At 69.7% G+C, this 113,029-nt stretch carries 105 protein-coding genes and 4 pseudogenes (1 of these 109 cut by a window edge); 56 read left to right on the top strand and 53 right to left on the bottom strand.

From position 1 onward, the window contains the following. Together AB0D14_RS26005 and AB0D14_RS26000 are read right to left on the bottom strand one after the other, a co-directional pair. Positions 1–11, bottom strand: the 5' portion of a protein-coding gene (locus AB0D14_RS26005) for an iron ABC transporter permease (RefSeq protein ID WP_362783301.1). The gene continues 1,003 nt to the left of window position 1, outside the view; the window shows 11 of its 1,014 coding nt (coding positions 1–11); it begins with the start codon at positions 9–11; its stop codon lies off the left edge, out of view. Between the two features lie 20 nt (positions 12–31). Next, on the bottom strand, positions 32–1,135 hold the full coding sequence (locus tag AB0D14_RS26000; protein ID WP_362783298.1) for an iron-siderophore ABC transporter substrate-binding protein: 1,104 nt from the start codon (positions 1,133–1,135) through the stop codon (positions 32–34). A gap of 182 nt (positions 1,136–1,317) precedes the next feature. On the opposite strand from AB0D14_RS26000, the gene AB0D14_RS25995 reads away from it, so the two are divergent. Further along, complete coding sequence (locus tag AB0D14_RS25995) at positions 1,318–1,716, top strand: VOC family protein (RefSeq protein ID WP_362783295.1); 399 nt, start codon at positions 1,318–1,320, stop codon at positions 1,714–1,716. Here AB0D14_RS25995 and AB0D14_RS25990 read toward each other — a convergent pair. Beyond that, the gene (locus tag AB0D14_RS25990) at positions 1,683–2,072 is read right to left on the bottom strand and encodes a helix-turn-helix domain-containing protein (protein WP_362783292.1); all 390 of its coding nucleotides are present in this window, start codon (positions 2,070–2,072) and stop codon (positions 1,683–1,685) included. The genes AB0D14_RS25995 and AB0D14_RS25990 overlap by 34 nt on opposite strands. 150 nt (positions 2,073–2,222) lie before the next feature. Here AB0D14_RS25990 and AB0D14_RS25985 point away from each other — a divergent pair, with 150 nt between their 5' ends. From AB0D14_RS25985 to AB0D14_RS25975, 3 genes are all read left to right on the top strand, one after another. Continuing rightward, positions 2,223–2,894, top strand: a complete 672-nt coding sequence (locus tag AB0D14_RS25985; protein WP_362783289.1) for an NAD(P)-binding domain-containing protein — start codon at positions 2,223–2,225, stop codon at positions 2,892–2,894. Between the two features lie 105 nt (positions 2,895–2,999). Continuing rightward, positions 3,000–3,398: a hypothetical protein gene (locus AB0D14_RS25980; RefSeq protein ID WP_362783286.1), complete on the top strand. Its 399-nt coding sequence runs from the start codon at positions 3,000–3,002 to the stop codon at positions 3,396–3,398. Positions 3,399–3,714: 316 nt separating this feature from the next. Beyond that, the gene (locus AB0D14_RS25975; RefSeq protein WP_362783283.1) at positions 3,715–4,266 is read left to right on the top strand and encodes a DUF3455 domain-containing protein; all 552 of its coding nucleotides are present in this window, start codon (positions 3,715–3,717) and stop codon (positions 4,264–4,266) included. A gap of 160 nt (positions 4,267–4,426) precedes the next feature. On the opposite strand, the gene AB0D14_RS25970 is transcribed toward AB0D14_RS25975, so the two are convergent. Further along, positions 4,427–5,365, bottom strand: coding sequence for a DUF5829 family protein (locus AB0D14_RS25970; protein ID WP_362783403.1), 939 nt, complete (start codon positions 5,363–5,365; stop codon positions 4,427–4,429). Positions 5,366–5,497: 132 nt separating this feature from the next. Further along, a complete protein-coding gene (locus tag AB0D14_RS25965) occupies positions 5,498–6,235 on the bottom strand; it encodes an SDR family oxidoreductase (RefSeq protein WP_362783280.1) in 738 nt (245 codons plus the stop codon). Between the two features lie 105 nt (positions 6,236–6,340). Between AB0D14_RS25965 and AB0D14_RS25960 the strand changes: the two genes are divergently transcribed. Both AB0D14_RS25960 and msrA read left to right on the top strand, forming a co-directional pair. Next, positions 6,341–7,150 carry a helix-turn-helix transcriptional regulator gene (locus AB0D14_RS25960; protein WP_362783277.1) on the top strand — a complete coding sequence of 270 codons (810 nt, stop codon included), beginning with the start codon at positions 6,341–6,343 and terminating at the stop codon, positions 7,148–7,150. A 188-nt stretch (positions 7,151–7,338) separates the two neighbouring features. Next, a complete protein-coding gene (gene msrA, locus AB0D14_RS25955; RefSeq protein WP_362783274.1) occupies positions 7,339–7,851 on the top strand; it encodes a peptide-methionine (S)-S-oxide reductase MsrA in 513 nt (170 codons plus the stop codon). Between the two features lie 170 nt (positions 7,852–8,021). On the opposite strand, the gene AB0D14_RS25950 is transcribed toward msrA, so the two are convergent. Then, complete coding sequence (locus AB0D14_RS25950) at positions 8,022–9,140, bottom strand: hypothetical protein (RefSeq protein WP_362783271.1); 1,119 nt, start codon at positions 9,138–9,140, stop codon at positions 8,022–8,024. A gap of 143 nt (positions 9,141–9,283) precedes the next feature. Between AB0D14_RS25950 and AB0D14_RS25945 the strand changes: the two genes are divergently transcribed. Next, positions 9,284–10,438: a cystathionine gamma-synthase gene (locus tag AB0D14_RS25945; protein WP_362783269.1), complete on the top strand. Its 1,155-nt coding sequence runs from the start codon at positions 9,284–9,286 to the stop codon at positions 10,436–10,438. A 22-nt stretch (positions 10,439–10,460) separates the two neighbouring features. Here AB0D14_RS25945 and AB0D14_RS25940 read toward each other — a convergent pair whose 3' ends face one another. From AB0D14_RS25940 to AB0D14_RS25930, 3 genes are all read right to left on the bottom strand, one after another. Beyond that, positions 10,461–10,712, bottom strand: coding sequence for a hypothetical protein (locus AB0D14_RS25940; RefSeq protein ID WP_362783266.1), 252 nt, complete (start codon positions 10,710–10,712; stop codon positions 10,461–10,463). After that, complete coding sequence (locus AB0D14_RS25935) at positions 10,709–11,218, bottom strand: sigma factor-like helix-turn-helix DNA-binding protein (RefSeq protein ID WP_362783263.1); 510 nt, start codon at positions 11,216–11,218, stop codon at positions 10,709–10,711. Before AB0D14_RS25935 ends, AB0D14_RS25940 begins: the two co-directional genes overlap by 4 nt. A 238-nt stretch (positions 11,219–11,456) precedes the next feature. Continuing rightward, positions 11,457–11,957, bottom strand: coding sequence for a MarR family transcriptional regulator (locus AB0D14_RS25930; protein ID WP_362783401.1), 501 nt, complete (start codon positions 11,955–11,957; stop codon positions 11,457–11,459). A gap of 162 nt (positions 11,958–12,119) precedes the next feature. Here AB0D14_RS25930 and ilvA point away from each other — a divergent pair, with 162 nt between their 5' ends. The 3 genes from ilvA (at position 12,120) to AB0D14_RS25915 (ending at position 15,421) form a co-directional block, all read left to right on the top strand. Continuing rightward, a complete protein-coding gene (gene ilvA / locus AB0D14_RS25925; protein ID WP_362783260.1) occupies positions 12,120–13,349 on the top strand; it encodes a threonine ammonia-lyase in 1,230 nt (409 codons plus the stop codon). A gap of 207 nt (positions 13,350–13,556) precedes the next feature. After that, positions 13,557–14,567, top strand: coding sequence for an ATP-binding cassette domain-containing protein (locus AB0D14_RS25920; RefSeq protein WP_362783257.1), 1,011 nt, complete (start codon positions 13,557–13,559; stop codon positions 14,565–14,567). After that, positions 14,564–15,421: an ABC transporter permease gene (locus AB0D14_RS25915; RefSeq protein ID WP_362783254.1), complete on the top strand. Its 858-nt coding sequence runs from the start codon at positions 14,564–14,566 to the stop codon at positions 15,419–15,421. The genes AB0D14_RS25920 and AB0D14_RS25915 overlap by 4 nt, the downstream gene beginning before the upstream one ends. 150 nt (positions 15,422–15,571) lie before the next feature. Here AB0D14_RS25915 and greA read toward each other — a convergent pair whose 3' ends face one another. Both greA and AB0D14_RS25905 read right to left on the bottom strand, forming a co-directional pair. Continuing rightward, the gene (gene greA / locus AB0D14_RS25910) at positions 15,572–16,072 is read right to left on the bottom strand and encodes a transcription elongation factor GreA (RefSeq protein WP_362783251.1); all 501 of its coding nucleotides are present in this window, start codon (positions 16,070–16,072) and stop codon (positions 15,572–15,574) included. Positions 16,073–16,354: 282 nt separating this feature from the next. Further along, entirely contained in the window at positions 16,355–16,747 is a 393-nt protein-coding gene (locus AB0D14_RS25905) for a DUF4307 domain-containing protein (protein ID WP_362783248.1), read from the bottom strand. 209 nt (positions 16,748–16,956) lie between these two features. Here AB0D14_RS25905 and mca point away from each other — a divergent pair, with 209 nt between their 5' ends. Together mca and AB0D14_RS25895 are read left to right on the top strand one after the other, a co-directional pair. Beyond that, positions 16,957–17,817: a mycothiol conjugate amidase Mca gene (gene mca / locus AB0D14_RS25900; protein WP_362783399.1), complete on the top strand. Its 861-nt coding sequence runs from the start codon at positions 16,957–16,959 to the stop codon at positions 17,815–17,817. After that, positions 17,810–18,094 (top strand): hypothetical protein, encoded by a 285-nt coding sequence (locus tag AB0D14_RS25895; RefSeq protein WP_362783245.1) that lies wholly within the window; start codon positions 17,810–17,812, stop codon positions 18,092–18,094. Before mca ends, AB0D14_RS25895 begins: the two co-directional genes overlap by 8 nt. Positions 18,095–18,168: 74 nt before the next feature. Here AB0D14_RS25895 and AB0D14_RS25890 read toward each other — a convergent pair whose 3' ends face one another. The 4 genes from AB0D14_RS25890 to AB0D14_RS25875 form a co-directional block, all read right to left on the bottom strand. Further along, entirely contained in the window at positions 18,169–21,378 is a 3,210-nt protein-coding gene (locus tag AB0D14_RS25890) for a tetratricopeptide repeat protein (protein ID WP_362783242.1), read from the bottom strand. A gap of 486 nt (positions 21,379–21,864) precedes the next feature. Further along, positions 21,865–22,725, bottom strand: a complete 861-nt coding sequence (locus tag AB0D14_RS25885; protein WP_362783239.1) for an endo alpha-1,4 polygalactosaminidase — start codon at positions 22,723–22,725, stop codon at positions 21,865–21,867. Positions 22,726–22,795: 70 nt separating this feature from the next. Beyond that, on the bottom strand, positions 22,796–24,331 hold the full coding sequence (locus AB0D14_RS25880; RefSeq protein ID WP_362783236.1) for a HAMP domain-containing sensor histidine kinase: 1,536 nt from the start codon (positions 24,329–24,331) through the stop codon (positions 22,796–22,798). Continuing rightward, the gene (locus tag AB0D14_RS25875) at positions 24,328–25,002 is read right to left on the bottom strand and encodes a response regulator transcription factor (protein ID WP_362783233.1); all 675 of its coding nucleotides are present in this window, start codon (positions 25,000–25,002) and stop codon (positions 24,328–24,330) included. Before AB0D14_RS25875 ends, AB0D14_RS25880 begins: the two co-directional genes overlap by 4 nt. Positions 25,003–25,683: 681 nt before the next feature. On the opposite strand from AB0D14_RS25875, the gene AB0D14_RS25870 reads away from it, so the two are divergent. Both AB0D14_RS25870 and AB0D14_RS25865 read left to right on the top strand, forming a co-directional pair. Continuing rightward, entirely contained in the window at positions 25,684–26,520 is an 837-nt protein-coding gene (locus tag AB0D14_RS25870; protein ID WP_362783230.1) for an alpha/beta hydrolase, read from the top strand. Continuing rightward, positions 26,513–27,136 carry a WHG domain-containing protein gene (locus AB0D14_RS25865; protein WP_362783227.1) on the top strand — a complete coding sequence of 208 codons (624 nt, stop codon included), beginning with the start codon at positions 26,513–26,515 and terminating at the stop codon, positions 27,134–27,136. Before AB0D14_RS25870 ends, AB0D14_RS25865 begins: the two co-directional genes overlap by 8 nt. Positions 27,137–27,224: 88 nt before the next feature. Here the strand turns inward: AB0D14_RS25865 and AB0D14_RS25860 are convergent. The 8 genes and pseudogenes from AB0D14_RS25860 to AB0D14_RS25825 all read right to left on the bottom strand — a co-directional run. Next, a pseudogene (locus AB0D14_RS25860) lies at positions 27,225–27,467 on the bottom strand (IS5/IS1182 family transposase); the annotation flags it as partial. 169 nt (positions 27,468–27,636) lie between these two features. Next, positions 27,637–28,473 carry a hypothetical protein gene (locus AB0D14_RS25855; protein WP_362783224.1) on the bottom strand — a complete coding sequence of 279 codons (837 nt, stop codon included), beginning with the start codon at positions 28,471–28,473 and terminating at the stop codon, positions 27,637–27,639. Positions 28,474–28,588: 115 nt separating this feature from the next. Continuing rightward, a complete protein-coding gene (locus AB0D14_RS25850; protein ID WP_362783221.1) occupies positions 28,589–29,107 on the bottom strand; it encodes an SDR family NAD(P)-dependent oxidoreductase in 519 nt (172 codons plus the stop codon). 76 nt (positions 29,108–29,183) lie between these two features. After that, positions 29,184–30,293: an NADH:flavin oxidoreductase/NADH oxidase gene (locus AB0D14_RS25845; RefSeq protein ID WP_362783218.1), complete on the bottom strand. Its 1,110-nt coding sequence runs from the start codon at positions 30,291–30,293 to the stop codon at positions 29,184–29,186. Positions 30,294–30,375: 82 nt separating this feature from the next. Beyond that, positions 30,376–30,762, bottom strand: coding sequence for an NAD(P)H-binding protein (locus tag AB0D14_RS25840; protein WP_362783215.1), 387 nt, complete (start codon positions 30,760–30,762; stop codon positions 30,376–30,378). 2 nt (positions 30,763–30,764) lie between these two features. After that, positions 30,765–31,166, bottom strand: a complete 402-nt coding sequence (locus AB0D14_RS25835; protein WP_362783212.1) for a RidA family protein — start codon at positions 31,164–31,166, stop codon at positions 30,765–30,767. 48 nt (positions 31,167–31,214) lie between these two features. Continuing rightward, complete coding sequence (locus AB0D14_RS25830; protein ID WP_362783209.1) at positions 31,215–31,868, bottom strand: NAD(P)H-binding protein; 654 nt, start codon at positions 31,866–31,868, stop codon at positions 31,215–31,217. 49 nt (positions 31,869–31,917) lie between these two features. After that, positions 31,918–32,349 (bottom strand): VOC family protein, encoded by a 432-nt coding sequence (locus AB0D14_RS25825; protein ID WP_362783206.1) that lies wholly within the window; start codon positions 32,347–32,349, stop codon positions 31,918–31,920. A gap of 127 nt (positions 32,350–32,476) precedes the next feature. Between AB0D14_RS25825 and AB0D14_RS25820 the strand changes: the two genes are divergently transcribed. After that, positions 32,477–33,139: a GntR family transcriptional regulator gene (locus AB0D14_RS25820; RefSeq protein WP_362783203.1), complete on the top strand. Its 663-nt coding sequence runs from the start codon at positions 32,477–32,479 to the stop codon at positions 33,137–33,139. 228 nt (positions 33,140–33,367) lie between these two features. Here AB0D14_RS25820 and AB0D14_RS25815 read toward each other — a convergent pair whose 3' ends face one another. Continuing rightward, positions 33,368–33,574 carry a hypothetical protein gene (locus AB0D14_RS25815; protein WP_362783200.1) on the bottom strand — a complete coding sequence of 69 codons (207 nt, stop codon included), beginning with the start codon at positions 33,572–33,574 and terminating at the stop codon, positions 33,368–33,370. Between the two features lie 186 nt (positions 33,575–33,760). Here AB0D14_RS25815 and AB0D14_RS25810 point away from each other — a divergent pair, with 186 nt between their 5' ends. Beyond that, positions 33,761–35,812 carry a thioredoxin domain-containing protein gene (locus AB0D14_RS25810; protein ID WP_362783197.1) on the top strand — a complete coding sequence of 684 codons (2,052 nt, stop codon included), beginning with the start codon at positions 33,761–33,763 and terminating at the stop codon, positions 35,810–35,812. An 85-nt stretch (positions 35,813–35,897) separates the two neighbouring features. Here AB0D14_RS25810 and AB0D14_RS25805 read toward each other — a convergent pair whose 3' ends face one another. From AB0D14_RS25805 to AB0D14_RS25795, 3 genes are all read right to left on the bottom strand, one after another. After that, positions 35,898–36,527 carry a TetR family transcriptional regulator gene (locus AB0D14_RS25805; protein ID WP_362783194.1) on the bottom strand — a complete coding sequence of 210 codons (630 nt, stop codon included), beginning with the start codon at positions 36,525–36,527 and terminating at the stop codon, positions 35,898–35,900. A 5-nt stretch (positions 36,528–36,532) separates the two neighbouring features. Next, positions 36,533–38,122 carry an MFS transporter gene (locus AB0D14_RS25800; protein WP_362783191.1) on the bottom strand — a complete coding sequence of 530 codons (1,590 nt, stop codon included), beginning with the start codon at positions 38,120–38,122 and terminating at the stop codon, positions 36,533–36,535. Positions 38,123–38,347: 225 nt separating this feature from the next. Continuing rightward, on the bottom strand, positions 38,348–39,061 hold the full coding sequence (locus AB0D14_RS25795) for a hemolysin III family protein (RefSeq protein ID WP_362783188.1): 714 nt from the start codon (positions 39,059–39,061) through the stop codon (positions 38,348–38,350). 375 nt (positions 39,062–39,436) lie between these two features. On the opposite strand from AB0D14_RS25795, the gene AB0D14_RS25790 reads away from it, so the two are divergent. Continuing rightward, positions 39,437–41,287 carry a phosphoenolpyruvate carboxykinase (GTP) gene (locus AB0D14_RS25790; protein ID WP_362783185.1) on the top strand — a complete coding sequence of 617 codons (1,851 nt, stop codon included), beginning with the start codon at positions 39,437–39,439 and terminating at the stop codon, positions 41,285–41,287. Positions 41,288–41,503: 216 nt separating this feature from the next. Here the strand turns inward: AB0D14_RS25790 and AB0D14_RS25785 are convergent, their stop codons facing one another. The 6 genes from AB0D14_RS25785 to AB0D14_RS25760 form a co-directional block, all read right to left on the bottom strand. Further along, on the bottom strand, positions 41,504–42,130 hold the full coding sequence (locus tag AB0D14_RS25785) for a hypothetical protein (RefSeq protein WP_362783182.1): 627 nt from the start codon (positions 42,128–42,130) through the stop codon (positions 41,504–41,506). Beyond that, positions 42,117–43,706, bottom strand: a complete 1,590-nt coding sequence (locus AB0D14_RS25780) for a substrate-binding and VWA domain-containing protein (protein WP_362783179.1) — start codon at positions 43,704–43,706, stop codon at positions 42,117–42,119. The genes AB0D14_RS25785 and AB0D14_RS25780 overlap by 14 nt, the downstream gene beginning before the upstream one ends. Continuing rightward, entirely contained in the window at positions 43,703–44,878 is a 1,176-nt protein-coding gene (locus tag AB0D14_RS25775) for a toxic anion resistance protein (protein WP_362783176.1), read from the bottom strand. The genes AB0D14_RS25780 and AB0D14_RS25775 overlap by 4 nt, the downstream gene beginning before the upstream one ends. Positions 44,879–44,891: 13 nt before the next feature. Then, a complete protein-coding gene (locus AB0D14_RS25770; RefSeq protein WP_362783174.1) occupies positions 44,892–45,968 on the bottom strand; it encodes a hypothetical protein in 1,077 nt (358 codons plus the stop codon). A 249-nt stretch (positions 45,969–46,217) separates the two neighbouring features. Further along, positions 46,218–46,637 (bottom strand): hypothetical protein, encoded by a 420-nt coding sequence (locus AB0D14_RS25765; protein ID WP_362783171.1) that lies wholly within the window; start codon positions 46,635–46,637, stop codon positions 46,218–46,220. Positions 46,638–46,779: 142 nt separating this feature from the next. After that, positions 46,780–47,991, bottom strand: coding sequence for a pyridoxal phosphate-dependent aminotransferase (locus AB0D14_RS25760; RefSeq protein WP_362783168.1), 1,212 nt, complete (start codon positions 47,989–47,991; stop codon positions 46,780–46,782). Between the two features lie 273 nt (positions 47,992–48,264). Here AB0D14_RS25760 and AB0D14_RS25755 point away from each other — a divergent pair, with 273 nt between their 5' ends. Beyond that, entirely contained in the window at positions 48,265–49,140 is an 876-nt protein-coding gene (locus AB0D14_RS25755) for a serine protease (RefSeq protein WP_362783165.1), read from the top strand. 32 nt (positions 49,141–49,172) lie between these two features. On the opposite strand, the gene AB0D14_RS25750 is transcribed toward AB0D14_RS25755, so the two are convergent. Continuing rightward, a complete protein-coding gene (locus AB0D14_RS25750) occupies positions 49,173–50,798 on the bottom strand; it encodes a D-aminoacylase (protein ID WP_362783396.1) in 1,626 nt (541 codons plus the stop codon). 19 nt (positions 50,799–50,817) lie between these two features. Beyond that, entirely contained in the window at positions 50,818–52,131 is a 1,314-nt protein-coding gene (locus AB0D14_RS25745) for an amino acid deaminase (protein WP_362783162.1), read from the bottom strand. A gap of 198 nt (positions 52,132–52,329) precedes the next feature. Here AB0D14_RS25745 and AB0D14_RS25740 point away from each other — a divergent pair, with 198 nt between their 5' ends. The 5 genes from AB0D14_RS25740 (at position 52,330) to AB0D14_RS25720 (ending at position 57,250) form a co-directional block, all read left to right on the top strand. Further along, a complete protein-coding gene (locus AB0D14_RS25740) occupies positions 52,330–53,562 on the top strand; it encodes a sugar kinase (protein ID WP_362783394.1) in 1,233 nt (410 codons plus the stop codon). After that, positions 53,559–54,323 (top strand): IclR family transcriptional regulator, encoded by a 765-nt coding sequence (locus tag AB0D14_RS25735; protein WP_362783159.1) that lies wholly within the window; start codon positions 53,559–53,561, stop codon positions 54,321–54,323. Before AB0D14_RS25740 ends, AB0D14_RS25735 begins: the two co-directional genes overlap by 4 nt. Continuing rightward, entirely contained in the window at positions 54,320–54,733 is a 414-nt protein-coding gene (locus tag AB0D14_RS25730) for a RidA family protein (protein ID WP_362783157.1), read from the top strand. The genes AB0D14_RS25735 and AB0D14_RS25730 overlap by 4 nt, the downstream gene beginning before the upstream one ends. 159 nt (positions 54,734–54,892) lie before the next feature. Next, positions 54,893–56,521, top strand: a complete 1,629-nt coding sequence (locus tag AB0D14_RS25725; RefSeq protein ID WP_362783154.1) for an SLC13 family permease — start codon at positions 54,893–54,895, stop codon at positions 56,519–56,521. Positions 56,522–56,587: 66 nt separating this feature from the next. Beyond that, complete coding sequence (locus tag AB0D14_RS25720) at positions 56,588–57,250, top strand: hypothetical protein (RefSeq protein ID WP_362783152.1); 663 nt, start codon at positions 56,588–56,590, stop codon at positions 57,248–57,250. Between the two features lie 79 nt (positions 57,251–57,329). On the opposite strand, the gene AB0D14_RS25715 is transcribed toward AB0D14_RS25720, so the two are convergent. Then, positions 57,330–58,670 carry a M14 family metallopeptidase gene (locus tag AB0D14_RS25715; RefSeq protein WP_362783149.1) on the bottom strand — a complete coding sequence of 447 codons (1,341 nt, stop codon included), beginning with the start codon at positions 58,668–58,670 and terminating at the stop codon, positions 57,330–57,332. Between the two features lie 323 nt (positions 58,671–58,993). Between AB0D14_RS25715 and AB0D14_RS25710 the strand changes: the two genes are divergently transcribed. Continuing rightward, the gene (locus AB0D14_RS25710; protein ID WP_362783146.1) at positions 58,994–60,442 is read left to right on the top strand and encodes an Nramp family divalent metal transporter; all 1,449 of its coding nucleotides are present in this window, start codon (positions 58,994–58,996) and stop codon (positions 60,440–60,442) included. Positions 60,443–60,478: 36 nt separating this feature from the next. On the opposite strand, the gene AB0D14_RS25705 is transcribed toward AB0D14_RS25710, so the two are convergent. Further along, positions 60,479–62,167 (bottom strand): glycoside hydrolase family 18 protein, encoded by a 1,689-nt coding sequence (locus AB0D14_RS25705; RefSeq protein WP_362783144.1) that lies wholly within the window; start codon positions 62,165–62,167, stop codon positions 60,479–60,481. Positions 62,168–62,546: 379 nt separating this feature from the next. On the opposite strand from AB0D14_RS25705, the gene AB0D14_RS25700 reads away from it, so the two are divergent. The 15 genes from AB0D14_RS25700 to AB0D14_RS25630 all read left to right on the top strand — a co-directional run bounded on the left by AB0D14_RS25700 (position 62,547) and on the right by AB0D14_RS25630 (position 75,725). Next, positions 62,547–63,428 carry a hypothetical protein gene (locus AB0D14_RS25700; protein WP_362783142.1) on the top strand — a complete coding sequence of 294 codons (882 nt, stop codon included), beginning with the start codon at positions 62,547–62,549 and terminating at the stop codon, positions 63,426–63,428. Between the two features lie 141 nt (positions 63,429–63,569). After that, positions 63,570–64,283: a Flp pilus assembly protein CpaB gene (gene cpaB / locus AB0D14_RS25695; protein ID WP_362783140.1), complete on the top strand. Its 714-nt coding sequence runs from the start codon at positions 63,570–63,572 to the stop codon at positions 64,281–64,283. An 80-nt stretch (positions 64,284–64,363) separates the two neighbouring features. Continuing rightward, a complete protein-coding gene (locus tag AB0D14_RS25690; protein ID WP_362783137.1) occupies positions 64,364–65,983 on the top strand; it encodes an AAA family ATPase in 1,620 nt (539 codons plus the stop codon). Further along, entirely contained in the window at positions 65,983–66,360 is a 378-nt protein-coding gene (locus AB0D14_RS25685; RefSeq protein WP_362783134.1) for a TadE/TadG family type IV pilus assembly protein, read from the top strand. Before AB0D14_RS25690 ends, AB0D14_RS25685 begins: the two co-directional genes overlap by 1 nt. Positions 66,361–66,423: 63 nt before the next feature. Then, positions 66,424–67,764, top strand: coding sequence for a CpaF family protein (locus AB0D14_RS25680; RefSeq protein ID WP_362783131.1), 1,341 nt, complete (start codon positions 66,424–66,426; stop codon positions 67,762–67,764). A 103-nt stretch (positions 67,765–67,867) separates the two neighbouring features. Next, positions 67,868–68,806, top strand: a complete 939-nt coding sequence (locus AB0D14_RS25675) for a type II secretion system F family protein (RefSeq protein ID WP_362783128.1) — start codon at positions 67,868–67,870, stop codon at positions 68,804–68,806. A gap of 70 nt (positions 68,807–68,876) precedes the next feature. Continuing rightward, on the top strand, positions 68,877–69,767 hold the full coding sequence (locus AB0D14_RS25670; protein ID WP_362783125.1) for a DUF5936 domain-containing protein: 891 nt from the start codon (positions 68,877–68,879) through the stop codon (positions 69,765–69,767). 151 nt (positions 69,768–69,918) lie between these two features. Next, the gene (locus AB0D14_RS25665) at positions 69,919–71,298 is read left to right on the top strand and encodes a histidine kinase (protein ID WP_362783122.1); all 1,380 of its coding nucleotides are present in this window, start codon (positions 69,919–69,921) and stop codon (positions 71,296–71,298) included. Further along, positions 71,291–72,043, top strand: a complete 753-nt coding sequence (locus AB0D14_RS25660) for a response regulator transcription factor (RefSeq protein WP_362783120.1) — start codon at positions 71,291–71,293, stop codon at positions 72,041–72,043. The genes AB0D14_RS25665 and AB0D14_RS25660 overlap by 8 nt, the downstream gene beginning before the upstream one ends. A gap of 105 nt (positions 72,044–72,148) precedes the next feature. Beyond that, on the top strand, positions 72,149–72,388 hold the full coding sequence (locus AB0D14_RS25655; RefSeq protein WP_362783118.1) for a hypothetical protein: 240 nt from the start codon (positions 72,149–72,151) through the stop codon (positions 72,386–72,388). Beyond that, positions 72,280–72,990, top strand: coding sequence for a pilus assembly protein TadG-related protein (locus AB0D14_RS25650; protein ID WP_362783392.1), 711 nt, complete (start codon positions 72,280–72,282; stop codon positions 72,988–72,990). Before AB0D14_RS25655 ends, AB0D14_RS25650 begins: the two co-directional genes overlap by 109 nt. A 15-nt stretch (positions 72,991–73,005) precedes the next feature. Further along, positions 73,006–73,599: a hypothetical protein gene (locus AB0D14_RS25645; RefSeq protein ID WP_362783116.1), complete on the top strand. Its 594-nt coding sequence runs from the start codon at positions 73,006–73,008 to the stop codon at positions 73,597–73,599. A gap of 62 nt (positions 73,600–73,661) precedes the next feature. Beyond that, positions 73,662–74,225: an OmpA family protein gene (locus AB0D14_RS25640; RefSeq protein ID WP_362783389.1), complete on the top strand. Its 564-nt coding sequence runs from the start codon at positions 73,662–73,664 to the stop codon at positions 74,223–74,225. A gap of 340 nt (positions 74,226–74,565) precedes the next feature. Beyond that, the gene (locus tag AB0D14_RS25635; protein WP_362783115.1) at positions 74,566–75,171 is read left to right on the top strand and encodes a hypothetical protein; all 606 of its coding nucleotides are present in this window, start codon (positions 74,566–74,568) and stop codon (positions 75,169–75,171) included. Between the two features lie 134 nt (positions 75,172–75,305). Then, positions 75,306–75,725, top strand: a complete 420-nt coding sequence (locus AB0D14_RS25630) for an ASCH domain-containing protein (RefSeq protein ID WP_362783112.1) — start codon at positions 75,306–75,308, stop codon at positions 75,723–75,725. A 104-nt stretch (positions 75,726–75,829) separates the two neighbouring features. Here AB0D14_RS25630 and AB0D14_RS25625 read toward each other — a convergent pair. Both AB0D14_RS25625 and AB0D14_RS25620 read right to left on the bottom strand, forming a co-directional pair. Next, positions 75,830–76,012 (bottom strand): annotated as a pseudogene (locus AB0D14_RS25625) (helix-turn-helix transcriptional regulator); the annotation flags it as partial. A gap of 77 nt (positions 76,013–76,089) precedes the next feature. Next, positions 76,090–76,458, bottom strand: a pseudogene (locus tag AB0D14_RS25620) (UTRA domain-containing protein); the annotation flags it as partial. Between the two features lie 520 nt (positions 76,459–76,978). Here AB0D14_RS25620 and AB0D14_RS25615 point away from each other — a divergent pair. The 7 genes and pseudogenes from AB0D14_RS25615 to AB0D14_RS25585 all read left to right on the top strand — a co-directional run bounded on the left by AB0D14_RS25615 (position 76,979) and on the right by AB0D14_RS25585 (position 83,672). Beyond that, positions 76,979–77,182 (top strand): acyl carrier protein, encoded by a 204-nt coding sequence (locus AB0D14_RS25615; RefSeq protein ID WP_362783109.1) that lies wholly within the window; start codon positions 76,979–76,981, stop codon positions 77,180–77,182. Beyond that, positions 77,179–78,396 carry a beta-ketoacyl-[acyl-carrier-protein] synthase family protein gene (locus AB0D14_RS25610; RefSeq protein WP_362783106.1) on the top strand — a complete coding sequence of 406 codons (1,218 nt, stop codon included), beginning with the start codon at positions 77,179–77,181 and terminating at the stop codon, positions 78,394–78,396. Before AB0D14_RS25615 ends, AB0D14_RS25610 begins: the two co-directional genes overlap by 4 nt. Before the next feature lie 37 nt (positions 78,397–78,433). Further along, entirely contained in the window at positions 78,434–80,344 is a 1,911-nt protein-coding gene (locus AB0D14_RS25605; protein ID WP_362783103.1) for an acyl-CoA dehydrogenase, read from the top strand. A gap of 17 nt (positions 80,345–80,361) precedes the next feature. Beyond that, on the top strand, positions 80,362–81,360 hold the full coding sequence (locus AB0D14_RS25600) for an LnmK family bifunctional acyltransferase/decarboxylase (RefSeq protein ID WP_362783100.1): 999 nt from the start codon (positions 80,362–80,364) through the stop codon (positions 81,358–81,360). 203 nt (positions 81,361–81,563) lie between these two features. Further along, positions 81,564–81,832, top strand: a pseudogene (locus tag AB0D14_RS25595) (GntR family transcriptional regulator). Positions 81,833–81,880: 48 nt separating this feature from the next. Next, positions 81,881–82,753 carry an LLM class flavin-dependent oxidoreductase gene (locus tag AB0D14_RS25590; protein WP_362783097.1) on the top strand — a complete coding sequence of 291 codons (873 nt, stop codon included), beginning with the start codon at positions 81,881–81,883 and terminating at the stop codon, positions 82,751–82,753. Positions 82,754–82,853: 100 nt separating this feature from the next. Then, complete coding sequence (locus AB0D14_RS25585) at positions 82,854–83,672, top strand: class I SAM-dependent methyltransferase (RefSeq protein ID WP_362783094.1); 819 nt, start codon at positions 82,854–82,856, stop codon at positions 83,670–83,672. A gap of 255 nt (positions 83,673–83,927) precedes the next feature. On the opposite strand, the gene AB0D14_RS25580 is transcribed toward AB0D14_RS25585, so the two are convergent. After that, positions 83,928–84,491 (bottom strand): TetR/AcrR family transcriptional regulator, encoded by a 564-nt coding sequence (locus tag AB0D14_RS25580; protein ID WP_362783091.1) that lies wholly within the window; start codon positions 84,489–84,491, stop codon positions 83,928–83,930. Between the two features lie 138 nt (positions 84,492–84,629). On the opposite strand from AB0D14_RS25580, the gene AB0D14_RS25575 reads away from it, so the two are divergent. Then, positions 84,630–85,640 (top strand): NADP-dependent oxidoreductase, encoded by a 1,011-nt coding sequence (locus AB0D14_RS25575; protein WP_362783386.1) that lies wholly within the window; start codon positions 84,630–84,632, stop codon positions 85,638–85,640. A 123-nt stretch (positions 85,641–85,763) separates the two neighbouring features. Here the strand turns inward: AB0D14_RS25575 and AB0D14_RS25570 are convergent, their stop codons facing one another. Beyond that, positions 85,764–86,933 carry a winged helix DNA-binding domain-containing protein gene (locus tag AB0D14_RS25570; protein WP_362783088.1) on the bottom strand — a complete coding sequence of 390 codons (1,170 nt, stop codon included), beginning with the start codon at positions 86,931–86,933 and terminating at the stop codon, positions 85,764–85,766. A gap of 540 nt (positions 86,934–87,473) precedes the next feature. Between AB0D14_RS25570 and AB0D14_RS25565 the strand changes: the two genes are divergently transcribed. The 4 genes from AB0D14_RS25565 (at position 87,474) to AB0D14_RS25550 (ending at position 92,572) form a co-directional block, all read left to right on the top strand. Continuing rightward, positions 87,474–88,247: an isoprenyl transferase gene (locus AB0D14_RS25565; RefSeq protein WP_362783085.1), complete on the top strand. Its 774-nt coding sequence runs from the start codon at positions 87,474–87,476 to the stop codon at positions 88,245–88,247. Positions 88,248–88,587: 340 nt separating this feature from the next. Then, complete coding sequence (locus AB0D14_RS25560; protein ID WP_362783083.1) at positions 88,588–89,913, top strand: PhoH family protein; 1,326 nt, start codon at positions 88,588–88,590, stop codon at positions 89,911–89,913. 437 nt (positions 89,914–90,350) lie between these two features. Beyond that, the gene (locus tag AB0D14_RS25555) at positions 90,351–91,061 is read left to right on the top strand and encodes a transglycosylase SLT domain-containing protein (RefSeq protein ID WP_362783081.1); all 711 of its coding nucleotides are present in this window, start codon (positions 90,351–90,353) and stop codon (positions 91,059–91,061) included. Between the two features lie 125 nt (positions 91,062–91,186). Then, positions 91,187–92,572 (top strand): AI-2E family transporter, encoded by a 1,386-nt coding sequence (locus AB0D14_RS25550; RefSeq protein ID WP_362783078.1) that lies wholly within the window; start codon positions 91,187–91,189, stop codon positions 92,570–92,572. A 174-nt stretch (positions 92,573–92,746) separates the two neighbouring features. Here AB0D14_RS25550 and AB0D14_RS25545 read toward each other — a convergent pair whose 3' ends face one another. After that, entirely contained in the window at positions 92,747–93,280 is a 534-nt protein-coding gene (locus AB0D14_RS25545; RefSeq protein WP_362783075.1) for an alkyl hydroperoxide reductase, read from the bottom strand. 3 nt (positions 93,281–93,283) lie between these two features. Beyond that, a complete protein-coding gene (locus AB0D14_RS25540) occupies positions 93,284–93,838 on the bottom strand; it encodes a peroxiredoxin (protein ID WP_362783072.1) in 555 nt (184 codons plus the stop codon). Positions 93,839–94,006: 168 nt separating this feature from the next. On the opposite strand from AB0D14_RS25540, the gene AB0D14_RS25535 reads away from it, so the two are divergent. Further along, entirely contained in the window at positions 94,007–94,942 is a 936-nt protein-coding gene (locus AB0D14_RS25535; protein ID WP_362783069.1) for a LysR substrate-binding domain-containing protein, read from the top strand. 117 nt (positions 94,943–95,059) lie between these two features. Here the strand turns inward: AB0D14_RS25535 and AB0D14_RS25530 are convergent, their stop codons facing one another. The 5 genes from AB0D14_RS25530 to AB0D14_RS25510 all read right to left on the bottom strand — a co-directional run bounded on the left by AB0D14_RS25530 (position 95,060) and on the right by AB0D14_RS25510 (position 100,180). Continuing rightward, a complete protein-coding gene (locus AB0D14_RS25530; RefSeq protein WP_362783383.1) occupies positions 95,060–97,366 on the bottom strand; it encodes an FtsX-like permease family protein in 2,307 nt (768 codons plus the stop codon). A gap of 113 nt (positions 97,367–97,479) precedes the next feature. After that, positions 97,480–98,166, bottom strand: a complete 687-nt coding sequence (locus AB0D14_RS25525; protein WP_362783062.1) for an ABC transporter ATP-binding protein — start codon at positions 98,164–98,166, stop codon at positions 97,480–97,482. Then, positions 98,163–98,690, bottom strand: a complete 528-nt coding sequence (locus AB0D14_RS25520) for a PadR family transcriptional regulator (protein ID WP_362783059.1) — start codon at positions 98,688–98,690, stop codon at positions 98,163–98,165. Before AB0D14_RS25520 ends, AB0D14_RS25525 begins: the two co-directional genes overlap by 4 nt. Before the next feature lie 270 nt (positions 98,691–98,960). Beyond that, positions 98,961–99,239, bottom strand: coding sequence for a hypothetical protein (locus AB0D14_RS25515; RefSeq protein ID WP_362783056.1), 279 nt, complete (start codon positions 99,237–99,239; stop codon positions 98,961–98,963). Continuing rightward, positions 99,236–100,180, bottom strand: coding sequence for an SPFH domain-containing protein (locus AB0D14_RS25510; protein ID WP_362783053.1), 945 nt, complete (start codon positions 100,178–100,180; stop codon positions 99,236–99,238). The genes AB0D14_RS25515 and AB0D14_RS25510 overlap by 4 nt, the downstream gene beginning before the upstream one ends. 257 nt (positions 100,181–100,437) lie before the next feature. Between AB0D14_RS25510 and AB0D14_RS25505 the strand changes: the two genes are divergently transcribed. Beyond that, positions 100,438–102,777: a transglycosylase domain-containing protein gene (locus tag AB0D14_RS25505; RefSeq protein WP_362783051.1), complete on the top strand. Its 2,340-nt coding sequence runs from the start codon at positions 100,438–100,440 to the stop codon at positions 102,775–102,777. 178 nt (positions 102,778–102,955) lie between these two features. Here AB0D14_RS25505 and AB0D14_RS25500 read toward each other — a convergent pair whose 3' ends face one another. The 4 genes from AB0D14_RS25500 to AB0D14_RS25485 form a co-directional block, all read right to left on the bottom strand. Continuing rightward, complete coding sequence (locus AB0D14_RS25500; RefSeq protein ID WP_362783049.1) at positions 102,956–105,166, bottom strand: SpoIIE family protein phosphatase; 2,211 nt, start codon at positions 105,164–105,166, stop codon at positions 102,956–102,958. 385 nt (positions 105,167–105,551) lie between these two features. Further along, positions 105,552–106,244 carry a DUF402 domain-containing protein gene (locus tag AB0D14_RS25495; protein ID WP_362783048.1) on the bottom strand — a complete coding sequence of 231 codons (693 nt, stop codon included), beginning with the start codon at positions 106,242–106,244 and terminating at the stop codon, positions 105,552–105,554. 72 nt (positions 106,245–106,316) lie between these two features. Beyond that, positions 106,317–107,702 (bottom strand): class II fumarate hydratase, encoded by a 1,386-nt coding sequence (locus tag AB0D14_RS25490; protein WP_362783045.1) that lies wholly within the window; start codon positions 107,700–107,702, stop codon positions 106,317–106,319. 189 nt (positions 107,703–107,891) lie between these two features. Next, positions 107,892–109,565: a fumarate hydratase gene (locus AB0D14_RS25485; protein WP_362783042.1), complete on the bottom strand. Its 1,674-nt coding sequence runs from the start codon at positions 109,563–109,565 to the stop codon at positions 107,892–107,894. A gap of 203 nt (positions 109,566–109,768) precedes the next feature. On the opposite strand from AB0D14_RS25485, the gene AB0D14_RS25480 reads away from it, so the two are divergent. Both AB0D14_RS25480 and AB0D14_RS25475 read left to right on the top strand, forming a co-directional pair. Further along, the gene (locus AB0D14_RS25480) at positions 109,769–110,434 is read left to right on the top strand and encodes a DUF1707 domain-containing protein (RefSeq protein WP_362783380.1); all 666 of its coding nucleotides are present in this window, start codon (positions 109,769–109,771) and stop codon (positions 110,432–110,434) included. Between the two features lie 163 nt (positions 110,435–110,597). Beyond that, entirely contained in the window at positions 110,598–110,975 is a 378-nt protein-coding gene (locus tag AB0D14_RS25475; RefSeq protein ID WP_362783039.1) for a WhiB family transcriptional regulator, read from the top strand. Between the two features lie 232 nt (positions 110,976–111,207). Here AB0D14_RS25475 and glpX read toward each other — a convergent pair whose 3' ends face one another. Continuing rightward, on the bottom strand, positions 111,208–112,239 hold the full coding sequence (glpX, locus tag AB0D14_RS25470; protein WP_362783036.1) for a class II fructose-bisphosphatase: 1,032 nt from the start codon (positions 112,237–112,239) through the stop codon (positions 111,208–111,210). Positions 112,240–112,364: 125 nt separating this feature from the next. Between glpX and AB0D14_RS25465 the strand changes: the two genes are divergently transcribed. Next, on the top strand, positions 112,365–112,883 hold the full coding sequence (locus AB0D14_RS25465; RefSeq protein WP_362783033.1) for a DUF4245 domain-containing protein: 519 nt from the start codon (positions 112,365–112,367) through the stop codon (positions 112,881–112,883). The last annotated feature ends 146 nt before the right edge of the window (positions 112,884–113,029 follow it).

The raw sequence follows: 113,029 nt of genomic DNA, 5'->3' as shown, positions 1-113,029 counted from the left end.
CGGTCTCTCACGTGCTTGCGCGCCTACTCGCCTACTTGCTGAGGGACTCGGTGAGCTGTTGCACGACCAGGCGCGCCGCCGTGGGGCCCGCGTTGAGGTACCAGGGATCGTCGTCGACCTTGACGGCGTGCCCGGCCCCGACGGCCTTCATCGACTTCCACAGCGGTCCGGCGAGCACGCTCCCCGCGTCGGTTTTGCCCTTGTCCCCCTGCACGGAGTAGAAGATCCAGTCGCCGTCCGCGACATCGATGCTCTCGGCTCCGATGTCCTCCGAAATGGCCTTGAACTGCTGGGACTCGGGCCGTCCGAGCCCCATGTCGACGGCGATCGATCCGGTGAAGGAGGAGACGCCGAACATCCGGGTCCGGTCGGGCGTGAACCGCACCATGGAGACCGCGGTGTCCGCCCCGCCGACCCGCCCGCCCGCCGCGGCGGCGTCCTCGGCGTGCTCGTCGAGGAGCTTCCGCGCCCGCTCACCCTTGCCGACGGCATCGCCGACGAGCAGCAGGTCGCGCTTCCAGTTGACGCCGTTGCCCGCGGTGATCACGGTGGGGGCGATCTTCGACAGCTTGGGGTAGAGATCGCCGAGCGAGTCGTTGGCGAGGATGAGGTCGGGTCGCGCGGTGGCCAGCGTCTCCAGGTTGGGCGCGGCCCGCGTCCCCGCGTCGGTCATCCTCGCGAGCGGCTTCTTGTAGCGGGGGAAGGCGTCGGCGAGGTAGCCGGGTACGAGTCCCGCGTTGTCGGCGCGGGTGGTGGCGGCCGGTACGACTCCGAGGGTGAGGAGGTCGTCGAGCTGCCCGGTGCTGAGCACGGCGATCCGCTTCGGTGCGGCCGAGATCTCCGTGCGGCCCTTGAAATGGCCGACGGTACGGGGGAACTCGCCGTCCGCCGCCTTCGTACCCATGCCGTCGGCGAGGGCGCTGGGTGCGGCGGAGGGGCCCTGCGAGGCCCCGGCGACGAGATTGCGGTCGCTCTTCCCGCCTTCGCCCCCGCCGCTGCCGGAGGCCCCGGAGCCGTCGGAACTCCCCGAACCTCCGGAGGCCGAGCATCCGGCCATCAGCCCGCCGACCACGGACACGGCCAGAACGGCCTTCACCACCGACGTGCGCACAACTCGCTCCGATACCTGGGACATTGAACCAACTGGATCAATGGGGCCGCTCACAGGCCTGCGGGGCCCGATCTATAAGGAAAGGCTTACCTTATCTGGCGTGTCTGTGGGGGGCGCCGGGGGCTGCCGCACAGCAGGGCGGGCGCCTAGCGTGGGAGGTGCAGCAGTCGCAAGGTCCGAGCTGACGAGCCGAGGAGGTCCGCACGATGACCGTCGAGCTGAACCACACGATCGTCGCCGCCCACGACAAGAAGACATCGGCCCAGTTCCTCGCCGACATCCTGGGCCTGGAAGTGAGTCCTCCGTACGGCCCCTTCGTCCCCGTCCAGATCCCCAACGGCGTGACCCTCGACTACATGGACGCCGTCGGCACCATCCCGCCCCAGCACTACGCGTTCCTGGTCTCGGAAAACGACTTCGACACGATCTTCGCCCGCGTCCAGGACGCCGGCCTCACGTACTGGGCGGACCCGTTCCACCGCCGTGTCAACGAGATCAACACGAACGACGGCGGCCGCGGCACCTATTTCGAGGACCCGAACGGCCACAGCCTGGAGATACTCACCCGCCCTTACGGGAGTGGGGCGCCCTCCGCCCTTTCCTGAGCTTCGAGAAGCTCGTCACCGTGGTCGATCACCCAGCGCCCGAGCGCCATCAGGGGGCCCTCGACCAGGCTCTGTCCCAGACCGGTGAGGGCGTACTCGACGCGAGGCGGTGCCTCGGCGTGCGCGCGGCGGTCGATCAGACCGGCGGTGAGCAGGCGGCGCAGGGTGTCGGTCAGGACCTTGTCGCTGATGCCGCCGATCGCGGCGCGCAGCTCGTGGCGTCGGCGCGGGCCCGTGCGCAGCGCCGCCAGCGCGACGGGGTCCCAGGTGTGGGCGAACAGATCGGTGGCCGCCCTCAGGCGGCAGTCGGCAACCAACTCGTAGCAGTGCGCCTCGTGATCACGGTGATCAGTCATCTTGCCGCCCTCATCTTGCCGCCGTCACCGCGCCGTCGTCACATCGTTGCCATCATCGCGCGTCGGTCACGCACCGATCGGTGCGTGCCGCGGTCCCTACCGTGACTACCCAACTGAGCACGTACGACCACCGCTTGAGAGGGAGCAGCGATGCGCATCGGGATTCTGGGAACAGGCACACTGGCGGCGGCCCTGGGTGAGGGCTGGACGCGCGCGGGGCACGAGGTGGCGGTCGCCGGACGTTCGCAGGTCAAGGCGGAGAAGCTCGCCGAGCGGCTGGGGCACGGGGTGCTCGCCGTCACGCCACGCGCTGCGGTCGTCGGACGCGACGCGGTGCTGCTCGCCGTGTCGTGGGACGGTGTCGCGGACATGCTGGAGCTGGCGGGTGCCTCCGACGGCGTACTCGCGGGGACGCCTCTGATCGACCCCACGAACGCCGTCGCGCACGGTGTCGGCGATCTGCTCACCGAACGGGGCGAGTCGATGGCGATGCGCATCGCCGGGCTCGCACCGGGAGCCCACGTGGTGAAGGCGTTCCATCTCTTCCCCGCCGGCCTGTGGACGAGCCCCGCTGATGAAGGCGGCTCCCGTGCGACCGTGGCGATGTGCGGCGACGATCCGGCGGCACTGGGCGTCGTCGGTGAACTGGTGAGGGACGTCGGCGGAGCACCGGCGACGCTGGGGACCCTGGACCGCGTACGCCAGTTGGAGGAGGTGGCGGGCTTCGTCATAGGCTTGGCGTTCGCGGGTTTCGACCCCAACTCCGCGATCCCCCGGGTCTCTGCTGCCGCTCAGGTCTCTGCTGCCCCTCGGGTCTCCTGAGGCGGTGGCGTCGGCTGGACCGGCCTCACCGAAGGCGGACATCAGTGGATATCGGTGGATTTCGGCGGGTATCACCGGGGGAGCGATTTCGAAGGAGTGGCGACCATGAGGCTGGTCCACGAACCCGGCTACGGCGAAGGCGAAGTGGATCTCTCCGCATCGGCGGCTGAACTCACTTCGTTGGCAGACGCGGTGGCCCGGGGCGAGGGGTTGCTCAGCTCCACCTTCTCGCCGGGCGGCAACGGCGACGCCCTGGGCGGGGTCGAAGTCAGGGGGACGTCAGGCCCCGGGGTTCTCATCCGCCGGGACGCGGAGCGGCACATCCTTGTGATCAGCGGTGATGTCGCCGGCCGGGCGGTACTCGCAGAAAATCTGCGGGAGATGGCCACTGCCGAGGACGGCGGTCATCTCCACGTCGAGTACTTTCCCGACCACTTCTACCTGGCCGAGGGCTCACTGCCCATGGTGGTCAACAGTCCGCACGGAGGCATGCCGACCCGGTGAGTGACCCGGTAGCGGTTCGGTGAGTGACCCGGGCAGTGACCTGGCGAGTGACCCGGTGAGCGGGCCCCACCCGCTCCAGGGGCACATCGGGCGTCCCCGAGTCCCCGCGGCGTGACCGGGCGTATGCCCCCCAGGCCCTCGTCAGGGTGGAACCCGTCCGGTGATACTCGATGCTCCGTCACCGCGCCGCGCGCTCGACTCTGCGGCCCGATCTGTCGTCTCGTCAACGATTCCGGTACGGCGGAACGGCGTCCGCGTTCGCGCCCATGACCCGCGCCTGTGACCTCGTTCAGAAATTATTCTGGAGACACATTCGATGAAGCTCGCCAAGCGTCTTGTTCTCACCACCACGGCTCTCGCCGCCGTGACCGTCGGCATGCTCTCCGGCGCGACCGCCGGCCAGGCCGCGGTCTCGCAGCCCGTACGCGCCGGTGTAACGGTTCCCGACGCACTGAAGGTACCCGACGGCAACCGGCTCACCGGCGTCTTCTCCGCCGAGGGCGTCCAGACGTACACCTGCACCGACGGTGCCTGGAAGCTGCTGGAGCCCGCCGCCACCCTCTGGGCCAAGAAGGACAGCTCCCGCCGTCCCGTCGCCCTCCACTCCCGCGGTCCCGTCTGGGTGTCCACGGTGGACGGCAGCGCCGTGAACGCAGCCGCCGTCGCCACCTCACCCAAGGACGGCACCATCCCCGAACTCCTGCTGAAGTCCACCGCCACCCGCGGCACCGGGGTCTTCGCCGACGTCTCCTACATCCAGCGCCTGGGCACCAAGGGCGGCGTCGCCCCGACCACCGCCTGCACCGGCACCGACCAGGTCAGCGTCCCCTACTCCGCCACCTACACCTTCTACAAGCCCGCCAAGTGACACTGGTGAGCTGAAGAGCAAGAGCAAGAAAAAGGGCAGGGGCCCCTCGGGCAACATCGAGGGGCCCCTGCCTCGCGCCAGCCACCAGCCGCCAGCCGACATCGGCCGACAGCGAGTGGGGCCCTTACGCCGGGGGCCGAGCCAGGGTGTCGGGTGTCGTCTACCGGGTGCCGTTGTCGGCGAACGTCCACACGGCACGGCTGCCGGGGCCGACGGCGAGGGCCGAGTGACCGATCCGCTCCACATGCCGGTCCTTCACGGACCGGTTGAGGGACATCTCCACCCGCTGCAACCCCGCTTGTTCGCGCGGGACGGCGTCGAACCGAATCGTGGTGCCGCCACGCTCCGCGACGACGCCGCCGCCACTGCTGCCGCCACCGCCCGTCACGGTCCGGACGGCGAATCCGCCGGCCCGCAGCAGCGGCACGGTGTCGGCGAGGTCGCTTTCGGTGACCCCGAGGCGGAGAGAGGTCACGTCACGCATCAGGTGGGTGCGGTAGTCGTCTGACAGGTAGCGCTCCCGGCCGACGTCACCGGGGAAACTCGCCGGCTCGGTTTTGCCGCGAGGATCGGCGAAGTACTCGGGCCGGTACTCCATCGCCCAGGCTCCGAAGGCGTCGTACTCGGTGGTGGTGAGGACGGCGTCGAACCACGGCACGGGCACACCGTCACCGAAGTCCCTGGTCTGGAGGAACTCGACGGGGTCGGCGACCCCCTCGTCCTTCAGCCGCTCGGTGACCGTCGCCAGGTCGCCCGCCCGCTCGGTCGAGAGTCCCAGTCCGGCGGAGCCGAGGGTGCCGTCCTGGCCGGCAAGGTCACCGACTCCGAACAGTTCGAGGTAGGTCTCGCGGCCCGTCAGATAGCGGCCGGTCCAGGTCTGTCCGCCGGTACCGGTCGTGGTGCGGACCTGGAAGCTGGCGAAGTCCCGCAGGTAGTCGGAGTGTTCGACGGCGTCGGCGGTCTCCCGGTCGAGGACTCCGTAGGAGTGGTTGTAGAACAACAACTGTCTGTCGTTCGACGACCGGTTCCCCTCGGCCTGTGCCGTCCCCACACCACCTCCGACCGCTCCGGCGAGGGCCACGGCGAGCACGACAACCATCCGTAATGTCCGGCGAATCAGCATGCGAGAGATCGTAGGGCGGGGAGGCTGTCAGCGGCACCCACCGGACAGTCCCGCTGGCGCGGACGAGTCGTCCGCGTCGGAACGGTGGGGTCGGAACGGCGGGGGAGGTCAGCTCTGGGCGGTGGGTCGGACAACGATCTCGTTCACGTCGACGCTGTCGGGCTGTTCGATGGCGAACGCGATGGCCCGGGCGATCGCCTCAGGCGGGATCGCGATGTCGTCCCGCATCTTCGTGATCTCCGCGCGGATCTGCCGGTTGGTCGATGCCTCGGCGAAGTCGGTCGCGGTCACCCCGGGCGAGACGGTGGTCACCCGCAGGGAGCCGTCCGCTTCCTGGCGCAGCCCTTCGCAGATGGCCCGGACCGCGAACTTCGTACCGGCGTAGACGGCCATGGCCGGCACGACACGAAACGCGGCCGTGGAGGCGATGGTGATGAAATGGCCGGTCCCCTGCGCCCGGAAGACCGGCAGCGCGGCACCGATGCCATGCAGTACACCCTTCACGTTGACGTCGACCATCTGATCCCATTCGGCGACGCGCAGATCGTCGAGGGGCGAGATGGTGCCGACCCCGGCATTGCTGACGAGCACGTCGAGACGACCGAAGCGCTCACCGGCCAGCGCGACCAGGTTGTGCAGGTCGCCCAACCGGGTCACGTCGGTGCGGGTCTGTACGGCCTCGCCGCCGGCCCTTTCGATCCGGTCCACCAGTTTCTCCATGTGCGCGGTCCGGCGCGCACCCAGAACCAGCCGTGCGCCGCGTTCGGCGAGCAGCAGCGCGGTCGCCTCGCCGATGCCGCCGCTGGCTCCGGTGACCGCCACCACCTTGCCTTCGATTCCCGACATGATGTCTTCCTCCTCGTATCGCGTTTCGCGTTCTGTACTTGAACTCAGTCTGCGACGGACTTAGCCTGGTATCCAGAGCGTGTTTATTCTGGAACCAGGACTGCTATGCCGAAACAGCCGGACCGTCGTCAGGAACTGGGTGCTTTCCTGCGCAGCCGCAGAGCACGCATCACTCCGGACGAGGTAGGCCTGCCGCAGACCGGTCGCCGCCGGACTCCGGGACTGAGGCGGGAGGAACTCGCCCTGCTCGCCGGGATCAGCGCCACCTGGTACACGTATCTGGAGCAAGGACGGAAGATCCGCGCTTCCGAGCAGGTACTTGAGTCCCTCGCCTCGGTGCTGCGGCTCAACCGGCACGAGCGCGGGCACCTGCTCCAGCTCGCCGGTCACGCGCCACCGGCCGAGGCCGAGGCATCCGATCCGCTCCCGCCCGAAGTGGCGGCCGTCCCGCTCTTGTTGCAACCGCACCCCGCGTACGTCATCGACGGCAACTACGACGTCCTCAGCCACAACCAAGCGGCCGACCAGCTGTTCCCGAACCTCATCACCGAGGCCGACCGGACTGCCAACTTCGTCCGCTGGGTCTTCCTCGAACCCGCGGCCCGGGACGTGTTGGTCGACTGGGAGCCGGAGGCGCGAGGCCTGCTCGCCCGGCTCCGGACCCTGTCCGGACACCACCCCACCGACCTCCGGTACACCCGGCTGATCGAAGAGCTGCACGAGGGCAGCCCGGAAGCACAAGTCTGGTGGGCCCAGTACGAGGTGCAGGCCCGGCACAGCGGACGGAAACGGCTACGGCACCCGGGAGGCGAAGCGATCGACTACACGTACACCGCCTTCCACCTGGCCGAACAGCCGGAACAGACGCTGGTGATCTATTTCGCCGACACGCAGCCGATACTCAGCGGGCGTTGAGCGGGCACTGGCGTGGGGGGCGGCGGCAGGACCGGTGCGTTCTCCGCGGCGGCCGACCGCAGGGCCGGTCGGACGGGTATGGAATCGCTTGGAACCCTCGTGCGTTGATGCGAGAGGGTATGGGGTGCCGGTGGTGTGTGAGCCGAGCATCCCGAGTGATTGAACTGACAGATTTTGGAGGGTCGCACATGGCTGCGCAGACGCAGAGGGCCGTGCTGGCGGGCGGATGTTTCTGGGGGATGGAGGACCTGATCCGCCGGCTCCCGGGCGTGACGGCGACCCGGGTCGGATACACCGGGGGCGACGTGCCGAACGCGACGTACCGTAACCATGGCACGCACGCGGAGGCCATTGAGATCCTTTTCGACCCGGCGAAGACCGACTTCCGCGCGATCCTGGAGTTGTTCTTCCAGATCCACGATCCGAGCACCAAGAACCGTCAGGGCAACGACATCGGCCTCAGCTACCGCTCGGCGATCTACTACGTGGATGACGAGCAGAAGCGGACCGCTGAGGACACGATCGCGGATGTGGACGCATCCGGGCTGTGGCCGGACAAGGTCGTCACCGAGGTCGAGCCGGTCGGCCCCTTCTGGGAGGCCGAGCCCGAGCACCAGGACTACCTGCAGCGATACCCGGACGGCTACACCTGCCACTTCCCGCGCCCGGGATGGCGGCTGCCGGCCCGCACGGAGGGCTGAGCGGGCACGGAGGGCTGAGCGGGCGAGGCGGTCCGGCGGAGCCCGGCGAGAACTGGGCCGAGGCTCCGCGGCAGGGCGCTCTGCGGCAGGGCAGGGCCGGCACGGCGACCTGATTTTACGGACTGGGACGGCTGCTGCTTCGCTCCGGTCGGGGCTCCGCTCAGTGCGAATCAGTGCGACAGCGTGGCCGGGTTCCCTCCGTTCGCCTCGTAGCCCGCCACCGCCATGGCCCGGTACACCGCGTAGTCCGCCGCCGGGTCCCGGGTCAGTGTCCAGGGCAGGGCGCCCACGTGGCCGTCGACGTGCACCAGCTGGGTCATCGCCTCCGACCAGCGCTCGCCGCGGACCAGGAAGAAGATCAGCAGATGGCGGACGTGGGCGAGCATCGGGTCGTCGGAACGGGCCGAGTGGACCGCGAAGAGCGCGCCGTGGACCGCCTTGGTCACGACCTCGCTCTGGTAGAAGCCGCTGACGAGGTTCACCTCGGGGAGGTGCTCGAAGACCGCGAACAGCGGCATGGCCGCGAGGAGAGAGCCGTGCGGGGCGCGGGCGGCGGCCGCCTCCGCGAACGAGTACGCCGTCTCCCGCGAGCCGTGCCACTTCTCGCACCAGTAGTGCAGCGCCGCCAGATGCGCCCCCATGTGCGCGGGCGCCCGGTCCAGGATCTTCAGCCAGAGCTTCTCGAACTCCGGCTGGGAGTACGCGAGCCCGCGGGCCACCGAGAGTTCGATGATGTACGGGATCGGGTCACCCGGAGCCAGCAGTGCCGCGTCGCCACAGGCGGCCCGCGCCTCCTCCATGATGATCCGGAACTCGTCCGTCCCCGGTGACGACGTACGCCACGCCTGCTGCACCAGGAACTCCGCGTGCACGGCGGCGCCACCCGCGTCCTTGGCCTGCTCGGCCCGCCACACCCGCAGCCACTGCCCGCCGGGGCTGTCGCTCACACCGCCTGGGCGCTGCTGCAGTTCGAGTGACGCGGCGCCCGCGAAGGCCTGGACGCGCTGCCAGCGACGCTCGCCCTCCGTCTCCGTGCCGGCGAGGAGCTGCGACGCCGCGCGGTGGTCCTGGCTGCGCTGCACCAGGTCCAGGACCTCCAGCAGATCCTGGTCGGGGCCGGGCATGCGGATGTCCAGCTCCTCCTGGCGCAGAAAGCCGTAGTTCGCCGGGTCGGCTCCGTCCGGATCGCCGGGGGCGACCTGCTGGATACCGACCCGCCTGCGCCTCAGGATCGGCCCCAGGGCGAATCCGATCATGAGCAGGGCCATCAGGACCCAGAGAATCTCCATGCCACAAGCGAACCAGACCGGTCCGGCAATTGGCGAACCAGGTCCGCGAATCCTGTGGAAAACCTACGGGAGGGGGCGCCGGCGGAAGAGGTGGGGGGACGTCCGCCGTCACAATCCCCGCGGGCGCATTACCCTCGGTGCCCATGAGCGACAGGCACATCAGCCAGCACTTCGAAACCGTGGCGATCCACGCGGGCAACACCGCCGATCCCCTTACCGGCGCGGTCGTCCCGCCGATCTACCAGGTCTCGACCTACAAGCAGGACGGCGTCGGAGGTCTGCGCGGCGGCTACGAGTACAGCCGCAGCGCCAACCCGACCAGGACCGCCCTGGAGGAGAACCTCGCGGCCCTGGAGGGCGGCCGCCGCGGGCTCGCGTTCGCGTCCGGACTGGCGGCCGAGGACTGCCTGCTGCGTACGCTGCTCAGCCCCGGCGACCACGTGGTCATCCCCAATGACGCGTACGGCGGTACGTTCCGTCTCTTCGCGAAGGTCGTCTCGCGGTGGGGGGTGGAATGGTCGGTCGCCGACACCAGCGACCCTGCGGCCGTACGGGCCGCCATCACCCCGAAGACCAAGGCCGTCTGGGTGGAGACCCCCTCCAACCCGCTCCTCGGCATCACCGACATCGCCGCGCTCTCGCACGTCGCGCGCGAGGCCGGTGCGAAGCTGGTCGTTGACAACACCTTCGCCAGCCCCTACCTCCAGCAGCCGCTCGCGCTCGGCGCGGACGTCGTCGTGCACTCGCTGACCAAGTACATGGGTGGCCACTCCGACGTCGTCGGGGGTGCGCTCGTGGTCGGTGACCAGGAGCTCGGCGAGGAGCTGGCCTACCACCAGAACGCGATGGGCGCGGTGGCCGGCCCCATGGACGCCTGGCTGGTGCTGCGCGGCATCAAGACGCTCGCCGTCCGGATGGACCGGCACAGCGAGAACGCCACCAAGGTCGCCGAGATGCTCACCCGGCACGCGCGCGTGACGCGCGTTCTGTACCCGGGCCTTCCTGAGCACCCCGGTCACGAGACCGCCGCCAAGCAGATGAGGGCGTTCGGCGGCATGATTTCCTTCCAGGTCGAGGGGGGCGAGGAGGCGGCCGTCGAGGTCTGCAACCGGGCCAAGGTGTTCACCCTGGGCGAGTCCCTGGGCGGTGTCGAGTCCCTGATCGAGCATCCGGGGCGCATGACGCACGCGTCCGTGGCCGGGTCCCTTCTTGAGGTCCCCGCCGATCTCGTACGCCTCTCCGTGGGCATCGAGAACGTCGACGACCTCCTTGAGGACCTCAAGCAGGCCCTGGGATAGGCCAGCCGGCTGGGCTGGCGGCTCACCAGCCGGTCAGCGGTGGAGTCGTCTCAGACGGCGGCTCCACCCACGGCTGGGCGACCGACATCCACACCACGAAGGCCACGGCCGCCGCGAGCAGCAGCAGCCACGTCAGCCGCCGGGCGGCCGTTCGGCGGCGCATCATCCGTCCGCCCCTGCGTACCGCTTCCGTGTAGAGCTCCGGCGGTACAGGCGGCTGCGGTTGCTCCAGGATGCGCCGGACATCGGCCTCCCTGCGGCTCACCGGGCTCATGACGGCACCACCTTCGCGATGGGCGGGGCGGCCTCCCGCGGCGGATGCAGCAGGGTGGCCATGGCTCGGGCGCAGATCGTCCGTACGCGTTCCGTGGGCAGTCCCAGCAGCGCCGCGGCCTGTTCCTCGGCGACGCCCTCGTACATGCGCAGCACGAGGATCAGCCGTTCCTGCGGGGTGAGGCAGCTCAGGGCGCTGCCGGGGTTCGGGCGGCTTCGGGGGTGCGCCCAGCCGAGGCCGCCGTACTGGTGCCAGGCCCCACGCGCGAAGCGCACGGCCAGGTACTGCCGGGTCCGGTCGTACGGGTCCTCGCCGTGCAGCCGGTCCCATACGGCGTAAGTGTGGGACAGGGCCGCGACGAGCAGGCGTCGCGCGCGCGGGTTGTCGCCCGGGGGCTCCGCGGTGAGCAGCGTGGCGGCATGCAGCAACCGTCCCCCCGCACCCGCGACGAACGCCTCGAACTCCCGGGCACGGCGGACGTTCCGGGACGCCTGCCGCTCTCGCACCGTGCCTCCCGACGGTGAGAAACCGGGCCCTGGAGACGTACGCCGAGACCGCCGCGTACGTCAGGACCCGATCTCATATGAGGCCAGGCGCGGGCCCCTGGTCAAGAGGCCGGCACGAGACGGTACAAGAGAGCGTGGGGCTGCGGGAGAGAGCGTGAGGCGGCGTGGGGCAAGGCAATGGGACGGCCGAAGGCAGAAGCGCCTGCGGGCGCGGGCGCGGACGGGTGCCTCGGGGCCGTCAGGACGTGGTCGGTGCCTCTACGGACGGCGACGCGGCCATCCGGGTGGAGAGCGCGGCGTTGAAGCGGGTGAGCAGTGTGCAGAAGGCCTCGCGCTCCTCGGGTGACCACTCCTGGGTCACCTCGGACATCAACTGCCGCCTTGAGGAACGCACTTCCTCCAGGCGGGACAGTCCGCGCGGCGACAGCTGGAGCACCACGGCACGGCCGTCCTCCGGGTGTGAGGTGCGCTTGACGAGGCCGGTGTCGACCAGCGGGGCCACCTGCCGGGTGACCGTCGACGAGTCGATGCCCATGCTCGCGGCGAGTGCCTTGACGCCCATGGGCCCCTCCTTGTCGAGGCGGTTGAGCAGCAGATACGCGGCGCGGTCCATCGAGTTGCGCACCTGGCCGACCCCGCCGAGCCGGGTCTGTTCGGCACGGCGGGCGAACACCGCGACCTCGTGCTGCAGCGTTTCGAGAAGACCGGTGTCACCGACAGTTGTCATGTCCATCGACATTTCAGGCGTTGTGGGCATGGCCGGGGGCTCTATTCATGCGTGGGGCTGGGTTGGGGGACAGAGTACGCGGACCGGGGGCGGGCCGTACGGGCGCTGAGCAAACCGGTCTCGGACGGTGGTCACGGACGGTGGGGCGCGGTGTGAACTGCGAGACTGGTGGTCATGAGCTACCGCACGGCTGACTCCTTGCCGCTGGTGACCCTCGACGACGTGCGCGGCGCCCAGAAGATGCTCTCGGGCGTGGCACGAATGACCGCCATGGAGGGCAGCAGGTACCTGTCCCGGCTGGTCGGCGCGCCGGTCCACTTCAAGTGCGAGAACCTCCAGCGCACGGGTTCGTTCAAACTGCGCGGCGCGTACGTGCGGATCGCCGGGCTCCTTCCCGAGGAGCGGGCCGCCGGGGTGGTCGCGGCCAGTGCCGGCAACCACGCGCAGGGCGTCGCCCTGGCCTCCTCGCTGCTCGGCGTGCGCTCCACGGTGTTCATGCCGTCGGGCGCCCCGCTGCCGAAGGTCGCGGCCACCCGGCACTACGGCGCCGAGGTGCGTACGCACGGCACGGTGGTGGACGAGACGCTGGCCGCCGCGCAGGAGTACGCGGCCGAGACGGGCGCCGTCTTCATCCACCCCTTCGACCACCCCGACATCATCGCCGGGCAGGGCACGGTCGGCCTGGAGATCCTGGAGCAGTGCCCCGAGGTGCGCACGATCGTCGTGGGGATCGGCGGTGGCGGGCTCGCCGCGGGCATCGCGGTCGCGGTGAAGGCGCTGCGGCCGGACGTGCGGATCGTGGGGGTGCAGGCGGCGGGCGCGGCCGCGTACCCGCCCTCGCTCTCGGCGGGGCGCCCGGTGTCGGTCGAGAAGCCGGCGACGATGGCCGACGGGATCAAGGTCGGGCGGCCCGGGGACGTGCCGTTCCGGATCATCGGCGACCTGGTGGACGAGGTCCGTACGGTCTCCGAGGACGCGCTGTCCAGTGCGCTGCTGCTCTGCCTGGAGCGGGCCAAGCTGGTCGTCGAGCCCGCCGGCGCGAGCCCGGTCGCGGCGATCATGAGCGAGCCGGGCGCCTTCGAGGGCCCGGTCGTCGCGCTGCTGTCCGGCGGAAACGTGGACCCGCTGCTGATACAGCGCATCCTGCGCCACGGCATGGCCGCGAACGGCCGCTACCTCGCGGTCACGCTGCGGCTGACGGACCGGCCCGGCGCCCTGGCCACACTTCTCGGGGTGTTGTCAGTGGTGGACGCTAACGTCCTCGATGTGAGTCACGTACGGACCGATCCCCGGCTCGGGCTCACGGAGGTGGAGGTCGAGCTGCACCTGGAGACGAAGGGGCCGGAGCACTGCGCCGAGGTGAACTCGGCGCTGCGGCGGGCGGGTTACACGGTCATCGGCTGAGGCCGGTTGGGGCCGGCCGGAATCCAGGTGGGAAAGAAAGCGCAAAAAACTGCTTGAGCAGACGCGATACATCGCGTTATGGTGTGTCTCTCCTTACAGGCCGCCCGGGGCGGTGAGATATTCACTCGCCGGGCAGCGCAAAGCAGGCGAAAATAGTCGCCTCACCCATCACTTTCCGCTGGATCCCCAACCACTTGGGAGACTTACATGCCAGGCGCCATCTACGCCGAAGGCCTGGTGAAGACCTTCGGCGACGTAAGGGCTCTGGACGGCGTCGATCTCGATGTCCCGGAGGGCACGGTCCTCGGCCTCCTCGGGCCGAACGGCGCGGGCAAGACCACAGCGGTCCGCTGCCTCACCACCCTGCTCCGGCCCGACAGCGGCAGGGCGGTCGTCGCGGGCATCGACGTACTGAAGAACCCGAACGACGTACGGCGCTCGATCGGCCTGTCCGGCCAGTTCGCCGCGGTCGACGAGTACCTGACGGGCCGCGAGAACCTCCAGATGGTCGGCCAGCTCTACCAGATGAGGGCGAAGCAGGCGAAGGTCCGCGCGGTCGAGCTGCTGGAGCAGTTCAACCTCACCGAGGCCGCCGACCGGACGACGAAGACGTACTCCGGAGGTATGCGCCGCCGGCTCGACCTCGCGGCGGCGCTCGTCGTCTCGCCGCCGGTCATGTTCATGGACGAGCCGACGACCGGCCTCGACCCGCGCAACCGCCAACAGCTGTGGGAGGTCATCAAGCAGCTGGTCTCGGGCGGTACGACGCTGCTGCTCACCACCCAGTACCTCGAAGAGGCCGACCACCTCGCGCACGACATCTGCGTCGTCGACCACGGCAAGGTCATCGCCCGCGGCACCTCCGACCAGCTCAAGGCCCGTACCGGCGGCGAGCGCGTGGAGGTCGTGGTCCACGACCGCGAGCACATCGCGACCGCCACGGAGGTCCTGCGGGGCTTCGGCAAGGGTGAGACCACGGTCGAGGATCACACCCGCCGGCTCACCGTGCCCGTCACGGGCGGCGCGAAGCTCCTCGCGGAGGTCATCCGCGAGCTGGACGCCCGCGGCATCGAGATCGACGACATCGGCCTGCGCCGACCCACCCTCGACGACGTGTTCCTGTCCCTGACGGGCCACCTCGCCGAGCAGAAGGACGAGGGGAACGGCGAGGCCGCCGACGCCAAGACACCCAAGCGCAAGAAGGAGGCCGCCGAGTGAGCACCGTCAGCGATGCCGTGCGGACCGCGGTTCCGGGAGGCTCCCTCGGCCGGTCCGTCCGGGACTCCCTGGTCGTCGCCAAGCGGAACCTGATCCGCATGACCCGGATTCCGGAGATGATTCTGTTCGGGATCATCCAGCCGGTGATGTTCGTGGTGATGTTCACCTACGTCTTCGGTGGCTCGATGAAGATCGGGAACAGCACCGACGCGGGCGTCTACAAGGACTTCCTGATGGCGGGCATCTTCGCGCAGACTGTCACGTTCGCCACGGCGGGAGCGGCAGCCGGGATCGCGGACGACATGCAGAAGGGGCTCATCGACCGCTTTCGCTCCCTGCCGATGGCCCGGGGCGCGGTGCTGACCGGCCGCACCGTCGCCGATCTCGTGCAGACGGCCATCACGCTGCTCGTCCTCGCGGTCGTCGCGCTGATCGTGGGCTGGCGCACCGGCTCCATGGAGCCGACCAACGCCGGAAGGATCCTGGCCGGCTTCGGTCTGCTGCTCCTCCTGGGCTACGCCTTCACCTGGATCGGAGCGCTGATCGGCCTGTCCGTGCGTACTCCCGAGGCGGCGACCTCTGGAGGGATCATCTGGCTGTTCCCGGTGACGTTCGTGTCGAACGCCTTCGTGGACTCCAGCCAGATGACCCCCTGGCTGCGGCACATCGCCGAGTGGAACCCCTTCAGTGCCACGGTGCAGGCCTGCCGCGAACTGTTCGGCAACCCGGGCGTCGTGCAGTCCGACGCCTGGCCCATGGAACATCCTGTCTGGGCCTCGGTGATCTGGTCCGTGCTGATCGTCGTCCTCTTCCGCACTCTGGCTGTGCGCAAGTACCGCCAGGCGGACGGCTGATCAGGCTTCTTCGCCCTTCGCCGCCCCTGTGGTCGGTGTGACGCCATGGCGAAGCCCCCGGCGCGCAGACATCCGCAGGCACCGGGGGCTTCGCCAGGACGACGCGCCGGACAGGACGACGCGCCGGACAGGGCGACGCGTCGGACAGGGTTACGCGTTGGCGTACGGCTTGGCTTCGAGGACCTTCACCGAGGCGAGCTTGCCGTTCGGCAGCTCGTACTGGGCGTCCTCGCCGATCTTCTTGCCGTTCACGCCGGAGCCCAGCGGGGACTGCGGCGAGTACGTCTCGATGTCGGAGCTCGCGTACTCGCGCGAGGCGAGCAGGAACGTGAGCGTGTCGTCCTCGTCGCCGTCGAAGGCGATGGTCACGACCATGCCGGGCGCCACCGCGCCATCGGCCGCCGGAGCCTCGCCCACCTTGGCGTTCTCCAGGAGCTGGGTCAGCTGGCGCACCCGGAGTTCCTGCTTGCCCTGTTCCTCCTTGGCCGCGTGGTACCCGCCGTTCTCGCGCAGGTCGCCCTCCTCGCGCGCGGCCGCGATCTTGGCTGCGATCTCCGTGCGCGCAGGACCAGACAGGTGATCCAGCTCGGCCCTGAGCTGGTTGTACGCCTCCTGGGTCAGCCAGGTGACGTTCTCGCTGGTCTGGGTCACAGGTGCTCCTCGTAGGTACTGGGAATACAAAGCATCGCCCTACCCAGAAGAATGTTCCTTCTCGGGTGGGCGAAACCACGAGCCTAACAATTCACGGGCCGCAAGGGGAGGACATAAGCTGTCAGAACTACGTCGACGCAGGTCAGTGCCCAGTTGTCGGGAGTGACATCCGTCAGTGTCGGATGTGCTCGCGTGTAGACGGCGCGTGTAGACGCGGAGGCGCCGTCGAACGGGGCTCGGTCTCGGGATCAGTCCCGGTCGCGGTGTGCGCCCGCACCGCGATCAGTCCGCGTGACAGCCGAGAAGTTCCGCGGTCGTGCCGGGTGCCGTCGTGCGGAGCGTGAGGACCTTGTCGACGCGGTTCGCGTCCTGGTCGAAGCGGAAGTCCGCCCGCCCCACCTCGGCGCCGTTCTCGGCCTGGGAGCGGATCGTGCAGTAGCCCGTCACGCCCGAGTCCTTGCGGACCTCCAGGTGCACTTCCATGGCGGATTCCGACTCGTCGAAACTGATGACCTCGGCGCTGATCTTGTTGCCGGCCACGTAGTGGAAGGCGAAATAGCCGATCAGTGCGAGCAGTGCCACCCCGAGCACGGAACCGATGATCTTGAGCTTGTGGTCGGCGCCCTCGTCCGCGGAGCGACCGTACCGGCCGTCGGGCAGCTGCACCGTGCTCATGATCGTCCTTTCCGGCTTTCCGGGCGGGAGCGCGGAGCCGGGGCCCGGAATTTTTTGCCCGTCTGTTCGGTCACTATAGAAGCTCCCACCCGTCACCCGACCGCCGCCCCTCATCGACGTCCCTACGGGACGACCCCTATGGATTGCGCCGTCACACACGGGGGCGCCGACTTACTGAGGATTGAGTCTTGACTGACCAGCTGCGACTGATGGCCGTTCACGCCCACCCCGACGACGAGTCGTCGAAGGGCGCGGCCACTATGGCGAAGTACGTGTCCGAGGGGGTGGACGTGCTGGTCGTGACCTGCACGGGCGGGGAGCGCGGTTCCATCCTCAACCCCAGACTGCAGGGCGACAAGTACGTCGAGGAGAACATCCACGACGTGCGCAAGAAGGAGATGGACGAGGCCCGCGAGATCCTCGGCGTCAAGCAGGAGTGGCTCGGTTTCGTCGACTCGGGCCTGCCCGAGGGCGACCCGCTGCCGCCGCTGCCCGAAGGGTGCTTCGCCCTGGAGGACGTCGACAAGGCCTCCGGTGAGCTGGTCCGGAAGATCCGCTCCTTCCGTCCGCAGGTGATCACCACCTACGACGAGAACGGCGGATATCCGCACCCGGACCACATCATGACCCACAAGATCTCGATGGTGGCGTTCGAGGGTGCGGCCGACACCGAGAAGTACCCGGAGTCGGAGTTCGGCCCCGCCTTCCAGCCGCGGAAGCTCTACTACAACCAGGGCTTCAACCGCCCGCGCACCGAGGCGCTGCACCATGCCCTGCTGGACCGGGGGATGGAGTCGCCGTACGGGGACTGGCTCAAGCGGTGGGACGAGTTCCAGCGCGCCGAGCGCACGCTGACGACACACGTTCCGTGTGCGGACTTCTACGAGATCCGCGACAAGGCGCTCATCGCGCACGCCACGCAGATCGACCCCGAGGGCGGCTGGTTCCGCGTCCCGATGGAGCTTCAGAAGGAGGTCTGGCCGACGGAGGAGTACGAGCTGGCGAAGTCCCTCGTCGATACGTCCCTCCCCGAGGACGACCTCTTCGCGGGCATCCGCGACAATGCCTGATATGAGCGCAAGCCTGGCACTGACGCACCTCGTCCCTCTCGCCAAGGAGGTCGACGAGAACAAGGTCACCCCCGGTGTCCTCGGCTTCATCGTCTTCGCGGTGATGGCCGTGGCGGTATGGGGTCTGATGAAGTCCATGAACCGGCAGCTGGGGAGGGTCGACTTCAAGGAGGACGCCGACCCGAAGACGGCGGCCCCCGAGAAGGCGACGGCCGGTTCGACCGGTTCCGGGACCGGGCCCGGAACCGGAGGGAAGGCTTCGCCCGCGAAGGGCTGAACACCGGAAGCGACCGGGGTTAGGGGCGGGGTGGCGGCCCGATCCGGTGATACCCAGGAGGTATCACCGGTGTCTCACGTCCGATGGGCCGAGACCGCCACACCCATGACCTCCCGGGCATGGCGGTTCGGGACCATTCCCAGGCGCCAGGCCTGCCAGCCGGACTCCAGGTCGGCTCCCCGTTCCAGGAGCAGCTGGTACGCCTCGATGTAGTCGTCCAGTTTCCCGTCGCGGACCGGATGGCCGGTGCGGGACAGCTGGGCCAGCTCTTCCTGGGCGACGGCCGTGCCCACCTCGATGCCGCCGGGGGAGGCGTACGGCAGGAGCGTGCAGCGCAGAAAGCGGGCCCAGTCCTCGCCGCGGCGGTCGCCGTAGGAGGCGAAGAGCGTGGCCGCCTCGTCGCACAGGGCCAGCGCCGGCTGCGTACGGGCGTTGCCCGCGTCCACCACCGCCAGTTCCAGGCAGGTCCAGGCCTCTCCGTGGGCGACGCCGATCCGCTGGAAGTCGGCCCGTGCGTCCACCAGGAGCTGGCGGGCGAAGCCCGAGTTCCGGAGCGAGCCGGTCTGTGCGGCCCGCTGGTCGCGTGTCACCCGCGCCGAGTGATGGCGGGCGCACGCCAGACCGTAGACGTCGCGGATCCGCGAGAACATCGTCCGGGACCGCTCCAGCTCACGGACCGCCAGGTCGAGGTTGCCCGTCTCCTCCAGTGACTGGCCCAGGTAGTACACCGTCCAGGCCTCACCCCGGGAGTCCTCGTTCTCGCGGTGGCGGGAAGCCGCCTGGCGCAGGCCGTCCACGGCGGGGGACGGGTCGCCGTCGACCAGCCGGGCCCGGGCCAGCTGGGTCAGCGCCCAGGCCTCGCCGCGGGCGTCGCGCGTGCGCCCGTACAGGTCGAGGGCCTCGCGGAGTTCGGACTCGGCGCGCGGTACGTCGCCCATGCGCAGGCCCAGCTGGCCGAGCTGGAAGTGCGCCCACGCCTCGCCGTGCACGGACTCGCCCTCGCGGTGCAGCACCAGGGCCTGGGTGAGCAGGTCCAGGGACTCGCGCAGCCTCGCCCGGTCCCGCTCCACGGCGGCCAGGGCGTGCATCGTCCAGGCGCGGTCCGCCGCGAGGTCGGGGGATGCCTGGAGGTCCAGGGCCTCCTGGAACTTCACCGCCGCCTCGGTGAGATTGCCCTGGTGGTGCAAAGTGATCCCGAGCGAGCACAACGCCAGTGCCGCGCCCGCCTCGTGGTGGGCCTCGAAGTAGAGGTCGACCACCGACGTCAGCGTCGTACGGGCCTTGTCGAGTTCGCCGAGCTGACGGGCCGCGATGCCGGTACGCCACTGGACCGAACGCACGAGCAGTCCCTGGTCGACGGCCTGTGCCAGCTCGCTGATCTCGCCCAGCCGGTAGAGGTCGCCGCGCAGCAGGCAGTAGTCGCACAGGGCGCCCAGAAGGTTGAGCACCGCCGCCTGGTTCACGCCCTCCGCGTGCCGCAGCGCCGCCGTGATGAAGCTCGACTCGTCGTCCAGCCAGCGCAGGGCGGCGTCCAGCGAGGTGAACCCGTGCGGTCCGAACTGATCCGCGCGGGTCGACGTCTTGCCGTCGACCAGGCGGATCACCGAGTCCGCGAGCTCCCCGTAGTTCACGATGAGACGTTCCTGCGCGGCCGTGCGCTCGGCCGGTTCCTCCTCGTCGAGCAGACGGGCCTGGGCGAAGGCGCGTACGACGTCGTGCAGGCGGTAGCGACTGCCGCGGACGTGGTCGATCAGGCCCGCGCGGGAGAGGGCCTCCAGGTGACGGGTCGCCTCCGGCTCGTCGGCGGCGAGCAGGGCGGCCGCCGCGGCGGTACCCAGCGAGGCGCGGCCCGCCAGGGCGAGGCGCCGGAGCAGCCGCCTCGCCGTGTCCGACTGGTCCGTGTAGCGCAGCCACAGTGCCCGTTCGACCGGCTCTACGGGGCCGTACGCCGCCAGGTCGGTGGCGAGCCGGCGGGGCGTGCGCGGGCCGAGGGACGAACCCGCGATGCGCAGCGCCAGCGGGAGCCCGCCGCACAGCTCCCGTACCTCGTCGGTGGCTTCGGCGTCGTACGGGGCCAGGTCCGAGTCGTCCTGGGCGGCGGCCTTCAGGAGTTCCTCGGCGCCCGGCGCGGCCAGGGGCTCCACCGCGAGCTGGTGCACCCAGGCGGGGAGGGCGGCGGGCAGGTCCAGGGGTTTGCGGGCGGTGACGACGACGAGGCTGTCGGAGCGTTCCGGTACGAGGGTGCGGACCTGCTCCACGTCGTTCGCGTCGTCCAGCACGATCGTCACGGGCAGACCGGTCAGATGCTTGTGGTACAGCTCGGCGAGGCGCCGGACCTGCTGGTCCTGCGAGGAGCGCTCACGGAACAGCAGCTGCTCGCGGGGCGCGCCCAGCCGGTTCAGCAGATGGAGCAGCGCGTCGCGGGTGGTCAGCGGGGGTTCCTCCGGGCTGTCGCCCCGCAGGTCCACCACGCACGCGCCGCGGAACTGGTCCTTCAGTTCGTGCGCGGCGCGGACGGCGAGCGTGCTGCGGCCGGAGCCCGGCGCGCCGTGCAGGACGACCACCGTCGGCCGGGTCTCCGTACTCGCGCGGGCCGCGTGCACCCACTGCGTGATCCGCTGCAGTTCCTGACGGCGGCCGGCGAACGGCCCGACCGGCTCGGGGAGTTGACCGAAGGACTGCTCCAGGACATTCCGCCGGCGGGCCGCCGCGCTCTTGTCCGTACGCCGCAGCTGGGGCGCGCCCTTCTTCGCTCCGGTGGCGGCGTTGAACACCCGCTGCTGGTCGAAGAACGGCCGGACCCCGCGGACCTCCACGGCGGTCAGCCAGGTCAGGCGCAGCTGCTCCGGGCCGCCGGGCTGGCCGAGGGCGCCCGCGCGGCGGCTCGCGGCCGGCAGATGGGACGCCGTCACCTTCGCCACCGTGGCCGCCGCGCCGGCGACGCCGACGACCGCGCCGGCGCCCACCGCCGCGCCCGCGCCGGTGCCGAGCGCCAGATCCGCCACCACGGCCGCGAGCGCGGCAACGGCCGCCACCAGCAGGGGAGTTCCGGCGCCCTCGCGGGCGTAGCGCTGCCCGAAGGTCAGCCGGCCCGCCTCCGCCTCGTCCAGTGCCTTCGTGTAGGCCTCGTACTCCTCGGCGGCCGTCTGTGCCATGGTGTCCAGCGCGGCCCGTGCCCGCGACAGCAGTACGCTCCCGTCGGCCCGGCCGCCCGAACGCCGGACTTCCTCCTCCACGGCCCGGACCAACAGCCGTTCGGCCTCCGCCCGATGGCTGTCACGCATTTCGCGTCCCCCTCCGCCGACAACGGCTTTCCTGGTCAAGTGTCCTGCGGATGAGCGGGGAAGGCGAGAGAGTCACTGGTGTGCCCCTGTGGCATGTGCACGCCCATCCCGGCGGTCCGAACCCCTTACCTACCCGCTGCGGAACCCGATGATCCGCCGCGCGGCCCGATCGGCGTCCCGGTGATCCGCACCGGCTCCCGGGTACTGCGGCAGGACGGACCCCATGCCGAACCGACGAAGCGCGGCGGCGTGATGTGGCGGAGCCAGGTGGCCCGTGTTCGGCGCCGACAGGGGGCTTGGGACGCGGCACAGGCTCTTACGCAGAACGCGACACAGACTCTTACGCAGAAAGTGCCCTCCGCCTGCACCGACAGAACCACTCGGCGTGGTTCGTCGGACCAGGTCAGGAAGGCACTATCGGGCCGGGCCGGCGGGCTTGGTGCTGCCTGCGCGGTGTCTGCCCTGCGGTTGGCCGGTCTGCCCGCTTCAGCAGGTCTTGAAGGCGTAGCCGCTGGAGCCGCGGGGGGAGACGTCGACGTCACGCTGGACGATGCCGAGCTTGCTGCCGAAATCCGTGCAGGCCCGCTGGAAGCCGTTGTCCTCGTACTCGATCACGAAGACACGGTTCGCGTACGCCTTGGCGTAGTCGCCGCACTCGTTGTACCGGCCGCACTCCTCGGCGACGGCGAAGTCGAAGCCGATCTTCGTGCTGTCCGACACCATGTCGGCGGTGTTCTTCTGCCCGATGGCGAGCCCCTTGGCATGCGCCCGGTCTGCCAGGAGCTTGGCGAAGGCCGCGTTGTGCGCTTTGGTCAGGCGACCGCCCGACCGCTCGTAGGAGTCGAGGTTGTCCGGTTCCACGGCCTGGAAGCCACTCGTGGCGCAGCCGTCCACCCACGCGCCGACCACGTTGGTGAGGCGGGTGCGCTTGTCCGCCGTGGACGTGTCCAGAAGCGCCTCGTCCCAGTCCTCGTCGATGACCGGATCGCCGTTCTTGTCACGCAGAATCAGGTCGGGGTGCTTGTCCTGCCACCAGTCCAGCGCGTCGGGCTGTGTCTGGAACGCGTTGACGTAACACACGTTGTAGAGGCCCGTCGCGGGCTTGGCGGACCGGTCGCGCGACACGGCGGTCACGCCCTTGGCCGGGGTGTACGCCCCGCCGATCTGGTAGTCGAACGTGGCGTTGGCCGTGGGGAGCACCACCTTCGGCGCGGCCTTCACGGCCGGGGTGGCCGCGAAGACGTTGGACAGCGTCAGGCCGGCACCGAGGGCGGCGGCGACGCCGACGGCACCGGCGACGACGGTGCTCCTGCGGCGGAGGAAGGGGACAGCGGAGTGCTTCGACACACGGACTCCTGTGCAAGGTGTGCAAGATCTGTACGGGCACGCGCATCCTGGACCGGGAACCGTGAGGAATTCATGAGGCGGGGTCCTGACCCTGACCCTGACCCGGACCCGGACCCGGACCCGGACCCGGACCCGGACCCGGACCCGGACCCGGACCCGGACCAGGATCCGGGGAGCGCCGCGGTGCCCGGCGATGTCCCGCCGGCCGCTGTGTCGGCCCCAGGGCGAGCACGAAGGCCGATCCGCCGCCCGGCCGCCGCTGTACCGTGACGTCCCCGCCGTGCGCCGCCGCGACCTCCCGGACCAGCGACAGCCCGATGCCCGTACCGCCGCCGGGGGAACGGAACCGGACCAGCAGACCGGGCAGGCCGTCCGGATCCACCCCGATGCCCCGGTCGGCCACTGTCACCGCCGCGCCCCGGACGCTGATGTCCACCTCGGCCCGGTCCTGCGGGTCGCCGGGAGTCCGTCCGTGCCGCAGCGCGTTGGCGATCAGGTTGCGCACCGCGATCCGCACCAGTTCCGGATCGGCGGTCACCACCGACGGTTCGAGGTACGGAGTGACCGTGTGCCGGGAGGGCGGCAGCTCCTCGCAGATCTGTTCGACGAGCTGGTCCAGGCGTAGCGGGACGGGACGGAAGGTGTTCGCTGCCTGGAGCCGGCCGCGGGTGAGGATGTTGTCGACGACGTCCGTCATACGGTCCGTGGCTCGCCGCAGGCGCGGCAGGTGCGCGTGCAGCCCGTCCGGGTCGGCGTCCGCGATGTCCACGGAACCGCGCATCACCGCCACCGGTGTACGCAGTTCGTGTGCCGCGTCCGCGAGCAGCCGTTCCTGGGCGTCGAGCGCTTCCCAGGCCGGGCGCAGACTCCGCCCGGACAGCACGTGCCCGGTGCCGGCCGCGAGCAGCACCAGCAGCGCGGAACCGGACAGCACCGCCACCACCAGCCGATGGTGTTCGGCCCGCCCCTTCATGGCGTCACCGACCACGACCACGGCGCCCGAGATCTTCTGTGTCGAGTCGTGGTAGAAGGGCAGGGCCAGGAGGTACTGCGGGCGTCCCGCACTCGTACGGCTCTGCGTGCGCACGGTGTCGTCGCGGGCCATCGCCTTGCGCGCCACCCGGGCGATCGTGTCCGCCTCGGCAGTCGGCACAGAACCGCGCGAGGTGAACACGCGCCGCAGTTCGTCGCCGCGGGCCTGGAGCACGAGCACCTGGGAACGGCCGCTGGTCGCCTCGTCGTCGTACAGACCGTCGAGCTGGATCCCGGCGTCGGTGTAGTAGACCAGCGAGGCGGTCACCGCTGCCCGGCGGCGCATGTCCTCGTACTCCGCGGCCTGCCAGGACCGTCCGTCCGTGTAGATCACCAGCCAGGACAACGCCCCCACCCCAGCCAGGGTGATCAGCGCGTACGCCAGGGTCAGCCGCCGCTGGAGACGGCCCAGGCGCCTACGGGCCGGCGAAGGCCGAGTGTCGTGGGCCGTGCCGGCGCCCCGGGCGCCCCGGGCCTTCAGCAGCCGCCGCAGGAACGGACGCCGTGACGCGCGGCGCGCACGTTTCAGGGGCTGCTCGTCGTCCGGATCTTTCGTCGTGACGGCTTTCGTCATGACGGATTCGCGCCGTCGGTGAGCCGGAATCCGTGACCGCGCACGGTCTGGATCAGGGCGGGCGCGCCGAGCTTGCGCCGCAGGCCCGCGACGACCGTGTCGACGACGTTCGAGACGGGGTCGGCCATCTCGTCCCAGCAGTGGTCGATCAGGGCGGTGCGAGTGACCACCGCGTCCCGGTGCAGCAGGAGCTGGCGCAGGACCGCGTACTCCTTGGGCGTCAGGGACAGCAGGACACCGGCGCGCCGCACCTCGCGCCGTGCCTCGTCCAACTCGACGTCCGCATGGCGCAGATGTACGGGCAGCCGCTCGGGCGCCCGGCGGACGAGACTGCCGACGCGTAGTACCAGTTCCACCATGGCGAAGGGTTTCGCCAGGTAGTCGTCCGCGCCGGAACGGAAGCCGTCCACGCGGTCCGGGACCTCGTTCAGGGCCGTCAGACACAGAACCGGCGTGGTCCAGCCGCGACGACGGCGCTCCTGGAGCGCGTACAGGGTGTCCCCGGACGGCACCATCCGGTCGAGCACCACACAGCTGTAGGGCGCGAGGTCGAGCATGATGTCCGCGTCGGGCCAGTCGGACACGGCATCGACGGCGTAACCGGCGTTCCGCAGGCCTGCCGCGATCACATACCGAAGGTCCTCTTCGTCCTCGACCACGAGCACACGCATGATTCTGATCTGTCCTTGAGGCTCGGGTCAACGCGCGGGGGAGGCGGGCGCATGAGGTTGATCCCCTGGAGTGGACACCGGGTTCTGCGGCGAGCGACAGCGTAGTTGATGTGTTCGGCCGCCGAGGTGAGCCAAAAGGGGCTATGGGATGATCTTGCTCTGTGAGTGATGAGCGGAATTCCCGTGTGCGGTGGGCTGGGTGGCCCGTTTCAAGCGTCGGCGGGACCGGCCGACGGCCCGTCGGAGGCTGACCACCGCTGAGGCTGCCGAACGCGCTGGCGGCCCTCGGCAGTTCAGTGATCGGGCGAGTGCAGTCCCGTCAGAAGCAGACCCTGCGGCAGGTCCACGTTCGCGTACACCGCCTTGCGCCAGTGCGACGGAACCAGCTTCTCGTCGACCTCACGCGGCAGCAGCGGCTTCTCGCCCGAGACCTGCGCCGGGGGTAAGTGAAGGTCGGCCTCGCGGACAGGGTCGGGCGCCCACCCCGATATCCACCCTGCCCTGGACCAAGGGGGAGATGGGAGCCGTCCGCAACGAGCTGGGCGCGCCACGGCTTGGGCCGCCCTGAGGTGAACAGCGGTCTGTACACGAGCCTGAACAGGGCCTGGAAGGTGGCGTGTTGACAGGTAAGGCTAGTGCCGTTAGCTTTTAGTTAACGCAGTTAGCCACATGGAGGACATCGTGACCGAGCACCTGAACATCGCGGGCAACACCATCGCTTACGACGTGACCGGGGACGGCCCTCTTGTCGTCCTGGCGCACGGCATGGGCGACAGTCGCCACTCCTATCGCTTCGTCGTCCCGGCCCTGGTTGCGGCCGGTTACCGGGTCGCGAACGTTGACATACGCGGTTGCGGTGACTCCAGCCTCGGCTGGGACGGGTACAGCCGTACCGACATCGCCGGTGACCTGGTCGCGCTCGTGCGTCACCTGGGTGGCCCGGCCGTGATCATGGGGCAGTCGATCAGCGGCGGCGCGGCGACGATCGCGGCCGCTACCGCGCCTGACCTGATCGCCGGGGTTATCGAGCTGGCGCCGTTCACCCGCAAGCAGTCGGTCTCTCTGGGCGGGCTGCTGCGGGTGAAGCGCTACCGGGCCGGTTCCACCCAGCTGGGTATGACCATGGCCCTGGGAAGCCTGTCTGCCTGGAAGAAGTACCTCGACCTGGCTTACCCGGGCAAGCCGGCCGACTGGGCCGGCGAGCTGGGCCGGATCGAGGCCAAGATGAGCGAGTCCGGCCGGATGAAGGCACTGCAGGCCATGTGCAAGACCGCGCCGACCGACGCCGGTGCCCAGCTGGGCAACGTCCGCTGCCCGGTGCTGATCGTCCAGGGCAGCCTTGATCCCGACTGGGCCGATCCGCGGGCCGAGGGCGAGAAGATCGTCGCCGACCTGCCTGCCGGGCTCGGGGAACTGGTGGTCATCGAGGGTGCCGGTCACTACCCACACGCCCAGACCCCCGACGAGGTCCTCGCCCTGACCCTGCCGTTCCTGACCAAGACGCTGAGCAATGCCTAGGGCCGGGCTCGACCCGGCGTCGGTCACCGAGGCCGGGGCCGCGCTGGTCGACGAGATCGGATTCGACCGGCTCAGCATGGGCTTGCTGGCCGAACGGCTCGGGGTCAAGACGCCCTCGCTCTACAAGCACGTTTCCAGTCAGGCCGACCTCGCTCACAGGATCGCCGTCCTGGCCATGACCGAAGTCGCGGATGCCATCCGCGATGCCATCCAGGGGCGGACCGGCAGCGAGGCCCTCGCCGCCGGCGCACACGCCATGCGGACGTACGTGCTGCAACACCCCGGCCGGTATGCGGCAGGCAACGCTGCCCGCCCCACCGGGCCCGACGACCCGCTGACCCCGGCCGTCGGCCGGGTCCTTGCCTCCTGGGCGGCCATGCTGCACGGATACCGGCTGGACCCCGATCAGGAGATCCACGCGCTGCGGATGCTACGCAGCATCCTGCACGGATTCGCGACGCTGGAAGCAATCGGCAGTTTCCAGATCAACGCCGATGTCGATGACAGCTTCACCTGGATGATCGGCTTCATCGACCAGGGCCTGAAAGCAAAATGGCCCGACCTGATTCCCGCCGCTGACGGCCCGGGAACAAGTTCTCCTGCCATCGAAGTGTGAGAGATCCCTCGTCCTGTTCGTTCATTGACGTAGGAGCGGACGCGAGGTGGGTCATTTGGCCTGACTCACCTGGCGGCGTGTGGCAATCATGCTGCCGCATCTTGCCGGAGACGAACGCGCACCGTCCCGGTCTGCCCGCCTTCGGGCGCCGCACCCGCACCTCGGTGCCGTCCAGGCGCAGTTCAACACCCCACGTGGCGGCGTAGGCGAAGACATCGGCGAGCGTGTGCAGGCGTACTCCGGCCTCGCCGGGCACCGCGAAACCACGGACCGCCAGCAGTGGGCGGATCTCGTGGACGGCCCGGGTGACGGTGGAGCGGTCGACTCCGTAGAAGAGGGCCAGGCCGAGAGAGGCCAGTGCAGATACGGTGCGAGAGAGCCGTACGCCAGGGCAGACGTCACAATCTCCCCAGATCGTACGGCTCACTCTGCGTTCCAGCCCAGGCACTCCTATGACATCGAACCTTGAGCGAAGCACTCTTCAGGGCCCGTATGCCGCCTCAGCTGCGGGGCTGGGAGTCCAGGAACCGGTGGAGGGATGCCGTCATGCTCGCCACGAACGCGTCACGGGTCCGGTCGGAGACCAGGTCCAGGGACAGGTACGGGTTGAGGTCCTCCAGCTCTACGAGGAGTAGCTCGCCTTCCTGGGCGCGGCAGGCATCCACGCGCTGGATGCCGTGGTCGAGGGTGTTCCAGTCGATGAAGCGCCGGGCGAAGGCCAGGTCGGCGTCGGTGGGCTCGTAGGGCTCAAGGACCCAGCGCCGTTCGGGGTCGGGGGCGTGAAGGGCGTACTGGAAGGCGTCGTCGACGTAGTAGAAGGACACCTCGTAGCGGAAGTCGATGCGCGGCTGGACCAGGATGTCGCCGTAGGCCAGGTCGCTCAGTTGCTCTCGGGGCACGAAGGTCAGGCCGATGGAGTCCGCGCCCGCTTTCGGTTTGACCGCGTACTGGCCTGCCTCGGGCAGCAGGTGCAGGTCCTCGGGCCGGTCGATGGTGGGGATGACCGGGTATCCGGCGGCGGTCAGGTCCAGCAGGTACTGCTTGCCGGCCATGTCGCCGCGGCCGGACAGCGGGTTGTAGACCCGGATGCCACGGACCATGGCCTGCTCCCGGAAGGCGTCGTACTCCTTCTGGTAGTGCAGCACGGGCCCGCTGTTGCGGACCACGACCACGTCGAAGGCGTCCATCAGGGCGGCGGCATCCAGCGGGTGGCACAGGGCGATGTCGAAGCCGTCGCGCAGTCGGGAGGTCAGGAAGATGTCCTCGTCGCAGTAGCGTCGCCCCCGGGCCGGGTAGGCGAGGTCGGTCACGAACAGGACTCTGCGGCGCTCGGGCATCGTGCATCTCCTTAGACGGTCACCCAACCTACCTATCCCGCCGAACACGGCCTCGGGCAGCCGCGTGGTCGCGGGACAGCCCCGTGTCACCAGTTCTGGCTGGTCGGGGAGATGATCAGGTCGTTGACGTTGACGTCGGCTGGCTGGTCGAGGGCGTAGACGACGGCGTCGGCGACGGCCTGGGGGCTGATGGCGATGGCGTTGAGTTCCTGGGCGGCCTGGGGGACTTCTGGCGCAGCATCACCGGCAGGACGGCGTGGACGCCGTTGAGGTAGCCGCGGATGTTCACGTCGATCATGCGGTTCCAGTCCTGGAGCGTGAGGTCCTTCCAGTACGAGAAGAGCATCAGGCCCGCGTTGTTGACGAGGACGTCGATGCGCCCGTAGGTGTCGACGGTGAAGTCGGCCAGTGCCTGCATGTCCGCGGCGTCGGCGGCGTCGGCGACGTCGGTGAGGCGGGCGCCGGCCGTTCCGCCGGCCTTTTCGATGTCGGTGACCAGCTGGTCGAGGGCTTCCTGGCCGCGGGCGGCGGCGACGATTGTGGCGCCGCGGGCGGCGAGTGCCTTGGCGCTGACGGCGCCGATGCCGGAGGAGGCGCCGGTGATGACGACGACCTTGCCTTCAAGGTGGTTCATGGGGATCTCCCAGTGACAGGGGCAGCGCGTCGGCCCCTGGTGAGGGCTGGACGGCCGGTGCGGAGCTGGGCGGGGGTCAGTGCTTGCGGCGCTTGACGACGTAGGCGTACTGGTCGGGCCAGCGCGGCTCGGCGCCGAGTGCGAGGGCGGCGTGCTGCGGCCAGTAGGGGTCGCGCAGCAGTTCACGGCCGAGCAGGACGGCGTCCGCCTGCCCGGAGGTGATGATCTCTTCGGCCTGGTGGGGGTCGGTGATGATGCCTACGGCGGCGGTGGGGATGCCGGCCTCGTTGCGGGCCCGGGCGGCGAACGGCACCTGGTAGTTCGGCCCGGCGACGATCTTCGCGTCGCGGACCATGCCACCGGTCGAGACGTCGAGCAGGTCGACGCCGTGAGCGGTCAGTTCCTTGGCGAGGCGGACGGTGTCCTCACCGGTCCAGCCCTCGCGGGGGTCCTCGGGGTTCTCGGTCAGCCAGTCGGTCGCCGAGGTGCGGAAGAAGACCGGCAGCTCGGCGGGCCACACGGCGCGCACCGCGTCGACGACCTCCAGGGCGAAGCGGATGCGGTTCTCGAAGCTGCCGCCGTAGGCGTCGGTGCGGTGGTTGGAGACCGGGGAGAGGAAGGAGTTGATGAGGTAGCCGTGGGCGCCGTGCACCTCGGCGACCTGGAAGCCGGCGGCCAGGGCGCGCTTGGCGGAGGCGGCGAAGTCGGCTGCAAGCTGCTGGATCTCGGCGACGGTCAGCTCGTGCGGGACGGGCAGGCCGTCGTACGCGACCGTGCTGGGCGCCACCGTCTGCCAGCCGCCCTCGCTCTGGGGCACGTACCGGTCGGACAGCCAGGGCTTGTCCACCGACGCCTTGCGGCCGGCGTGGGCGAGCTGGATGGCCGGGACGGCGCCGTACGCCTTGATGGCCTGGGTGATCCTGGCGAACGCCTCCTGCTGACGGTCGTTCCACAGGCCCAGGTCCCAGGGGCTGATCCGTCCGTCGGGGCGGACCCCGGTGGCCTCGGCCATGACCAGGCCCGCGCCTCCGGCAGCGCGCGAGGCCAGGTGGGCGAGGTGGAAGTCGGTCGGCGCGCCGGTCTCCGGGCCCGTGGCGGCGGCGGAGTACATGCACATCGGCGACATCCACACCCGGTTGGGTATCTGGAGGGAGCGCAGCTTGAGGGGGGTGAACAGAGTACTCACGGTGTTTCTCTTTCAGGTGGGGCATCGCCGGCCGGGACAACGGCGTCGAGGGGGAGATGAGGGGAGACGCGGAGTGGGCGGGTCAGTGGGCGGCGTGGGCTGCCACGGCGTCCGCGATGGGAGTGCTGCCGCCGATGACCTCGACGGTCCGGCCGGTCAGCCGCGATTCGTCGAGCAGTGCCAGCAGGATCGCCGCGCCGCGGTCCACGCTGTCCTTACGGCCCACCGAACTCCCGGGGCCCGCTCCGGCGGCGAACACCACCGCGCCGGCACCCGTCAGATGCCGGGCGACCTCGTCACTGGTGGCCTTCTCCAGATCCACGAGCCGGGCCTGGGCCCCGGCCTTCTCCAGCGCCTCGGCCTGGGCCGGGTTGCGGATGAGGCCGGTGACCACATCGCCGCGCTCGGTCAGGAGCTGCTCCAGGAGGAGGGCGACCTTGCCGTGTCCTCCGGCGATGACGACCTTCATGATCAGGCCGGCAGACGGGTGTCGAGGACGAAGCTGACCTCGATGAGCTGTCCGGGGAAGAACAGCGTGGCGACGCCGATCGTGCTGCTGGTGGGGCGGTGGTCGCCGAAGTAGGCCAGGTTCGCCGCAGCCATCGCCATGTTGTACTTCGGCAGGTCCACGATGAACTGGGTCTCGGAGACGACCTGGTTACGGGTGGCGCCGTAGTGGGCGAGCACCTTCTCGAAGTTGGCGTAGGACTGCTTCAGCTGGGCGTCGAAGTCGCCGGGGTAGAGGAAGTTGCCCTGCTCGTCGTGGGAGAGCTGCCCGGAGACGTAGATGGTGTCGCCGACCTTGATGGCCTGGGCGAACCCGAACTCCTTCTCGCCGGAGACGTCGTGGCTGTAGGAATCGATGGCGGTCATGGTGCTTCTCCTTGCTGATGGTGCTGTGGTTGAGATGCGGGTGTGAGCTCAGGCGGCCGTGAGGCGGGTGACGGCGTCCGCGACAGGGGTGTCACCGGAGGTGAGCTCGACGATCACGCGGCTGAGGGCCGGAGCGTGCAGGGCGGCGTCGAGGAACGCGGCGACGTCGTCGCGGTGCACGTCGCCGTACTCGACGGCAGGACCGGCGGTGACGTGGCCGGTGCCGGGGGTGTCCAGGAGGGTTCCGGGACGGACGATCAGCCAGTTCAGGTCGGTGCGTGTCAGATAGACGTCGGCGGTTTTCTTGACCTTGATGTAGTGCTCGAAGCCCTCACTACGTGTCCCGTCGCGCAGCGCGTCGGGGAACACCGAGACGAGGACGAACCGCGACACCCCGGCCAGCGTGGCCGCGTCGGCGGCCTTTTGAAGACCGCGGCCGTCGATCAGGGTCGTCTTGTCCTGACCGGTGCCGTGTGCGCCGGCCGAGAAGACCACGGCGTCATGGCCGCGCATCTTCTTGGCCAGGTCGTCGACCGAGTCGGCGATGAGATCACCGATCACCGGAGTCCCGCCGGCCGCCTGTACGGTCTCGCCCTGAGCGGGCCGGCGGTGCATGCCGGTCACGAGGTCACCGCGTTGGGTGAGGAGTTGAGCGAGGCGGCAGCCGACTCCTCCGGCGGCGCCGATCTGGAACACCTTCATGAGCTCGTCCCGTCTTTCGCGTGCGGGGGTGGATGGTGCCGACCGCCGGTCAGACGGCGAACACCTGGGAGTCGTCGGCGAACGCCTTGAACTCCAGTGCGTTGCCGGCCGGGTCGAGGAGGAACATCGTCCACTGCTCGCCCGTCTGGCCCGCGAAACGCACGTACGGCTCGATGACGAACTCGGTGCCCGCCGCCCGCAGCCGCTCAGCAAGCTCCTGGAACGCCTCGACCGTCAGGACCAGACCGAAGTGCGGCACCGGGACGTCGTGGTCGTCGACCGGGTTGTGTATGCGCTGCGCGCGCCCCGGCGCGAGGTGCGTGACGAACTGGTGGCCGAGCAGATTCCAGTCCACCCACGTCTCCGCGCTGCGACCCTGCTCCAGCCCTAGGACGTCGCCGTAGAAGCGGCGCGCGGCGGCCAGGTCATCGACCGGAACGGCCAGGTGAAAGCGGGGGATCGGGGAGTCGAGAACGGTCATGACACTGCCTTCCTGCCGGGAGCGGAGTGGCCCGTGGGCGATCCTGCTCGACTTGTCCTAATGTTGACATTACGACAACGTTCGAATGTTAACATTAGGCCATTGGTGGAGGAGGTGCAATTCGGACATGAGTGATCAGGGCAAGGTGGCCCCGGCCCGCCGCCGGGGTCTGGCCGACGAGGTCGCTGACCGCATCCGCGAGGCCATCTTCAACGGGGCCTATGCCCCGGGCGAGCAGCTGCGCGAGGTAGAACTGTCCGGCGAGATGGACGTCAGCCGCGGCCCGGTGCGCGAGGCGCTACGGCTCCTTGAGCGCGAGGGACTGGTGCACTGCGCCTGGCACCGGGGCACGACGGTGACGACGCTGTCCGCCGAGGACGTAGCCGAACTCGACAGCCTGCGCGGCGCACTGGAGGACCTCGCCGTCCACCAGGTGATCGCCCACGCCTCGGACGAGGATCTCGCGTCCATCGCGAAGACGGCCGACATGATGGAGCGAGCCGGCGACGCACACGAAATGGTGCGCCTGGACATCGCCTTCCACGACGCGGTGTTCGCCGCCGCAGGACACCAGCGCCTCGCCGACGCCTGGGACGGCATACGGTGCCAGGTCCACCTGTTCCTGCTGACCCGGATCGGCCGCAGCACTGCCGGCTACCTCGACTGCATCCCGCGCGAGCACCACGGACTCGTCACCGCGCTGCGCGCCCGGGACACCAGCACCGCCCTCGACCTCTTCGCAGCACACCGCCGCCACGCCGTCGACGTAGTCGCCGTAACCACCGCCTGAGCTCGCCATCATGTCCGGTTCGGCGGGAGGCCGTGCGGAAAAGGGCCTGCCACGGCAGGCGCACCTCGCCGCGCGGCCGACCCAACGAGCTGGCTGGCCCGCTCACGCCGCCTCAACCGCGACCACGAACGCCGCCCCGACCACCACGCCCAGATGGTGTGGTGGGCCGCCGCGATCAGACTGTCCCGGCGCCTGGCCGGAGAAGCGTCCCGGCCGACTGCTCCGGGCTCAGGCATGAACCGTCAGTCCTTCTCCCGCACCAGCAAGCCCCACTTCTCCAGCCGCGTAGGCACGGTGCCGGATCTTCTCCACCTCGTTCTTGATCTCCGCTTCCCGGCCCACCGCCCGCGTCAGCTCCACCCCGTTCACCGGCCCCGAAGCGGCCACCACCGCGGCGAACACCTCCCGATAGACGTTCTGAACAAGCTGCGCCACCGCCGGGTATAGGCCCGTCTGCCGGGAGAGGGCGGAGGGCGCATCTGTTGAGACAGGCGTGGTGTCGGTGGGACAGGCGTGGTGCCGGCCAGGAGGAGAGGTGAGGGCCGAACACGTCTGGCTCCGCGACCTGCGCCGAGCTCGGGTGGCCACCCGTCACAGTCCGGGGCGTGCGACGATGCCGGTATGAATCGCCTGGCCAGCTCCCAGTCGCCGTACCTGCTGCAGCACGCCACCAACCCGGTCGACTGGTGGCCGTGGGGGGAAGAGGCGTTCGCGGAGGCGGCGCGGCGCAACGTACCCGTGCTGCTGTCGGTCGGCTACTCCGCGTGCCACTGGTGCCACGTAATGGCCCACGAGTCCTTCGAGGACCAGGAGACCGCCGACTACCTCAACGCGCACTTCGTCGGCGTCAAGGTCGACCGCGAAGAGCGGCCCGACGTCGACGCGGTCTACATGGAAGCCGTGCAGGCGGCCACCGGTCAGGGAGGCTGGCCCATGACCGTCTTCCTCACGCCCGACGCCGAGCCGTTCTACTTCGGCACCTACTTCCCGCCCGAGCCCCGGCACGGCAGCCCCTCCTTCCGGCAGGTCCTCGAAGGCGTGCGCAGCGCGTGGACCGACCGGCGGGACGAGGTCGCCGAGGTCGCCGGGAAGATCGTGCGCGACCTCGCCGACCGGGAGATCGGCTTCGGCGACGCGCAGGTGCCGGGCGAGGGCGAGCTGGCGCAGGCGCTGCTCGGCCTCACCCGCGAATACGACGCCGCACACGGCGGCTTCGGCGGGGCGCCCAAGTTCCCGCCGTCCATGGCTGTCGAGTTCCTGCTGCGGCATCACGCGCGCACCGGGGCCGAGGGCGCGCTGCAGATGGCCGCCGACACCTGTGAGCGGATGGCCCGTGGCGGTATCTACGACCAGCTCGGCGGCGGCTTCGCCCGCTACTCCGTCGACCGTGAGTGGATCGTGCCCCATTTTGAGAAGATGCTGTACGACAATGCGCTTTTGTGCCGGGTGTACGCGCATCTGTGGCGAGCCACCGGGTCGGACCTCGCCCGCCGGGTCGCCCTGGAAACCGCCGATTTCATGGTCCGTGAACTGCGGACGAACGAGGGCGGGTTCGCCTCCGCGCTCGACGCCGACAGCGACGACGGCGCCGGGAAGCACGTCGAGGGCGCCTACTACGTGTGGACGCCGCGGCAGCTGCGCGAGGTGCTCGGTGAGCAGGACGCCGCACTCGCCGCCGACTACTTCGGCGTGACCGAGCAGGGCACCTTCGAGGAGGGCGCCTCCGTCCTGCAACTGCCGCAGCACGAGGGCGTGTTCGACGCCGACCGGATCGAGTCCGTAAAGGCCCGGCTGAAGGAGGCGCGCGACGGCCGCCCAGCCCCCGGCCGCGACGACAAGATCGTCGCCGCCTGGAACGGGCTGGCGATCGCCGCGCTGGCCGAGGCCGGCGCGTACTTCGACCGGCCCGACCTGGTCGACGCGGCGCTCGGGGCGGCCGACCTTCTCGTACGCCTCCACCTGGACGAGCACGCGCGACTCGCCCGTACCAGCAAGGACGGCCGGGTCGGCGCACCCGCGGGCGTGCTGGAGGACTACGCGGATGTGGCGGAGGGGTTCCTCGCGCTGGCCTCGGTGACCGGTGAGGGTGTCTGGCTGGATTTCGCCGGTTTCCTGCTCGACCACGTCCTCGTTCAGTTCACCGACGAGAAGTCGGGCGCGCTGTACGACACCGCTGCCGACGCCGAGAAGCTCATCCGGCGCCCGCAGGATCCGACGGACAACGCCACGCCCTCGGGCTGGAGCGCGGCCGCCGGAGCCCTGCTGGGCTACGCGGCCCAGACCGGCTCGGAACCCCATCGGGTCACCGCGGAAAGGGCGTTGGGAGTGGTGAAGGCGCTCGGTCCGCGCGTCCCGCGTTTCATCGGCTGGGGCCTGGCCACCGCCGAGGCCCAGCTCGACGGGCCGCGTGAGGTGGCCGTCGTCGGACCGGCCGACGACCCGGCCACCAGGGAACTCCACCGCATCGCCCTGCTGGCCACCGCACCTGGCGCGGTCGTCGCCGTGGGCGCTCCGGACAGTGACGAACTCCCGCTGCTCGCGAACCGATCACTCGTCGACGGTGAACCGACCGCGTATGTCTGCCGTAACTTCACCTGTGACGCCCCGACGACCGATGCCGACCGACTCCGGACGGCACTGGGCGGCACTGGGGCGCTGAGTTCGCCTTCGTGAGAGGGAGTTGCCTTCGTGAGAGGGAGTTGCCCTCCGCCCCGTTCGAGGGGCGGAGGGCAACTCCCTCTGCTTCGACGAACCCGCGCTACTCGGTTCGCGGCACGAGCCCGTGCTCCAGGACGTTCAGGGCGCGGTCGACGAGGTCGGAGAAGTCGTCCTCGTGATGGTGTTCGGCCCAGTAGAGGGACACCTCCATCAGGCCGCCGATGAGGGACATCGCGAAGACGCGTACCTCGAAGCTGTCGGGGCCCCGGTTGGTGCGCTCGCCGATGACCTGGCAGAGCAGGCGGCTCGTGACCGACATGCTCTCCATCATCCGTGAGCGCACGGCGGGCACCTCGGCCATCAGCCTGGTCCGCACCCGGGTGACCTCGGGGTCGTCGGCCATCCCGGCGGCCACGGCCTTCGTCAGCACGTACCTCAGGGAGTCCATGGGCGGCTCGTCCGTCGGCCGTGCCCGCAGCTCCGACTCCAGCAGCGGGTCGTACTCGTCCGTGAGGACGATGTCCTCCTTGGTCGGGAAGTAGCGGAAGACCGTGGACGGCGACACCTCCGCGAGCTCGGCGATCTGCTCGATCGTCGTGGCGTCGTACCCCTGCTCCTCGATCAGCTGGTAGGTCGCGTCACGGATCGCCGTCCGTGTCTTGATCTTCTTCCGCTCGCGAAGTCCCAGCTGGGGGCGGTCGGCGGGGATGGAGGTACGTGCGGCCGTCATGGGGGTCATTGTCGGCCATCGGCCGGGGAGGGTGCCATGTCCGGGGCCGGCTTCTCCTCCTCCTCTTCCTCCTCGGGCCCCGTGACGTCCTGCGACCTGGTGTTCGGCAGGAACGCCCCCGCCAGCAGCGCCGTCACGAGCGAAGCGATCCCGCACACCAGCAGGACGAGGCTCATGCCGTGGACGTACGCCGTGTCCGCGGAGGTCACCAGATCGGCGGTGCCCGCCCGTTCGGCGACGAGGTGTGCCGCGACCACGGATTCCCGGGCCGTGTCCGCCGCCCGCTCGGGCAGCCCGGTCACGTCGAGCCGGTCCCGGAACGCCGCGGCCAGCAGACTGCCGAGCAGTGCGATACCGATCGCCCCGCCGACCTGGCGCAGCGTCATGAGGAGCCCGGAGCCGCTGCCCGCCCGGTCCGCGGGCAGGGTGCCCAGTGCCCCGTCCATCGCCGGGACGACGGCGAAGCCGAAGCCGAGGCCCGCGATCGACAACCACAGCGCCGTGAAGCCGTACCCGGACTCGACCGTCGTACGACTCCCGAGGAACGCTGCGAAGGCCAGCACCACCAGACCGGCGCTCACCACGCCACGCGACCCGAACCGCGCCACGACCGGCTGGGCCGTCCTCGCCGCGACCATCAGCCCGCCCATCATCGGCAGCATGCGTACGCCTGTGCCGAGGGCGTCGTTGCCGAGGACGGCCTGCAGATAGGGCGGCAGCACGAACATCAGGCCGGACAGGACGAACATCACGAGCGTCGCCGCGACCGTGTTGAGCACGAAGCCGCGGTGCGTGAGCAGGGACATGTCGAGCATGGGGCGGGCGGAGCGGCGTTCGCGCCGGACGAGCAGGGCGAGCAGAGCGACGGCTCCGGCGATCAGACCGAGCACGAGCGGGTCGCCCCAGCCGCGGGTCGGCGCCTCGATGATCGCGTAGATCAGGGCGCCGAGCCCCGCCGCGGTGAGCGCGGTGGAGACGGCGTCGACCTTCGGGGAGGCCGGGTCGCGGGTCTCGGGCAGCAGGAACAGGCAGGCGGCGATGCCGATGGCGGCCATCGGGACGTTGATCAGGAAGACCGAGCCCCACCAGAAGTGGTCGAGCAGCCAGCCTCCGATGATCGGGCCGAGCGGCATGCCGAGCGCGGACGCGGCCGAGATGACGCCGACCGCCTTGGTGCGCTCGGTGGGCGGGAAGAGCGAGGGCAGGACGGACAGGGCGAGCGGCATCACCAGCGCGCCGCCCAGGCCCATCACCGCACGGGCGACGACGACCCAGGTCACATCACCGGCCAGCGAACCGAGCAGTGAGCCTGCGAGGAAGATGCCGAGCCCGGCCATCAGCATCCGGCGCCGCCCGAACCGGTCGCCGAGCAGCCCGGCGGGAAGCATCAGCGCCGCGAAGACGACGACGTACGCATCCGCCATCCACTGCTGTTCACCGGTGCTCGCGCCCAACTGCCCGGCCATGGTCGGAAGCGCCACGTTGAGGATCGTCATGTCGAAGCCGAGGACGAGCATGCTCGCGACCAGGGCACCCAGGGCCCACCAGCGGCGGGGGTCGAGGGCTGGATCGGTTTGCTTGATGACAGTAGCCATGAAATGAGAGTAACTCCCAAAAAGTAGTAACTGTCAATTCATTACTCGCCGGGTTGGCTGGGGTTTGGCCGGGCTGTCGGCTGCGGGCACGCGAAAGGGCCCCGCCGCGCGCTGCGGTGGGGCCCATTTGTCGAGAGGGTGTGGTTTGTCGAGGGGGTGCGGGTGGTGGTCCGCGGGTGCAGGTGGCTGTCCGTGGTCGGTCTGTGGCTAGCTGTACTGGTACGGCTAGCTGTACTGGTAGGCCACTATCGAGATCCCGATGTAGTGCGCGATGAACGCCGCGAGGGTGAGGGAGTGGAAGACCTCGTGGAAGCCGAACCAGCGCGGTGACGGGTTGGGGCGCTTGAGTGCGTAGATCACGCCCCCGGCGCTGTAGAGGAGTCCGCCCACGATCACGAGGACCAGGACGGCGATGCCGCCGGCCCGCATGAAGTCGGGGAGGAAGAAGACGGCCGCCCAGCCCATCGCGATGTAGCACGGGGTGTAGAGCCAGCGTGGGGCGCCGATCCAGAAGACGCGGAAGGCGATGCCCGCGAGCGCCGCGCCCCAGATGCCCCACAGCAGCCAGCGGCCCTTGCTCTCCGGGAGCAGCAGCATCGTCAGCGGCGTGTACGAGCCCGCGATGATGAGGAAGATGTTCGCGTGGTCGAGTCTGCGCAGCACACCGTCCATGCGTGGACTCCAGGTGCCGCGATGGTAGATCGCGCTGACCCCGAACAGCAGGCAGGCCGTGAGGACGAAGATCGCGCAGGCCGCACGGGCGCGGGTCGACCCGGCCAGTGCCGTCAGCACCAGGCCGGAGACGAGGACCGCGGGAAACATCCCGGCGTGCAGCCAGCCGCGCAGCCGTGGTTTGACGGGGTGCGGCAGGGAGAGCGCTTCGGCGACACGGTCGACGGCAGGCGTGTCCGCAGAGGCGTCGGAACTGGGCGCAGTCATGGAACCCATCGTACCTACGGAACCGTAGGTTACATATCAGTCCACCCGATAAGAGGGGTGCCAAGTGGCCGGTGTCTCATGGCGCGTCGCGTGTCGCACGTCGGGCCTGGTGGCGGGTGGGCAGGAAAAGGACTTTGTGCATGTCGGGCGGCAAGGTCGGGCGAACAAGTGGTGATGCTCACGCTGCTCAGGTGTGAGGCCCTCTGGACATATGCGCGGACCCGTCGGATGATCAAATGAGTGCGGTCGGCACCGGATGAGCGCCAGGAAGATCGATATCTGCCGGAAAGATCGGTAAGGGTCGGTTACGTGAAGCATCCGGGTCGCAGCCCCCACGGGGCACAAAAACCCAAAACCCCTCATCTAGGAGCGATCGTGGCGCGCGACATCGCGGCTCCCTCTTCGACCACCGGCCCCACCACCGGCCCCACCACTCACAAGGAACTGATCTCGTGGGTCAACGAGATCGCCGAACTGACGCAGCCGGACAGTGTGGTCTGGTGTGACGGCTCAGAGGCCGAATACGAGCGACTGAGCGAGGAGCTCGTCCGCAAGGGCACCTTCCGGAAGCTCGACCCGATCAAGCGCCCCAACTCCTACTACGCGGCCTCCGACCCGACCGATGTCGCGCGGGTCGAGGACCGGACGTTCATCTGCTCCGACAAGGAGGAGGACGCGGGCCCGACCAACCACTGGAAGGACCCCGCGGAGATGCGGGAGGTCTTCCAGGGCAAGGAGGGCAACGGGGGACTCTTCCGTGGCTCGATGCGCGGCCGGACGATGTACGTCGTCCCGTTCTGCATGGGCCCGCTCGGCTCCGACCTCTCCGCCATCGGCGTCGAGATCACCGACTCCGCGTACGTCGCCGTGTCCATGCGCACCATGACCCGTATGGGTCAGCCGGTCCTGGACGAGCTCGGCTCCGACGGTTTCTTCGTGCGTGCTGTGCACACGCTCGGAGCGCCGCTGGAGGAGGGCGAGGCGGACGTGCCGTGGCCCTGCAACTCCACCAAGTACATCTCGCACTTCCCCGAGACCCGCGAGATCTGGTCGTACGGCTCGGGCTACGGCGGCAACGCGCTGCTCGGCAAGAAGTGCTACGCCCTGCGCATCGCCTCTGTCATGGCCCGCGACGAGGGCTGGCTGGCCGAGCACATGCTGATCCTCAAACTGACGCCCCCGCAGGGCGGGTCGAAGTACGTGGCGGCGGCCTTCCCGTCGGCCTGCGGCAAGACGAACCTCGCGATGCTGGAGCCGACGGTCCGCGGCTGGACCGTCGAGACCATCGGCGACGACATCGCCTGGATGCGCTTCGGCGAGGACGGCCGGCTGTACGCCATCAACCCCGAGGCCGGCTTCTTCGGCGTCGCGCCCGGCACAGGCGAACACACCAACGCCAACGCGATGAAGACGCTGTGGGGCAACTCCGTCTTCACCAACGTCGCCCTGACCGACGACAACGACATCTGGTGGGAGGGCATGACGGAGGAGACCCCGGCCCACCTGACGGACTGGAAGGGCAACGACTGGACACCGGAGTCCGGTACGCCCGCCGCGCACCCCAACGCCCGCTTCACCGTCCCCGCCGCGCAGTGCCCGATCATCGCGCCCGAGTGGGAGGACCCCAAGGGCGTGCCGATCTCGGCGATCCTGTTCGGCGGACGACGCGCCACGGCCGTACCGCTGGTGACGGAGTCCTTCGACTGGAACCACGGTGTCTTCCTGGGCGCCAACGTCGCCTCCGAGAAGACCGCCGCCGCCGAGGGCAAGGTGGGCGAGCTGCGCCGCGACCCCTTCGCGATGCTCCCCTTCTGCGGCTACAACATGGGCGACTACATGGGCCACTGGGTAGATGTCGCCAAGGACAAGGACCAGTCCAAGCTCCCGAAGATCTACTACGTCAACTGGTTCCGCAAGAACGACGCGGGCAAGTTCGTCTGGCCCGGCTTCGGCGAGAACAGCCGAGTCCTGAAATGGATCGTGGACCGACTCGACGGGCGGGCCGAGGGCGTCGAGACCCCCATCGGCGTCCTCCCCGCCAAGGGCGCCCTCGACACGGAGGGTCTCGACCTCTCCGAGTCCGACCTCGACTACCTCCTCACCGTCGACAAGGAGGTCTGGCGCGAGGAGGCGGCGCTCGTTCCCGAGCACCTCAACACGTTCGGCGACCACACGCCGGTGGAGCTGTGGGACGAGTACCGGGCGCTGGTGAAGCGCCTGGGCTGAGGCGTGTGGGGCTTCTTTCGCCCCCGCCGCCCCTACCCGTCCCGACCTCGGGGGCTCCGCCCCCGAACCCCCGGTCCCCAAAGGCCGGACGGGCTGGAGTTCCAGCTCGTCCGGCCTTTGAGGATGAGCGCGCAAGCGCGATGCGGGGGCCGGCAGCCCCCAGGGACGGGACGGGCAGGGGCGCCGGGGGCGAGAGAAACCGGCCGTCACCACCGACTACGCGCGGTCCTCCAGATACCGCGTGTGAGACTCCTGACGTCGGGCCTCCGTCTCCCGGAGGCTCGCCGCCAGGACCGACACCTCCTCGTGCAGCAGAGCAAGCTGCCGTTCGAGATGCCGCTCCGGCGCCTCCGTGCCGGGCGCGAGTCGCGCCCACCACCGCGTCCGTACGAACGTGTCGACAGCCTCCGGTATGTCCGTCCGCACGGCCCGCGACAGCGCGTGCACCCCCTCCGGGTCCCGCGCGAGGATCTCCGCGACCCAGCCGGGATCGAGCAGCGCGGCGAGCAGCTCGGTCAGCTCGGTGAGCCGTCCGGCGGCGGCGGGCGGCAGTTCGACGTCCGCCAGGTAGGACCGCAGCTTCCCGAAGTCCCAGCGCACCGCGTCCAGCTGCGCGGACGGGTCCGGGAAGTCCGGGAGTGGTGGCCGCTCCGGCGGGGCGAGCAGCGCGCCCGCGCCGTACAGGCCCGCGACGACGAACGGCCAGTACGCGCCGGCCACTCCCGCGAAGGTCAGTGCGAGGCCGGTGATTCCGCAGGCGCTGCCGGTGAGGTTCTTGCGGGACTCCAGGTAGCCGAGGAGCTTGTTGTTCCTGTTGTTCCTGTTGGGCCTATTGGTAGCCACGGATCTCCTTGAAGGCGCCGGCGAGCGAGCCCTGCTGGGCGTCGAAGAGCCGGCCGCCAGTCAGGTCGGCGATGTGTTCCAGCTCGCCGCGGTCGGAGTCGCCGAAGAGGATCGGGAAGATGGGGATCTCCCGCTCGCCTTCCGACAGCCCGCCGTAGAAGCCGTCGAACTCCGCCGGGCCCGCGCCCTTCGTGTTCTCGCCGTCCGTCATCAGCACGATCGACGTGAACGTGTCGTCGTCCGTCCCCAGCTGCTCGTACGCCTTCTGCAGCGACGTGTAGATCGCGGTGTCGCCCTCGGCCGTGAGCGCCGCGGTGTCGCGGCGGATCGCGTCCAGCCCCGAGCGCGGGTTCCCGGGCCGCACCAGATGCGTGGTGACGTTCTTGACCGCCGAGCCGAACGGCATCAGCGTCACCTCCTCGCGTTCGCGGAAGTCGCCGGTGAGGTCGGTGAGCGCCTTCTTCAGCCGGTCGAGCCGCCCGTCCTCGCCCATCGAGCCCGAGGTGTCGAGCACGTAGACGGTCCGGGAGGGGCGGCGCAGCTTGTTCTCGTAGGCGTCGAGGAGCCCGTCGGCGACGGAACGGCTGCCCGGGAAGGGGAGTTCGCGCCGCCGGGCGGTGTCGAGGCCCGCCGCGGGCGGCACGGAGGGGACGACGGGACGGCGGAGGGTGCTGTCGGTGATCAGCCGCTGGGTCGCCGGGGTGCGCAGGGCCTCGGTGAGGCGGCGGACGTCGTCGCGGACCTCCCGGCTCGTGGAGGTGAGCGAGGAGAGCGGATAGCCGGCGGTGAGCACTCCGTCGCGCGGGCGGATCACCGTCAAGTCCTTCTTCGACTTGAGCGACTTCAGCACCGACTCGTAGTTGAGCAGTGCGTCGACGTCACCGCGCCGGTCGTACGCCTGCGCCAGCCAGCCGGAGGATCCGGACGTCAGCTGCTGGCCCTTGAAGAACTCCGTCAGTCTGGGCGTCGCCTGCCGCACGTCCGCGTCCGTGAGCGCGGACTGGGCGCCGGAGAGGGCCGACGCCACCGATACGAGGGTGGAGAAACCCGAGTGGGAGCGGGACGGGTCGGTCATGCCGTAGGTCAGCCCGCCGCCGCGCACCGCTTCCTCGATGTCGGCCCAGGTGACGTCCTGCGGCTTCCAGCCCAGCTGCCGTACGGTGGCGGCCTTCACGCCGATGGCCAGCGGACTGGTCATGACCGGAGTCTGGGACACGACCTGCCTCGCGGCGGCGGGGTCGAGACGCAGGTAGTCGTTGGAGGAGAGCCAGATCGCGTCGTACGCACCCTTTGCCTTGCCCGCAGCGAGGAGGCCGACCGCGTCCAGGGTGCCCATGTAGGTGGGGCGTACCTCGATGCCGGTGTCCTCGCGGACCTGGTCCAGGACGCCCTTCATGTCGGCGAGTTCGCTGGAGGCGAGGATGCGCAGCGTGCCGGGCTCGGGCCCGTTGGCAGGGCCCGGCTGCTCCGCCGCCGACGTACAGCCGGCCGTCACCAACGCCAGGGCGACGGCGGCCACGGCACCACGAGCCGTACCAGTCCGGACAGTGCCGCCCCGTCTGAAGTCGGAGCTCATGCGAGGCCTCCTTCCAGCGCGCCCTGCGAGCGGCTGCGCTCCAGATACGCCGTGGCGTGCTGGAGTTCGGAGGCCAGGGAGTCCACCGTCGCCGCCATGGACTCCGTGGCCCGCACCTTGTACGTGTCGATGGCGTCGAGGGTCTGGTAGATCTGCTGGAAGGCCGAGCGCAGCGTCTCCGCTCCGACGGCCGGGTCGGCGGCGATGCGCTGGATCTCGCCGCTCTGCGTGGCGAGCATCTCGGCGTTGCCGCGGATGAGGTCCTCCGTGGTGCCGCGCAGCGCGTCGACCTGCTCGACGACCTTGCGCTGGTTGTCGAGGGCGGAGGCGAGCATCACGGAGATGCGCAGCGCGGAGACCGTGGTGGTGGCCGCACGGTCGACGCCCTTGATCAGCTCCTCGTTGTTGCGGCGGACGACGTCCATCGCCAGATAGCCCTGGGCGCACACCGCGAGCTGGGTGAGCAGGTCCTGGTGCTTCTGCCGTACGGGGAAGAGGACGTCGGCGCGCAGGTGGTCCGCCTGGGCGGGGTCGGTCGCTTCGACGCCGGCGATGTGCCCCTCGACCGCCGCGTCCAGGGCCTCGGTGAGGACGACGTACTCCTGGAGCTTGCCCATCGAGTCCCAGAGGCGGACGCGTTCCGTCTGCAACGCGGCGTTGTCGCGGCGCAGTTCGTCCTGGCCGCCGCGCAGGGAGCCGACGATCTTGTTCAGCGTGCCCTGCGCGGACGCGTACTTGGCCACGTGGTCGCGGAGCCTGTTGCCGCCCGGCAGCCGGGACAGCAGCTTGCGTGCTTTGCCGCCGGGCAGGTCGCGCGGGTCCAGGTCCTCGACGGTGCGCCGGAGTTCGACGAGCGAGGTCGAGACGCGGGACCGGGCGTCCTCTCCGTTCGCGGGCAGGTCGCGGATCGTGCGCTCCAGCATGCGGTTCGACTGGGCGGCCGCGGCGCGCATCTCACCCGAGCCGAGTGCGACGATCTCGCCGATCCTCCCGGCGAACTCGGGGGAGCGGGCGTCGAGCACGGCGAGTCCGTCGACGTACTCGGCGGCCTTGCGTGCCATGTCGGTACGGACCGACTCGTCGACCGGTACGAGTCCGCCGGCCTTGTCCCTCGGCACGGCCGCGACGGCCTCCGGAGGGGTGAGAGTGAAAGTGTTCTCTGCGCTGCTCACTTGCTGTTTCCCCCTACTCCCGGGCCCGGCGCGCCATCTCGTGCAGCACCTTGGAGGCGGGCACGGGCGCCTGCCGGACGCCGGTCAGCTTCTGGTTGAGATACGTGGTGTGGGCGTCGGTGGCCGCCGCGAACTCGACGGCCGCGCCCTGTGGCCTGAACCCGTGCCGCACCGCGAGCTTCCGCAACTCCTTGTCAGTACCGAGGAGTTCGCCGAGAGCGCGCCCCTCGTCCGTGAGGGGGACGACGGTGTGGTCGCTGTTCGCGGTGGTGTCCGGGTAGAGCACGGTCAGGTCGCCGAGGTCCTGGCCCTGGGCGAGGAGCGAGGCGACCTGGGACTCGTACACGAGGACCAGCGGGTTTCCGGCGCCGCTCACGAAGTCCCTGAACGCCTCGTCCGTGCTGGACTGCTGAGATCCCTGGACGCTGATCAGCTTGCGCATCAGGGGTGCCGTGCGGGCGACGGCCCCGGCGCCGTCGGCGACCCGGCCGCCGTCGGCCACGTAGGAGGCGGCGGCGAGGTACAGCGCGCCCGAGTTCGAACTGGTCGGGTCGGTGGTGGAGATGAACAGCGTGCCGCTCAACTCACCGTGCCGGTCCGACCCCTTGAGCTGCTGCCAGGTCCTGTCGTCCTCGGCGGCCTTGAGGTAGGCGCCCATGTCGAGGGCGCCGTTGCCCGTTTTCCCCAGGGTCGCGAGGCCGTTGCCCGCCAGTACCTCGGCGGCGCTCCGGTGCGCCACGACCACGAGGGGCGAGTAGAAGGGGCGCGGCAGCGGCTGCCGTACGCCGTACTTCGCGGCCAGTTCCCCGGCGGGCGTCCGGCTGGAGGGGAAGGCGAAGTCGTACCCCTTGAGGTCGAGTCCTTCCATGGCCCAGGACCCGGAGGTCTCGGTCCTCACGGTGTAGCCCCTGGCAGCCAGGGCCTTCACCACACCGGGGTCGGCGAAGAACTCCGCCTTCTCCGACCCGATCACTCCTCGCACGGTCGTCGTTGCCGTGCTGCTGTCCTGCTTGTCGCGGCCTGTTACGACGGCTGCTGCCACTCCGCCGATCAGGAACACCGCCAGGACGATGGCGACTATTCGTCTCACACCCGGAGCCTGCTCCCGGAACCCAACGTTCCCCGTTGTTTCGGGTGAACAGAGGGTGACTACCCCATCTCAGTATGAAACCGGAGCGGGATCTTCCCTTCGCGGCCTTCCTTCGGCCGTTCGGCCCTTCGGCTGGGGCACCCGGTCCGCGCGTCGCTGCGGGTGCGCGCGGACCGGGGCCGATCGAGGGAGCCCAGCGCTGGAGAGCCCGGGGCTCAGTGGGAACCAGGGCTCGGTGGGACCCGGGGCTCAGTGAGAGGTGAGAGCGGGTGTCTCCGCGGTCGCCGCGTGTGCGTCCATGCGCTCGGCGGCCAGAATCGCGGCCGCCGTGTCCGCGCGGGACGCCGCGACGAGGAGGGCGCGGCCCGCGAGGGCGTGCGCCCGCTGGTGGAGCCCGGCGGCAAGCGGTTCGCGGCCGGTGGCGACGGCGACGGCTGCACGGAGCGGCGGGCGGCCGTCGCGCAGGCGGGTCACCTGCTCGGCCAGCCGCTCCGCGGCGACATCGAGCTCGTCCGACGGCTCGAGCCCGCGGAGCTCGTCCGTGACCGCGAGCAGAGCCGCCAGATGACCGGCGAGCTGGATGTCCAGCTCCTCTTCGCGCGACCGATGGGGGAAGTCGGCGGTGCCGGCCATCGCGTGGACCGACTTGGTGCGGATCGGTTCGTACATGGGAGATGGCCTCCTGTGTGCCTGACAGGAAGCCATCCTAGCTTGGATTTCGTCTAAAGTTGAGTAGATTCGGAAAACGACCCCCGTTGACCACGCGGAGTGACCATGAGGTCGGTGGACGGGCATGGAATGTGACCGGGCGTCAGCTTTGCCCGTACCCGTCCAGGAAGTTTCCGATCCGCGTCACCGCGTCCGTCAGGTCCCGGGCCGTGGGCAGGGTGACGACCCGGAAGTGGTCCGGTTCCGGCCAGTTGAAGCCCGTGCCCTGCACCACCATGATCTTCTCGGTGCGCAGCAGGTCCAGCACCATCCGCCGGTCGTCCTTGATCTTGAAGACCTTCGGATCGAGACGCGGGAAGAGGTAGAGAGCCCCCTTCGGCTTCACGCACGTCACGCCCGGAATCTGCGTCAGCAGCGAGTGCGCCACATCCCGCTGCTCCCGCAGTCGCCCGCCGGGCAGGACGAGGTCGTTGATGGTCTGCCGGCCGCTGAGCGCGGCGACCACACCGTGCTGGCCGGGCATGTTCGCACACAACCGCATGTTGGCGAGGATCGTCAGCCCCTCGATGTACGAGTCGGCGTGCGCCCTCGGCCCCGAGATCGCCATCCAGCCGACCCGGTACCCGGCCACGCGGTACGCCTTCGACATCCCGTTGAAGGTGAGCGTCAGCAGGTCAGGGGCGACCTTGGCGGTCGGCGTGTGCACGGCCTCGTCGTAGAGGATCTTGTCGTAGATCTCGTCCGAGCAGACCAGCAGGTTGTGGCGGCGGGCGATGTCGGTGAGTCCCCGCAGCATCGCCTCGTCGTAGACCGCGCCCGTCGGGTTGTTCGGGTTGATGATCACGATCGCCTTGGTGCGGTCGGTGACCTTCCGCTCCACGTCGGCGAGATCGGGCATCCAGTCGGACTGCTCGTCACAGCGGTAGTGCACGGCCGTGCCGCCGGAGAGGGAGACGGCCGCGGTCCACAGCGGATAGTCCGGTGCCGGTACGAGCACCTCGTCGCCGTCGTCCAGCAGCCCCTGCATCGCCATCACGATCAGCTCGGACACGCCGTTGCCGATGAAGACGTGCTCGACGTCCGTCTCGATGCCGAGGGTCTGGTTGTGCATGACCACGGCCCGGCGCGCCGCCAGTAGGCCCTTCGCGTCCCCGTAGCCGTGCGCCGACGACACGTTGCGGAGGATGTCCTCCAGGATCTCCGGCGGGCAGTCGAAGCCGAACGCGGCCGGGTTCCCGGTGTTCAGCTTGAGGATCGGATGGCCCGCCGCTTCCAGCCGCATCGCCTCCTCAAGTACCGGGCCCCGGATCTCGTAACAGACGTTGGCGAGCTTGGTCGACTGGATCACCTGCATGCCCGTGAGCTTACGGCCGGGTAACGCTTCACGCGGCGTGTTTTCCACCACGTGAGACGGGGCGCTTTGGGCGGTTTCCACCCCCGGCCGGTTCGCCGACCGGTTCCCCGGGTGGTTCGACGGCCGGTTCGATGGCAGGTTCGGTGGCGGGTTCGACGGGCGGCTTGATTCAGCTCCTTGTCCGCCGGATTCTGTCCCTTCAGAATGCGCATGACAAAAACGGGAAGTGGCCGGAAGACCTCCGGCCGCTCACGTCGCAAGAGGGGACCCCACATGAAGAAGCCTCTCCTTGCCGCGCTCGGCGCCCTGGTGATCGCAGGGACGGGCCTGGCAACACCGGCGGCCGCCGCCACGGAGACGTCGACCAGCACCAGTACCAGTACCAGCACCGCCACCAAGGCGCCCGCCGGCGTTCAGGCCGTCACCTTCGCGGGCACCGTGGCGCTCAGCAACTGCTCCGGCTCCGTCGTGCGCTTCTCGGACTCGGAGGACGACGACCCGGCGCTGGTGATGTCGAACGGCCACTGCCTGGAGACCGGCTTCCCGGCGGCCGGCCAGGTCATCGTCGACCGGGCCTCCAGCCGCACCTTCGGCCTGCTGAACTCGGCCGGCACCCGCGTCGCCACCCTGCGCGCCAGCAAGATCACGTACGCCACGATGACCGACACGGACGTCTCCCTCTACCAGCTCACCACCACGTACGGGCAGATCAAGAGCTCGTACGGCATCAGCGCGCTGACACTCAACGACACGCACCCGGTGGCCGGCCGTGCCATCACGGTCGTCTCCGGCTACTGGAAGCGGACCTACGCCTGCAACATCGACGGGTTCGCCTACCGCCTCAAGGAGGGCACCTGGACCTGGAAGGACTCGGTCCGCTACACCTCCGCCTGCCAGACCATCGGCGGGACCTCGGGCTCGCCCGTGATCGACAACGCCACCGGCAACGTCGTCGCCGTCAACAACACCGGTAACGAGGACGGCGGACGCTGCACGGAGAACAACCCGTGCGAGGTGGACGCCAACGGCAACATCACCGTCCGCGCGGGCATCAACTACGGGCAGGAGACCTACCAGATCCCCGCCTGCTTCGGGCTCGACAGCAAACTCGACCTGAGCGCGAGCGGCTGCACCCTGCCCAAGCCGTGATCCGTCAGTAGCGCGCTGGCGGCGGCGGGCGGTCAGCCGGTGGTGGTCCGGCGGACCGCCCGGCCCGCCAGCACGTCCGTCCGGCGGCCGTCCTCGATGACGAAACGGCCGTCGATCAGGACATGCGGGATACCGGTCGGCAGCGTACGGGGGGCGTCGAACGTCGAGCCCGCGGCGACCGTCTGCGGGTCGAAGAGGACCAGGTCGGCGCGGTAGCCCTCACGGACCAGGCCGCGGTCGGGCAGCCGCAGCCGCGCCGCGGGGCGCGACGTCAGATGAGCGACACACTCCTCCAGGCTGAGGACGCCCAACTCCCGTACGTACCGGCCGAGGTACTGCGGGAACGTGCCGTACGCGCGCGGGTGCGGCTTGTCGCCGCGCAGGATGCCGTCCGAGCCGCCGGTGTGGACGCGGTGCCGCATGATCGCCTGCACGTTCTCCTCGTGGCCCACGTGCTGGAGGATCGTCGAGCCGAGACCGTCGTCGAGGAGCAGCCGGCGGGCGGTGGTCCAGGGAGCCTCGCCGCGCGCGTCCGCGGACTGCTGGACCGTGCGGCCCACGTAGGACGAGAGCGCCGGGTCGTTCACGCCCGAGATCTCGATGGTGTCCCATTCGATGGGCACGCCGTGGCAGCCGTCCGCGCCCACGACCTCCATGTGGTGGCGGATCCGTTCGGCCGTCCCGTCGTCCTTCAGCCGGGCGAGAACCGACTCCGGGCCGCCCTCGTTCGCCCAGCTGGGCAGCATCGCCACAAGAGTCGTACATCCCGGGGTGTACGGGTAGGTGTCCAGGCTGATGTCCGCCCCGTCGGCGAGCGCCTTGTCGAGGAGCGCCAGCAGATCAGGACCCTTGCCCTTGTTGACGCCGAAGTTCATGGTGGCGTGCGCGAGGTGGAGCGGGCAGCCCGCCTCGCGGGTCAGGTCCACCATCTCCCGGTACGCGTCGAGGGCGCCGGCCCCGTACGAACGGTGATGCGGGCAGTAGTAGCCGTCGTACTCCGCCACCACCCGGCAGAGTTCGGTCAGCTCGGCGTCCTTGGCGTACATGCCGGGGGTGTAGGTGAGCCCGGACGACATGCCGACCGCGCCCTCGCGCAGGCCGTCGGCGACCAGCTGCCGCATCCGGTCCAGTTCTGCGGGCGTGGCCTCACGGTCGTCCCAGCCGACGGCGAGCATCCGGACGGCGCCCTGCGGAACGAGGTAGGCGGCGTTGACGGCGATGCCCTCACCACCGAAACCGTGATCCAGCCGGTCCAGGTACCCGCCCACCGACCGCCAGGTGAAGTCGATGTCGTCGCCGTCGCCGTTCCAGCCGGTGATCGCCCTGCGGATCTCCGCGAGCGTGCGGTCGTCCACCGGCGCGTACGACAGCCCGTCCTGCCCGATGACCTCCAGCGTCACCCCCTGCGCGGCCTTCGCGCTGTGGTCGGGGTCCCGCAGCAGGGCGAGGTCGCTGTGGGCGTGCATGTCGATGAAACCGGGTGACAGGACGAGGCCCTCGGCGTCCAGCACGCGGCGGGCCTCGGGCCGAAGACAGCCGGCCGCCGCGGCCTCCTGGACCACGGCTGTGATCCTGCCGCCCTCGATCCCCACGTCGGCCCGGTAGGAGGGGCCTCCACTGCCGTCGACGACCTCCGCGTCACGGATGACGAGATCCATCATGGCGGGCTCCTCAAAGCTAGAAGTAGGTGCGGATGTAGTCGACGACCGTGCCGTCCTGCTCCACCACCGGGATCAGCTGCCACTTGTCGAAGGAGGTGCAGGGGTGCGAGAGCCCCATACTCACCCAGTCGCCGACCCGCAGCCCGGTGCCCTCGTCCGTACGGATCCAGGCGTGCTGGTCGGAGAGACCGGTGACGGTGATGCCGTCCGCCGGACGCTCGCCGTCGTCCGCCCGCACCACCTGGACCTCCGGCAGATGCAGGTCGTACGCCGCGTCGCGCTTGCCCGCGTTGGCGAAGGCCTGCTCGGGCGAGGGGCGGGAGACGACCTGCGCCCAGAGGCGGAAGGCCGGGTGCAGGGCGCCCTCCTCGGGGATCCGGGTGAAGGGGGTCACCTCGCGGTAGTGACCGTCGTCGTGCGAGACGTACGCGCCCGAGCGCAGCAGCTTGCAGGCCGGCAGCGAGAGTTCGGGAAGCCCGGCGAAGACATCGGCCACGGCGTCGAACCAGGCGCTGCCCCCGGCGCTCACCACGATCTCGTCCAGCCCGGCGGACGAGAAGCGCCCCGCCTTGTCGAACTCCACGGCCAGGGCGGTCAGCCGGCGCAGCCACGCCCGCACCCGCTCCGGGTCCGCGTCCGGCACCTCGCCCTCGTACCCCGCGACGCCCACCAGCCGCAGCGTGTCCACGCCGGCCACCGCGTCCGCGACCGCGGCGCACTCCGCCTCCGTCCGGGCACCGGTCCGGGCGCCCTCACCCGCGGCGAGTTCGACGACGACGTCCACCGGGCGTGAGGTCCCGCGCAGCGCGGCGTCCATCAGCTCGACGCCGCGCACGGAGTCGACGTAACAGAGGAAGCGGAAGCCGGGGTCGGCGGCGAGCTGCGCCGAGATCCAGCCGAGAGCGGCCGGGTCCACCAGCTCGTTGGCGAGGAAGACGCGCTGGATGCCGAAGGCCCGGGCCACCCGCACCTGGTGCGGCACGGCGAGGGTGATGCCCCAGGCGCCGTGCTCGATCTGCCGCTGGAAGAGCTGGGGGGCCATCGAGGTCTTGCCGTGCGGGGCGAAGACAAGGCCATGACGGTCCGCGTACGTCTCCATGAGCCGCAGGTTGTGATCGAGCCGCTCGGCCGAGAGGGCGAGCAGCGGAGTGGTGAACCCACCACTGAAGAGGTTGCGGCGCTGAGCGGTCAGCTCGCCGACGGTCAGGCCCTCGGCGTCGGGCGGGAGGCCCTTGAAGCGGTGGTCGACCCGCTCGTCCGCGAGCGCGGCGAGACGTTCCGCGGTGGTCGCGGAGTCGGCGGCGGAGCTGGTTGCGGAGTCGGCAGCCATGGGAGCCTCCCTGGTCAGTGACGTTGCAATCCTTGCAACGGTCATTGCATATCGCGCTACTGCTGTTTAACATCTCGGCCAGCGTCGGGTCAACGGAGCCGCCCGGACCCGCGACAGCGACGAGGAGCCTCAGCCATCGTGACCCCCACCGGACCGCCCGAAGGCACCGCACACGACACCACGCGTCCTCCGGCCGCCGTGGAGGTCGTCACCCTCGGCGAGTCCATGGTCACTTTCCTCCCCTCCCGCCCGGGCCGCCTCGCCGACGTACCGTCCTTCGAGCGCGCGATCGGAGGCGCGGAGTCCAACGTGGCCTGCGTACTGGCCGCCGCCGGGCACACCGCGAAGTGGGTCGGCCGCGTCGGCGCGGACGGCTTCGGCGACCACCTGCTGGAGGCGATCGGGGCGTACGGCGTGGACACCTCCGCCGTACGCCGCGACCCCTCCCGCCCCACCGGCGTCTACTTCCGCACGGCGGGGGACCGGGCCACCGACGCCCACGAGGTGGCGTACTACCGCACGGGCTCCGCGGCCTCGGCGATGGCCCCCGCCACCGTGGACCTGGACGCCCTCGACTCGGGCCGCGTGCTCCACCTCTCCGGCATCACGGCGGCCCTCTCCGCGGACTGCCTGGCCCTCCTGACGACCCTGACGACTCCCCGCCCCGGCCGCCCCCTGATCTCGTTCGACGTCAACTACCGCGAGGGCCTGTGGCCCGACACCTCCGAGGCGGGCACCACCCTTCTCACCCTGGCCCGCGGCGCCGACCTGGTCTTCGTCGGCGAGGACGAGGCCGAGGCCGCCTGGGGCATCACGGGCGGCCCGGAGGCAGTCCGCGCCGCACTCCCGGAGCCACGCGTACTGGTGGTCAAGGACGGCAGCCGAGGCGCCACGGTCTTCGAGACGGCAGGCCCCACGCACCAGCACCCGCGTACGGAGGCGAGGGGGCGTGCCGGGGGGTGCCCGCCCGCAGCGGATGGCGCGTCAACAGCCCGCTCTTCTCAAACCCCCGATTCCGCGCCAGACCGAGGACGGACACCCCCCGGCGCGCACCCGCACCCCTCACCACGCGAGGGCGGCGAACCCACCACGAGGCGGCACCGGCCCACCTCCCCGCACGACACGACCACCTTCGTCCCCGCCCTGCACGTGGACGTGGTCGCCCCGGTGGGCGCGGGCGACGCCTTCGCCGCCGGCTTCCTGTCGGCGACACTCCGCGGCCTCCCCCCGGGCCACCGCCTCCGCCACGGCCACCTCATGGCCGCCGCCGCCCTCACCGTCCCCGGAGACCTGGGCGCACCTCCCGCCCGCGACCACGCCGACCGCCTCGCCGCCCTGGACGACGACGCGTGGGGGACACTTCGACTCGGCCCCGGCTGGACACGGACACATGCCGCAGACCGGGCCCAGGAGGAGGTACCCACCCCATGAGCCAGACCGTCGACCGCGCGCTGAGCATCCTGCCGCTGCTCGCCGAAGGCCCCGCCGACCTGGGCCAGGTCGCCGAGCGGCTCGGCGTCCACAAATCCACCGCGCTGCGGCTGCTCCGTACCCTCCACCAACACGGCCTGGTCTACCGCCAGTCCGACCAGCGCTACCGCCTGGGTGCCCGCCTCTTCGCGCTCGCCCAGGAAGCCGTGGAGAACCTCGACGTCCGCGAGATCGCCCATCCCCATCTCGTACGCCTCAACGAGAGCTGCGGCCACACCGTCCACCTCGCCGTGCACGAGGAGGGCGAGGTCCTCTACATCGACAAGGTCGAGAGCCGCTACCCGGTGCGCATGTACTCGCGGATCGGCAAACCCGTGGCCATCACGGTCGCCGCCGTCGCCAAGCTGCTGCTCGCCGACCTGCCCGAGCCCGAGCGCCGCGACGTCGCGGACAAGCTCGACTACCCCATGTACACGTCCCGTTCGACCCCCAGCGCGCCCGCCTTCCTGCGGGAGCTGGACAAGGTGCGCGAACAGGGCTGGGCCACCGACCTCGGAGGCCACGAGGAGTCCATCAACTGCGTCGCCGCGCCGATTCGCGGCACCGACGGACGGGTCGTCGCCGCCATGTCCGTCTCCGCCCCGAACGTCGTCGTCACCGCCGACGAACTCCTCACCCTGCTTCCGCTGGTCCGCCGTACGGCGGAGGCCATCAGCGGCGAGTACTCAGGCAAGACCCCTACGAAGGAAACCAGCTCATGACCGAGAAGACCGCCCTCACCCCCAAGACCCACACCACCCCGCCCGCCAGGTTCTCGCACGGCGTCAAGAAGGGGAACATCCTCCAGGTCGCCGGCCAGGTCGGCTTCCTGCCCGCCGTCGAGGGGCAGCCGCCGACGCCCGCGGGGCCCACCCTGCGCGAGCAGACCCTCCAGACGCTGGCCAACGTCAAGGCCATCCTCGAAGAGGGCGGCGCCTCCTGGGACGACGCGATGATGATCCGCGTCTACCTCACGGACGTCGACCACTTCGCCGAGATGAACGCGATCTACAACGCGTACTTCGCGGACCAGGGCCTCACCGCGCCCCCGGCCGCCCGCACCACCGTGTACGTGGGCCTCCCGGCGGGCCTGCTGATCGAGATCGACGCCCTGGCGGTACTGGACAGCTGACCCTCACCCCGCGCCCTTCAGGGGTGCGGGGCCCCAAATACGCGCCCCAAATACGCGCCCCCAATACGCGTCCCCACGCGCGCCCCTACACAACCCCGCACGACGTACGGCGATACCCCCTGCTCAAAAACACCATGCCCCCAAGCAGAGGACCTCCTCATGTCACCGCTCCTCGCAGCCGCACCACCAGCCCCCGAGATCCCACCCCACACAGGCGGCCTGCTGCTCCTCCTGGACGGCACCGCAGGGCTGCTGACCGTCGCGGCCCTCGGCATCGTTCTGCTGCTGGTCCTGATCATCAAGGTCAGACTCCAGCCGTTCGTGGCGCTGCTCGCCGTCTCCATAGCCGTCGGCCTGTCGGCCGGCCTCTCCGTCACCGAACTCTTCGGCACCGTCCAGAAGTCGACCTCGGTCTCGATGATCGAGTCGGGCATGGGCGGCATCCTCGGCCATGTCGCGATCATCATCGGCCTCGGCACGATGCTCGGCGCGATCCTTGAGGTGTCGGGCGGCGCGGAAGCACTCTCCACCCGCCTGCTCAACCTCTTCGGCGAGAAGCGCGCCCCGCTCGCCATGGGCCTCACCGGCCTCATCTTCGGCATCCCGGTCTTCTTCGACGTCGGCATCTTCGTCCTCGCACCGATCGTCTACGCCGCCGCCAAGCGCTCCGGCAAGTCGATCCTGCTGTACGCCATGCCCCTGCTCGCGGGCCTGTCGATGACCCACGCGTTCCTGCCGCCGCACCCCGGCCCGGTCGCCGCCGCCGCACTCTTCAAGGTCGACCTCGGCTGGGTCATCCTGATGGGCATCGTCGTCGGCATCCCGGCCGTGCTCGCCGCCTGGGCGTACGCCGCCTGGATCGGCAACCGCCTCTTCGTCCCCGTACCGCAGGACATGCTGGAGGCCGCGGACGAGGCGAAGGCCGCCGTCGCCGAGGAGCGCGCCGCACGCCGCGCCGCCGCCCGCTCGACGGGAGCCACCGCCGGCAACGGCAACGGCAACGGCACCGGCAACGGCGCAGGCAAGGGAGCCGGCGACGACAAGGGCACCGGCACCGGCACCGTCGCGACCGCCCAGGCCGGGCTCTCCGGCGCCGCGGACGACGACTACGCGGAGCAGCCGGTCCCGCTGCCCACCGTGTTCCTCATCATCGGTACGCCCCTGCTGCTGATCCTCGCCGCGACCTTCTCCTCGATCGCGCTGGACCCCTCGACCCTCCGCTCGGTCATCGAGTTCTTCGGGCACCCCTTCGTCGCGCTGACGATCGCACTGCTCATGGCCTACTACCTGCTGGGTATCCGGCGCGGCTGGTCCCGCAAGTCCCTGGAGACGGTGTCCACCTCGTCCCTCAAGCCGGTCGGCAACATCCTGCTGGTCGTCGGCGCGGGCGGTATCTTCGGCGCCGTGCTGAAGGGCTCGGGCATCGCCGACGCGCTCGCCGACACCTTCAACGACGTGGGGCTGCCGGTCATCGTGCTCGCCTGGCTGATCTCCGTCGTGCTGCGGGTCGCCCAGGGTTCGGCGACGGTCGCCATCGTCACCACCGCCGGCATCGTCGTCCCGCTGGTCGAGGGCCAGGACCTCTCGCAGGCCCATCTGGCGCTGATCATCATGGCGATCTCGGCCGGCTCGATCTTCGCCTCGCACGTGAACGACGGCGGCTTCTGGATCGTCGCCAAGTACTTCGGCATCTCCGAACGCGACACCCTCAAGTCGTGGACGGTCCTGGAGACGGTGCTGTCGGTGGCGGGCTTCGCGATGGCGGCGTTGCTGAGCGTCTTCATATAACGATGTAGCGGGACGAAGCGGAGCCCGACTGTTCCTGGCACAGGATTGTCGACCATACTGCCCGCTGTGGAGCAGCGCATAGGACCCAACATCCCGCCCCTGCAAGGCGCCGCGATCGACCCGGCGTTCGTGCCCGGCATCACGGGCCCGCGCCCCGCCGAGCCCGACGGCGCCAAGCCGAAGGAGACCGAGCCGGAAACCGAATCCCCGGAAACCGCCGAGGAGACCGCCGCACAAGAGGCGGCCTCCGAGGTCCCGGTTTCCAAGGACTCGGTTTCCAAGGGCTCGGTCGCGAAGGAGGAACCCGAGACCGAGGCTTCCGACGAGAAGTCCGCGGACGCGAAGCCCTCGAACGAGAAGCCCTCGGACGAGAAGCCCGAGGAGTCGGAAGGGTCTGAGGCCGAGGCTCCGGAGGGCGGCCCCGTCTTCGAGGCCTCCGACCGCCGCGCGAAGATCCTCGCCGACCACCGTGGCGTACGGCTGAGCCTGGACGACCAGGAGGCCGAGTTCCGCTGGGACGAGATCGGCGCCGTCGAGACCGAGTCCCCGCGCTTCGGGAAGCGTTTCACCATCACGGTGCACACGGCCGACCGGCGCTGGTACCCGCTGGAGATCGAGGCGACGGCCAGATCACGCTTCCAGGAGTGGGAGACCGGCCTCGACGAGGTCCTGGACACCTACTTCGAGGACGACGCGGAAGCAGAACCCGCCGAGGAGAGCGCCCCGTAAGGGGCGCGGGGAACTGCGCGACCAGCCACGACGGGCCCGCAGTTCCCCTCAACCTCACTCCACCGCGGCCGACCGGAGGTCAACCGCAGTACTGCGCCTCCTTGCCGATGGACCGGTACATGCAGTCGGAGTTCTCCAGCAGCTGCAGCACGGCATCCCGGTTCCGGGCGGTCTCCCGCTCGATGACCTCGTCGGGCGGGTAGAAGCCGCCCCCGCCACTGGACGTCGGATACATCTCGAAGGTGTAGGAGAAGATCTTGTGGCTGCCCCACAGGTAGTCGTCGATCGACCCGTCCGTGATGTAGAGGTCGCTCGACTGCTCCGGCGTGTAGCCGTTGCTGGCGGCCATCTTCTGCCCGACCGCGGCGAAGGCGTTGCGGTCGTCCGCCGTCATACCGGTGGTGGTGTTCGCGGTGGTGTAGCCGAAGGGCCACAGCACCAGTTCGCTGTACGTGTGGAAGTCCACGCCCGCCTTGATCTGCTGCTTGCCGCCCACGACCCGGCTGCGTACGAAGTCGGCGACGACCTTCACCTCGGGCGCCGACTCGGCCGCCGGGCCCCGGTAGGTCTCGGACGACGTGGAACCTGACGAGCCGCCGCAGCAGCCCCAGCGGTAGTTCCAGTTGCGGTTCAGGTCCGTGCCGACGGCCGTGCTGCCGCTGTTGGGCTGGCGGTTCTTGCGCCATGAGCGGTACGCGCCGGTCGCGATGTCGTACTCGCCGCCGTCCGGGTTGAGGTCCGGGACGATCCAGATCTCGCGGTTGTTCACCATGTTGGTGACCCGGGAGTCCGAGCCGTACCCGGCGCCCAGCTCGCGCATCAGGTAGAGCGCCATCTCCACGGTCATGTGCTCACGGGCGTGCTGGTGGTGGGTGAACAGGACCTCGGGCTCGGACTCGTCGGTGGCGACGTTGTCGCTGATCTTGATCGCGACGATGTCCCGGCCCTGGTACGACTTCCCGATCACGCGCTTGCTCATGATGCCCGGGTAGGCGGCCAGCCGCTGGTTGATCTCCGTGTTCATCTCGGCGTAGTTGTGATAGCGCGAGTCGGCGGAGGGGAAGTCGAGGACGCCGACGTCCGCGGCGCTCGACCGGTCCGGGGCGGCGCCGAGCGACGAGACCTCGTACCCGAGCTGCCGCAGTTTCTTCGCCTGGGACGCGCGGCCCGAGACGACGACGGTCTCCTCGTCGGCCGAGTCGATCGACACGCCGGTCTGCGCGATCGCCGTGCGGGTGGCCGAGGTGCTGCCGTGCAGTTGGATCTCGTACTGGCGGATCTCGTCCGTGTCGGAGGCGGGAGCCGCGCCGGGGGCGCCGCTCGCGCTCGTCGTCGCTGCGACCGGGGCCGCGAGTGCCAGAGTGAGGAGCGTGGCGAGGGCGGCGGTGCGCCGACCACGTCTGCTGTTGCGAAGTCGCATGGATTCTCCTGGTTTCTCCAGAAATTCCGGGATCACCGGATTGTGGGGATTGGAGCGGGGCGGACCGGTGCGACGTGCCGGGGCCGACCGCCGAAGGTGTCGACGGGACTCTGTGTGCGAGTTGTGTGACTCGTGTGCGGTGTGGCGCTCATCGTGGAGCCATGGCATGTTCGGGTCAAGTGCAGACAGGAAGTCGGCGCCGGGAACAGGCCGAAAAAGTGCCGCTCCCACCACCCAACCAGGCAGTTCACGCTGTGCACATCGAGTGGCGATCGGCGCACGCCCTCTTGTGTCCCGGGTCTCTTTGCGCTTTCTTGATCGGCATGGCGGACACCTCGGGAAACACCACGGGCAGCTCGGGAAGCACGGCGGGACCAGGACCAGGTCCGGGCACATCGGGGGAGGCCGTCTCCGGTGCCTCCGGCCCCCGCAAATCCAGTTGGAAGTACATCGGCCCCGGCATCGTGGTCGCCGCGACCGGCGTGGGCGCGGGTGACCTCGTCGCCACACTGATCGCGGGCTCGAACTTCGGCTACACCCTCCTGTGGGCCGCCGTCATCGGCTGCCTCGTCAAGATCTCCCTCGCCGAGGCCGCCGGCCGCTGGCACCTGTCCACCGGCCGGACGCTCTTCGACGGCTGGGCGAGCCTGGGCCGCTGGACGTCGTGGTTCTTCGTCGTGTACGTCGTGATCTGGGGCTTCGTCTACGGGGCGGCGGCCATGTCCTCCTCGGGCCTGCCCCTGCAGGCCCTGTTCCCGGACGTCATGGGCCTCAAGTGGTGGGCCATCCTGACGGGCCTGGTCGGTCTGGTCTTCGTCTGGTTCAACAAGTACGCGGTCTTCGAGAAGGTCATGACCGTCCTGGTGGGCGTCATGTTCGTCGTCACGGTCTACCTGGCGATCCGTGTCACCCCCCACCTGGGCGAGGCGTTCGCGGGCCTGCTGCCGGTGCTGCCGGACGAGAAGGACTCGATCCTCAACACGCTCGGCCTGATCGGCGGCGTCGGCGGCACGATCACGCTCGCCGCGTACGGCTACTGGGTCAACGCGAAGGGCTGGACGAACACCGGCTGGATGAAGGTGATGCGGCTCGACAACCGCGTCGCCTACATCACCACCGGCATCTTCGTCGTCGCCATGCTCTTCGTCGGTGCCGAGATGCTCCATTCCTCCAACATCGCCATCGCGAGCGGCGACAAGGGCCTGATCCAGCTCGGCGACATCCTGGAGGACGAGTACGGCACGGCGACCGCCAAGTTCTTCCTCATCGGCTTCTTCGCCACGTCCTTCACCTCGCTCATCGGCGTCTGGCACGGTGTGAGCCTGATGTTCGCGGACTTCGTGGAGCGCTACCGCAAGGACCGCGCCGCCGCATCCGCCGCATCCGGTGGGTCCGCCGCATCCGGCGGGACCGGCGGGAAGGGCGCGAACGTGGCGCCGGGCGGGGAGGTCGCCTCGGGTGAGGAGGTCGCGTCCGGCACGCACGAGAAGTCCTGGCCGTTCCGCGCCTACCTCCTCTGGCTGACCTTCCCGCCCATGGTCCTGCTCTTCCAGGGCCAGCCCTTCCGCCTGATCATCCTGTACGGAGTCCTGGGCGCGGCCTTCCTCCCCTTCCTCGCCCTCACCCTGGTCTGGCTCCTCAACTCCTCCCGCACGCCACCCGAGTGGCGCAACGGCCTCCTGAGCAACGCCATGCTGACGATCGCGGGCCTGCTCTTCATCGTCCTGTGCGTGAAGCAGGTCTGGGACCAGCCCTGGTCGGAGTTCTTCTGACACCGCCCATACCCATGCCTGTGCCTGTGCCTGTGCCTACGGCAGTGCGTGCACGTGCGGCCCCACGGCGTTCGACCACGCGTTGCCCGCCGTGGCGTCCCAGTTCGTCGACCAGGTCATCGCGCCGCGCAGGTCCGGGTAGGTCCTCGACGGCTTGAAGGAGCCGCAGTTCGTGCCTTTGGCGAGGCAGTCCAGGGCGTTGTTCACGACCGTCGGGGAGACGTATCCGCTGCCCGCGCCGCGGGCCGACGCCGGGACGCCGAGACCCACCTGGGACGGGGCGAGGCCACCCTCCAACTGGATGCAGGCGAGGGCGGTCAGGAAGTCCACCGAGCCCTGCGAGTACACCTTGCCGTCGCAGCCGAGCATCGAACCGCTGTTGTAGTACTGCATGTTGACGACCGTCAGGATGTCCTTGATGTTCAGGGCCGTCTGGAAGTACGTGTTCGACGTGGACTGCATGTCGATCGTCTGCGGTGCCATCGTGATGACCAGAGAGGAGCCCGCCTTTGCGGCGAGGGACCGCAGCGCCTGCGTCATGTACGTGGCGTTGAGGCCGTTCTCCAGGTCGATGTCGACGCCGTCGAAGCCGTACGTCTGCATCAGCGAGTGGACGGAGTTCGCGAAGTTCGCCGCCGAGGCGGAGTCGTTCACCGCGACCGTGCCGCGCTCGCCGCCGATCGAGATGATCACCTTCTTGCCCGCGGCCTGCTTGGCCTTCACGTCCGCCTTGAACTGCTCGACGGTGTAGCCGCCGAGCCCGGCCGAGTCGAGGTTGAACGTCACGCCGCCCGGCGTCGTCGTGGCGTCGGCGAAGGACACCGCGATGATGTCGTACTGGGACGGGACGTCGGAGATCTTCTGGACGGCCGCGCCGTTGTTGAAGTTCTGCCAGTACCCGGTCACCGCGTGCTTGGGCAGGGTGCCACCGTTGCCCGAGGACGCCTTGGTCGTCCCGGTGACCGCCGTCGACTTCGCCGACTCACCCGCCGTGTTCGTCGCGGTGACCTGGAAGGAGTACGAGGTGGAGGCGGCCAGGCCGGTGACCGTCGCCGAAGTGCCGGTCACCGCGGAGACCTTCGTACCACCGCGGTAGACGCTGTAGCCGCTCGCGCCCGACACCGGGCTCCAGGCGAGGGAGACGGAGGACGCGGTCGTGGACGCCACGTTCAGACCGGCGGGCGCCGAGGGGACGACCGGATCGGGGTCACCGCCTCCGCCCCCGTCGGGCCCGAACACGGACACGTCGTCGGCGAAGTACGACGGCTGCCCGTACCAGCCGTGGGTGTAGACGGTCACGGACGTGGTGTTCGCGCCCGTCGAGAAGGACGTCGTCAGCTGCTTCCAGGAGGACGAGTCCGGGGTCCACGTCGACACGTCCGTCGTCCCCGTGCCGCTCGCGCCGAGGTACGCGTATCCGCCCTGCACCCATGCGCTCAGCGTGTACCGGGAGTTGGGCTTCACTGCCACGGTCTGCCCGCACCGGGCGTTGTCCTGCCCGGCCGGCGTGGCCCTCAGCGCGGACGCGCCCCCGTGCACGGGCGAGGAGACGGTGGCGCCACTGCCCGCCGAACAGGTCCAGTTGGAGAGCCCCGACTCGTAACCGGCGTTCTTGGTGTTGTTGACGTCCGCGGCCGAGGCCTGGCCGGCACCGGCGAAGGAGAGGACGGACGCGGCGAGTACGGCGGCGAGGGCGCCCGCCCAGGTCCGTCTGCGTCCGGGCATGCCTGATACGCGGTCCACTGAGGCCTCCGGTGGGGGAGTGGGGGAGTGGGGGTGAGGAGGGGACGAGCACGGTGGCCACCGCCGACTGTCCAAGCTGGTCCAGACCAATCGGGTTGTCAAGACCTTTGGCGGGTCCAACGCCCCTGCCGTGCCCCAGAGTTGGGGCATATGTGGCTCACTCTGCGTGGATCATGCTGCACGTTGCGTGAATCGATCTCAAGGATCAGGTGTTGAGTGGCGCAAGCCGTGGATAAGGTGCAGTTGCGGAAGGACGCCACAGTGGCAAATTGTGTCCTTCTGTGAGGGATTCCTGGCGACATAGGGGCAATCTGAGACGGCGGTTGACCACTCCGTCCCAGTGAACGGGGTGGTGTGCAGCGTGCCGACCGCGATAGCCGTCACCAGTTCCGACCTGGTGCTCCCGCCGCACGACCGGCAGACGCCGCCCGCCGTCGTCCAGCCCCTCGAAAGCCTCGAAAGCTCCCTCACCGGGATGCACGCGCTCATCGAGCAGCACGGGTACGTGATCGCGCTCTACCCGGCCTCCGCACCGCGTGACGTCACCCGGCGGCTGCATGCCGTGCGCTCCGTCCTGGAGAGCGACCGCATCGCGGTGCTCGGCCTCGACCTGCCACCGCTCGGCCTCGCCCTGCTCGCCCAGCAGTTGCGCCAGCTCTCCGTCTGCGACTTCAGCCCCGGCGTCCTCGCCTCCTCCGCGCGGCTGCTCGCCCACTACATCTACTCGGGCGCCCTGCTGAACTCGGTGGCCAGGCTCGACCGGATCCCGGTGTCGCTCAGGTCGCACGCCAAGTCGTGGGTGCCGGGCGCCCAGTTCGCCGTACTGGCCACGCCGCGGCCCCAACTGGTGCGCGTCGGCCAGGAGGAGCTCACCGGGCCCGAGTTCGGGACACGGATGCTCGTCGCGCCCGGACTGCTGCCCACCGACTGGCTCACCGGGACGCTCGCGCCCGCCTGGCGCGTACAGGGTGTCGCGACGGTGCCGCTGCCCGCCGATTCGGCGCGCTGGTGGGGCACGGGCAAGGTCGCCGAGTTCGCCGCCGGCCTCCACGACGTGTCCGTGCTGTACCAACTGGTCTCGTCCGTACGGCGCGAGGAGTGCCACTGGTGCGGCCTCGAACTCATCGGCGACCGCTGCGGTTTCTGCTCGGCGCCGTTGCCGCCCACCTCGTCACAGGAGCTTCCGAGGGCCGCCGCGCGGGCAGCCTCTCCGGTACGCGCCCTGCCCCGAGGGGCTACGTGAGTCACGCACGGCACACAGCACACGGCACACGGTCCGCACGGCACGCACGCCAGGTACGGCACGCACGCACGGCAGGCACGTACACGTGAATAACGGCGAACACCCCCTGAACCCGGCACCGCTCCCACGAGGTGAGATGTAGTGAACTCGCGCCAGCGCCGCGGCGTCATCCTGCTGGTTCTCTCGGTCCTGTGTGCCGTGGGAGCCTTCGCCGGAGTGCTCTCCGTGATCCGCGACGTGAACTCGAAGGTCGGCCCCGAGGTCGCGGCATACCGCCTCAAGAACGACATCGCGCCCTACAAAGAGCTGTCGTCCGACCAGTTCGAGAAGGTCTCGATGCCCGAGCGGTGGCTCTCGTCCACCGCGGTCACCAGCCTCTCCCAGGTGCGCGGCAAGATAGCCGTCACCCAGCTGCGCGAGGGCTCGCTGCTCCAGACGGACATGATCGTCGACCGGCCCGCGCTGGAGGCCGGCCAGCAGGAGATCGCGATCCTGATCGACGCGGCGACCGGCGTGGCGGGCAAGATCAACCCGGGCTCGCGGGTCAACATCTACGCCACGTTCAAGGACGAGACCGACAACGGCAAGGACCAGTCGAAGGTCATCGTGGAGAACGCCCGCGTCATCGACGTCGGCAAACTGACCGCGCTCGACCCCGGCCAGTCCAGCAACGACCGCCGCCGCACCGCGAACGAGGCCGTCCCCATCACGTTCGCCCTCGACACCGCCGACGCCCAGCGCGTCGCGTACGCCGAGTCGTTCGCCGAGCACGTCCGCCTCGCCCTGATCGCGGGAGGCGCGGACGCCACCGTCGCTCCCGGAGACCGCTCGTACACCCTCGACGAGGACAAGTAGGAGGCCGTGATGAGCTCAGCCCCCACAAGGTTGTCCCAGTTGTCCCAGCTGTGCCGGCTGTCTCACGCGAGGTCATGCCGATGACCATCCGCATCCTGCCCGCCGTCGGCGACATCGACTCGGCCCGCGCGCTCAGCACGCTCCTGAGCCAGCTCGCCGACGCCGAACCCGCCCCGCCGGTCGCCGACACCACGGCCCTCCTTGACACCCTGGCCCGGCTGGCCGCGGAATCCCTCGACGAACTGCCCGAGGTCGTCCTGGTCGACGAACGGATCGGGCCCGTCCCCGCGCTCGACGTCATCCGTGACCTGGTGCTGCGCTTCCCGGCCGTCGGCGTCGTGCTCATCACCGCCGACACCAGCACGGGCGTACTGACCGCCGCCATGGACTCCGGCGCGCGCGGCATCGTCGGCCTGCCGCTGGGCTACGACGCCCTCGCCGAACGCGTCCAGGCGGCCGCCTCCTGGTCCACCGGCATGCGACGCCACCTGGGCAACGGCACCCCCGAGCTGTACGCGGGCCCCGGCGGCACCGTCGTCACGGTGACCGGCGCGAAGGGCGGCGTCGGCGCGACGGTCACGGCCGTCCAGCTCGCCCTGGCCGCGCAGGCCTCGGGCCGCTCCGTGGCCCTGCTCGACCTGGACCTCCAGTCCGGCGACGTGGCCTCCTACCTGGACGTGCAGTTCCGCCGCTCCATCGCCGACCTCGCCACCATCAGCGACATCAACCCGCGGGTCCTCCAGGACGCCGTCTACACCCACGAGACCGGCCTCGGACTCCTCCTCGCCCCGGCCGAGGGCGAGCGCGGCGAGGAGATCACGGACCGGGTCGCCCGGCAGGTCCTGGGCGCGCTGCGCTCCCGCTACGACGTCGTGGTCGTCGACTGCGGCGCCCAGCTGAACGCCGCGAACGCCGCCGCCGTCGAACTCGCCGACCAGGCCCTGCTCCTGGTCACCCCCGACGTCGTCGCCGTCCGTGCCGCCAAACGCATGGTCCGGATGTGGGACCGCCTCCAGATCCGCAAGGCCGAGGAGACCCGCACGGTCGTCAACCGCTTCGCCCGCGGTACGGAGATACAGCCCTCCCTGGTCGAACGCGTCACCGGCACCAAGGTCGTCCGCACCACGATCCCCGCCGCCTTCAAGGAACTCCAGTCCGTCGTGGACGCGGGCCGCATGCAGGACCTGGACGCCCGCTCCACGGTCAAGCAGGCACTGTGGGCCCTCGCCGGCGAGCTGGGGCTGGTCGCCGAGCAGCCCTCCGGGGGCGGCGGCCGTCGCCGCAAGACCTCCGCCGACAAGGGGTCCCTCTCCCTCCGCCGCAAGGGAGGCGACCGGGGAGCGGTCACCCTCGAATTCGCCGGGATGTTCCCGATCCTGCTGGTCGTGATGACGATCCTGTGGCAGTGCGTGCTGTACGGCTACACGTACTCCCTGGCCGGGAACGCGGCGGACGAGGCGGCGCGGGCCGCGACCGCCGCGAACGCGGTGACTCCGGGTGCGTACGGTGCCGCCTGCCAGGAGGCCGGCGGGAAGAACCTGCCGGGCGCCTGGGCGGGCGCGGCCATCGAGTGCGGTGAAGACGGCACGGTCATGCGGGCCACGGTCACCGCCCAGGTCCCGCTGTTCTTCCCGGGCTTCGACGCGGGCTGGGAGGTCCGGGGCAAGGCGGGCGCGGCTCTGGAAGGGGTGGACGACTGATGGGTGTCCTCCGGAGGATGTGGCGCAGGGCCCGGGACGACCGGGGCGTCTCCATGCTGGAGTTCGCCGGATTCCTGCCCATCCTCCTGCTCGTCGGGCTGGCCACCATCCAGCTCGGCCTCATCGGATACGCCGCCAACCAGGCCGGTTCCGGCGCGCGCGCCGCCGCGCGGGTCGCCTCGCAGGACGGCGTGGGCGAGGCGGCGGGTCAGGCCGCCATGAGTGACTGGATCGACGCGACCGTATCCGCACCCAAGGGCGGCGGCGACACCACCACCGCCACCGTGGTCGTGCAGGTCCCCCTCCTCCTCCCGTTCGTGGGCGAGGACCTGACCGTGACCAAACGCGCCACCATGCCCAATGACGACGACGACTGACCCCGTGCCGGACCAAGCCCCGCTGGAAGCCGGACCAAGCCCCGCAGGAAGGGAGTTGAAGACATGAGCCTGCGAGCCCGTATCACTGCCCCCGACGAGGGCGGAGCCGGCCGCGAGGACGGACACCTCGTCGCCGTCTACCGTGCCAAGCTGCTGGAGGAGATCGACCTCGCGGAGATGTCGAGCCTCGCGGCGACCGAGCGGCGCATACGCCTGGAGCGCGTGCTCGGGCACATCATCAGCCGCGAGGGCCCGGTCCTCTCGACCACCGAGCGCTCCCAGCTGATCCGCCGGGTCGTCGACGAGGCACTAGGCCTCGGCGTCCTGGAACCCCTCCTCGCCGACGCGTCGATCACCGAGATCATGGTCAACGGCCCGGACTCCATCTTCGTGGAGCGGGCCGGACGCGTGGAGCAACTCCCGCTCCGCTTCGCCTCGAACGAGCAGCTGATGCAGACCATCGAGCGCATCGTCTCCACCGTCAACCGCCGCGTGGACGAGTCGAACCCGATGGTCGACGCCCGCCTCCCCACCGGAGAGCGCGTCAACGTCATCATCCCGCCGCTGTCTCTCACCGGCCCGACCCTCACGATCCGCCGCTTCCCGCGTGCCTACACCCTCTCGGAGCTGATCGGCCTCGGCTCCCTCGACGAGCAGATGCTGATGCTGCTCGCCGCGTTCGTCCGCGCCCGCTTCAACGTCATCGTCAGCGGCGGTACGGGCTCGGGCAAGACCACGCTCCTGAACGCGCTCTCCGGACTCGTCCCGTCCCACGAGCGCATCATCACCATCGAGGACTCCGCGGAACTGCAACTGCAGCAGGAGCACGTGATCCGCCTGGAGTCCCGCCCCCCGAACGTGGAGGGCAAGGGCCAGATCACCATCCGCGACCTGGTCCGCAACTCCCTGCGCATGCGCCCCGACCGCATCATCGTCGGTGAGGTCCGCGGCGGCGAGACCCTCGACATGCTCCAGGCCATGTCGACGGGCCACGACGGCTCCCTCGCGACCGTCCACTCGAACTCCGCCGAGGACGCCCTGATGCGGCTCCAGACCCTCGGCTCGATGTCCGAGGTGCAGATCCCGTTCGAGGCGCTCAAGGACCAGATCAACTCCGCGGTCGACGTCGTCGTCCAGCTCACCCGGCACGCCGACGGCTCCCGCAAGGTCACCGAGATCGCCCTGCTGGTCTCGCACGGCCGCGAACAGTTCCGCATCGTGCCCGTCACCCGCTTCGTCCCGCGCCCCACCGGCCCCGACCGGGTCGTCCACGGCTACTTCGAACACCTCCCACTGCCCCGCTCGGTCGCGGAGAAGCTCTACGTCGCCAACGAGCCGCTGCCGCCCGCCTTCCGGGTGGCGGAGCCGATCGACGCGCTCAACACCCGGCAGGCCATCGGATGACGCCTACCGGACCCACCGCAGCCATGAGAACAGCCGCGACAGCAGCCACCAGAACAGCCACGACAGCAGCCACGAGAGCAGCCACGAGAGAGAGGAGCGAGCCGTGAACAACGCGGTCCCGCTCGCCCTCGGCGCCACCATCCTGTGCGGCACACTCGCCGTCGCGGGCGTACACACGTACGCGTCCGGTCGCGCCCAGCGCCAGGAACTCGTCGACCGTCTCTCCGGCGGCCCCCTGCGCACCGCCGCCGGCCGCGCCCGCCGCTTCGCCGCCGTCGACCGCCGGCTGCGCCGCACCCGCCTGGGCCGCACCATTCAGCTGCGCCTCTCGGCGACCGGGCTCGACGTGACGGCGGGGGAGTTCTTCACGTACGGCGCCGCCGTGGTCGTCGCGCTCTGGCTGATCGCGGCCGCCGTCCTGGCCCCGTTCTTCGGCCCCATCGCGGGCCTGGTCGGCATCTGGAGCGCGGCGATCTTCCTCAACTGGCAGCGTCAGAAGCGCATCGAGGGCTTCATCAACCAGCTTCCGGACGTGGCCCGGCTGCTGGCCAACGCGGCCGCGGCGGGCCTCGCCCTGCGCACGGCCCTGGCGATGGCGGCGGAGGAACTGGAAGCGCCGGCCGGCGAGGAACTCGCCCGCGTGGCCGACCAGCTGACGATGGGCCGCTCGGTCGACGACGCCCTCGGTGAGCTGGCCGAACGTCTCCCGTCCCGCGAACTCGTCGTCCTCGTCACCACCCTGGTCCTGTCCAACAAGGCCGGCGGCTCGGTCGTCAACTCCCTGCGGAACCTCACCCAGACCCTGGAGGACCGCAAGGAGACCCGCCGCGAGGTCCGCACGATGCTCTCCGAGGTCAACGCGACCGCGTTCACGGTCCCCCTTCTCGGCCTGGGCTCGCTGCTCCTCATCAACTCCTCGAACGAGGGCGCCCTGGCCAAGGTGACCGGCTCCCCGCTGGGGCAGACCTTGGTGCTGATCTCCATGGGGCTCTACACGATCGGTTTCTTCGTCATCCGCCGCCTCGGCAAGATCGAAGTATGAGGACGCGAGGACGCGAGGAAGCGAAGAAATGGGGACGTGAGGACACGATGAGGAGGGAAAGGGGATCACGGTGCTAGCTCTGCTGCTCGCCGCGCTGATGGGCCTCGCGGTCGGAGGCTTCCTCCTCGGTGTCCGCATGTACCGCGCCGAGGCCAAGCTCCCCGGCGACATGGCTCTCGCGCTGGAGGTCGGCGGGACCCGTGTCTCGAAGGCGGACTCGGCCGTCGACCGCCTCGGTATGCGCTTCGCCCCGCTGGTGCTGCGCCTGATGGGCCCCCGCCGCGTGGATGCCAAGCGCCGCCGTATCGACATGGCGGGCAACCCCGGCGGCCTGACCCTGAACCGCTACGCGGCCCGCCGGGCGGTGTACGGCGTCTTCGGCGCCCTGCTCTTCCTGATCTTCCTCTCCAACGGCCGGCTCCTCTTCGCCCTGATGGCACTCGGGTTCGGTCTGCTGGCCGCCGACGCCCTGATCTGGCAGGCGATCCGGGAGCGCAAGGAGGTCATCGACCGCACGCTCCCCGACTTCCTGGACGTCCTGGCGGTCGTGGTGTCGGCGGGTCTCGGCTTCCGCCAGGCCCTGGAACGTGTCGCCGACCACTACGAGGGTCCGTGGGCGGACGAGCTGCACATCACCCTGCGCCAGATGGACATGGGCGTCAGCCGCCGCCAGGCCTTCGACGAACTGCGCAGGCGAAACTCCTCCGAGCAGGTCGCCCAGTTCGTCTCGGCGCTGCAGCAGGGCGAGGAGCTGGGCTCCCCGATCGCGGACACCCTCATCCAGCTCGCCACGGACATGCGCCGCACGGACGCCCAGAACTCCCGTCGCCGAGCAGCGAAGACGATCCCCAAGGCAACGATGGTCACCCTGGTCTTCATGCTCCCGGCCACGATGATCCTCATCGCTACCGGCATGTTCCTGGGCTCGGGCACGAACTTCGGCTCGATTCTGGGGCGTTGAGATGGCGGGCAGCTGGGCACGCGTGCGCCGGGCAGCGCCCTGTCGGGGGCGTTGTCAGGGGCGCGGGGCTGTGACATGTGCGGCCCCGCCGCGTGGGCGCGACCAGCCACAACCGACCCGCAGGTTCAAAACGGCCCTCTCCGTCAGGGGCGTGGCAGCCCGGCCGACGGGCTACTTCGCAGACGACGCGGCAGCACCCGGCAGCGTCCGCCTCCAGCTCAACGCCCTGCAAGCCCTGTGCCGCCAGGCATTCGCGGTACGCCTCACCCTGATCGCGACAGGCGCCCCCTTCGCGACGGCCAACGCGGCCGACGGCTTCCCCCGCCACGCGGTCCTCACCGCCGCGGTCCTGGGCGTGATGGGCTCGTACGCCATGCTCAGGGACTGGGACCGGTTCGCGCCCCGCCTCCTCGCCCACCCCACGCTCATGGCGGTGGACCTGGTCTTCGGAGCGATACTCCTGCTGACCGCGTCCCCCGCCTCCCCGCTCGCGTACGCGGCGGTCTGCACACCGCTCCTCGCGGGCCTGCTGTACGGCTGGCGCGGCTCCGGAATCTTCACGGGCCTGCAACTGGTGGTGCTGCTGACGGTGTTCAGGGCCTGGGAACAACGCCCCGGCACCGCCGCCAGCACACTCCTCATCGCGGGCTTCTGCATCGCGGCGGGAATCATCGGCGTGACCCTGCGCAACCTGATGTTCCACTTCGGTACGGCGAGTCAGGCCCTCGCGGAAGCCAACTCCCGCCTGGCAGTCGCGGAGGCCGTCGAATCCGAACGGGCCCGCCTGGCCAGGGAGATGCACGACTCCGTGGCGAAGACCCTGCACGGCCTCGCGCTGTCGGCGGAGGCCCTGGCAGTCGCCGCGGACCATGACACGGACCCCCGCGCCCTCAAGGCCCAGGCCACCGCGGTGGCGGGAGCGGCACGCCGAGCGGCGGCGGAGTCCCGGGAACTGCTGACGGGCCTACGGGCCCACACGGCCCTGTCCACCCCGCCGATGGACATGGCGACGGAACTGGCGTCCAGGGTGGCCGACTTCGAGACCCGTACGGGCATGAGGGCGACCTTCGCCCACGGGCCGGTCCGGGAGATCCGGCAGGCCTGGGACGCCCGGGAGGCCTGGGAGGTGGAGGGCGCCTCCCACGTCTCCTCCCCGCAGACATCCCGCCACCTCCTGGCGATCGTCTCGGAGGCCCTGGAGAACGCACACCGCCACGCGGCGGACGCGACCCGCGTGGACGTCACCCTCGAAGTGTCGCGCTCGACCCTGCGCCTGACCGTGCGGGACGACGGCGCCGGTACGGCCGTATCCCTCGACGACGTACGAGCCCTGGCGGAAACCGGCCACTTCGGCCTGCTGGGCATGCTGGAGCGCGCGGCGTCCGTGGGAGCGGCCCTCCGCCTCCACGGAGCCGAGCACGGAGGCACGGAGATCACAGTGGACCTCCCCCTCCCCTCCGACCCGTCCGCACGCCCCTCACACACTCCCTGTGCTCCCCACACTCCCCAAGAGGAGGCCGCACATGCCTGACCAGGCACTTCCCGGCCCGCCCCTGCGAGTCCTGGTGGCCGACGACAACCCGGTCGTCCGCGCCGGCCTCGCGGCCCTGCTGAACGCCCACCCCGACATCCGAGTCGGCGCCCAGGCGGCCAACGGCGAGGAAGCGATCACCATCGCGACCCGTCACCGCCCGGACGTGATCCTGCTCGACGTGCGCATGCCCGGTACGGACGGCCTGACCGCGCTGCCCCCACTGGCCCGGCTCGCTCCCGTGATGATGCTGACGTACAGCCGCGAACCCGAGGTGGTGGCGGAGGCGTTGCGCCTGGGAGCGGTCGGCTACCTGGTCCACGGCGAGTTCACCGCGGACGAACTGATCACCGCGGTGCGTGACTTGAGTGACGGAATGGCCACTTTCACATCCTCCGCCGTCGATGTCTCGGATTCGCTCGGTGTTTCGTACGAACCGAACCATATCTCTTCGCATCTGCAATCGGTTATGGCACAGTCGTCGAAGGCTCGACCCGCCTACGCGGCGGGGCTCCACCGCCGCGGCCACAACCGACTGGATTTCGGGCTGAGTACACGGGAGGTGGAGGTCATGGATCTCATCGCGGCCGGCATGAACAACCAGCAGATCGCCGCCACGTGCTTCATCAGCGAGAAGACGGTCAAGAATCACATCAACCGCATCTTCGCAAAGCTGCACAGTTCTTCGCGCAGCGAAGCGATCGCCCACTGGCTGGGTACGACCCACGGGGGGTGGAACCGGTGACTCCGACCACGGGAAGTTGGGCCCCTGGGCCCACCCCCAGTAGGCGGGTTCTCACGTACGGTGCGCGGTACGGTAGTGGTTTTGGGTGGGAGGGAAGGGGACGTGATGGCGAGGAACTGGACGCTGAGGGCGACAGTCGGCGCGGAGCGGGCGCTGGCGACCTGGGCGCGGACCGTCTCCGACCGGATGCGCGGACGCGATCGGGACGCGGGCGCAGGATTCGTCGAGTACGCGGGATTGATGATCCTCATCGCCGGGATCTTCACGCTGATCGACGGGCTTGGTCTCGACGGACTGATCTCCGGCGCGATCCTGGAGGCGGTCACGTCGGTCACCGGCGGCTGACCCCCACACGGCTGCGTGGCGACCGGGGGTCGACTCTCCCCATCTATATTTGGCTGACGGGGATTCTTCTCTTCGCCGCGTTCGCTTTCTTCGCATTCGCCCAAGCGGCGTCTGCCCGGAACGGAGCGCAGTCCGCAGCGGATGCCGCTGCGTTGGCTGCGGCACAGAGCGCCCGGGACGAGCTGATGGAGGGCTTGGAGCGCGCCATCGGCGCGGATGACGACTGGCTGGACTGGCTCGCCGGCGACGATTTTGACGGTGCTGAAGCTGCCGCTGCGGCCGGCGAGCTGGCCGCCGAGAACGACGCGACCGTAACGGGGTTCGGGGACTACACCGCGGCTGGCTACGCCGGTTACCAGGTGGAGATCCAGACCAACTACACGGTCGGAGACTCGATCATTCCGGGCACGGAGGGTATGCAGGCGAACGCCGATGCCGCGGCCGTCATCAGGCCCCGCTGCGACTTCGATCTTCCCGACGATCCGAAGGACGCCGTCGAACTGGATTGTGACGGCGAACCTGTGGACATCGACCCCGAAGATTTCGATTTGGACGACCTTCCCGACGCATCCGTGCTGTTCTCTGTGCAACTGGCCGAGTGAAAGGAAGCCGTACCGATGAACATTCGGCGCACCACGAAGGGCCGCACGGTACTGACCGCCGTGGCGATCACGACTGGCCTGGTCCTCACGGTGGCCGGCTGCGGCGGGAGTGGAGACGACGAGGGTTCGGACAAGAACACGTCGTCCTCCTCACCGGGGAAGAGCAAGGGGGACGACGACAAGGAGAAATCCGAGTCGCCCTCCGCCCAGCAGGTCCTCGCCGAAGTGAAGGGCGGCGGCCTGACGCTCGCCATCACCTCGGCCAACCGGGACGAAGGCGGCTTCGTCACCGTCGGGGGGACGGTGACCAACGGCAGCGGAAAGGCGTGGGTGGCCGCGGACTGGCGGGGGGACGAGCGGGAGCTGGCAGGGAACGGTGGGTCCATCGCGGGGGCCAGCCTGGTCGACCAGGCCGGCAAGAAGAAGTACCTCGTTCTGCGTGACACGGAGGGGCGCTGCCTCTGCACCAGGTTCACCGGTGGAGTTCAGTCAGGCGATACCACCGAATGGTTTGCCCAGTTCCCCGCCCCACCCGAAGACACCACCAAGGTCTCCTTCCAGGTCGGCTCGATGCCTCCGGCCTCCGTAGAGATCTCCGAGGGCGAGTAACCATGCGCCTCACCCTCCGCACCACGTCGATCACCCTCACCGCCCTCACCACGCTCGTCTTCATGACCCCTCTGACCGCGGCCCATGCGGACGACAAGGACCCGAGCGCCCCGCCGGGCAGTGTCACCACGTCCCCACCCCCCAAGGTCGACGCGAACAGCCCCGGGCTGAAGCTCGCCGACGGGGCGACCCTCGCGGCCGCGCGGGTGCTCGACATCAAGTCGGTCGTCGAGGACCTCGGCGGTGAGGAACGCCGCGAGGACACGAACGAGGACGTGACGTTCGCGCTCCAGGCGGAGGTCCTCTTCCCGAAGAACAGCTCCAAGCTCAACCCGGAGGCACGCGCCCGCATCGCGGCGATCGCGGACGAGATCAAGTCCCAGAAGGCCACGAACGTCCGCGTCTTCGGCTTCACGGACAACCTCGGCTCGTACGCCCACGGAGTCACTCTCTCCAAGGGGCGGGCGGAAGCCGTCCACGAGCAGCTTGCCGCGCGCCTCGGCGAGATCGACGTCACCTTCGTCGTACGCGGCTACAGCGAGGACTACCCCATCGCCGACAACACCTCGGAACAGGGCCGCCGCAAGAACCGCCGCGTGGAGGTGACGTTCCCGAAGGAGGCGTGAGGGGGCTGAGGCGGGAGCCGGCTGCGTCGGCCGTCCGGCCGTTCTCACGCCCCAGGGGCGCGCACCCAGAGCAAGTGAGCGGGCTCATCCGGAGGTTGATGGAGCCCGATCGCCGCGCGGAGACTTGCGCGGACGGTACTTCCCTCCCCGAGTAAACGGGCGGACTCCGTGCGTCAGCCTGTCATCATTCCCTGATGAGTGTTGATCTTCGAACCAGCCACTGGGGATCCGGTCCCCAGCGCCGCGCTCGGAAGGGCTGGTCCTGGTGGCGGGTCCTGGTGGTACGGCGATGGGCGATACGGGATGCGCCGCAGCGGCGTCGAGGGCTGGAGGGCCAGGCATGACGGGGATGATCGTCTTCATTTTCGTACTCTCCGCCCTGCTGATCCTCATGGCCTGCATCAAGGCGGACCGCGTCCGCTCCTGGCGCGAATCGTTGAACCCCTCGGCTCCGGAAATCCCCGACGCGGGCTTCACGGTCGCCCGCCTCACCCTGGTTGCCATGGCCGTCGCCGGCGTCGTCATCGGGTTCCAGGGCATCGCCACGGAGGACAACGGCGGGTGGAGCGATGACGAGCTGACGAGTGCGGTCGAGGGCGCCACGGACGCCCTGGACGGCAGCTTCACCTACGGTGACTCGCTTGAGGGCGATGCTCCCGCCGACTTCGGCGGCGAATATGCCAGGAAGGTCGAGGACGAGGTCGTCGAGCACGGCGGTGGTGACGCCCCGCAGTTCGGCGTGGACGCCGCGCTCACTGACAAGACGTCCGAGCAGGGCCAGTACCGGATTACGGCCAACGGGGCGGGGGTGTCTTTCTGCATGCACGTCCAGCGCACGCATGCGGGATACATCGAGACGGTGGTACCCGGACTCTCCGGCGACGCGGCAGCGGTGAAGCAGCCGAAGTACACGTTCGACGTATCGAGTCGGGCAGGTGAATGCTGAGCCGTCGTTTCGAATCCGGACGGTCGGTCGTTCCCTGGCCGAGCAGTTCGGCGTGCCGTTCCACTTCGCCAGCTCCGATCGGCCCGGCGATGCCGTTCCCCCCAGGACACCGCTCTGGCTCGGTAGTCTGTGGCATGAACCTCAATGATCTTCCCCTGGCGGAGTTCGCGTTCCCCGGGCCGCTGCGGGACCAGCTGGTCGCCGCGATCCTGTCCGGTGCCAAGACCTCCACCTCCGCGCTGGCGCTGGAATACGAGCGAGAGAACGAGCCGTTGCCCAAGGCCGGCCAGCAGTCGGCCGTGGTCGACTCCGAAGGGCGGCGGGTCGCGGTGATCGAAATGACCGAGGTCCGGGTGATCCGACTCGCCGACGTCGACCTGCAGCATGCCCTCGACGAGGGCGAAGGCGACAAGTCGGTGGGCGAGTGGCGGGCTGGGCACGAAAGGTTCTGGCACAGCGCGGAGGTGCGCGAGGAACTGGACGACCCCGATTTCACCGTCGACGACGACACCCAGGTGCTAGCCCAGCGCTTCCGGCTCGTGCACACGGTCTAACAAACTCCAACAATCACCGGAACCACTGAGCACGATCATCCTGATCGCGTCTCAGTGGAACTGATCAGCCCAGCTCATCCCAGTTCGACCGACCATCGAACAATTCAGAACAGACAGGCGTCGCGGTGGTGCGGGGTGAAGGCGATGCGGCTCTCGTCCCCGTCGAGGGCAATGTCCAGGGAGGCGTCAAGTGCCCTGGCGAGTTTGGCGAGCAGGGGCAGGGTGGGGACGGTGTCGGAGCCCTCGATCCGGGAGATCTTGGCCTGGGCGAGTCCGGCACGGGCCGCCTCGCAGGGACGGCGCATCTGTTTTGGCGGAGGCGGCCGGCGAGCCTGCGGGCGCTTCGCCGACTGGGGCGGATCTGTCATTCCGCGCCGCAGGCGGTGCAGTCGGACGGCTGAGGTCTGTCGACCCTGAACTCGTAAGCAACTTCCCAGCGAACATCGGGAATGGTGATGTCGGCTGTTTCCGCGGGCCGTCCAGCGGTGTCGTAGTAGGTCCGCTCGATCTCAAGCAGCAGGTCACCTGCGCTGATACCGAGCAAATTCGCCTGGGCCTGGGTAGCGCGAGCGGGGCGCGGCAGCTCAACTGCAGTTTCGATTTCTACTCCGATGGACCGCATGCGCTCGACCACGCCCATCCCCGCGAGGGGCCCCATCTCGGGCAGCACGATCGGTGTTCCGTCCGTGATGGCCATCGGTTCCCAGGACTCCGACAGCCGGACGGGCTGCCCTGTTCGGCCGGTCGGGTTCTTGAAGATGGTGCCGTTCTTCTTGGCCCGGCCGAACAGGGACCGCAGCCCCGACCAGGCCAGTGTCCCTGAGCCGGCGGAAGTTGGGTGACGATCTGCGGCCGGTCGGGCACCGGAGTGTGTTCACAAGAGCACAAGCGTTCAACGCGTTCACGTTCGCGGAAGCCGGTTCCTCTTTTGTGAGGGCCAGTTACGGGTTCTCGTAAGGGGAATGGCCGATGCAGGCCCGTCCCCGTCGTCGGTGACAACCGTAGGGCGGGAGAGGTGTGTAAGGGCGGTGTCGGCGCCGGCCGTGGAGGCGCGCTGGATGACCAGGGCCGCCCCTCCGCTGAGGCGGGCAAGGCCGTACGTCCGGCTGTGTTTCGCGGCAGCGGCCGTTGGCGGCGCCGCCGCCGGGCCCGTCCCCCTGCCTCCCGTTTCCGCATACCTGGCAGAGCCGGGGTGCACTGTGCGATGAAGGAGAGTCATGAACAGCACGATGTATGAACGTTTCACTCATGTGTTGAGTGCGAAGCTTGGCGTGCCGGAGGAGGACATCCATCCCGATGCCACCTTCGAGGACCTGGAGGTCGACTCCCTCGCGATCGTCGAGCTGTCCGATGTCATCGAGGGCCAGTACGGGGTCACCTTGGAGGACGGGCAGGTCACGAAGCGCACGACAATGGCCCGTACCGCCGAGCTCCTCGCAGCTCAGGAACAGGCATGAGCCGCGGTGTCGCGGTCACCGGCATGGGCCTGGTCACGCCTGCCGGCATCGGCGTGGCGGACAACTGGGACACCTTGTGCCGGGGGGTCGGCACCGCGGCCCCCGATCCGGAGCTGGAGGGTGCGCCGGTCTCGTTCTCCTGCCGGGTCCCCTCGTTCGACGCCGAAGCGGAATTCGGGGCACGCGAGGCGTGGCGGCTGGACCGCTTCGTCCAGCTGGGCCTGCTCGCGGCCCGGGAGGCGCTGGCGGACTCCGGGCTGGATTCCTGCCGCTGGGACGGTGCGCGCGTCGGTGTGGTCATGGGATGCGCCGCTGGTGGGGTCGCCTCGCAGGAGCGTCATCACGCGGGCTTCCTCGCGCGTGGACCGAAGGGCGTATCCGCGCTCTTCCACCCGAAGGTGCTGAGCAACATGGTGTCCGGGCGGATGGCCATCGAGTTCGATGCCCGGGGGCCCAACCTGGTGGTCTCCACAGCCTGCGCCTCTGGAGCCACGGCCATCGGGCTTGCCCGGGATCTGCTCCTGGCCGGGAGCTGCGACGTCGTTCTCGCGGGCGGCACCGAAGCAGCGGTGACCCCGACCTTCGTCACGGGGTTCACCCGCATGGGTGCGCTGTCCGGGAGGGAGGAAGATCCGCCCTCTGCCTCACGCCCCTTCGACACCGACCGGGACGGGTTCGTGATCGCCGAGGGGGCCGGTGTCCTGGTGTTGGAGCGTCCAGCTGACGCTCGTGCCCGGGGCGCTGCGCTTCACGGCCATGTCGCAGGTTATGGAGCCTCTGCCGACGCCGTGCACGTGACCTCTCCGGATCCCGAGGGCCGCGGGCTGGAGCGCGCCATACGGGATGCGCTGACCTCGGGCGGCCTGACCGCTCGCGAGGTCGGGCACGTCAATGCCCACGGCACTTCCACACTGCTCAATGACCGCACGGAAGCCGAGGTGATCGGGCGTGTCCTCGGGGAGACGGTGGCCGTCAGCTCCACCAAGGGGGTCACCGGTCACACTCTGGGCGCGGCGGGCGCCGTCGAGGCGGCCTATGCCCTGCTCAGCATCGCCCACGAGACCGTGCCCCCGACCGCGAACCTGCAGCATCAGGACCCGGCGATCGATGTGGACATCGTCGCGGGCACGCCCCGTAGGACGCCGCTTGCCTGCGCCCTCAGCAACTCGTCGGGCTTCGGAGGACACAACGTGGCCCTCCTGCTGACTGCCTGACCGCTCTGGAGAACCGCACACGAAGGAGTAATCCCCCATGCCCCACGCGCACTCTCCCTGCGGAACCGCCCCCCGGACATCCGCCGACGTCCATGAACTGATCGGTCTCGTCTACGACGGGGATTTCGAGGCCGTTCACCAGCCACTGCGCGAGGTGTTGCAGGACCCGGTCTTCGACCGTCGTGAGGGACTCACCATGGCCGAACAAGGCCGGCTTGCGTACACGCGCGGCCGTGTCGTGCACGAACGTGCCGTCCCGCCCCGTGATGTCCTGGCCGACCCCCGCCATCTGTACGCAATTGGTGAGTGGCCAGCCCTGCTCGATACCACTACGTTGCCGCTGCTGATGAGCCATTACAACCTCTGCCTGGGCACGATCCTGGACCACGGCGGCGGCCGCGAAGACCTCGACGACTACGTCGGGGAGCTGGAGCGGATGGAGTCTGTCGGCATGTTGATGGTCAGCGAACTCGGCTACGGCAACAACGCAGCCTCCCTCCGCACCCGGGCCACCTACGACCGGGCGCGGGACGAATTCGTCCTGCACACCCCGGGGCCCGACGCGCAGAAGTTCATGCCCTACACCGGCATCCAGGATGTCCCGAAGCTGGCGGTTGTCATGGCTCGGCTGATCGTGGAAGACGCCGACTGCGGCGTCTTCCCGTTCATCGTGCGGATCAGCGACGCAAACGGCCTCGTACCCGGCGTGCACGCCACCCCGCTCCCGGACAAGCCCGGGCTCGCCCTCGATAACGGCTGCACGTGGTTCGACCATGTCCGCCTGCCGCGCCGCAGCCTGCTGGGCGGCGCCATGGGCGACCTCACCGCGGACGGACAGTTCACCAGCCCACTCCGTAACCGCCGCCACCGGTTCTTCCGCTCCCTGAGCCGGGTCCACCCCGGCCGCCTGTGCCTGGCGAGCTCCCTGGTAGCCGCAGGCCGGGCCAGCCTGCACATCGCCCTGCGCTACTCCGCCCGGCGGCACACCTTCGCCCCCGGCCGCGATGACGTGCCACTGCTCGCCTACCGCAGTCAGCAACTCTCCCTCTTCTGCGCTCTGGCCGACACCTACGCCATGACCTTCCTGATCAATTTGGCTAAGAGGCAGTACGCGGTCGCACCGGAAGCGAAGGAGACCGCCACCCTTATCGCCGTCACCAAGGCCGTATCCAGCTGGACGATCACCGACTGCCTCACCACGCTGCGCGAACGCATGGGGGCGCAGGGCATGTTCGCGGCCAACCGGATTGCCGATTACGTTGCCATGGCCCAGGGCGTTGTCACCGCCGAGGGAGACAACCTTCCCCTGCTCGCCAAGGCCGCCGGCGACCTCCTCAGCAACAGCAGCCACCCTGGCGGAGGCGGACGCCCCGACCTTCATCCGGGCCCCCCTGCGCCCCCCTCTCCCCAGGGGCGCAGCCTGGCCGATCCAGGGTTCCATGATGCGCTGCTTGCTTGGCGAGAGGAGGACCTACGGCTCCGTACCGGTCCGGCGATCCGGCGCGAGGTACGGGGCGGGAGTTCCTTGTTCGACGCGTGGAACCACCACCTCAATTCGGCGCTGGCGATGACAACAGCTCACGGCGAACGCCTCGCCCACAACTGCCTGCGCCAGGCAGCCACCGAGGCCCGCTCACCCCGCGTACGGGAGGCGCTGCGCTTGCTGGCCGCCGTACACGGGCTCGCCCGCATCGAGAGGAACTCCGGCCAATACCTCGCACACGGAGCCCTGACGGCTCGCCAGACGACACGGCTCCCCGCCCTGCTGGAAGAGCTGTGTGCGCGGCTGCTGCCCCACGCGGACCTGCTCGTGGACGGCTTCGCACTGTCCGACGAGCTGCTGCGCGCCCCGGCGCTCAGCCCCGGACTGAGCGCGTTCTCGGCCTGGGCGACGCCGGAGCCCGCCATGCGGCGCACCACGAGCGCATCGGGGGCGGTGGTCCGGTGACTTCACGGCTCTCTTCGATGTCCCCCGTTCCGCCGGACGCGGACGCCGCACCGTTGACCGTGGTCGAGCAGTCCGGTCCGGACAGTCTGCGGCGGCTGGTGACCGTACAGCCCGGCATGTGCGGCCCAGGGTCCCTCTTGATCGGACGAATCGGCGACTGGTCCTGGGAGACCGTCAGTGCCGTGTGCGGCACGGACGTCCTCAATGCCCGCGACTGCCACGGCCGTCCGGCCTATCTGTCCTTCTACTACTACCGGCTGCGTACCGGATCCGGGGACACCTCACCACTGCATCCCGGCGACCTCAGGTTCGGCGACCGGCTCGAAGTCGACTCCCGGGTCTTTGGATTCGGCGGCGAGTCGGCGCTGATACTGCACCGGCTGCGTCGACTCGCCCCCGGGGAGCCTCCGCATCGCGATTCGCTGACGGCCGAAGAGTTCTACGATCGCCCACAGCCAGGCTGCCTGTACGCGGAGAACTTCAATCACTGGATCTCCCGAGGGCGCCCCGACTCCAACCTCGGCCTCATCCGCTCCGCGCCCCCCGATTTCACTCATGATCACCTGCCGGTGCTGCCCGAGCGTTACTCGCCCACCACAGCCTGCCGCGCAGCACGCCGTGCGGGCCGCTTTACCGAGGCGGTACCGCACGGCTCCACACCGACAAACGAAGAATTCACCGTCGACTATCCGGTGGATTTGACCAGGGACGTGAATGGCGTCGGACTGCTCTACTTCGCCTCCTACTTCTCCATCGCCGACTACGGACTGCTGCGCTTGTGGCGGCGCCTCGGCCGGTCCGACGACTCCTTCCTGCGCCGCAAGCTGGTCGACTCCCGGATGTGCTATCTCGGCAACGCCGACCTCGATACCCACTTGCGCCTGCGAATGCACCCCTGGCACGGGCCGCCAGGTGACGAAGAAGTGGTGGTCGACCTCACGATTGAAGACACCACCCGGGAGCGCACCCTCGCACTGGGAGCCTTCCGGCTACGGGTGGACAACACCGGGGCGTGACGGCCCGGGAGGGGGTGACGGCGCCGTGGCGGTCACCGCGGCCACTCACAGCCGTCGTCCTCCTCGCCCCATCCGGCACCCCGGTCCTCGTCGAGCAGGTCGTTCACCTCGTCCTCGGTCAGTTCACGCGTTTTATCCACGGTACTCACGATGCCGACCCGGCCGTACGGTCCGCCGCCTGCTCACCGGTAGCCGACGCTGAAATCGATCACGAGGGGCCAGTCACGCCCTACTGGCAGTTGGCGGGCATCCTGCGTGCCCGGATCGCGCGGGGCGACTGGCAGCCGAACAGACCTGTCTCCAGCGAAACCCAACTCGTGCAGCAGTACGGCCTGGCGCGGACGCGGTCCGCCGTGCGATCGCGGTGCTCGTGGAGGAGGGGCTCGTCCTCACCGTTCCACAGCGGGGGACGTACGTCGCTCCCCAGCCGGACGCCTCCGACGACGAGGCCTCGGCAAGCCAGGCGGAGTGATCCGGCAATCAGGTTGATCCCCGCCCGCCCTCCGGGTAGGAAAGCCGCATGACCACACTCGGTGCTGTGTTCCGGCCCCAACTGCCCCCAGAACGCCTGCGAGCCCTGGCCCGCGCAGCGGAGGACGCGGGGCTCGAGGAACTCTGGCTGTGGGAGGACTGCTTCCTGGAAGGCGGCATCTCGGCGGCGGCAGCGGCCCTCGCGTGGACCGACCGGCTACGCGTCGGAGTCGGCCTGCTCCCCGTGCCGTTGCGCAACGTGGCCGTGACCGCGATGGAGGCCGCCACCCTGCACCGGCTCTTCCCGGGCCGGCCCGTCCTGGGCGTCGGCCACGGCGTACAGGACTGGATGGGGCAGGTCGGAGCACGGGCCGAGTCGCCCGTGACGCTCCTGCGTGAGTACCTCGTGGCGCTGCGCGCGCTGCTGGCCGGCGAACGCGTCACCACCGACGGCCGGTACGTGAAGCTCGACGACGTCGCTCTCGACTGGCCCCCGCCGGCGCCGGTGGAGATCCTCGCCGGAGCCACCGGACCCCGCTCGCTCAGGCTCTCCGGAGAGGCCGCGGACGGCACCATCCTCACCGCCAGCACACCACCGGAGGGCGTACGAAAGGCCCGCCAACTCATCGACGAGGGGCGGACGTCGGCCTCCCGCACCGACGCGCACCAGGTGGTCGTCTACCTCCTCACCGCCACCGGACCCGACGCCGCAGCCCGCCTCCACGCCGAACTGCAGGTCGAAGGCGTGGCGTCGGTCCCGGATCTCGGAGTCGCCGGGGACGCCGACACCGTCGCCAAGGCCGTACAACGCCTCACGGACGCCGGAGCCGACACGGTGATCCTCCAGCCCACCGCCGATGAACCGGACCCCGAAAGCTTCATCCGCTTCACGGCCGAAGAGGTACGCTCCCTCGTCCCCTGAGCCACGCTCGCGCCGACTGTCAGCCGGTGATTCCCGGAGAGCAGGGAAAGCGGGGAGAAATCGGTCGCGTTACGCGCGCGCCGCCTGCCACCATCGCGCGATGAACCCGACCGGCCCGACCAACCCGACCGGCATCAGCGGCCCGAGCGGCCCGAGCACCCGCACCTTTCGGGAACTCGTCGACGAGGCCGAGGCCGCTCCGACCGACGGGTGGGACTTCTCGTGGTTCGCGGGGCGGGCCACCGAGGAACGGCCCTCCTGGGGGTACGCGCGGGCCATGGGGGAGCGTCTGGCCAGGGCGGGAGCCGCGCTCGACATCCAGACCGGCGGCGGTGAAGTCCTGGCGACTGCCCGGGAGTTGCCGAAACTCACCGTCGCCACCGAGGGCTGGCCCCCGAACGTCGCCAAGGCCACCGCCCTGCTCCAGCCACGGGGCGCGGTCGTCGTCGCCACGCCGGAGGACGCTCCGCTGCCGTTCGGGGACGAGGCGTTCGACCTCGTCGTGAGCCGGCATCCGGTGACACCACACTGGACGGAGATCGTCCGCGTCCTGCGGCCCGGGGGCACGTACTTTGCCCAGCACGTCGGCCCCAGCAGCGCCTACGAGGTCGTCGAGTACTTCCTCGGCCCGCAGCCCGACGCTCAGCGCAACGCCCGTGATCCCGAGCGCGAGCGCGCCGGGGCCGAGGCGGCCGGTCTGGAGATCGTCGACCTGCGGGCGGAGCGGTTGCGGATGGAGTTCCGCGACATCGGGGCCGTCGTGCACTTCCTGCGGAAGGTGGTGTGGATGGTGCCCGGCTTCACTGTCGACCAGTACCGGCCCCAACTGCTGAGTCTGCATGAGCGGATCGAGGCCGAGGGCCCGTTCGTGGCCCACAGCTCCCGCCACCTCTTCGAGGCCCGCAAGCCGAAGGCCTGACCACTGACCGGCAGGTCCGGACCCCGGACCCCGGCCCCCGGCCCCCGGCCCCCGGCCCCCGGCCCCCGGCCCCCGGCCCCCGGCCCCCGGCCCCCGGCCCCCGGCCCCCGGGCCTCGGACCCCGCCTCGGACCTCGGAACCCGGACCCCGTTGTGGCCTGAGCGCCACGCGGGGGTCTGCGGGCCGGTCAGCGTGTGCTCATGTCAGCCAGCGATGGGCCTGAGGGCGGCTACAGGCCCGAGGGCGGCCTTCTCCTTAGGCATGGCTGCCTTCTGCGCTCGTCAGGATCGCGCTCGCGACGACCTCGAAGAGGTGGTCGGCGCGTGGCGCGAGCGAGGGTTGATCGCCGAGCCACGCGAGCGTCGCGATCAGCGCGAACAGATCGGTGCCATCGAGGTCGGTCCGCGCCACGCCCGCGGCCTGGGCGCGGGCGAGGAGCCGCGCACCGGCCGCGCGCAGGGTGACGCACGAAGCGTGGAGTGCGGACTCGGTGTCGTCGATGGCGGCTGCCATCAGCACGGTCACGCCCCGGTACTCGGTTGTCCACCCGACGCAGTCGCGTAGCCACGAAACGAGGGCGTCTTCGGGTGGGCTCGACGTCTCGAGCTCACCCGCCTTCGCTGTCAGCTCGTCGAAGCTCGTGTGGAGCAGGGCCTCAAGCAGCGCCTCGCGCGTCGGGTAGTGCCGCAGCAACGTCGCGAGCCCGACGTCGGCCCTGCGCGCGATGTCGCGCAGGGACACGTCGACGCCCTGCTCGGTGATGGCGGTGCCCGCGACCGCGAGCACGTGGTCGCGGTTCTTCCTGGCGTCGGCCCGCATCTGTCCCTCTCCCGCTTGTCCTCTTGCTTGTCCCACTTGACTATATGGATCGGTGGTCCATATATTCGGATCAGTGGTTCGGTTATGTGGACCGCCGATCCGAATGAGTCTATCCCGCAGCGCGGGCAGGAGAAAACGATGCCGACACACACGATGAGGGCGATCCGGCTGCATGAGCACGGCGGCCCTGAGGTGCTGCGTTACGACGAGGCGCCGATCCCTGAGCCGGGCCCGGGTGAGGTGCTCGTTCGCGTGCACGCGGTCGGCATCAATCCCCCGGACTGGTACCTGCGCGGCGGGATGACCACGATGCCCGGGGAGACGGAATCGACGGTCGCTCTGCCGGTGATTCCGGGGACGGACGTGTCGGGAGTCGTCGAGGCCGTCGCCGCGGATGTGGACGGCCTCGCCGTCGGCGATGAAGTCTTCGGGCTTCTGCGTTTTCCCAGTTTCCACGGCAGCGCCTATGCCGAGTACGTGGCCGCGCGTGCGTCGGACCTCGCACGCAAGCCGGCCGGCCTCGACCACGTGCACGCCGCCGGGACGCCCATGGCCGGGCTCACCGCGTGGCAGTTCCTGATCGAGGTCGGACACGATCACCCGTCGCCCTTCCAGCAGGCACGGCATCGCCCGACGGCGTTCGACGCCGACACGACGGTGCTCGTCAACGGCGCTGCGGGCGGCGTGGGGCACTTCGCGGTACAGCTGGCGAAATGGAAGGGCGCACGTGTCGTCGCGGTGGCATCGGGCGCGCATGAATCGTTCCTGAGCGGGCTCGGCGCCGACCAGTTCATCGACTACACCAAGAGTCGTCCCGAAGAGCTCGTGCACGACATCGACCTCGTTCTCGACGCCGTCGGCGGTCCCGACAGCAGCCGCTTCCTGCGCACGCTCAAGCGCGGCGGCTCCCAGTTCGCCGTGCTCCCCGGGGACTTCGATGCCGAGGAGACCGCGAAGCTGGGCGTCACGGTATCGAGCGCACAGGTCCGCTCGAACGGCGCGCAGCTCGCTGAACTGGGGCGCCTGCTCGACGCGGGCACGGTCCGCGTCGCGATCGACAGCACGTTCGCGCTCGCGGATGCCCGGGCAGCGCACGAACGCGCTGCCCGAGGGCATATCCAGGGCAAGATCGTGCTCACGGTCGCTTAGGAACGAGCCGTTAGGGACGAGCCGTTTCACCGACGCGGTTGACGCCAGTCCGCGGACCTCGGGCCTCTCCGAGATGCAGGCCCTCCAGCCCGCTGGGGCTCCGGAGCACAAGGGCACAAGCCCTCAAGCGTGCGCCCCCGCCGTCACCTTCCCCACCACCAGTTCCGGCTTCGCCTCCAGGACCTCACCCACCCGCTCGACCTGTTCGCCCAGTTCCTTCTCCTGCGCGCCGGTCAGCCGCCCCAGCGGCTCCACCGTCACCGTCGTCCGCTTCCCCTGCCGCCGCTGGTGCCAGACGCCCGCGACCACCCCGTCGACGAGCAGTACGGGAAAGTTCCCCGCCTGCCCGCCCGCCAGAGCCCGCTCGTAGGCGGCGCCGGGGAACATCCGCTCACGCGGCTGCGCGGCGACGGCGTACGCGTCGAAGTAGGGGAGGAGCCGCACGCCCCGTACGGCCTCGGTGGGGAAGTCGCTGTCGCCCGCCACCACCCAGGCGGGCGTTCCCTCGAAGTCGACCTCCTCGATCCCGCCGGAGGAGGCCAGCGAGGAGAAGAGGGCCGCGGCCCAACCCCGGGGCGCGGCGGCCCACTTGGCGAAGTGCTGCGGCGTGGCGGGACCGTACGCATGCAAATAGTGGCGTACGAGTGCGGCGAGGGCCTCGTCCGCGGGGAGCGGGTCGAAGTGCGGTGGGCGGGTGTAGGTGGCCTTGCGGCCCCGGTTGGGGGCGAAACACAGCGCGCCGGACTGCCCGGCGCGGTGCATCACCTGGCGCCACCGCGGCCACTTGCCCTGGAAGGCCTCCATCACGAGGTCCCCGGCCCAGGGGCCGGTGCGGGCCACGACCTCCTCGGACAGCTCGTCGATGGTCAGCTGCCGCCCGTCGAGAGCGTCGCCGATCGCCGCGACGACCTGTGCCTCCTGCCCTGATGTCATGCGCACCGACGGGCTCGGGCTCGTACCGCTCGGCACGGCGGTCAGTGCGGCGCTCCAGAAGGGGAGTTCGGTGGCCGCGAGGAGATGGATCGTGCCTCGTGGGCCGTACGTCTTCACGACGCTCCGGTCGTCCCACAGTGCCGACCGCACGTCCTGGCGGGTCGAGCCGTCGAGCCGCAGCGCCACGGAGAGCTCGGCCGCCGACAGAACCTGCGCGTGCACGGCGAGCAGGGTGGACACGACCGCGGCCACGGAAGTGCCGGACTGCGCGGGTGTACTCGGCAACTGGGCGGGAGTACGCAGCAGCTGGCGCCCGTAGCGCCGCGCGCCGGCCTCGGCCCACGTGATCCTCGAAGTCATGGTCTCGACGCTAGCCCCGAAGTAGGTCAGAACCTGTCCGCTGTGGGGCGGGCGGTGCCGGTCGGCCGCCGGTCGGCGATTCACCCTTGGGGCGTACGTCCGAGGCGAATGGCCTATTGCCCCATAACCTCGCGTGAACCCCCTGGTTCTCTCCAAATTCTCCTTGATCGCCTTGGAATCCGCTGTGATTCAGCCATGTTCTGCCTCTGAACGAGTGTCGCCACGTTCACCCGGGCGTCGCCGGGCGACTCCGGAGAGTAGTTGTGGCACGCCGATGCATGCAGCATCACTTACGAAGGGTTATGGTGGAAACCCCCCCTCGGGCCGGTCCGTCTCCCCCCCACGGACCGGCCCGTTTTTTTGTGCGCTCCCACGCGCCCGGCGCACACCCCAGAGCCGCCGCCGCACCGCGCCGCCCGTCCTCGCTCCCCTCCGCGCCCATCGGCCGGAGGCCTTGCACCCCAAGGGTGAGAGGCGGTCAGGCAGGGGTATCGTGTCGCCCTCGGGGACTGTCATCTGTACTGAGGGGCTGACGGAAACGTGAACCTGCGCGACAACCTGCGCCGCTTGCTGGTCAGGTTCTATGCACGCAGGGTGGAAGGCCACCTTGACCACGACCAGGTGCCCAAGCACATCGGGGTCATCATGGACGGCAACCGGCGCTGGGCGAAGGCGGCGGGCAGCACCGCCGCCCAGGGGCACCGGGCCGGAGCCCACAAGATCGAGGAGTTCCTCGGCTGGTGCTCCGAGACCGACGTCGAGGTCGTCACCCTCTGGCTGCTGTCCACGGACAACCTCGACCGCCCCGAGGAAGAGCTCGTACCGCTGCTCGGCATCATCGAGAACGTCGTGAGCTCCCTCGCCGTCGACGGGCGTTGGCGTGTGCACCACGTAGGCACCCCGGACATCCTGCCCTCGCAGATGCAGACCGTCCTGAAGGAGGCCGAGGAGTCCACCGCGCACGTCGACGGAATAGTCGTCAACGTCGCCATCGGCTACGGCGGCCGTCAGGAGATCGCCGACGCCGTGCGCTCGATGCTCCTCCACCACGCCGACAAGGGCACCTCGATGGAGGCCCTCGCCGAGAACGTCGACGTCGACATGATCCGCAAGCACCTCTACACCAGCGATCAGCCCGACCCCGACCTGGTGATCCGTACGAGCGGAGAACAGCGGCTGTCCGGATTCATGCTCTGGCAGACGGCCCACTCCGAGTACTACTTCTGTGAGGTCTTCTGGCCGGCCTTCCGCAAGGTCGACTTCCTGCGCGCCATGCGTGACTACGCGGCCCGCCACCGGCGCTACGGCGGCTGATTTCCTCCCGGCCCGGTGCGCCTCTGGGGTTGCCGTGAGGCCAGTTGTTGGTCCTTTGGGGTGGAAGTAATGAGGAGTTCACCAGAGCGCCGTCATGTGTGCTGGCATGGCATCGTGCGTTCGAGGGCATAAAGCTTCCAGGTCGACACCCGAACCACGGGTGTCGGATCTCAGCGGACGGCACGGGGCCGTCCGCCCGGGAGGCCCTTTGCACCAGCGCGACCGTGCGGTCAGTACGGACGAGGCGGAGGGCCGGTTCTCGGCCCGTGCATCGGTGCCGGAAACCGGTCCAGTTCTCCTCCGTCGCTCCCCGACCTCATCCGAGGGGGTACGTCCTTCCGTGGTGACCAGCACAAAGCGCCGTATGCCAGACCGGCGCACCTATGTTCTCGACACCAGCGTCCTGCTGGCCGACCCGCACGCCATGAACCGCTTCGACGAGCACGAAGTAGTGCTGCCGATCGTCGTGGTCACGGAATTGGAGGCCAAGCGGCACCATCCCGAACTCGGCTACTTCGCCCGGCAGGCCCTGCGTCTGCTCGACGAGTTCCGGGTGAAGTACGGCCGGCTCGATGCCCCTATCCCCACCGGGGAGTTGGGCGGGACGGTTCGTGTCGAGCTCAATCACTCGGACCCCAGCGTGCTGCCCAGCGGCTATCGCCTGGGGGACAACGACTCCCGCATTCTCGCGGTCGCCCGCAATCTGCAGGCCGAGGGGTTCGACGTCACGGTCGTGTCGAAGGACCTCCCGCTGAGGATCAAGGCCTCCTCGGTCGGGCTCCTCGCTGAGGAGTACCGCGCGGAACTCGCCATCACAGGCTCCTCCGGATGGACCGGAATGTCCGAACTGACGCTCTCCGGCGAACAGGTGGACCTCCTCTTCGACGAGGACAACCTGTACGTCCCCGAGGCGTCGGACTTCCCGGTCCACACGGGGCTGATGGTCCAGTCCGAGCGAGGCAAGGCCCTGGGGCGCGTGACGCCCGAGGGCAACGTCCGGCTCGTACGCGGTGACCGGGAGGCCTTCGGTATCAAGGGCCGCAGCGCGGAACAGCGCATCGCGCTGGATCTGCTCCTCGACCCGGACATCGGGATCGTGTCGATGGGTGGCCGGGCCGGCACCGGAAAGTCGGCGCTCGCCCTGTGCGCGGGCCTGGAAGCCGTGCTCGAACGGCGTCAGCACAAGAAGGTGATGGTCTTCCGGCCGCTGTACGCGGTCGGCGGGCAGGAGCTGGGCTATCTGCCTGGTTCCGAGTCCGAGAAGATGGGGCCCTGGGCGCAGGCCGTCTTCGACACGCTCTCCGCGGTCACCAGCCGAGAGGTCATCGAGGAGGTCACCGCGCGCGGGATGCTGGAGGTCCTGCCGCTCACGCACATCCGCGGCCGCTCACTCCACGACGCCTTCGTGATCGTGGACGAGGCCCAATCCCTGGAACGGAATGTCCTGTTGACCGTTCTGTCCCGAATCGGGGCTAATTCACGGGTTGTTCTGACCCATGACGTGGCCCAGCGGGACAATCTCAGGGTCGGCCGCTACGACGGGGTCGTGGCCGTCGTGGAGAAGCTGAAGGGGCATCCGCTCTTCGCGCATGTCACGCTCACCAGGTCCGAGCGGTCCCAGATTGCGGCCCTTGTGACCGAAATGCTGGAGGACGGACAGATCTGATCCCACCTGCCCCCACCCATCCCGTCTGTCCAACGGGTGGTGGCTACACGATAGTTGGCGCCGTCCGGCAAAGGCGAAGGAGCCTAGCCGGGCGGCGCCCTGGCGCGCGCTCATTTCCGGAAAACTTCCGTGGCAAACCGGGTGTGAGCTTTCACACCCGGCACGGAATTGCTTCTCGGTGCCGCGGTACGGCTAGAGTCTCATTCCTGTCAGGCCCCGCATACGACACACCTGTACCCCCAGCGGCACAGAACAGCAGAAGCATCAGAACTCCATAACGCCGTCGTATGCCGCCCGAGCACCACGTGGCGCTCCCCGCAAGGGAGTTGCCCGTCGGGCCCGCGCCTCCAATGACCCCGCAGTTGGGAGGCCAGTGTCAGGGGCACGATTGCGTCCGCGAGGGTCACCTGTAGCGGTCGATGCTGGAAGGAAACCGTGTGAGCCGGATCTCGGTCCGTGGGCTCGCAGTGGCCTCGGCCACCGCAGTCACCGCTGTAGGCGCTGTTACGGGTGTTGCCTCGGGCAGCACCGCACCCGCAAGTGATGACGCCGAGGCAGCGACGAGCGGTTCGACGCTCCTCGCGGATATACCCTCGGGCGCGCAGGCGCAGGTGCAGACCGCCTCCCTGACGCAGCAGGCCGACTCCCAGGCCATCGCGGCGGACTCGACCGCCAAGAAGGACGCCGAGGCAGCCGCGCGCAAGCAGGCCGCCACGGACGCGGTCGCGAAGCAGAAGGCCGCGGAGAAGGCTGCGGAGAAGGCGGAGCAGGACGCCAAGGACCGCAAGGAAGCGGCCAAGGTCGCCAGCCGTTCCGCCACGCGCGACTCGACCACCTTTACGGTGAAGGCGTCGTACACCGCTGCGGAAGTCCAGGAGATGGCGCGCTCGATGGTCCCGGCGGACCAGTTCCAGTGCTTCAGCCGGATCGTCGACCACGAGTCCAGCTGGAACTACCAGGCGGACAACCCCACCTCCGACGCGTACGGCCTTGTGCAGGCGCTGCCGGGTTCGAAGATGTCCTCGGCCGGTGCCGACTGGGCGACCAACCCGGCCACGCAGATCAAGTGGGGCCTGAGCTACATGGACGACCGGTACGGCAGCCCGTGTGGAGCCTGGGACTTCTGGCAGGCCAACAACTACTACTGAGCCGACAGCGGCTCAACCCCGCGGAGCCCTTCACCGTCCTACGGTGGAGGGCTTCTGCCATGTACGGTCGGGGCCGACGACTCCAGGGGGGAGTGGTGGGGAGCAACGGGGGAAAAGGACGGATCATGTCGCGAGTGCCAGGGTGGTTCGGCCGAGTCGGTGCCAGACTCACCGAAGTGGGAGAGCGGTTGGACGCGCGCCGCGCGGCCGCCGAACAGGACGACGAGGCCGAAGAGCGCGGCGACGTCGGCAGGGACGAAGCGGACGGTGCGGACGTCCGGTCCCTGTCATCGTCCTATCCCGCGGGCACCGCAGGCACCGCAGGCACCGTTCGGCCCGAACCCGCGAGCGCCGTGCCGTGGGGCATGCGGGTCGCCGCCGAAGCCGGCTGGCGGCTGCTCGTACTCGCCGGCACCCTCTGGGTGCTGATGCGCGTCATCAGCGCCGTGCAGCTCGTCGTCCTCGCCTTCGTCGCCGCGCTGCTCATCACCGCGCTGCTCCAGCCCACGGTCGCCCGGCTGCGGCGGTACGGGATGCCGCGCGGGCTCGCCACCGCGCTCACCGCGGTCCTCGGCTTCGTCGTCATGGGGCTGGTCGGATGGTTCGTGGTCTGGCAGGTCATGGAGAACATCAACAACCTCGCCGACCAGATCCAGGACGGCATCGACGAGCTTCAGCGGTGGCTGCTGAAAAGCCCGTTCCATGTGACCGAGGACCAGATCAGGGACATCGCCAAGAGCCTGCGCGAGGCGGTCGGGGCGAACACCGAGGAGATCACGTCCGCAGGGCTCGAAGGCGTCACCGTCATCGTCGAGGCGCTCACCGGCATCCTCCTCACGATGTTCTCCACGCTCTTCCTCCTCTACGACGGCAAGCGCATCTGGGAGTGGACCCTCAAGCTGGTCCCGTCGGCGGCGCGTCCGGGGGTGGCGGGGGCGGGACCGCGGGCCTGGCGCACGCTGACCGCCTATGTCCGCGGCACGGTGATAGTCGCTCTGATCGACGCCACCTTCATCGGGCTCGGCATCTTCTTCCTCGACGTCCCGATGGCCGTCCCGCTCGCCGTCTTCATCTTCCTGGGAGCCTTCATCCCGCTGGTCGGTGCCGTCATCTCCGGGGCGCTGGCGGTGGTGGTCGCGCTGGTGACGCAGGGCGTCTTCACGGCGGTCATGACCCTGGCCGTGGTGCTGGCCGTCCAGCAGATCGAGGGGCACATCCTCCAGCCGTTCATCCTCGGGCGGGCGGTACGGGTGCATCCGCTCGCCGTCGTGCTGTCCGTCGCGGCGGGTGGGCTGGTCGCGGGGATCGGGGGAGCGGTGGTCGCGGTGCCGCTCGTCGCGGTCACCAACACGGTGGTCGGCTACCTGCGCTCGCACTCCCGCGAGGCCGCACTCCGCCACTCCCCGGCGCCACACGGGTCGACGGCGACGGCGGCAGCGGCGACGCCGGCTCCCGCGGCCCCAGCGCAGGACCCACCGCAGGATCCACCCCCCAGCCCGTCCGGCGTTTGAGGACGAGCGCGTTCAGCGCGACGCGAGGGCCTGGGAGCGCAGCCCCCAGAAGCGACGCGAAAGGGCGCGAAAGGGCGGGAAAGGGCGGGAAAGGGAAGGGGCGGCGGGGGTGAGAACAACAGAGCCCCACCCACCATGAAGGTGAGCGGGGCTACCTGCTGAGCGAGCCGCAGGCTACTGCGTGAGGACCGCTTCCGAGTCCAGCGTGACCCCCACGGCCTGCACGACCGCCGCGATCTTGAACGCCTCCTGGATCGTCTCCCGGTCGACGCCCGCCTTGCGGAGCACCTGCTCGTGCGAGTCGAGGCACTGCCCGCACCCGTTGATCGCGGAGACGGCGAGCGACCACAGCTCGAAGTCGACCTTCTCCACACCCGGGTTCCCGATCACGTTCATCCGCAGACCGGCCCGCAGCGTCCCGTACTCCGGGTCGGAGAGCAGATGCCGCGTGCGGTAGAAGACGTTGTTCATCGCCATGACCGCCGCAGCGGACTTCGCCGCCGTGTAGGCCTCCGGCGAGAGCTTCGCGTTGGCCTCCTCCTCCAGCTCACGCAGAACACTGGGCGACCGCGAGGCGATGGCGCAGGCGAGCACCGTGCCCCACAGCTGCTGCTGCGGAAGGTCGGAGTTGCCGATCACCGAACCGAGGTTCAGCCGGAGGTCCTTGGCGTAGTCCGGAATCGCGGACTTCAGCGCGTCGAGGGACATGGGTCACTCACCGGCCAGCAGCTTGACCGGGTCGAGGGTGTTCTCGCCCTTGGTCCAGTTGCAGGGGCACAGCTCGTCGGTCTGCAGCGCGTCCAGAACCCGCAGGACCTCCTTGGGATTACGGCCGACGGAACCGGCGGTCACCATGGAGAACTGGATCTCGTTGTTCTGGTCGACGACGAAGACGGCACGCTTGGCGAAGCCGTCCTCGCCCTCGATGCCGAGGTCACGCATGAGTTCGTGCCGCGAGTCGGCCATCATCGGGAAGGGCAGGTCGGTCAGGTCCGGGTGGTCCTTGCGCCAGGCGTGGTGCACGAACTCGGAGTCGCCGGAGAAGCCGAGGACCTGCGCGTCACGGTCGGCGAACTCGTCGTTCAGCTTTCCGAAGGCGGCGATCTCGGTCGGGCACACGAAGGTGAAGTCCTTGGGCCACGCGAAGACGATCTTCCACTGACCCTCGTACGTCTTGTGGTTGATCTGCTCGAACTCCTCGCCCTTCTCCAGCGAGACACAGGCAGTCAGATCGAACTCGGGGAACTTGTCACCGACAGTGAGCACACGCTCTCCTTGCAACGAAGGAAACCTCGTTTTGGGAGGTTTCCTCATGGGTTGGACGCTCTTGATCGTGGCACAGAGTGCATTGATTACAGAAATCGCTACACTTGGTCTTGTTGATCGGGAGTAGCTATCAGTGCCCATGAACAATCATGAACAAGAGGACCGCCAGTGGCCCCCGTCAGGAAGAGGCAGCCCAGCCTGTCGCAGCTGCGCGCCTTCGCCGCCGTGGCCGAGCATCTGCACTTCAGGGACGCGGCGGCGGCCATAGGCATGAGCCAGCCCGCCCTGTCCGGCGCGGTCTCGACGCTGGAGGAGACCCTCGGGGTGACGCTGCTGGAGCGCACGACCCGCAAGGTGCTCCTGTCGCCGGCGGGCGAGCGGCTGGCCGTACGGGCCAGGGCCGTGCTCGACGAGGTGGGCGCGCTGCTGGCGGAGGCCGAGGCGGTGCGGGCGCCGTTCACCGGGGTGCTGCGCCTCGGGGTGATCCCGACGGTGGCGCCGTATCTGCTGCCGACCGTCCTCAGGCTCGTCCACGACCGGTATCCGGCCCTCGACCTCCAGGTCCATGAGGAGCAGACGGCGAACCTGCTGGAGGGGCTCACCACGGGACGGCTCGACCTGCTGTTGCTCGCCGTGCCCCTCGGTGTGCCCGGAGTCGTCGAACTGCCGCTGTTCGACGAGGACTTCGTGCTGGTCACGCCGTTGGACCACTGGCTGGGCGGCAGGGAGGGCATCCCGCGTGACGCGCTGCGCGAGCTCAATCTGCTGCTGCTGGACGAGGGCCACTGCCTGCGCGACCAGGCCCTCGACATCTGCCGGGAGGCGGGTCGCGCGGACGCGCCGGTCACCACGACCGCCGCGGGGCTCTCCACCCTCGTACAACTGGTCGCGGGCGGTCTCGGGGTGACGCTGTTGCCGCGTACGGCCGTCAAGGTGGAGACGACCCGCAGCGACCAGCTGCTCACCAGCAATTTCGTGGAGCCGGCCCCGACCCGGCGCATCGCGCTCGCCATGCGCGCGGGCGCCGCGCGCGGGGCGGAGTACGAGGAGCTGGCCGAAGCCCTGCGGGAAGCGCTGAAGCCGTTGCCGGTACGGGTGTTGTGACCCGTACCGGCAACGGCTGGTCGCGCGGTTCCCCGCGCCCCTGATGGTGCGCCTGATGGGAGCCCTTGATGGGAGCCCCTCTCAGGCGGGCCTGTCAGGGGCACGGCCCGTCGCGGGTTACTCCGTACGCAGCCCGTCCGGGCGCATCAGTCGCAGCAGCGGTGGCACGCTGAGCGCCGTCACCACGAGGACGACCCCCGCGCCGATGCCCGTCATCGCGAGGACACTCAGCCAGTCCACCGTCACCGCGGTGTTCGTCATCTTCAGCAGGACCGCGCCCAGGGTGATGCCCACCACCGAGGCGAGGGCCAGGCCCAGCGCGACCGGGATCGCGGTCTGCCACAGCACCGACAGACTCAGTGTGCGGCGCCGGGTGCCGAAGGCGACCAGCGCTGACAGCAGCTTCCTTCGCTCGCGCAGCTGCTCCAGCTGGGAGACCAGCAGGCTCGCCCCGATCAGCCCGAGGACACCGGCCGCGCCGACGAACAGTCCGGTGCGGATGGAGTCGAAGCGTGTCGAGAGCTCACTCGCCTCGTACGTCATGGGGCTCGTGAGCGGGTCGATCTTCGCCACGGTGTTGCGCACCAGCTCCTGAACGTCCGGGACCGCCATGTCGAGCTTGAGATAGACGATCCCGCTGGTGGTCGAGGTCGCCGCGCCGGGCAGCGCACTCGGGGTCATCAGGAAACCACCCCGCTCCCAGCCCGTCGGGTCCACGCGCGGATCGGCCCTCTTGATGTCCCGCGGGACCGTCCAGGGGGCCTCCGCGCCCCTCGGAGCGTCGGAGTCGGTGTAGGAGGGGTCGAAGTAGAGCTTGCGGCCCGGCTTGGCGAGCTCCGGGGTGTCCACGTCGTCCTCGGCACCGTGCACGGCGAACACGTCGCCCTCGCGGCACGAGGGCAGCTTTCCCACCTCGCGCAGGGAGGCGCAGTCGCCGATGGTGACTATCGCGGAGTTCTCGGGGTCCTTCGCGGTCCCGCCGAGGTAGGCGTCGGAGAGTGCGACGGCGCCGCGCACGCCCCGGGTCTCGGCGAACTTCTGCTGGGTGTCGGCGAGGGAGACGTTCTTCGGTACGGTGATCTCCATCTGGGCGCGCGACAGATCCTGGCCGGTGGCCTTCGTGTAGTCGTTCTGGACGCCGGCGAACAGCATCTGCAGGGCGATCGCGCCGGCCACCGCGACGGCGATGCCGTTGACCATGCGGGCCGCGGTGCCGCTGCTCAGCTGGAGCCTGCGCACGGCCAGTTGCCAGGAGACGGAGCCCGAGTTCAGCCGGGCCACGACGGCCTCCACGACCCACGGCAGCAGCGCGGTGATCCCGACGAGGAGCAGGACGACACCACTGGTCACCATGTACTCGTTGAAGTCGCCGTTGGTGTTGCCCTGGCCGATCATCGGGGCGAGCAGGCCGAGACCGCCCAGCGGCAGCAGCAGCCGCCACCACAGCCGGCGTCGCGCGGGCTTGGCCGTGCGCACCACGCCGAGTGGTTCGATGACCACCGCGCGCAGGGCCAGTAGCGTCACCGCGACCGCGGCCGCCGGGACCGCGACGGCGATCAGGAGGGCGAGTACGGGCGTCGGGTTCAGGTAACTCGGGAAGACACTGAAGTCGAACAGCTCGACCGAACCGGCGATCTGGCGCGCGACCAGGAAGAAACCGATGCCGAAGATCAGCCCGAGGAAGGCGCCGGCGAGTGCCTCGCCCGCCGCGATCCGGCGGGTCATCCGGCCGTCGGCGCCGACCAGCCGCAGCGCGGCGAGCCTGCGGTCGCGCCGCTCGCCGCCGAAGCGTACGGCCGCGGCGATGAAGACGCCGACCGGCATCAGCAGTACGACGAAGACCGTCAGGACGAGCAGCAGCAGGACCGGGTCCAGTTCCTCCGAGGGCGCGTCGTCGCCCCGGAAGGTGTCGATGCGCGTGACGTTGGTGCCGTCGTCGTGCCGGGCCAGGCCCTGGGCGCCCGTGTAGTAGGCGAGTTCGGCCGAGCCGATCAGGCCGCTCTCACTGATGGTGCCGGTGATGCGGTACGGCAGCCGGTCGCGCAGCAGCTCGGCGTCCTTGGACTCCAGCAGGCTCTTGAGCGCGGGGGACACGATCATCTCGCCCGGCGCGGGGAACTTCTCGAGCCCGGGCGGCAGCGGCGCCCGCTTGCCCTCCGGCTCCAGTTCGCGGCCGCGGACGTCCCGGTCGTGGAACTCGGTGTCGGTGTTCGCGACGAGCACGGTCTTGTCGGACTTGGCCGGCTCGGCCCTGCTGAACACGAGGTCCTGGCGCGCGTACTCGCGGTCGGACCTCACCTGCATCGCGTTCGGGATGGCGGTGGTGAGCAGCAGCAGTGCCACGCCGAGGCCGACGCCGACGCCGGTGAGCAGGACGCGTATCCAGCCCTCGCGGCCGCCGGTGAACGCGAACTTGGTGCCCATGGCCAGGTCCCTGTACCACTGCCGCACCATGGGGGTGTCGGCCCGGGTGTCCCGCCGGGCGGCCGGTTCCGGGGGAGCCTCGGGCGGGGTGGCGGTGGGCGATGGGCGGGCGCTCATACGGCACGCTCCATGTCCCGGGACTTGCCGTCGCGCACGACGATCTCGCGGTCCGAGTAGGCGGCCACCCGGGTCTCGTGCGTGACGAGGACGATGGCCGCGTTGGCGGACCGGGCGGCGTCCGTGAGCAGTTCCATCACGCGTTCGCCGTTGAGCGAGTCGAGGGCGCCAGTGGGCTCGTCGGCGAACAGCACCCGCGGACTGGTGACGAGGGAGCGGGCCACGGCGACACGCTGGCCCTGGCCGCCGGAGACCTCGCCGGGCCGCTTGCCCGCCAGATCGTCGACCTCCAGGCGCTCCATCCACGACAGGGCGGTGCGCTCGGCCTCCTTGCGGGAGGTGCCGTTCAGCCGCAGCGGCAGGGCCACGTTCTCGACGCAGGTCAGCTCCGGCACCAACTGGCCGAACTGGAAGACGAAGCCGAACTCGGAGCGCCGCAGCGCGCTGCGCTGGGAGTCGTTCATGGCCGACATCTCGCGGCCGTTGTACATGATCGAGCCCGAGTCGGGGGTCACGATGCCGGCGAGGCAGTGCAGCAGGGTCGACTTGCCGGAGCCCGAGGGGCCCATCACGGCGACGACCTCGCCCGGGTGGATGGAGAACCCGGCGCCGTCGAGGGCGTTGGTGGGGCCGTACGCCTTGTACAGGTCGTGGGCCACGAGCAGGGAGCCTGCGGGGGTCATCGAGTCACCGCCTCGGCGAGCTTGTCGAGGCGCGCGGCGGTGAGTTCCAGCCACCGCAGGTCGGCCTCAAGATGGAAGAGAGCATGGTCACAGATCAACTGGTCGGCGAGATCGCCCCTGCGCTTGCGGTCGGTGAGGATGCGCATCATGCGCAGGTGCTCCGAACGCTGGGTGTCGAGGATGTCGGACGCGTCACGGCGCGTCAGGAGAGCCAGGACGACCTTCGTGTAGAGGACCGACTGGAGATACGGCTCCGGCTTCTCCGGCGTCGCGAGCCACCGCTGGACGTCGGTGACGCCGGCCTCGGTGATCGCGTACCGCTTCCGCTCGGGGCCGCCTTCGCCCGCCTCTATCCCGTCGACCTCCACGAGGCCGTTCTTCAGTAGGCGGGACATCGTCGAATAGACCTGGCCGTAGTGCAGCGGCCGGTCGTGACCGAACTTTTCATCGAAGGCCCGCTTCAGGTCGTAACCGTGGCGGGGCCCGGACTCCAGGAGCCCTAGGAGCGTGTGACCGATGGACATGCGGAGCACTCTACACAGTGCGTATACACCGCATGTATACGCACTGTGTAGACCTGTATGCGACGGGTGGAGGTGGAGTGTAAAACAGCAGGTCAGGAGCGATTGTTACGATTCTGCCACCGCCTCGGGGCCCTCGCGCCCAGCACTCCGCACCCCGCGCCCAGCGCTCCGCACCCCGGCCCCGCAAGGGGCCCCAAGGGGCGCGGGGAACTGCGCGACAAGCCCCCGCGGACCCGCAGCCGACCACGCCGCTCCTGCTCCCCGGCTCCTCTACTCCTCGGCCTCCCCGGAAAGAGGCGGCCGTCCCCGCCGGGGAATCGGCCCGGCCGCGCCGGGAAGGCGCCCCGCCTCCCCGAGGGACCGCCGCAGCAGGAACTCGATCTGCGCGTTGGCCGAGCGCAGCTCGTCCCCGGCCCAGCGCGCCAGTGCCTCGTACACGAGCGGGTCCAGCCGCAGCAGCACCTGCTTGCGCTGCTGCTGCGGCCGCCGCTGAGGGGAAGTCGGGGGAGTCGGGGGAGTAGAGGGAGTCTCCTCCGGAGGTGGGGTCACTGGTAGAGGGATCCCGTGTTGAGGACGGGCTGCGGTGCCCGGTCACCGCACAGGACCACCAGCAGGTTCGACACCATCGCGGCCTTCCGCTCGGAGTCCAGCTCCACGATGTCCCGCTCGGAGATCTGCGCGAGCGCCGCCTCGACCATCCCCACCGCGCCGTCCACGATCTGGCGCCGCGCGGCGACGACCGCACCCGCCTGCTGCCGCTGGAGCATCGCCGAGGCGATCTCGGGCGCGTACGCGAGATGCGTGAAGCGGGACTCGATGATCTGCACGCCCGCGGCCTCCACGCGCGCGTGGAGCTCGACCGCGAGCTTCTCGGTGATCTCCTCGGCGTTGCCCCGCAGCGACAGGCCCTCCTCGTCATGGGCGTCGTACGGGTACTCGATGGCGATGTGCCGCACGGCCGCTTCGGTCTGTGTGGCGACGAACTCCAGGAAGTCGTCCACCTCGAAGCTGGCCTGGGCGGTGTCCTCCACCCGCCACACCACGACGGCGGCCAGCTCGATCGGGTTGCCGTAGGCGTCGTTGACCTTGAGGACGGCCGTCTCGTGGTTGCGCACCCGCGTCGAGATCTTCGTGCGGGAGGTGAGCGGGTTGACCCAGCGCAGCCCGTCCTCGCGGATCGTGCCCCGGTAGCGGCCGAAGAGCTGGACGACGCGGGCCTCGCCGGGCGCCACCATGTTCAGGCCGCACATGGCGAAGAAGGCCGCGATGCCGATCAGGACGCCGCCCACGATGAGCACGGCCTTGCCGCCGGTGGCGGCCACCGCGGTGGCGGAGACGATCATCGCGGCGCCCAGCAGCAGGCCGAGAAGCCCGAGCAGCAGCGCGAGCCCGCCGCCGATGCTGTGCGCGCTGAACTCCCGTACGCGCGGAGCGGGCATCTCGGGTACGTCGGCGATGTCTGGAGGGTTTGGAGAGTCATGCGTGGACATGGGTGTTCCCCCGTTTCGTGGTGCCGCCGCCCGACGTTCGGACGGCAGCCTTTGCTAGCTAAGTGATATCACTTTACCCGCGACGACAACCTTCCATGCCTCTGAATCGTCGGTTCCAGTGGGACAGGTGCTGATTGTCACGCCCGTAAAGGGCTGGATCGGTAGACGTTTGTCACCAGCTGCGGTGTTAGTTTGCTGAGCTGACCAGGGCGACGAACCTGTGAGGCACGAGAGACAGAAGCGGAGCGGACGGAGCCATGGGACGAGCGGACGAGAGACGAGCGCGGCAGCGTGGTGGCCACCGCGGCGCGCCGAAACGCTCGTCCAAGGCGGGCGGCAAGGCGGGCGGCAAGACAGGCGGCAAGACCGGCATACGCCGCTTCTTCACCTGGAAGAAGCTCCTCGGCACGTTCTTCGGCCTCTGCCTGCTCGTGATGGCCGCCTTCATCGGGCTCTACCTGATGATCGACGTTCCCAAGGGGAACGCGGCCGCGGTGCAGCAGAGCAACATCTACAAGTACAGCGACGGCTCGACGCTCGCCCGCGACGGCGAGGTGAACCGTGAGCTGGTCGACCTGGAGCAGGTCGACAAGGGCGTCCGCATGACCTTCGTCGCCGCCGAGAACAAGTCCTTCTACAAGGACGCCGGCGTCGACTTCAGGGGCACGGCCCGCGGTGTGCTCAACACCCTCTCCGGCAAGGGCAAGCAGGGTGGCTCGACGATCACCCAGCAGTACGTCAAGAACTACTACCTCACCCAGGACCAGACCGTCACGCGCAAGCTGAAGGAACTGGTCATCTCGCTGAAGGTGGACCGCCAGAAGTCCAAGGACGCCATCCTCGCGGGCTACATCAACACCAGCTACTACGGCCGCAACGCCTGGGGCATCCAGGCCGCCGCGCAGGCCTACTACCGCGTCGACGCGGACGACCTCTCGGTCGGGCAGGGCGCGTACCTCGCCGCACTGCTCCAGGCCCCGAGCCAGTACGACTGGGCGGTCGCCAGCGACACCAGCAAGAAGCTGGTCAAGAACCGCTGGGACTACGTCCTGAACAACATGGTCGAGGAGGGCTGGCTGAGCTCCGGCAAACGCGACGGGATGAAGTTCCCGGTGCCCAAGGCCCCCAAGGGCGCGCCCGGTATGCAGGGCCAGGCCGGCTACATGGTGGAGGCCGCCGACAACGCGCTGATGAAACAGCTCGTCGCGAAGGGGACGGCCGCCGACCTGAAGGAGGCCGAGACCCTGGTCAAGGCGGGCGGCTGGACCATCACGCTGAACATCGACAAGAAGAAGCAGGCCCAGCTGGAGAAGTCCGTCAAGGGTCAGCTGACCGGCAAGCTCGACAAGAAGAAGCGGGACGTCGACGCGAACGTCCAGGCCGGTGCCGTGTCCGTCGATTCGAAGACCGGACGTGTCGTCGCGATGTACGGCGGCGTCGACTACGTGGAGCACTACACGAACAACGCGACGCGCCGCGACTACCAGCCCGCCTCCACCTTCAAGCCGCTGATCCTGGCCGCGGCCGTCGAGAAGGACGCCACGACCCAGGGCGACGTGCCGATCACGGCGAACGCGATCTACGACGGCACCAGCAAGCGTCCCGTCGTCGACGACGGGAAGAAGGTCGGGTTCGCGCCGCCGAACGAGGACGACGTCGACTACGGCGACGTCACCGTCCAGACCGCGATGAACAAGTCCATCAACTCCGTCTTCGCGCAGATGGGCGTCGATGTCGGCATGGACCAGGTCATGAAGACCGCGGGCGAGCTGGGCATGGACGTCGAGGACGCCAAGTCGGTGCCCGCCCAGACCCTCGGCACCATGGGCGCGAGCCCGATGGACATGGCCGGCGTCTACGCGACCCTCGACAACCACGGCAAGAAGGTCACCCCGGCCATCGTGAAGTCGGTCAAGCACAAGGACCGCTCGGTGGAGTTCCCCGAGGCGGTCGGCGAGCGGGTCATCAGCCGCGAGGCCGCGGACACCGTCACCTCGGTGCTGACGGGCGTGGTCGACGACGGTACGGCCAGGACGTCCGTACGCGACAACCCGGGCCGGGACGGCCAGCAGGTCGCGGGCAAGACCGGCACGTCCGACTGCAACAAGTCGGCCTGGTTCACCGGGTACACGCCGAAGCTCGTCACCTCGGTGGGCGTCTTCGGCGAAGCCGCCAAGGCGGGCACCACCCGGTGCGGCAAGGACAAGCCGGTCAAGGTCAAGGCGTTCAGCCAGGTCACGCTGCAGGGCGCGGCCGGTGGCGGCCGCGTCAACGGCGGTGGCTACCCCGCTCAGATCTGGGCGGCGTACACCTTCGGCGCGATGGGCGACGTCTCCAAGTTCGACCTCGACACGAAACAGGGCGCGGCCGTGCGGCCCAGCGACACGCCGACGGTCTCCGAGGCGCCGCCGGCCACACCCGATGAACCGTCCTCCGAGGACCCGACGAGCAAACCGGCCACGACCAGCCCTCCGCCGGAGAGCTCGCCCGAGGACACTCCGTCGGAAGAGGATCCGCCACCGACCACCAGCCCCCCGCCGTCGTCATCGGGCATCGAGCCGCCACCGGACCCGGACGACCCACAGTCAGATCCGTAACCGCAGAGGGGGGCGTCCCTTAAAAGGAGGGGGCGTCCCTTGGGGGCGCCCCTTCAGGGGCGCGGGGAACTGCGCGACCAGCCACGACGCACCCGCAGCGCACAACGACCCGCACCCACAACGGCGCTGAAAACGGCGCCCCACGCGGGAGCGACTGGCGTGATCGACCGGACAGGTCCTAGTCGTGGTTCAACTCGAACCACACGACCTTCCCCGTACTGAGCCGGGTCGCACCCCACCGCCTGGCCAGCTTGTTCACCAGGTAGAGGCCGCGGCCCCCTTCATCCGTGGCGCGCGCCTGCCGCAGCCGCGGCAGCTGCGGCACGTCGTCGGCGACTTCGCAGCGCAGCACGTCGGTACGGAGCAGCCGCAGCGTGACGGGCCGGGAGGCGTAGCGCACGGCGTTGGTGACGACCTCGCTGACGAGCAGCTCCAGGGAGTCCGTGAGCTCCTCCAGACCCCAGCGGGACAGCGCCTTGCGGGCCAGCCGGCGGGCCCGGCCGGGCGCCGTGTCCTCGGGGTCCAGATGCCAGAGCGCGACATCGCTCGGCGCGATTCCGTCGAAGCGGGCGGCGAGCAGCGCGATGTCGTCGTCCCGGTCGCCCGGACCGAGCATGTCGAGCACCTCGTCGCACAGCGCCTCAAGGGGCGGCGGGTGGTCCGGCCCGGTCAACGCCGCGGTGGCGGCGATCCGTTCGCGCAGCTGCTCTATCCCGGTCCACACGTCACGCAGCCGTGACTCGACCAGGCCGTCGGTGTAGAGCAGCAGGGTGGCGCCGGCGGGCGCGTCCAGTTCGACCGCCTCGAAGTCCACGCCGCCTACGCCGATCGGAGCGCCCGGGGGTACGCGCAGTACCTCGGCACGGCCGCCCAGATGCAGCAGTACGGGCGGGGGATGGCCCGCGTTCGCGATGGTGATGCGGTGCGCGACCGGGTCGTACACCGCGTACAGGCAGGTCGCCATGCGGTCGGTGCCGAGTCGCTGGGCCTGCTCGTCCAGGTGGTGCAGGACCTCCTGCGGCGGCAGGTCGAGCCCGGCGAGGGTCTGCGCGGTCGTGCGCAGCTGGCCCATGATCGCCGCCGAGGTCATGGAGTGGCCCATGACGTCACCGACGACGAGGGCGACCCTGCTGCCGGGCAGCGGGATCGCGTCGTACCAGTCGCCGCCGACCCGTGCCGTCTCGGCGGCCGGCAGATAGCGCGACGCCAGCCGTACGCCGGTGGGACGCGGCAGGGTCTCGGGCAGCATCGTGCGCTGCAGTTCGTCCGCGATGTAGGCCTCGCGGCCGTACAGCACCGCTTTGTCGATGCCGAGCGCGCTGTGCGTGGCGAGCTGCGCCGCGACCAGCAGGTCGTCCGTCTCGAAGGCGGGCCGGTCGGGGCGGCGCAGGAACAGCGCGGCACCGATCACGCGCCGGCGGCCGCGCAGCGGCGCGAGGATCGCGCGCTGGCCGCTGGGCACGCTCAGGTTGTCGCCGATCAGCTCGGGCAGCGCGGCCCGCGCGGCGGGGGCGTCCGCGAAGACGGGCCGCACACCGCGCAGCACCTCGTTCAGCGCGCCACCGGGCCGTACGGTGCACAGCTCGGCGGTGATCCCGACGTCCGGCTCGGACTGGAGCCCGGGCAGCAGGAAGCCCTCGGTGTCCCGGTCCTCCGGGATCCGGTCCGTGCGCCGCAGCCGCAGTACGACGGGCCCGGTGGGCCGCTCGTCGCCGACCGGCAGCGGATCGCGGAGATAGACGAGGATCGCGTCCGAGAAGGTCGGCACCGTGGCCCGGCACAGCCCCATCACGATCTCGTCGAGGTCGATGCCGCGGGCGATCCGCCGGGTGGCGGCCCCCACGAAGCGCAGCCGGTCGCCGTCGCGGCGCATGGGCATGGGCGCCCCGGGCGCCGGGATCTGGCCCGTACGGCGGTCCTTGCTGCCCTGGAGGGCGATGGACTCGGCGCCGGGCTGGGACGGGACGGCCTCCGGTGCGGGCCGCGGCCGGTGCGGACCGGATTCCGTCGCGGCCGGCTGGGAGTGCTCGGGTCCGGAGCCGGCGGGCGCGTCGGTCGGGCCGTGGCCACCGGAGGGCGCGGGCGGGCCCTGGCTGCCGGCCGGGGAACCCGACGCGGCGGGCGTACCCGTGGCGGCGGCTCCGGCGTCCGCGGGCACGGGTGTGCCGATCGGACCCTGGCCGTCGGGCACAGGCATGCCGCCGGCTCCCGGCGAAACGGGGGCGGCGGCCGGGCGTCCCTGCGTGGGCAGACCGGGTGGGCCCTGTACCGGCGGCTCCGGGGTACGCAGAAGCGCCCCGCGAGGGTCCGCAGGGGCCGTGGGCCGGGCAGCGTTCGGCTGCCGGCGCTCATGGGAGGTGGGGTGCTCCGTCACGCGTGTCGAATCCATCCGTCCGGTGCTGCGCGCCGTGCGTGCAGTTCGTCCCGCAGGAAACCCGATACCCGGAATACGTGCCCCAGGAACGGAATCCCCGCGTGATCAGACAGCCTCTCAGAAGAATGACCTTCGGACACCGGCGGGGACAGCCCCATTCGCCGGCTACGGGCCGTGCCCTCGTGACCCTCGTACCCCTCGCTCACGTCCTGCCGCCCCTCGGTGACGTTCGGTCAAGCCCAGTGCCTGTTGCGGGAGTTGCCGTACGGTACCCCGCCCGCCACCCGATCACCTCTCCTCAACGACGGTGCTGTGCACCGACCCTGACTGTCCGTTGCGGCCTGACTGTTCGTTGCGGAGGGCGATCCTACGGTTCTACCACGGGGGCGCATCAAGGGTCTCACGTGGACACGTGCGCGGGCGTGCGATCCCAGTCGTCCGGCAAGGACGGTACCGACCAGGCCGGATCGGGGCGCCAGCGCTGCCAGCCGTCCGAGAACGGTGGGCCCCAGCGGCGGATCACCTCCACCGCCGCCCGTCCGGCCTCCCCGACGCGCGCCGCCAGCCGGTCGTCCATCAGGCCGTCCCGCTGGGCCTGCGCGAACTCGTCCTCGTCGCGCCAGCCCCAAGTCCGGTCCGGGTGCACCGAGATGTCGAGGAAGTGGTCCTCGGAGTCGACCCCGCCGACCCATCTGACCAGCGGTTCCTCCAAGTTGACATACCAGTTCTTGAACTGCCAGCCCGGCTCCCAGAACAGCCACACCGACCACGGTTCGCCCGGCCGCGCCAGTTTCAGGACACCCGTGCCGAACCAGCGGTCCCGCTGGACGGTCCGCGGCTTGGTGTAGCGGGACTCCAGCGGCTCCGCGTGCACCGACGTACCGTCCACGAGGACGGGCTTCACGCACTCCGTCCCCGGAGCCAGCCACACCGCGAGCAGTTCCTCGTCGTCCCGTACGACGGTCACGGGACGCGCGATGTGGAGGCGCTCGCCGGCGTTCTCCCGGTAACGCCACAGGATCTGACTTCCGGGGTTCCAGTACGCCGCCGAACCGCCCGCTTCCACGTGTGTCACCGCTCCAACCTCTGCCATGAACAGATATTAGGTGCCCGGGGCATACGACGCTGCGGTAAGCGGCACGGTTCGCCTGCTCGCCGGACGACGTTACGGCCGTGTCATCCGCAGGACATCCAGGGCCTCGTCCAGCTGCTCCCGGGTGAGGTCGCCGCGGTCGACGTAACCGGACTCCAGGACGACCTCGCGGATGGTCCTCCGCTCGGCCAGGGCCTTCTTGGCGACCTTCGCGGCCTCCTCGTACCCGATGTACTTGTTCAGCGGCGTCACGACCGACGGCGACGACTCGGCGTACTCGCGGGCCCGCTCGCGGTTGGCCGTGATCCCGTCCACGGTCCGGTCGGAGAGCAGCCGGGAGACGTTCGCGAGCAGCCGGACCGACTCAAGGACGTTCTTGGCGATGACGGGCAGCATGACGTTGAGCTCGAAGTTGCCGGAGGCGCCGGCCACGCCGATCGTGGCGTCGTTCCCGGTCACCTGCGCGGCCACCATCAGCACGGCCTCGGGAATGACCGGATTGACCTTGCCGGGCATGATCGACGAGCCCGGCTGGAGGTCGGGCAGATTGATCTCCGCGAGGCCCGTACGCGGCCCCGAGGCCATCCACCGCAGATCGTTGGAGATCTTCGTGAGCCCCACGGCGATGGTCCGCAGCTGCCCGCTGGTCTCGACGATGCCGTCCCGCGCGCCCTGCGCCTCGAAGTGGTCGCGCGCCTCGGTGAGCGGCAGCCCGGTGGTCCGCGCGACCTCGGCGATCACGGCGGCGGCGAATCCGGGGGGTGTGTTGATCCCGGTCCCCACGGCCGTACCGCCCAGCGGCAGCTCGGCGAGCCGCGGGAGGGACGCCTCCAGCCGCTCGATCCCGTACCGCACCTGGGCCGCGTACCCGCCGAACTCCTGGCCGAGCGTCACCGGAGTGGCGTCCATGAGGTGGGTTCGCCCCGACTTCACGACGTCGGCGAACTCCTCGGACTTACGGGTCAGCGATGCGGCGAGGTGGTCCAGGGCGGGAATGAGGTCGTGGGTGACGGCGGCGGTCGCGGCGATGTGGATCGAGGACGGGAAGACGTCGTTGCTGGACTGCGAGGCGTTCACGTGGTCGTTCGGGTGGACGTCCCTGCCGAGCCGCTCCGTCGCCAGCGTGGCGACGACCTCGTTGGTGTTCATGTTGGACGAGGTCCCGGAACCCGTCTGGAAGACGTCCACGGGGAAGTGCTCGTCCCACTTCCCGCCCGCGACCTCGCCCGCCGCCTCCTGGATGGCGTCCGCGACGTCCTTGTCCAGCACGCCGAGGCCCGCGTTCACCTTGGCGGCGGCCGCCTTGATCCGGGCGAGGGCCTCGATGTGCGCGCGCTCCAGGTGCCGGCCGGAGATCGGGAAGTTCTCCACGGCGCGCTGGGTCTGGGCCCGCCACTTCGCGTCCGCGGGGACGCGGACCTCGCCCATGGAGTCGTGTTCGATGCGGTAGTCGCTCATACCAGGTATATCGCCCCCGCCGCCCGTACCCATTCCCGTCATCTGGGGGCTGCGCCCCCAGACCCCCAGGCCCCCAGACCCCCTGTCGACCTGGGCGGCCTCGTCCTCAGACGCCGGACGGGGTGAAGATTCAGCCCGTCCGGCGTCTGAGGAGCGGGGGCCGGGGGCCGGGGGCCGGGGGCGAAAAACCTAGCCCAGTCCCAGCCCCGGTCCCCGTACCGGAATCGACGTGAACGTCGGAGCCGGTGCCGGGTCCTTGAAGAAGTCGTTGCCCTTGTCGTCGACCACGATGAACGCCGGGAAGTCCTCGACCTCGATCTTCCAGACGGCCTCCATCCCGAGTTCCTCGTACTCGACGACCTCGACCTTCTTGATGCAGTCCTGGGCGAGCCGCGCGGCAGGCCCGCCGATCGACCCGAGGTAGAACCCGCCGTGCGACCCGCACGCGTCGGTGACCTGCTGCGACCGGTTCCCCTTCGCCAGCATCACGCGGGAGCCGCCCGCCGCCTGGAACTGCTCCACATAGGAGTCCATGCGCCCGGCCGTGGTCGGCCCGAAGGACCCGGACGCGTACCCCTCCGGGGTCTTGGCGGGACCCGCGTAGTACACCGGGTGGTCCTTCAGGTACTGCGGCATCTCCTCGCCCGCGTCGAGCCGCTCCTTGATCTTGGCGTGTGCGATGTCGCGCGCCACGACGAGCGGGCCGGAGAGCGACAGCCGGGTCTTCACCGGGTACTTGGTCAGCTCGGCCAGGATGTCGTCCATCGGCCGGTTCAGGTCGATGCGCACGGCGTCACCGGCCTCGTCAAGGTGCTCTTCGGTGGTCTCCGGCAGGAAGTGCGCCGGGTCGGTCTCCAGCTGCTCCAGGAAGACGCCCTCCGCGGTGATCTTCGCGACGGCCTGGCGGTCGGCGGAGCAGGAGACGGCGATGGCGACCGGGCAGGACGCGCCGTGCCGCGGCAGGCGCACCACCCGCACGTCGTGGCAGAAGTACTTGCCGCCGAACTGCGCGCCGATCCCGATCCGCTGCGTCAGCTCGAAGACCTTCTCCTCCAGGTCCTTGTCCCGGAAGCCGTGGCCGAGCGGGGAACCCTCGGCCGGGATCTCGTCCAGGTAGTGCGCGGACGCGTACTTCGCGGTCTTCAGGGCGTACTCCGCGCTCGTGCCGCCGACGACGATCGCCAGGTGGTACGGCGGGCAGGCCGCCGTACCGAGCGAGCGGATCTTCTCCTCCAGGAACTTCATCATGGAGGCCTCGTTCAGGACGGCCTTCGTCTCCTGGTAGAGGAACGACTTGTTGGCCGAGCCGCCGCCCTTGGCCATGAACAGGAACTTGTAGGCGCCGCCGTCGGCCGCGTACAGCTCGATCTGGGCGGGGAGGTTGGAGCCGGTGTTCTTCTCCTCCCACATGGTCAGCGGGGCCATCTGCGAGTAGCGCAGGTTCAGGTTCAGGTACGCGTCGTAGATGCCGCGGGAGAGGGCCGCCTCGTCGCCTCCTGCCGTCAGCACGTTCTGGCCGCGCTTGCCCATCACGATCGCCGTGCCGGTGTCCTGGCACATGGGCAGCACACCGGCGGCCGCGATGTTCGCGTTCTTCAGGAGGTCCAGGGCGACGAACTTGTCGTTGCTGGAGGCCTCGGGGTCGTCGATGATGCGCCGCAGCTGCGCGAGGTGCGCGGGCCTCAGGTAGTGCTGGATGTCGTGGATCGCCTCGGCGGCGAGCTTGCGCAGCGCCTCGGGTTCCACCTTGAGGAACGTGCGCCCGTCGGCCTCGACGGTGGAGACACCCTCGGAGGTCACCAGCCGGTACGGGGTGGTGTCCTCTCCCTGGGGGAGCAGATCGGTGTACTCGAACTCAGGCATCTCGCCAAATCCTTCGTCGACAGACAGCGGCCGGCCTCCGTTGGCGGCGCCCACCAGCGTAGAACCTGCCTCGGACACCGGGCTTGTGAGGTAAGGCTCAGTTCGTCGTCCACGCCCTCTAGTCGCGATCTATCGCGTTTGGGTACGCTGCTGCCGTGGACGTTCAGAAGCACACTGAGCCCGACCTTCGGAAGCACACCGACCTGCGTGAGCGCACCGACCTGCGGGCCTCCGACGCGGACCGTGACCGGACCGCGGACATTCTGCGCGAGGCGCTCGCCGAGGGCCGCCTGACCGCGGAGGAACACGCGGAGCGGGTCGAGGAGGTCCTTCGCGCGAAGACCGTGGGTGAACTGGAACCGCCGGTGCGGGACCTGCCGGCGGCCCACAGGGCCCGCCCGTCGGCCTCGTTCGCGCCGGCCCCCAGACGCCCCGCCCCGGGCGCGGTCCCCTCGGTCGCCGACGAGAACGTGGTGGCGGTGTTCAGTGCGGCCGTGCGCAAGGGCCGCTGGCGAGTGGGCCGGCGCACGCACGCGTACGCGATCTTCGGCAGCGTGGAGATAGATCTCAGCGAGGCGATCTTCGAGCACCAGCAGGTCGTGATCAAGGCGATCTCGGTGTTCGGCACCGTCGAGATCCGCGTCCCGGAGAACGTGTCGTTGCGCGGCAGCGGCGGCGGAGTCCTCGGCAACTTCGAGGTGGACACGCTGGATTCGGGCGAACAGGACGCACCCGTGGTGTACGTGGACGGATTGGCCGTACTGGGCAATATCGAGGCAAAACCCAAGCGGGGCAAGCTGATCGAGGACATCCTCGACCGGGTCGGCGACCGGGTGAACGCCAAGTTGCGCAAACACCTCGGGCATTGACGGTCGCGAATTCCGCGGCGGGCGGAGGGCGGTGGTCCGGTGGTGACGGTCCACTGCCGGCCGGGATCTCCCGCGCTTGGGAACTGAGTGCTTAGGCGTGCGCACAGCGGGTAGGCCTTGCTGCATCGTCTCTCGCTCGCGAAGCCGTCGTCAGGAGTAGACCGTGCTGCATCCGCCGCATCAGTCCTTGCAGGTCGCTGCCGTTCCGCCCCAGCCGGTGCCGGTGCGCGAGAGGGACCAGGACGCCCCATGGCATACGGAGGCCGTGTGCCGCCGCGATGAGGCCGGGCTGTTCTTCGCACCCTCGAAGGAACCCACCGCGGCCCGGCTGTCCCGCGAGGATGCGGCGAAGCGGGTCTGCGCACGCTGTCCGGTGATGGTCGAATGCCGGGAACACGCGCTCCTGCAACCCGAGCCGTACGGGGTCTGGGGCGGCCTCACCGCCGCCGAGCGCCGCGTGGTCCTGGCCCGGCGCCGCCGCCGCGATCTCGAACTGCAGAAGGCGGCCCACACGACGGGAACGATAGCCGCGGCCGGCTGACAGACACGGGAACGGGGCGCCCCTGCGCACAAGGGACGCCCCACCGCCGTACGTTCCCGATCACCGTCGCGGCCCGCCTCCAGGGGTGCGGGAACCGCGCGTTCAGCGGTGCGGGAGCCGCGCGTTCAGGGGCGCGGGGAACTGCGCGACCAGCCACGACGCACCCGCAGTCGTCCATGGCTCCACGGCCCCACGGAACGTACGGAACGTACGACCCGCACAACCGACGGAGTCACTTCGCCCGGTCGAAGTCGATCGCGCTGTAGGCCCGCAGCTTCGCCAGCCGGTGCTCCGAGGCGATCTGCCGGACCGTCCCCGACTTCGAGCGCATCACGATCGAGTCGGTCGTCGCGGTCTCGGGCCGATAGCGGACTCCCTGCAGCAGCTCGCCGTCCGTGATGCCGGTCGCCACGAAGAAGACGTTCTCGCCTGAGACCAGATCGTCGGTGAGCAGGACGCGGTCCAGGTCGTGGCCCGCGTCCACCGCGCGTGCCCGCTCCTCGTCGTCCTTGGGCCACAGCTTGCCCTGGATGGTGCCGCCGAGGCACTTCACGGCGCAGGCCGAGATGATGCCCTCGGGCGTGCCGCCGATGCCGAGCAGCAGATCGATGCCCGTGCCCTCGCGCAGCGCCAGGATGGAGCCCGCGACGTCGCCGTCGGAGATGAGCTTGATGCGCGCGCCGGTCTCCCGGATCTCCTTGATGATGCCGTCGTGGCGCGGCCGGTCGAGGACGACGACGGTGACGTCCTCGGGTGTGACGCGCTTGGCCCTGGCGACCCGGCGGATGTTCACGGACACCGGGGCGTTGATGTCGACGAAGTCGGCGGCCTCGGGGCCGGTCACCAGCTTGTCCATGTAGAAGACCGCGGACGGGTCGAACATGGTGCCGCGGTCGGCGGCGGCCAGTACGGCGATCGCGTTGGTCATGCCCGCCGCGGTGAGCGTGGTCCCGTCGATCGGGTCGACGGCGATGTCGCACTCCGGACCCGTTCCGTCCCCGACGTGCTCTCCGTTGAAGAGCATCGGGGCCTCGTCCTTCTCGCCCTCCCCGATGACGACGACGCCGTTCATGGAGACGGTGGAGACGAGGGTCCGCATGGCCCGTACCGCCGCGCCGTCGGCGCCGTTCTTGTCGCCGCGGCCGACCCAGCGGCCCGCGGCCATCGCGGCGGCTTCGGTGACCCGGACGAGCTCAAGGGCAAGGTTGCGGTCGGGGGCCTCGGAGGGAACCTCGAGTTCGGACGGCAAGTGATGCTCGGTCATCGGAGCGCACCTTTCTGATACGGCGACGGCCGGATGAGGGTTCGGGTCGACTCTATCCTCAGTCCGACAAAATGAGCAGGGGGCCCCACGGATGAGCGGACCGGTGCACCTGCGACGATGGGGTCGTGGCAGGTACGAAAGGCAAGCAGTCGGTCCGGGACATGGTGCTGTCCCTGGGCCTGATCGGCATCGTCGCGGGCTTCATCTACGTCTTCATCCCCAATGACGACTCGGAGCCCCCTCTCGAACGGGTCGACTACCGGGTCGAACTCCTCACGGCACGCCGCGCGGCCGCCTATCCGGTGGCAGCGCCCGAGGGCCTGTCCACGCAGTGGAAGGCGACCTCGGTGCGGTTCCGGGGCGACGACTTCGACGCGTGGCACCTCGGCTTCCACGACCCCGACGGGGAGTACGTGGCGATCGAGCAGTCCACTCAGAAGCCTGTCCCGTTCATCGAGGACGCCAGCCAGGGCGCCGAGGAGACGAACGTCACGCAGCGCATCGGCGACAAGTCCTGGAAGCGGTACAAGGGCACGAAGTACGACGCTCTCGTGCTCCGCGAGAAGAATTCCACGACCGTCGTCACGGGCACGGCGTCGTTCGCGCAGCTGGTGAAGATGGCGGAAGCGCTGAAGACGTCGTGAGCGCGGCGCGGGAGACGTGCCCCGCCTGACCCGGATGTGCGACCCGGATGTGGGGGGGGGCCCCCCCCCCCCGGGGGGGCGCTCGGCCCACCGGGCCCGGCGGGGGGCGGGGCGAGCGCCGGGGGGCGCCCGGGGGGGCACGCGGG

It is taken from the genome of Streptomyces sp. NPDC048484 (genome assembly GCF_040651415.1).
Classification (GTDB): Bacteria; Actinomycetota; Actinomycetes; order Streptomycetales; family Streptomycetaceae; genus Streptomyces.
This window is presented reverse-complemented; position numbering and strand designations above follow the sequence as displayed.

Bases quoted from the DNA above. Each gene is read 5' to 3' on its own strand.
- AB0D14_RS25690 (WP_362783137.1), top strand. From the start codon at position 64,364: ATGACCATCCGCATCCTGCCCGCCGTCGGCGACATCGACTCGGCCCGC.
- AB0D14_RS25995 (WP_362783295.1), top strand. From the start codon at position 1,318: ATGACCGTCGAGCTGAACCACACGATCGTCGCCGCCCACGACAAGAAG.
- AB0D14_RS25485 (WP_362783042.1), bottom strand. From the start codon at position 109,565: ATGCCTGAGTTCGAGTACACCGATCTGCTCCCCCAGGGAGAGGACACC.
- AB0D14_RS25585 (WP_362783094.1), top strand. From the start codon at position 82,854: ATGAACCCGACCGGCCCGACCAACCCGACCGGCATCAGCGGCCCGAGC.
- AB0D14_RS25600 (WP_362783100.1), top strand. From the start codon at position 80,362: ATGTCCCCCGTTCCGCCGGACGCGGACGCCGCACCGTTGACCGTGGTC.
- AB0D14_RS25735 (WP_362783159.1), top strand. From the start codon at position 53,559: ATGAGCCAGACCGTCGACCGCGCGCTGAGCATCCTGCCGCTGCTCGCC.
- AB0D14_RS25510 (WP_362783053.1), bottom strand. From the start codon at position 100,180: ATGTCCACGCATGACTCTCCAAACCCTCCAGACATCGCCGACGTACCC.
- AB0D14_RS25780 (WP_362783179.1), bottom strand. From the start codon at position 43,706: ATGAGCTCCGACTTCAGACGGGGCGGCACTGTCCGGACTGGTACGGCT.
- AB0D14_RS25825 (WP_362783206.1), bottom strand. From the start codon at position 32,349: ATGACCGTTCTCGACTCCCCGATCCCCCGCTTTCACCTGGCCGTTCCG.
- AB0D14_RS25970 (WP_362783403.1), bottom strand. From the start codon at position 5,365: ATGGTTGTCGTGCTCGCCGTGGCCCTCGCCGGAGCGGTCGGAGGTGGT.
- AB0D14_RS25610 (WP_362783106.1), top strand. From the start codon at position 77,179: ATGAGCCGCGGTGTCGCGGTCACCGGCATGGGCCTGGTCACGCCTGCC.
- AB0D14_RS25520 (WP_362783059.1), bottom strand. From the start codon at position 98,690: ATGTCCATCGGTCACACGCTCCTAGGGCTCCTGGAGTCCGGGCCCCGC.
- AB0D14_RS25685 (WP_362783134.1), top strand. From the start codon at position 65,983: ATGGGTGTCCTCCGGAGGATGTGGCGCAGGGCCCGGGACGACCGGGGC.
- glpX (WP_362783036.1), bottom strand. From the start codon at position 112,239: ATGACCGAGCATCACTTGCCGTCCGAACTCGAGGTTCCCTCCGAGGCC.
- AB0D14_RS25745 (WP_362783162.1), bottom strand. From the start codon at position 52,131: ATGGCTGCCGACTCCGCAACCAGCTCCGCCGCCGACTCCGCGACCACC.
- AB0D14_RS25750 (WP_362783396.1), bottom strand. From the start codon at position 50,798: ATGGATCTCGTCATCCGTGACGCGGAGGTCGTCGACGGCAGTGGAGGC.
- AB0D14_RS25545 (WP_362783075.1), bottom strand. From the start codon at position 93,280: ATGTCCCTCGACGCGCTGAAGTCCGCGATTCCGGACTACGCCAAGGAC.
- AB0D14_RS25990 (WP_362783292.1), bottom strand. From the start codon at position 2,072: ATGACTGATCACCGTGATCACGAGGCGCACTGCTACGAGTTGGTTGCC.
- AB0D14_RS25805 (WP_362783194.1), bottom strand. From the start codon at position 36,527: ATGACGGCCGCACGTACCTCCATCCCCGCCGACCGCCCCCAGCTGGGA.
- AB0D14_RS25575 (WP_362783386.1), top strand. From the start codon at position 84,630: ATGCCGACACACACGATGAGGGCGATCCGGCTGCATGAGCACGGCGGC.
- AB0D14_RS25855 (WP_362783224.1), bottom strand. From the start codon at position 28,473: ATGCCCGAGCGCCGCAGAGTCCTGTTCGTGACCGACCTCGCCTACCCG.
- AB0D14_RS25950 (WP_362783271.1), bottom strand. From the start codon at position 9,140: ATGGAGATTCTCTGGGTCCTGATGGCCCTGCTCATGATCGGATTCGCC.
- AB0D14_RS25835 (WP_362783212.1), bottom strand. From the start codon at position 31,166: ATGACCGCCATCGATTCCTACAGCCACGACGTCTCCGGCGAGAAGGAG.
- AB0D14_RS25905 (WP_362783248.1), bottom strand. From the start codon at position 16,747: ATGAGCACGGTGCAGCTGCCCGACGGCCGGTACGGTCGCTCCGCGGAC.
- AB0D14_RS25660 (WP_362783120.1), top strand. From the start codon at position 71,291: ATGCCTGACCAGGCACTTCCCGGCCCGCCCCTGCGAGTCCTGGTGGCC.
- AB0D14_RS25705 (WP_362783144.1), bottom strand. From the start codon at position 62,167: ATGCCCGGACGCAGACGGACCTGGGCGGGCGCCCTCGCCGCCGTACTC.
- AB0D14_RS25930 (WP_362783401.1), bottom strand. From the start codon at position 11,957: ATGTCGATGGACATGACAACTGTCGGTGACACCGGTCTTCTCGAAACG.
- AB0D14_RS25590 (WP_362783097.1), top strand. From the start codon at position 81,881: ATGACCACACTCGGTGCTGTGTTCCGGCCCCAACTGCCCCCAGAACGC.
- AB0D14_RS25795 (WP_362783188.1), bottom strand. From the start codon at position 39,061: ATGACTGCGCCCAGTTCCGACGCCTCTGCGGACACGCCTGCCGTCGAC.
- AB0D14_RS25865 (WP_362783227.1), top strand. From the start codon at position 26,513: ATGCCTAGGGCCGGGCTCGACCCGGCGTCGGTCACCGAGGCCGGGGCC.
- AB0D14_RS25985 (WP_362783289.1), top strand. From the start codon at position 2,223: ATGCGCATCGGGATTCTGGGAACAGGCACACTGGCGGCGGCCCTGGGT.
- AB0D14_RS25725 (WP_362783154.1), top strand. From the start codon at position 54,893: ATGTCACCGCTCCTCGCAGCCGCACCACCAGCCCCCGAGATCCCACCC.
- msrA (WP_362783274.1), top strand. From the start codon at position 7,339: ATGGCTGCGCAGACGCAGAGGGCCGTGCTGGCGGGCGGATGTTTCTGG.
- AB0D14_RS26000 (WP_362783298.1), bottom strand. From the start codon at position 1,135: ATGTCCCAGGTATCGGAGCGAGTTGTGCGCACGTCGGTGGTGAAGGCC.
- AB0D14_RS25840 (WP_362783215.1), bottom strand. From the start codon at position 30,762: ATGAAGGTCGTCATCGCCGGAGGACACGGCAAGGTCGCCCTCCTCCTG.
- AB0D14_RS25755 (WP_362783165.1), top strand. From the start codon at position 48,265: ATGAAGAAGCCTCTCCTTGCCGCGCTCGGCGCCCTGGTGATCGCAGGG.
- AB0D14_RS25920 (WP_362783257.1), top strand. From the start codon at position 13,557: ATGCCAGGCGCCATCTACGCCGAAGGCCTGGTGAAGACCTTCGGCGAC.
- AB0D14_RS25800 (WP_362783191.1), bottom strand. From the start codon at position 38,122: ATGGCTACTGTCATCAAGCAAACCGATCCAGCCCTCGACCCCCGCCGC.
- AB0D14_RS25635 (WP_362783115.1), top strand. From the start codon at position 74,566: ATGACGGGGATGATCGTCTTCATTTTCGTACTCTCCGCCCTGCTGATC.
- AB0D14_RS25730 (WP_362783157.1), top strand. From the start codon at position 54,320: ATGACCGAGAAGACCGCCCTCACCCCCAAGACCCACACCACCCCGCCC.
- AB0D14_RS25810 (WP_362783197.1), top strand. From the start codon at position 33,761: ATGAATCGCCTGGCCAGCTCCCAGTCGCCGTACCTGCTGCAGCACGCC.
- AB0D14_RS25975 (WP_362783283.1), top strand. From the start codon at position 3,715: ATGAAGCTCGCCAAGCGTCTTGTTCTCACCACCACGGCTCTCGCCGCC.
- ilvA (WP_362783260.1), top strand. From the start codon at position 12,120: ATGAGCTACCGCACGGCTGACTCCTTGCCGCTGGTGACCCTCGACGAC.
- AB0D14_RS25550 (WP_362783078.1), top strand. From the start codon at position 91,187: ATGTCGCGAGTGCCAGGGTGGTTCGGCCGAGTCGGTGCCAGACTCACC.
- AB0D14_RS25570 (WP_362783088.1), bottom strand. From the start codon at position 86,933: ATGACTTCGAGGATCACGTGGGCCGAGGCCGGCGCGCGGCGCTACGGG.
- AB0D14_RS25715 (WP_362783149.1), bottom strand. From the start codon at position 58,670: ATGCGACTTCGCAACAGCAGACGTGGTCGGCGCACCGCCGCCCTCGCC.
- AB0D14_RS25830 (WP_362783209.1), bottom strand. From the start codon at position 31,868: ATGAAGGTGTTCCAGATCGGCGCCGCCGGAGGAGTCGGCTGCCGCCTC.
- AB0D14_RS25875 (WP_362783233.1), bottom strand. From the start codon at position 25,002: ATGCGTGTGCTCGTGGTCGAGGACGAAGAGGACCTTCGGTATGTGATC.
- AB0D14_RS25765 (WP_362783171.1), bottom strand. From the start codon at position 46,637: ATGTACGAACCGATCCGCACCAAGTCGGTCCACGCGATGGCCGGCACC.
- AB0D14_RS25710 (WP_362783146.1), top strand. From the start codon at position 58,994: ATGGCGGACACCTCGGGAAACACCACGGGCAGCTCGGGAAGCACGGCG.
- AB0D14_RS25605 (WP_362783103.1), top strand. From the start codon at position 78,434: ATGCCCCACGCGCACTCTCCCTGCGGAACCGCCCCCCGGACATCCGCC.
- AB0D14_RS25525 (WP_362783062.1), bottom strand. From the start codon at position 98,166: ATGACCCCCGCAGGCTCCCTGCTCGTGGCCCACGACCTGTACAAGGCG.
- AB0D14_RS25495 (WP_362783048.1), bottom strand. From the start codon at position 106,244: ATGGCAGAGGTTGGAGCGGTGACACACGTGGAAGCGGGCGGTTCGGCG.
- AB0D14_RS25645 (WP_362783116.1), top strand. From the start codon at position 73,006: ATGAACATTCGGCGCACCACGAAGGGCCGCACGGTACTGACCGCCGTG.
- AB0D14_RS25655 (WP_362783118.1), top strand. From the start codon at position 72,149: ATGGCGAGGAACTGGACGCTGAGGGCGACAGTCGGCGCGGAGCGGGCG.
- AB0D14_RS25680 (WP_362783131.1), top strand. From the start codon at position 66,424: ATGAGCCTGCGAGCCCGTATCACTGCCCCCGACGAGGGCGGAGCCGGC.
- AB0D14_RS25980 (WP_362783286.1), top strand. From the start codon at position 3,000: ATGAGGCTGGTCCACGAACCCGGCTACGGCGAAGGCGAAGTGGATCTC.
- AB0D14_RS25530 (WP_362783383.1), bottom strand. From the start codon at position 97,366: ATGGGCACCAAGTTCGCGTTCACCGGCGGCCGCGAGGGCTGGATACGC.
- AB0D14_RS25580 (WP_362783091.1), bottom strand. From the start codon at position 84,491: ATGCGGGCCGACGCCAGGAAGAACCGCGACCACGTGCTCGCGGTCGCG.
- AB0D14_RS25890 (WP_362783242.1), bottom strand. From the start codon at position 21,378: ATGCGTGACAGCCATCGGGCGGAGGCCGAACGGCTGTTGGTCCGGGCC.
- AB0D14_RS25895 (WP_362783245.1), top strand. From the start codon at position 17,810: ATGCCTGATATGAGCGCAAGCCTGGCACTGACGCACCTCGTCCCTCTC.
- AB0D14_RS25880 (WP_362783236.1), bottom strand. From the start codon at position 24,331: ATGACGAAAGCCGTCACGACGAAAGATCCGGACGACGAGCAGCCCCTG.
- AB0D14_RS25640 (WP_362783389.1), top strand. From the start codon at position 73,662: ATGACCCCTCTGACCGCGGCCCATGCGGACGACAAGGACCCGAGCGCC.
- mca (WP_362783399.1), top strand. From the start codon at position 16,957: ATGGCCGTTCACGCCCACCCCGACGACGAGTCGTCGAAGGGCGCGGCC.
- AB0D14_RS25630 (WP_362783112.1), top strand. From the start codon at position 75,306: ATGAACCTCAATGATCTTCCCCTGGCGGAGTTCGCGTTCCCCGGGCCG.
- AB0D14_RS25965 (WP_362783280.1), bottom strand. From the start codon at position 6,235: ATGTCGGGAATCGAAGGCAAGGTGGTGGCGGTCACCGGAGCCAGCGGC.
- AB0D14_RS25500 (WP_362783049.1), bottom strand. From the start codon at position 105,166: ATGGATTCGACACGCGTGACGGAGCACCCCACCTCCCATGAGCGCCGG.
- AB0D14_RS25760 (WP_362783168.1), bottom strand. From the start codon at position 47,991: ATGCAGGTGATCCAGTCGACCAAGCTCGCCAACGTCTGTTACGAGATC.
- AB0D14_RS25820 (WP_362783203.1), top strand. From the start codon at position 32,477: ATGAGTGATCAGGGCAAGGTGGCCCCGGCCCGCCGCCGGGGTCTGGCC.
- AB0D14_RS25940 (WP_362783266.1), bottom strand. From the start codon at position 10,712: ATGAGCCCGGTGAGCCGCAGGGAGGCCGATGTCCGGCGCATCCTGGAG.
- AB0D14_RS25960 (WP_362783277.1), top strand. From the start codon at position 6,341: ATGCCGAAACAGCCGGACCGTCGTCAGGAACTGGGTGCTTTCCTGCGC.
- AB0D14_RS25505 (WP_362783051.1), top strand. From the start codon at position 100,438: ATGGGACGAGCGGACGAGAGACGAGCGCGGCAGCGTGGTGGCCACCGC.
- AB0D14_RS25850 (WP_362783221.1), bottom strand. From the start codon at position 29,107: ATGAACCACCTTGAAGGCAAGGTCGTCGTCATCACCGGCGCCTCCTCC.
- AB0D14_RS25490 (WP_362783045.1), bottom strand. From the start codon at position 107,702: ATGAGCGACTACCGCATCGAACACGACTCCATGGGCGAGGTCCGCGTC.
- AB0D14_RS25945 (WP_362783269.1), top strand. From the start codon at position 9,284: ATGAGCGACAGGCACATCAGCCAGCACTTCGAAACCGTGGCGATCCAC.